The 95,765-nt window shown below is 49.9% G+C and carries 85 protein-coding genes, 1 tRNA gene, 2 rRNA genes and 2 pseudogenes; 47 read left to right on the forward strand and 43 right to left on the reverse strand.

Annotated features, from left to right (window positions below):
* The first annotated feature begins 325 nt into the window (after positions 1–325).
* Positions 326–682 carry a hypothetical protein gene (locus CAG64_RS23810; protein WP_161454920.1) on the forward strand — a complete coding sequence of 119 codons (357 nt, stop codon included), beginning with the start codon at positions 326–328 and terminating at the stop codon, positions 680–682.
* Between the two features lie 93 nt (positions 683–775).
* Positions 776–2,212 carry a PepSY-associated TM helix domain-containing protein gene (locus CAG64_RS10165; protein WP_443084071.1) on the forward strand — a complete coding sequence of 479 codons (1,437 nt, stop codon included), beginning with the start codon at positions 776–778 and terminating at the stop codon, positions 2,210–2,212.
* Between the two features lie 42 nt (positions 2,213–2,254).
* On the opposite strand, the gene gloA2 is transcribed toward CAG64_RS10165, so the two are convergent.
* Together gloA2 and CAG64_RS10175 are read right to left on the reverse strand one after the other, a co-directional pair.
* Positions 2,255–2,638, reverse strand: a complete 384-nt coding sequence (gloA2, locus tag CAG64_RS10170; protein WP_161454922.1) for an SMU1112c/YaeR family gloxylase I-like metalloprotein — start codon at positions 2,636–2,638, stop codon at positions 2,255–2,257.
* A 2-nt stretch (positions 2,639–2,640) separates the two neighbouring features.
* Positions 2,641–3,579 (reverse strand): LysR family transcriptional regulator, encoded by a 939-nt coding sequence (locus CAG64_RS10175; protein ID WP_161454923.1) that lies wholly within the window; start codon positions 3,577–3,579, stop codon positions 2,641–2,643.
* A 306-nt stretch (positions 3,580–3,885) separates the two neighbouring features.
* Between CAG64_RS10175 and CAG64_RS10180 the strand changes: the two genes are divergently transcribed.
* Together CAG64_RS10180 and tdh are read left to right on the forward strand one after the other, a co-directional pair.
* Positions 3,886–5,082: a glycine C-acetyltransferase gene (locus tag CAG64_RS10180; protein WP_021706472.1), complete on the forward strand. Its 1,197-nt coding sequence runs from the start codon at positions 3,886–3,888 to the stop codon at positions 5,080–5,082.
* The gene (gene tdh / locus CAG64_RS10185; protein ID WP_161488868.1) at positions 5,082–6,113 is read left to right on the forward strand and encodes an L-threonine 3-dehydrogenase; all 1,032 of its coding nucleotides are present in this window, start codon (positions 5,082–5,084) and stop codon (positions 6,111–6,113) included. The genes CAG64_RS10180 and tdh overlap by 1 nt, the downstream gene beginning before the upstream one ends.
* A gap of 124 nt (positions 6,114–6,237) precedes the next feature.
* Here the strand turns inward: tdh and CAG64_RS10190 are convergent, their stop codons facing one another.
* The 3 genes from CAG64_RS10190 to CAG64_RS10200 form a co-directional block, all read right to left on the reverse strand.
* Complete coding sequence (locus CAG64_RS10190) at positions 6,238–7,383, reverse strand: response regulator (protein WP_161489310.1); 1,146 nt, start codon at positions 7,381–7,383, stop codon at positions 6,238–6,240.
* A gap of 200 nt (positions 7,384–7,583) precedes the next feature.
* Positions 7,584–12,386 (reverse strand): PAS domain S-box protein, encoded by a 4,803-nt coding sequence (locus tag CAG64_RS10195; protein ID WP_161457550.1) that lies wholly within the window; start codon positions 12,384–12,386, stop codon positions 7,584–7,586.
* On the reverse strand, positions 12,383–13,588 hold the full coding sequence (locus tag CAG64_RS10200; RefSeq protein ID WP_337247447.1) for an EAL domain-containing response regulator: 1,206 nt from the start codon (positions 13,586–13,588) through the stop codon (positions 12,383–12,385). Before CAG64_RS10200 ends, CAG64_RS10195 begins: the two co-directional genes overlap by 4 nt.
* Before the next feature lie 264 nt (positions 13,589–13,852).
* Here CAG64_RS10200 and CAG64_RS10205 point away from each other — a divergent pair, with 264 nt between their 5' ends.
* From CAG64_RS10205 to CAG64_RS10220, 4 genes are all read left to right on the forward strand, one after another.
* On the forward strand, positions 13,853–15,424 hold the full coding sequence (locus CAG64_RS10205) for a sensor domain-containing diguanylate cyclase (RefSeq protein WP_161457549.1): 1,572 nt from the start codon (positions 13,853–13,855) through the stop codon (positions 15,422–15,424).
* 231 nt (positions 15,425–15,655) lie between these two features.
* Positions 15,656–16,063, forward strand: coding sequence for an H-NS family histone-like protein (locus tag CAG64_RS10210; RefSeq protein ID WP_161457548.1), 408 nt, complete (start codon positions 15,656–15,658; stop codon positions 16,061–16,063).
* 472 nt (positions 16,064–16,535) lie between these two features.
* On the forward strand, positions 16,536–17,006 hold the full coding sequence (locus CAG64_RS10215; RefSeq protein WP_021706465.1) for a GyrI-like domain-containing protein: 471 nt from the start codon (positions 16,536–16,538) through the stop codon (positions 17,004–17,006).
* Positions 17,007–17,020: 14 nt separating this feature from the next.
* On the forward strand, positions 17,021–17,527 hold the full coding sequence (locus CAG64_RS10220) for a hypothetical protein (RefSeq protein ID WP_161453327.1): 507 nt from the start codon (positions 17,021–17,023) through the stop codon (positions 17,525–17,527).
* Between the two features lie 81 nt (positions 17,528–17,608).
* On the opposite strand, the gene nadE is transcribed toward CAG64_RS10220, so the two are convergent.
* Positions 17,609–18,439, reverse strand: coding sequence for an ammonia-dependent NAD(+) synthetase (gene nadE, locus CAG64_RS10225; protein WP_161457547.1), 831 nt, complete (start codon positions 18,437–18,439; stop codon positions 17,609–17,611).
* 112 nt (positions 18,440–18,551) lie between these two features.
* On the opposite strand from nadE, the gene CAG64_RS10230 reads away from it, so the two are divergent.
* The 6 genes from CAG64_RS10230 to rplT all read left to right on the forward strand — a co-directional run bounded on the left by CAG64_RS10230 (position 18,552) and on the right by rplT (position 22,971).
* Complete coding sequence (locus CAG64_RS10230) at positions 18,552–19,067, forward strand: nicotinate-nicotinamide nucleotide adenylyltransferase (RefSeq protein WP_161453325.1); 516 nt, start codon at positions 18,552–18,554, stop codon at positions 19,065–19,067.
* A gap of 14 nt (positions 19,068–19,081) precedes the next feature.
* Positions 19,082–19,576, forward strand: coding sequence for a hypothetical protein (locus tag CAG64_RS10235; protein WP_202599321.1), 495 nt, complete (start codon positions 19,082–19,084; stop codon positions 19,574–19,576).
* 216 nt (positions 19,577–19,792) lie between these two features.
* Positions 19,793–21,721, forward strand: coding sequence for a threonine--tRNA ligase (gene thrS, locus CAG64_RS10240; RefSeq protein ID WP_161453323.1), 1,929 nt, complete (start codon positions 19,793–19,795; stop codon positions 21,719–21,721).
* 3 nt (positions 21,722–21,724) lie between these two features.
* The gene (gene infC, locus CAG64_RS10245) at positions 21,725–22,276 is read left to right on the forward strand and encodes a translation initiation factor IF-3 (RefSeq protein WP_081693195.1); all 552 of its coding nucleotides are present in this window, start codon (positions 21,725–21,727) and stop codon (positions 22,274–22,276) included.
* 105 nt (positions 22,277–22,381) lie between these two features.
* Positions 22,382–22,576: a 50S ribosomal protein L35 gene (gene rpmI, locus CAG64_RS10250; RefSeq protein WP_021706458.1), complete on the forward strand. Its 195-nt coding sequence runs from the start codon at positions 22,382–22,384 to the stop codon at positions 22,574–22,576.
* A gap of 41 nt (positions 22,577–22,617) precedes the next feature.
* Positions 22,618–22,971: a 50S ribosomal protein L20 gene (gene rplT, locus CAG64_RS10255; protein WP_004401084.1), complete on the forward strand. Its 354-nt coding sequence runs from the start codon at positions 22,618–22,620 to the stop codon at positions 22,969–22,971.
* Between the two features lie 67 nt (positions 22,972–23,038).
* Here rplT and CAG64_RS10260 read toward each other — a convergent pair whose 3' ends face one another.
* Positions 23,039–24,001, reverse strand: coding sequence for an integron integrase (locus CAG64_RS10260; RefSeq protein ID WP_161448643.1), 963 nt, complete (start codon positions 23,999–24,001; stop codon positions 23,039–23,041).
* Between the two features lie 800 nt (positions 24,002–24,801).
* Between CAG64_RS10260 and CAG64_RS10270 the strand changes: the two genes are divergently transcribed.
* From CAG64_RS10270 to CAG64_RS10325, 9 genes are all read left to right on the forward strand, one after another.
* Entirely contained in the window at positions 24,802–25,158 is a 357-nt protein-coding gene (locus CAG64_RS10270; RefSeq protein ID WP_041061979.1) for a hypothetical protein, read from the forward strand.
* An 823-nt stretch (positions 25,159–25,981) separates the two neighbouring features.
* Entirely contained in the window at positions 25,982–26,665 is a 684-nt protein-coding gene (locus tag CAG64_RS10280) for a hypothetical protein (RefSeq protein ID WP_161457546.1), read from the forward strand.
* 148 nt (positions 26,666–26,813) lie between these two features.
* Positions 26,814–27,266: a hypothetical protein gene (locus CAG64_RS23820; protein ID WP_237668153.1), complete on the forward strand. Its 453-nt coding sequence runs from the start codon at positions 26,814–26,816 to the stop codon at positions 27,264–27,266.
* 160 nt (positions 27,267–27,426) lie between these two features.
* A complete protein-coding gene (locus CAG64_RS10290) occupies positions 27,427–27,786 on the forward strand; it encodes a hypothetical protein (protein WP_161457544.1) in 360 nt (119 codons plus the stop codon).
* Positions 27,787–28,498: 712 nt separating this feature from the next.
* Complete coding sequence (locus CAG64_RS10295; protein WP_101957041.1) at positions 28,499–29,011, forward strand: hypothetical protein; 513 nt, start codon at positions 28,499–28,501, stop codon at positions 29,009–29,011.
* Between the two features lie 178 nt (positions 29,012–29,189).
* Positions 29,190–29,840 (forward strand): phosphatidylinositol kinase, encoded by a 651-nt coding sequence (locus CAG64_RS10305; protein WP_161458007.1) that lies wholly within the window; start codon positions 29,190–29,192, stop codon positions 29,838–29,840.
* A 137-nt stretch (positions 29,841–29,977) separates the two neighbouring features.
* The gene (locus CAG64_RS10315) at positions 29,978–31,000 is read left to right on the forward strand and encodes a hypothetical protein (protein WP_021707479.1); all 1,023 of its coding nucleotides are present in this window, start codon (positions 29,978–29,980) and stop codon (positions 30,998–31,000) included.
* A gap of 155 nt (positions 31,001–31,155) precedes the next feature.
* Positions 31,156–31,950 (forward strand): hypothetical protein, encoded by a 795-nt coding sequence (locus CAG64_RS10320; protein WP_161458006.1) that lies wholly within the window; start codon positions 31,156–31,158, stop codon positions 31,948–31,950.
* A 146-nt stretch (positions 31,951–32,096) separates the two neighbouring features.
* Complete coding sequence (locus tag CAG64_RS10325; RefSeq protein WP_161489311.1) at positions 32,097–32,513, forward strand: tetratricopeptide repeat protein; 417 nt, start codon at positions 32,097–32,099, stop codon at positions 32,511–32,513.
* 50 nt (positions 32,514–32,563) lie between these two features.
* Here CAG64_RS10325 and CAG64_RS10330 read toward each other — a convergent pair.
* From CAG64_RS10330 to CAG64_RS10375, 10 genes and pseudogenes are all read right to left on the reverse strand, one after another.
* Positions 32,564–32,794: pseudogene (locus CAG64_RS10330) on the reverse strand (integrase core domain-containing protein); the annotation flags it as partial.
* Positions 32,795–32,853: 59 nt separating this feature from the next.
* Entirely contained in the window at positions 32,854–33,894 is a 1,041-nt protein-coding gene (locus CAG64_RS10335) for an IS481 family transposase (RefSeq protein WP_161457773.1), read from the reverse strand.
* A gap of 167 nt (positions 33,895–34,061) precedes the next feature.
* A pseudogene (locus tag CAG64_RS23825) lies at positions 34,062–34,169 on the reverse strand (hypothetical protein); the annotation flags it as partial.
* A 212-nt stretch (positions 34,170–34,381) separates the two neighbouring features.
* The gene (locus tag CAG64_RS10345) at positions 34,382–34,792 is read right to left on the reverse strand and encodes a hypothetical protein (RefSeq protein WP_029827263.1); all 411 of its coding nucleotides are present in this window, start codon (positions 34,790–34,792) and stop codon (positions 34,382–34,384) included.
* Entirely contained in the window at positions 34,793–37,315 is a 2,523-nt protein-coding gene (locus tag CAG64_RS10350; RefSeq protein ID WP_161453552.1) for a T6SS effector antibacterial DNase, read from the reverse strand.
* A 209-nt stretch (positions 37,316–37,524) separates the two neighbouring features.
* The gene (locus CAG64_RS10355) at positions 37,525–37,965 is read right to left on the reverse strand and encodes a ribonuclease HI (protein ID WP_005496785.1); all 441 of its coding nucleotides are present in this window, start codon (positions 37,963–37,965) and stop codon (positions 37,525–37,527) included.
* Positions 37,966–38,047: 82 nt separating this feature from the next.
* Positions 38,048–38,248, reverse strand: a complete 201-nt coding sequence (locus tag CAG64_RS10360; RefSeq protein ID WP_055035460.1) for an AlpA family transcriptional regulator — start codon at positions 38,246–38,248, stop codon at positions 38,048–38,050.
* A gap of 68 nt (positions 38,249–38,316) precedes the next feature.
* Complete coding sequence (locus CAG64_RS10365; RefSeq protein ID WP_024700458.1) at positions 38,317–38,916, reverse strand: inovirus Gp2 family protein; 600 nt, start codon at positions 38,914–38,916, stop codon at positions 38,317–38,319.
* A 54-nt stretch (positions 38,917–38,970) separates the two neighbouring features.
* Positions 38,971–39,645 carry an inovirus Gp2 family protein gene (locus tag CAG64_RS10370; protein ID WP_161453553.1) on the reverse strand — a complete coding sequence of 225 codons (675 nt, stop codon included), beginning with the start codon at positions 39,643–39,645 and terminating at the stop codon, positions 38,971–38,973.
* Positions 39,646–39,705: 60 nt separating this feature from the next.
* Positions 39,706–40,350, reverse strand: coding sequence for an inovirus Gp2 family protein (locus CAG64_RS10375; RefSeq protein WP_104966166.1), 645 nt, complete (start codon positions 40,348–40,350; stop codon positions 39,706–39,708).
* Between the two features lie 411 nt (positions 40,351–40,761).
* Between CAG64_RS10375 and CAG64_RS10380 the strand changes: the two genes are divergently transcribed.
* Entirely contained in the window at positions 40,762–41,649 is an 888-nt protein-coding gene (locus tag CAG64_RS10380; RefSeq protein WP_161452609.1) for a hypothetical protein, read from the forward strand.
* 467 nt (positions 41,650–42,116) lie between these two features.
* Here the strand turns inward: CAG64_RS10380 and CAG64_RS10385 are convergent, their stop codons facing one another.
* Complete coding sequence (locus CAG64_RS10385; protein WP_021704628.1) at positions 42,117–43,775, reverse strand: BCCT family transporter; 1,659 nt, start codon at positions 43,773–43,775, stop codon at positions 42,117–42,119.
* A gap of 353 nt (positions 43,776–44,128) precedes the next feature.
* Between CAG64_RS10385 and gmk the strand changes: the two genes are divergently transcribed.
* The 6 genes from gmk to CAG64_RS10415 all read left to right on the forward strand — a co-directional run bounded on the left by gmk (position 44,129) and on the right by CAG64_RS10415 (position 51,848).
* Positions 44,129–44,752 carry a guanylate kinase gene (gene gmk, locus CAG64_RS10390; protein WP_021704629.1) on the forward strand — a complete coding sequence of 208 codons (624 nt, stop codon included), beginning with the start codon at positions 44,129–44,131 and terminating at the stop codon, positions 44,750–44,752.
* A gap of 103 nt (positions 44,753–44,855) precedes the next feature.
* Entirely contained in the window at positions 44,856–45,128 is a 273-nt protein-coding gene (rpoZ, locus tag CAG64_RS10395; protein WP_021704630.1) for a DNA-directed RNA polymerase subunit omega, read from the forward strand.
* A gap of 51 nt (positions 45,129–45,179) precedes the next feature.
* The gene (gene spoT, locus CAG64_RS10400) at positions 45,180–47,300 is read left to right on the forward strand and encodes a bifunctional GTP diphosphokinase/guanosine-3',5'-bis pyrophosphate 3'-pyrophosphohydrolase (protein WP_161488264.1); all 2,121 of its coding nucleotides are present in this window, start codon (positions 45,180–45,182) and stop codon (positions 47,298–47,300) included.
* A gap of 70 nt (positions 47,301–47,370) precedes the next feature.
* Positions 47,371–48,057, forward strand: a complete 687-nt coding sequence (gene trmH, locus CAG64_RS10405) for a tRNA (guanosine(18)-2'-O)-methyltransferase TrmH (RefSeq protein WP_021704632.1) — start codon at positions 47,371–47,373, stop codon at positions 48,055–48,057.
* A gap of 65 nt (positions 48,058–48,122) precedes the next feature.
* Positions 48,123–50,234, forward strand: a complete 2,112-nt coding sequence (gene recG, locus CAG64_RS10410; RefSeq protein WP_337247448.1) for an ATP-dependent DNA helicase RecG — start codon at positions 48,123–48,125, stop codon at positions 50,232–50,234.
* Between the two features lie 225 nt (positions 50,235–50,459).
* Positions 50,460–51,848: a uracil-xanthine permease family protein gene (locus CAG64_RS10415; protein WP_161488266.1), complete on the forward strand. Its 1,389-nt coding sequence runs from the start codon at positions 50,460–50,462 to the stop codon at positions 51,846–51,848.
* Positions 51,849–51,892: 44 nt separating this feature from the next.
* Here CAG64_RS10415 and envZ read toward each other — a convergent pair whose 3' ends face one another.
* On the reverse strand, positions 51,893–53,191 hold the full coding sequence (gene envZ, locus CAG64_RS10420; protein ID WP_021704635.1) for a two-component system sensor histidine kinase EnvZ: 1,299 nt from the start codon (positions 53,189–53,191) through the stop codon (positions 51,893–51,895).
* A gap of 83 nt (positions 53,192–53,274) precedes the next feature.
* Positions 53,275–53,994, reverse strand: coding sequence for an osmolarity response regulator transcription factor OmpR (gene ompR / locus CAG64_RS10425; RefSeq protein WP_021704636.1), 720 nt, complete (start codon positions 53,992–53,994; stop codon positions 53,275–53,277).
* 151 nt (positions 53,995–54,145) lie between these two features.
* On the opposite strand from ompR, the gene greB reads away from it, so the two are divergent.
* A complete protein-coding gene (greB, locus tag CAG64_RS10430) occupies positions 54,146–54,622 on the forward strand; it encodes a transcription elongation factor GreB (RefSeq protein ID WP_161488267.1) in 477 nt (158 codons plus the stop codon).
* Positions 54,623–54,651: 29 nt separating this feature from the next.
* Here the strand turns inward: greB and CAG64_RS10435 are convergent, their stop codons facing one another.
* The gene (locus tag CAG64_RS10435) at positions 54,652–56,526 is read right to left on the reverse strand and encodes a putative ATP-dependent zinc protease (protein WP_161488268.1); all 1,875 of its coding nucleotides are present in this window, start codon (positions 56,524–56,526) and stop codon (positions 54,652–54,654) included.
* A 248-nt stretch (positions 56,527–56,774) separates the two neighbouring features.
* Between CAG64_RS10435 and CAG64_RS10440 the strand changes: the two genes are divergently transcribed.
* Positions 56,775–59,093, forward strand: a complete 2,319-nt coding sequence (locus tag CAG64_RS10440) for a Tex family protein (protein ID WP_161488269.1) — start codon at positions 56,775–56,777, stop codon at positions 59,091–59,093.
* Positions 59,094–59,165: 72 nt separating this feature from the next.
* Here CAG64_RS10440 and CAG64_RS10445 read toward each other — a convergent pair whose 3' ends face one another.
* Both CAG64_RS10445 and bioH read right to left on the reverse strand, forming a co-directional pair.
* Positions 59,166–59,636: an ATP-dependent Lon protease gene (locus tag CAG64_RS10445; protein WP_161488270.1), complete on the reverse strand. Its 471-nt coding sequence runs from the start codon at positions 59,634–59,636 to the stop codon at positions 59,166–59,168.
* A gap of 98 nt (positions 59,637–59,734) precedes the next feature.
* On the reverse strand, positions 59,735–60,502 hold the full coding sequence (bioH, locus tag CAG64_RS10450; protein ID WP_161488271.1) for a pimeloyl-ACP methyl ester esterase BioH: 768 nt from the start codon (positions 60,500–60,502) through the stop codon (positions 59,735–59,737).
* Between the two features lie 87 nt (positions 60,503–60,589).
* Here bioH and CAG64_RS10455 point away from each other — a divergent pair, with 87 nt between their 5' ends.
* The 4 genes from CAG64_RS10455 (at position 60,590) to cysQ (ending at position 63,518) form a co-directional block, all read left to right on the forward strand.
* Complete coding sequence (locus CAG64_RS10455; RefSeq protein ID WP_161488272.1) at positions 60,590–61,282, forward strand: phosphoribosyltransferase family protein; 693 nt, start codon at positions 60,590–60,592, stop codon at positions 61,280–61,282.
* A 98-nt stretch (positions 61,283–61,380) separates the two neighbouring features.
* On the forward strand, positions 61,381–61,968 hold the full coding sequence (gene nfuA, locus CAG64_RS10460; protein ID WP_161454109.1) for a Fe-S biogenesis protein NfuA: 588 nt from the start codon (positions 61,381–61,383) through the stop codon (positions 61,966–61,968).
* A gap of 151 nt (positions 61,969–62,119) precedes the next feature.
* The gene (nudE, locus tag CAG64_RS10465; RefSeq protein WP_161454110.1) at positions 62,120–62,665 is read left to right on the forward strand and encodes an ADP compounds hydrolase NudE; all 546 of its coding nucleotides are present in this window, start codon (positions 62,120–62,122) and stop codon (positions 62,663–62,665) included.
* A gap of 25 nt (positions 62,666–62,690) precedes the next feature.
* A complete protein-coding gene (gene cysQ / locus CAG64_RS10470; protein ID WP_021704656.1) occupies positions 62,691–63,518 on the forward strand; it encodes a 3'(2'),5'-bisphosphate nucleotidase CysQ in 828 nt (275 codons plus the stop codon).
* Positions 63,519–63,579: 61 nt separating this feature from the next.
* On the opposite strand, the gene CAG64_RS10475 is transcribed toward cysQ, so the two are convergent.
* The 12 genes from CAG64_RS10475 to gspC form a co-directional block, all read right to left on the reverse strand.
* Entirely contained in the window at positions 63,580–64,341 is a 762-nt protein-coding gene (locus CAG64_RS10475) for a type II secretion system protein N (protein WP_021704657.1), read from the reverse strand.
* Position 64,342: 1 nt separating this feature from the next.
* Entirely contained in the window at positions 64,343–64,834 is a 492-nt protein-coding gene (locus tag CAG64_RS10480) for a type II secretion system protein M (RefSeq protein ID WP_021704658.1), read from the reverse strand.
* 8 nt (positions 64,835–64,842) lie between these two features.
* Positions 64,843–66,063, reverse strand: a complete 1,221-nt coding sequence (gene gspL / locus CAG64_RS10485; protein WP_021704659.1) for a type II secretion system protein GspL — start codon at positions 66,061–66,063, stop codon at positions 64,843–64,845.
* On the reverse strand, positions 66,032–67,057 hold the full coding sequence (gspK, locus tag CAG64_RS10490; RefSeq protein WP_161488273.1) for a type II secretion system minor pseudopilin GspK: 1,026 nt from the start codon (positions 67,055–67,057) through the stop codon (positions 66,032–66,034). The genes gspL and gspK overlap by 32 nt, the downstream gene beginning before the upstream one ends.
* Positions 67,044–67,721: a type II secretion system minor pseudopilin GspJ gene (gene gspJ / locus CAG64_RS10495; protein ID WP_161488274.1), complete on the reverse strand. Its 678-nt coding sequence runs from the start codon at positions 67,719–67,721 to the stop codon at positions 67,044–67,046. The genes gspK and gspJ overlap by 14 nt, the downstream gene beginning before the upstream one ends.
* Positions 67,708–68,061 (reverse strand): type II secretion system minor pseudopilin GspI, encoded by a 354-nt coding sequence (gene gspI, locus CAG64_RS10500; protein ID WP_021704662.1) that lies wholly within the window; start codon positions 68,059–68,061, stop codon positions 67,708–67,710. The genes gspJ and gspI overlap by 14 nt, the downstream gene beginning before the upstream one ends.
* Positions 68,051–68,632: a type II secretion system minor pseudopilin GspH gene (gspH, locus tag CAG64_RS10505; protein WP_021704663.1), complete on the reverse strand. Its 582-nt coding sequence runs from the start codon at positions 68,630–68,632 to the stop codon at positions 68,051–68,053. The genes gspI and gspH overlap by 11 nt, the downstream gene beginning before the upstream one ends.
* 39 nt (positions 68,633–68,671) lie before the next feature.
* Entirely contained in the window at positions 68,672–69,115 is a 444-nt protein-coding gene (gene gspG, locus CAG64_RS10510; protein WP_040902347.1) for a type II secretion system major pseudopilin GspG, read from the reverse strand.
* A gap of 64 nt (positions 69,116–69,179) precedes the next feature.
* On the reverse strand, positions 69,180–70,403 hold the full coding sequence (gspF, locus tag CAG64_RS10515) for a type II secretion system inner membrane protein GspF (protein WP_021704665.1): 1,224 nt from the start codon (positions 70,401–70,403) through the stop codon (positions 69,180–69,182).
* A complete protein-coding gene (gene gspE / locus CAG64_RS10520; RefSeq protein ID WP_021704666.1) occupies positions 70,403–71,899 on the reverse strand; it encodes a type II secretion system ATPase GspE in 1,497 nt (498 codons plus the stop codon). The genes gspF and gspE overlap by 1 nt, the downstream gene beginning before the upstream one ends.
* Positions 71,896–73,926, reverse strand: coding sequence for a type II secretion system secretin GspD (gspD, locus tag CAG64_RS10525; protein WP_161488275.1), 2,031 nt, complete (start codon positions 73,924–73,926; stop codon positions 71,896–71,898). Before gspD ends, gspE begins: the two co-directional genes overlap by 4 nt.
* A gap of 37 nt (positions 73,927–73,963) precedes the next feature.
* Positions 73,964–74,851, reverse strand: coding sequence for a type II secretion system protein GspC (gene gspC / locus CAG64_RS10530; RefSeq protein ID WP_081693130.1), 888 nt, complete (start codon positions 74,849–74,851; stop codon positions 73,964–73,966).
* Between the two features lie 241 nt (positions 74,852–75,092).
* Between gspC and hslR the strand changes: the two genes are divergently transcribed.
* The 4 genes from hslR (at position 75,093) to CAG64_RS10550 (ending at position 80,392) form a co-directional block, all read left to right on the forward strand.
* Positions 75,093–75,479, forward strand: a complete 387-nt coding sequence (gene hslR / locus CAG64_RS10535) for a ribosome-associated heat shock protein Hsp15 (RefSeq protein ID WP_021704669.1) — start codon at positions 75,093–75,095, stop codon at positions 75,477–75,479.
* A gap of 32 nt (positions 75,480–75,511) precedes the next feature.
* Entirely contained in the window at positions 75,512–76,387 is an 876-nt protein-coding gene (gene hslO, locus CAG64_RS10540) for an Hsp33 family molecular chaperone HslO (RefSeq protein WP_161488276.1), read from the forward strand.
* A 337-nt stretch (positions 76,388–76,724) separates the two neighbouring features.
* A complete protein-coding gene (gene pckA, locus CAG64_RS10545) occupies positions 76,725–78,353 on the forward strand; it encodes a phosphoenolpyruvate carboxykinase (ATP) (RefSeq protein WP_021704671.1) in 1,629 nt (542 codons plus the stop codon).
* A 110-nt stretch (positions 78,354–78,463) separates the two neighbouring features.
* A complete protein-coding gene (locus CAG64_RS10550; RefSeq protein ID WP_161488277.1) occupies positions 78,464–80,392 on the forward strand; it encodes an AsmA family protein in 1,929 nt (642 codons plus the stop codon).
* On the opposite strand, the gene CAG64_RS10555 is transcribed toward CAG64_RS10550, so the two are convergent.
* From CAG64_RS10555 to CAG64_RS10565, 3 genes are all read right to left on the reverse strand, one after another.
* Positions 80,375–81,295 carry a bifunctional GNAT family N-acetyltransferase/hotdog fold thioesterase gene (locus CAG64_RS10555; protein ID WP_161453779.1) on the reverse strand — a complete coding sequence of 307 codons (921 nt, stop codon included), beginning with the start codon at positions 81,293–81,295 and terminating at the stop codon, positions 80,375–80,377. The genes CAG64_RS10550 and CAG64_RS10555 overlap by 18 nt on opposite strands.
* A 117-nt stretch (positions 81,296–81,412) precedes the next feature.
* A complete protein-coding gene (gene dtd / locus CAG64_RS10560; RefSeq protein WP_021704674.1) occupies positions 81,413–81,847 on the reverse strand; it encodes a D-aminoacyl-tRNA deacylase in 435 nt (144 codons plus the stop codon).
* The gene (locus tag CAG64_RS10565) at positions 81,819–82,760 is read right to left on the reverse strand and encodes a virulence factor BrkB family protein (protein WP_040902349.1); all 942 of its coding nucleotides are present in this window, start codon (positions 82,758–82,760) and stop codon (positions 81,819–81,821) included. The genes dtd and CAG64_RS10565 overlap by 29 nt, the downstream gene beginning before the upstream one ends.
* Before the next feature lie 39 nt (positions 82,761–82,799).
* Here CAG64_RS10565 and CAG64_RS10570 point away from each other — a divergent pair, with 39 nt between their 5' ends.
* Positions 82,800–83,441, forward strand: coding sequence for a DUF2959 domain-containing protein (locus CAG64_RS10570; RefSeq protein ID WP_161488278.1), 642 nt, complete (start codon positions 82,800–82,802; stop codon positions 83,439–83,441).
* A gap of 14 nt (positions 83,442–83,455) precedes the next feature.
* On the opposite strand, the gene CAG64_RS10575 is transcribed toward CAG64_RS10570, so the two are convergent.
* Together CAG64_RS10575 and typA are read right to left on the reverse strand one after the other, a co-directional pair.
* Positions 83,456–84,004, reverse strand: coding sequence for an AAA family ATPase (locus tag CAG64_RS10575; protein ID WP_161488280.1), 549 nt, complete (start codon positions 84,002–84,004; stop codon positions 83,456–83,458).
* Positions 84,005–84,087: 83 nt separating this feature from the next.
* Positions 84,088–85,917, reverse strand: a complete 1,830-nt coding sequence (gene typA / locus CAG64_RS10580; RefSeq protein WP_021704678.1) for a translational GTPase TypA — start codon at positions 85,915–85,917, stop codon at positions 84,088–84,090.
* Positions 85,918–86,405: 488 nt separating this feature from the next.
* Here typA and glnA point away from each other — a divergent pair, with 488 nt between their 5' ends.
* The 6 genes from glnA to add all read left to right on the forward strand — a co-directional run bounded on the left by glnA (position 86,406) and on the right by add (position 94,777).
* Entirely contained in the window at positions 86,406–87,815 is a 1,410-nt protein-coding gene (glnA, locus tag CAG64_RS10585) for a glutamate--ammonia ligase (RefSeq protein ID WP_021704679.1), read from the forward strand.
* 115 nt (positions 87,816–87,930) lie between these two features.
* Positions 87,931–88,443, forward strand: coding sequence for a DUF4124 domain-containing protein (locus CAG64_RS10590; protein WP_161488279.1), 513 nt, complete (start codon positions 87,931–87,933; stop codon positions 88,441–88,443).
* Positions 88,444–88,556: 113 nt separating this feature from the next.
* Entirely contained in the window at positions 88,557–89,603 is a 1,047-nt protein-coding gene (gene glnL, locus CAG64_RS10595; protein WP_161453776.1) for a nitrogen regulation protein NR(II), read from the forward strand.
* A 29-nt stretch (positions 89,604–89,632) separates the two neighbouring features.
* Positions 89,633–91,036 carry a nitrogen regulation protein NR(I) gene (gene glnG / locus CAG64_RS10600; protein WP_021704682.1) on the forward strand — a complete coding sequence of 468 codons (1,404 nt, stop codon included), beginning with the start codon at positions 89,633–89,635 and terminating at the stop codon, positions 91,034–91,036.
* 98 nt (positions 91,037–91,134) lie between these two features.
* Complete coding sequence (locus tag CAG64_RS10605; RefSeq protein ID WP_161447597.1) at positions 91,135–93,675, forward strand: bifunctional diguanylate cyclase/phosphodiesterase; 2,541 nt, start codon at positions 91,135–91,137, stop codon at positions 93,673–93,675.
* A gap of 97 nt (positions 93,676–93,772) precedes the next feature.
* Complete coding sequence (gene add / locus CAG64_RS10610) at positions 93,773–94,777, forward strand: adenosine deaminase (RefSeq protein WP_161447598.1); 1,005 nt, start codon at positions 93,773–93,775, stop codon at positions 94,775–94,777.
* Between the two features lie 376 nt (positions 94,778–95,153).
* Here add and CAG64_RS10615 read toward each other — a convergent pair.
* The 3 genes from CAG64_RS10615 to CAG64_RS10625 form a co-directional block, all read right to left on the reverse strand.
* A tRNA-Ser gene (locus tag CAG64_RS10615) sits at positions 95,154–95,244 on the reverse strand.
* A 105-nt stretch (positions 95,245–95,349) separates the two neighbouring features.
* Positions 95,350–95,465: ribosomal RNA gene (rrf, locus tag CAG64_RS10620) — 5S ribosomal RNA — on the reverse strand.
* 171 nt (positions 95,466–95,636) lie between these two features.
* A 23S ribosomal RNA gene (locus CAG64_RS10625) occupies positions 95,637–95,765 on the reverse strand; the annotation flags it as partial.

Raw genomic sequence — 95,765 nt, forward strand, 5'->3', positions numbered from 1 at the left:
TTAAATTAGATTTTATTTATGTGCATGAGAGCCTTTTATTTATTGGCATTGATTGATGAAAGGGTTTATTTATTGATAGATGTATAATGTTTAATTGTTTTAAAATAAATAATTAAAATATTGAGATTTATTCCAAAATATAATGTTTTTTTGTTTGTGTTTTATTTATTAATAGAGTTAAAGCTCTACATTTCCCGGTGATGTATTACTCGATGTGAGCTGGGTTGCGAATTTGTGAGCAGGTGCGAGTGAAATGAATAAGTTTGTGATGTGATTTTTATCAATGATGATATAGTTGCTGACAACGTGTTTTTATGGTGTTGCGATGCGACGGTCTGCTTCTAAACATACTGCGATGTTACTTGCCAGTGCTCTGAGTTGGGCGTTGGTGACTTTGATGCCTGTCATCAATGCACATGGGAGTCAGGCAGGCGTTTGGGCAACGTTGTGTACGATTAATGGCTTTGAACTGGTTCAGATTGAACAGGACAGCCGTGAGACACAGCAGCATGGAAAGCCGTGTCCGTTTAGTCATTTTTCAACCTTTCACCAAATTAAGCTTCCAACTACACCTTTACTTACGCGACTGAGCTATGTCATTTCAGACCGCTACACTTTTTTGGCTCTAAGTGTACGATATGAAAGACAAGTTCCGCGCGCTCCTCCCATTTCCTTTCGATAAGTCAGTACAAAATAAATTGAAAAAGTCTGCCAATATCACCCCGGCGTTCGTCGAGTGGTGATGTTTTTTTGTGTATAAAGGAAATTATTTATGTTGAGTAACTCAACACTGCCTCATCAGTGCGATGCATCACGCGCGAAGTCGCTCTATTTTATGACCTGGCGCTGGCACTTTTATGCGGGTCTGTTTGTGATCCCTTTTTTGCTAATGCTGAGTATTACCGGGCTGGTTATGTTACTGGATGATGAAATCGAACTGGCGCGCTATGAATCGATCATTCAGGTTGAACCTGAGCCACATTCCTTGCCGGTTTCCAAGCAACTGCGAGCGATTAATGCAGCGTTTCCCGGCTACAGCGTGACCCAGTATATCCCGGCAGCATCCGACGATGTTGCGAATCGCTTTTCGATTCAAGCGCCAGACGGACAAACCTTGTTGGCGACGGTCAACCCCTACACTGGTGAAGTGCTGGGGACGATAGACCGCAGCAACAGCATCTATAGCTTTGCAAATGATATCCACGCGACCCTACTACTCGGGCAATGGGGTGATTACCTGATTGAGGTAGCAGCCAGTCTGGGAATGGTGTTGTTGGTCAGTGGGATCTACTTATGGCTACCGCGAGATAACGCCAGTAGAGCGGGCTTCCTTAAGGTTCGAATGAAAAATGGCACACGCATTTTTATGCGGGATTTGCACGCTAATCTGGGTGGCGCCTTGTCTGTTGTCCTGCTGTTTTTCTTGATCTCTGGCTTGTCGTGGACGGGGATTTGGGGGGCGAAACTGGTCCAGGCCTGGAATACATTTCCGACGTATTACACCTGGGGAGACAAGCCGGAATCTGCGCTGACGCACGCCAGTTTGAATCATGGCACCGAAGAAGAGATGCCGTGGAATTTGGAGCAGGCTACTTTGCCGCAATCGCAGGACAGGGTGACTCATGATCATAGTAAGATGGGGCACGAGTCGATGTCCTCGGAAACGTCTTATCACCTCGATCTCGATCACTTGATTGCGCGTGCTAAAAGCATGGGCTTCACTCAATACTCGGTGTATTTTCCAAAATCGGAAACCGGTGTCTTTACGATTGCTGCAAACTCTATGGCCGGGCAGGTAACGGATCCGCGTTTGGATCGCACCAGTCATTTTGATCAGTATTCTGGCCGCTTACTGATGGATGTGACATGGCAGGACTACAGCGTCTTTGCCAAATTGATGGCCGCAGGCGTGTCTTTGCATCAGGGTGATCTGAGTACGCTAAACAAAGTGCTGAATATACTGTTTTGTCTGATGTTCATTTTCTTGGCGGTATCGGGTGGGGTGATGTGGTGGATACGTCGTCCGAGCGGACAGAAAAAGCTTGGTGTGCCGCCACGCTTTCAATCGTCAGGAATATGGAAGACGGGCTTGGTCACGCTGCTTTTGATTGGGGTGGCGTTTCCGATGGCGGGGATCACCATTATTGTCGCGCTGTTACTGGATTGGATGCTATTTAGCCGGGTAGAGCGATTGCGTGTGACATTTCGTTAAACCAAACGAGTCAGTTCAGGCTGACTCTTTTTCATGGCTTTGTCATCTCTGATAAATTTCCAGCGGAAGCTGGTCCGGATCCTGAAAAAATGTGTATCGCTTACCTGTAAACTCATCGGTGCGAACGGGCTCAACTTCGATGCCTTGACCGCACAGGTAAGCCACTACGTTGTCGATATCTTCAACTTCAAAGGCAAGATGGCGTAACCCCTGTACTTCGGGAAAACTGGGACGCTCTGGGGTGTCGGGAAAGCTAAACAGTTCTATTTGCGAACCGTCAGGCAGCGCCAGATCGAGTTTGTACGAGTCTCGGGTTTGACGGTAGTTTTCAGCCACCACCTTCAGGCCTAATACTTCAGTATAGAAATGTTTAGACGCCACGTAGTCTGAACAGATGATCGCAACATGATGAATTCTGGAAAACATGATCACTCCTGAATTGAGGGAGCCGACAGCTTTTCGCGCAGCTCGCGAACCGCGTAGTCTATAAATACCCGCAGCCGGGCGGGCATATACTTGGTCTGGGGATACTGCATCGCAATCGCGCCGTGGTAATTGCTTTTGATTGTCCAGTCAGGCAGCACCGGTACGACCTGACCGGCGGTGATGGCGTCGGCGATGACAAAGTCATGAAAAATACCAATACCGAGTCCGTTTTTGACGCCATTCAGACGCATCTGGGAGTGATTTACCGCGTAGCGGCCGCGCACTGCAACGGTGTGAAACTCGTCGTCTTTGAGAAAATCCCACAGATTATCGCGTCCGGTTTCCGCCAGATAGAGACAATCATGTTGCTCAAGAGCGGTTGGGTGAGACGGCATGCCATGTCGCTGGAGATAATTCGGGCTGGCACACAAGACCAGGTTAGTCTTACCGATTTCTCGCAGCACCAGGTTTTCATCTGGCTTATCCGTGAGTTTAAACGCGACATCAATATTGTCGCGAAATAGGTCGATCTCGCCGTCAGCGACCCTAAGCTTGAGCTCAATCTCCGGATATTGCTGCAAAAACGGGATCACGAAAGGCTGCAATACGGAGTTGAGAAACGCTTCCGGTGCTGCAACGGTCAGTGAACCAGAAGGCACGCTGTGGTCAGCACTCGACAGCTCGACCGCTTGCTGCGCGGCATTGAGCATAATGACCGCTTGGTCGTAAATCTTCTGACCAGCCTGCGTGATGATGAGTTTGCGTGTTGTACGTTCAAACAGTTTAACCGAGAGTGCTTTTTCCAGCCGGGTGATCAATTTACTCAACGCGGAAGGCGTGACATCGAGCTTTTTGGCAGCGCCGGTAAAGCTGCCTTCCTCCACCACCAGAATAAACATGGCTAAGTCGGGTAACAGGGTAACCAGTTTCGGGTTAAACATAGGATCAGTATCTGCCTTCACATTCTAGGGCACTGAGTTTAATTGATAAATCGTCACATGTAATCCAATAAGGTGGGCTCGGTTTAGCGCCCCCGGATGGGAGAGACATCGCCATTTCCTGTTAAAAAGTTCATTTGTGCCTTGAGTTCACTAATGTTTTTCCATGTCGAGGGATAATCGTTTTCTACCCCATGGCTTACACTAGATGGTAATGAGTTATTACGGTCTGTGACCCTTGTCACACAAAGGCTGACCCTACGATTGAGTGGTATCACACTCAACAGAACAACCAGGAAGGAATGGCAAATGTCTTCTGCATTTTACCAACAAATCCAACAACAGATCGAAGAAGTGAAAGCTGAAGGTCTGTACAAATCTGAACGTATTATCACGTCGCAGCAGCAAGCCGCAGTCAAAATCGCCAGCGGTGAGGAAGTACTGAACTTCTGTGCGAACAACTACCTTGGTCTTGCAAACCACCCTGCGCTGATTGAAGCGGGGAAAGCGGGCATGGACGAGCATGGTTTTGGCATGGCGTCAGTTCGTTTTATCTGTGGTACACAAGACATCCACAAAGAGCTTGAGCAGAAGCTGTCGACCTTCTTGGGCAAAGAAGACACCATTCTTTATACGTCTTGTTTTGACGCAAACGCCGGGTTGTTTGAAACCATTCTGGATAAAGAAGACGCGATCATCTCCGATGCGCTGAACCACGCCTCCATCATTGACGGTGTGCGCCTGTGTAAAGCGATGCGTTTCCGCTATTCCAACAACAACATGACTGAACTTGAAGAGCAGTTGATTGCGGCGAAAGACGCCGGTGCCCGCAATATCCTGATTGTGACCGATGGTGTGTTTTCGATGGATGGCGTGGTGGCCAACTTGCCGGCTATCTGTGATCTGGCGGAGAAATACGGTGCACTGACTATGGTCGATGACTCACACGCCGTAGGCTTTATGGGCAAAACGGGCGCGGGTACCCATGAATATCATGATGTGGTGGATCGCATCGACATCATTACGGGCACCTTGGGTAAAGCCATGGGCGGCGCGTCAGGTGGCTATACTTCGGGTAAGAAAGAAGTGATTGAGTGGCTGCGTCAGCGCTCACGCCCGTACTTGTTCTCAAACTCTGTTGCACCGGCGATTGTCAGCGCATCAATTCGCGTACTGGACTTGTTGCAAGAAAGCGGCGATCTGCGCGATCGTTTGTGGGAAAACGCGACGCACTTCCGCACTCGTATGTCGGAAGCAGGTTTTACGCTGGCTGGTGCTGATCATGCCATCATTCCAATCATGCTGGGTGACGCGAAAGTCGCCGCTGAGTTTGCAGAACGCGCTCTGGAGAAAGGCATCTACGTTATTGGTTTCTCTTTCCCTGTCGTGCCAAAAGGTCAGGCGCGCATCCGCACTCAGATGTCTGCCGCGCATTCACGTGAACAGCTGGATAAAGCCATCGATGCGTTTATCGAAGTTGGCCGTGACATGGAGATCATCAAGTAATGAAAATCAAAGCACTGTCAAAACTAAAGCCTGAAGAAGGCATCTGGATTAACGAAGTGGACATGCCTGAGCTTGGCCACAATGATCTGTTGATCCGGATTAAGAAAACGGCGATTTGTGGGACCGACGTCCATATCTACAACTGGGACGAATGGTCGCAGAACACCATTCCGGTACCTATGGTTGTGGGTCACGAATACGTTGGTGAAGTCGTCGGTATCGGCCAGGAAGTGCGTGGTTTTGCTATTGGCGACCGTGTATCTGGCGAAGGTCACATCACTTGTGGACACTGTCGTAACTGTCGTGGTGGTCGTACCCACCTGTGTCGTAACACTGTGGGCGTTGGTGTGAACCGCACTGGTGCGTTCTCTGAGTATCTGGTGATCCCAGCGTTCAACGCATTTAAGATCCCAGATGAGATTTCTGACGATCTGGCGTCTATCTTTGACCCGTTTGGAAATGCAGTTCACACGGCATTGTCTTTTGATCTGGTCGGTGAAGATGTGTTGATTACTGGTGCGGGTCCGATCGGTATCATGGCGGCGGCAGTCGCTAAGCATGTCGGCGCGCGCCACGTGGTGATCACGGATGTCAATGAATACCGCTTAAATCTGGCTCGTCAGATGGGTGTCACCCGTGCTGTGAACGTTGCTGAACAGAAACTGGAAGACGTCATGGAAGAGCTTGGCATGACGGAAGGTTTTGATGTTGGCCTGGAAATGTCGGGGAACCCGTCTGCGTTCAACTCCATGCTGAAAACCATGAATCACGGTGGTCGCATTGCATTGTTGGGTATTCCGCCATCGGACATGGGCATCGACTGGAATCAAGTGATTTTCAAAGGCTTAGTGATTAAGGGCATTTACGGAAGAGAAATGTTCGAGACGTGGTACAAGATGGCCAGCCTGATTCAATCTGGTTTGGATCTGACGCCAATCATCACTCACCACTATAAAGTTGATGATTTCCAAAAAGGCTTCGACATTATGCGTTCAGGCCAATCTGGTAAAGTTATCCTGGATTGGGAATAACACTCCAAATAAAACAAGCGCTCCGATTGGGGCGCTTTTTAATCGTGGCATAAACTGAGTAATCAATAACTATGCTGTTTGGCAGTTCATATCTTACACCGTTCATGCTTTAACATTGTCCAAATTAGCTGATCGCTTTCGCAATTTTCTTTAACAGTAAGTCAGCAGTAGTGGGTTTTACAGCATAATCTGAAGCGCCATGCTGAATGCATGATTGAATTACTTCTTTGTCAGCATGACTGGTTAGCATAATAATCGGAACGTCTTTGATGACGTCTAATTTTTTGATGGCTTGTAATGTCGAGAGTCCATCCATAATCGGCATGTCTATATCTAAAAGTATAACGCTAGGTAACATTACTTTTGCTTTTATTAATGCTTCAACGCCATTGCTGGCTAGCTCAACCTTAAATCCTCTTGGTTCCAAAATCGTCATTATTATTTTCTGCATAACAGGTTGATCCTCCGCCACGACGATAACTTTTTTCTTATTATTTAATTTTGGTCTGATTTCGTCGAGCATACTAGAAAAGGTTTGTAGTATATCTGAACTACTCTCCTTATATATTTGTAAGTTTTCTCGAAAAGATTTTAAAGAGAAATTAAACGATTCATCTCTTTTTATATGCTCAGGAAGAGATTTAATAATATTAGTAAAGGATTTATCCCATTCTGAAGTAGGTACGTGTTTTAATAAATTATCTAGAGGTGAGACAAGACTTTTAAATTCCTGGTTTTTTACATCTATTATATGGTCAACATCGTTTTTACACTGAGATATAGAATCAATACTTTGACTTAGTGAATTGAGTAGGCTGGCATTATCTCCAATTACTTCTAGTAAATGGACATCGGCCATTAAATGCTCGGCTAAACGTTTGATTGTCAATTTTAATCGGTTTGCATCGTATATTGGTTTTACGATTTCGTATATATAAAACTCATTTTCACTACAAAGAGTATAGGCTTTTTGTCGGCTTGATTTGTCGCATAGCAATATATCAAAATGTGGAGTTTTAGAATGGGATTTCAACGCATGGTGTTCACGAATAAGTGAGGCAAGCTGATAGGCATCTATTGCATGTTCAAAAACGTAAACGTAGATAATACTAACATGATCTTCTGTTAGTTTTTTTGCAAATTTGCTGTGTTCTGAATTTTTGTTAATTTTTGAAATATCATTGAACATGCTCTCAAATATAGGAATGATGATATCGACCATCTCAGCGTCGTTATAGAAAATATATACACTTGTTTTATCAAACACCATGCTTCCCTCATGCGTTCTTTATCTTTATTTGTTCGACTACAATTTTTAGGACAACCCAGTCTTTATCGTTATTGCGCGTCTTCATCCATGCGCCAAAGTCTAATTTCTTATGCAAATAATGAAGAGCTTAGCGATTGGCTTGTTCAAATAGTAGCTGTTTGATGAAGTTTTCACTGAGCACGTTTTTCTCCCGTTGAAGGTTAAATTATTTTTTCTGCTTTGAGTTGAGTTTCAACAAGCTGCATCATGGCTTGTATCTCTACTACTTTTTTGCTGGTGTAATTAGAGTCACTGTGCTGGTTTTCTAGATTTCGGAATAACTCTCCTAGCTTTAACACCCCGCTAGACGATGCAGAGCCCTTTGCTCCGTGAGCTAAGCTCCTAATATCCTCGGGGCGATTTTTCTGAACGGCGATTTTTATTTTTTCGAAGTCATTGGTAACGCTATCCCAAAACATTGAAAGTACAGCGCGTTGCATTTCTTTATCTTCACTGCCGATGACGCTGGAGAGATGCTGGTAGTCAATGAGGTTGCTATCATGAGTGATTTCGACAGTAAGATCGTTAAATTGATCCGTTGAAGAGTGCTCGTTGATATTCTTCTTGTCTCGCAATGCCTTTCCACGTAATCGCAGTGACAGCACCTTCTTCAACGTAGAAAGCTCAACGGGTTTGGCTATATAGTCATCCATTCCAGATTCTAAGCAATGCTCGGCTTCGCCCACTAATGCATTGGCGGTAAGCGCGACAATGATGGTACGTTCTAAACCGAGCTCAGCTTCGACTCGGCGGACTTCGGATGTAAGCTCAAAGCCATCCATTTCAGGCATATGGCAGTCGGTCAGCACCAATGAATACTCTCCATCCATCCACCGTTCGAACGCTTCTTTGCCGTTTTCGGTCATTTCATATTTATAACCCAACTTTTTGAGCTGCTGAGCGAGAACTAGTTGATTGGTCGGTTGATCTTCGGCACATAGAATCACCGCACTGCTGGTCTCATCCTGATGCTCTCCATGCTCACGAGGTTCGGTATCTTGGTAGAAACTATCGGACCATTCAAAATCGGGGCTTTTGTTACCAGACAGGACCGCAAGTCCGGTCATCAGTTCACTGGGCTTTAGTGGATGAACTCCCACAACGAATTTGTTTGGACGCACATAGCCATCGGCGGATGCCGGGCTGTCATCCAATTCGAGGTAGCGAACGGCATCGTTACCGGACACATCAATGTGTTGATCAGTAATCACAATCGTTTTCGATGAAAAGCGAAAGCCATTGGTTTGGTCTGAGGCTACATGAATGCTCTGGGGGTTGAAGTGAGAGAGTATGGTCTCAATGGATTGTTGAAGGTATTGGTCGTCAATGCGCAACACAATAGAATATGGTGATAAGTCATACTGACCAAACAAGAGTCCAGAACCGGTTGAATCTATTGGTATTGCCACTGAAAACTGACTGCCTTTATTGGGTTCGCTGACCACATTGATGGTACCGTTCATTAGTTCTATGAAGGACTTGCTAATGCTCAGGCCCAAGCCAGTTCCTCCATATTTGCGCGTTGTCGAGCTGTCAGCTTGTGTAAATGGTTTGAACAGACGAGCGACCTGTTCGGAGTTCATACCCACGCCATTGTCGGCTACGGTCACCATCAAATTCTGTTCACGATAACTTATGATCAGTTTTACGTATCCTATCTCCTGCTCGCTGTTGGTAAACTTAATGGCATTGCCGAGCAGGTTTAAGATAATCTGACGGGTTCTCACAGGATCTAAGCTAAGCTTTTCGGGAAGGTTTGTTTCAAAACACAGGTAAATCCCCACCTGTTTTTGATGGGCGTTCACCCATAGGGCTTCCGCTGTTTTTTCAATTAGGTGCAGAATATGGACGTCAGTTAGATCGAGCTCCATCTGACCCGACTCGATTTTAGAAAAGTCTAATATATCATTGATGATTTCCAGTAATGAGAAGGAAGAGTCACGTATGGTGCTCACCATTTTTCTCTGATCGTTAGTCAGCTCAGTTTCTCTTAGCAAATCAACCATGCCAACCACGCCATTCATGGGTGTGCGTATTTCATGGCTCATTGTTGCCAGAAAGCGTGATTTTGCTTCGTTCGCCTGTCTGGCCGCTAGAGTTTCCTTCTCTAAAGCTGCCTGAGCATCTTTTTCGTCGGTAATGTCCAGGTTAATACCAAACACCATCTCATAGCCTGACTCCTTATCGAGTACAACGTCACCCGCAGCTTTGATCCACTTCGTCTGGTTTGTCGATTGATTGATGATTCTGAACTCTGCGTTAAATACATCTTTACTGCTCAGGCTGTGTTCAAAAGCGTGTGTGGCTTTGTCTGCATCACTTGGATGTAGCGCCTGTTTCCAGTGTTCATAATTGAGCTCTACGCCGTGTTCGATGCCATACAAGGCGTACATATTGTCGTCCCACTTCAAATGGCCGGTATGGGTATTAAGTACCCAATTACATATTCCGCCCGCATCTGAAGCGAGACGCATGCCTCTCAACAGTTCGTCTCTTGCTGCTTTGGCCGAACGTAACTCTTCTTCGATTCTTTTTCTGTTAGATATGTCCTCAATGACAGAAATGAAATATTTTGGACGCGTGTCCTCATCGAACACGACTGAGACGGACAGTGTTGCCCAGAAAGTTTCATTCGCCTTGTTGATGTAGCGCTTGTCGATGGTGAAGGTGCGTTGTTGACCTTCAAGAAGCGCAGACACCATCTCTTGGCTTCTTGTCTGATCATCTGGATGAGTGACATGGCTGAGCTTCATTTCTAGTAGTTCCTGTTCACCGTAACCAAAAATGTCACACATTTTGTCGTTAACCTCGATGAACCTGCCGTCTAAGGCAACCCGGCAAATACCTACAGCAGCCTGGCTGAATGCAGCACGATAAATGATTTCACGCTCACGAAGCTCACTTTGGAGAGCTTGTTCTCTCCGCTTTATCTCTTCCTGAATGGTGATGTCTTTCACCATGCCAACAAAAACCTGTGAATCACCGACTTTGGTTTCACCGACGGAGACTTCAATAGGAAAAACGCGTCCTGACTTGTGAAGCCCCTTAACTTTCCGAGGTGCCCCTATCAGTTTTTTATTTCCCGTAAATAAAAACGTATTAAGGTAATTGTCATGTTCTCCTGCGTACTGGTCGGGCATCAGTATTGAAACATTCTCTCCAATGAGATCATCCCGAACTCTGCCAAAGATCAGTTCGGTAGAGCGGTTTATGTCCAAAATCTTTCCTTGGGCATCAATGACTACTGTGCCATCCAGAGCGGTATCGAAGACAGTGCGAAGGCGAGTTTCCGACTCTCTGGCTTCTTGCGTTCTTCTCTCGATTTCTTGTTCGAGTTTTAGGGTATTTTCTTCTTCACGTCGCTTGATATCGGTAATGTCGGTTTGGATACCGATAAAGTGCGTCATGATGCCTTCTTCATTGAAAACTGGGTCGATTCTCAAATTGTTGTAAAAGAGCGTGCCATTTTTTCTGTAGTTACGAAGCACAACGGAGCAGGATGTTTTGTTTTGTAACGCCAGTCGTATCTTGTCTAATCCCGGTTGGTCACGATCATCATTCTGAAGAAAGCGGCAATTTTTGCCCAAAACCTCCTCACGACTGTATCCGGTGAGAAGTTCAAACGCCTTGTTAGTGAAGACAATCGGAAAGTCAGGCTTACTCACTTCGCTGACAATAATACCGGAAGTGGTGGAATCGATAGCTTTACTTTGAATATCGAGTAAAAATCGTTGTTCGTCAGTTTCTTGGCTTAGTTTTTCTCTCTCTATGACAATATCTTTGAGGTTATCAAGTTCCGACACCATCACAGCGATTTCATCCTGCCCGTAAACCTTGGGTAAGATGACATCTTTTTCACCATTGGCCAGGCTTTTGATTGCATATGAAAGTTCTCGCAAAGGACGGGCAATCTTTTTACTGAGATAGAAGGACACGATGACAATAAGAGCCAGGAGCAGCAATGAAACCAGAAATGTACTGCGGAATAACATATTGGATTCATAAAATGCTTCGTTTACCGCAATACGGATCATGACAGACCAACCTAGGCCCGGGTAATCATACGCGCCATTGGTATGAGCATAACCAGTGACTTGGTTGATCTGTTTACGAAAGTGCGTGGAGATATTTGAGCCGCTTCTGCCCGCGACCGCTAGACGAGCGCCTTCCACTCCATTTTTAGCCAAATTGAGCTCGCCAATTATAGAAAAATCACGGATGTATTTAGGCTTACTCTGTCCTACGGGATCATAATCAACGATGATCCTACCCTGATTGTCAAGGATGGTAAGTTCTGAGCTCAGAAAGCCTCGATTAGAAAGCAGCTCATAAGTTTCAGCGACGATGTTCTCCACAACAGAGAAATCAACCACATTCACCCAAAGTCCGGTATTGTTCCCATTTTTGTCTCGAATGAGTGCAGCAAAAATCATGTCAAAAGAGTTGGGGTTATCATCTATCAGAAAGCGTCGTGGGCCAACGACGTAACTGCTTTCTGGTTTGTCTGGAGAAAGCGTATTCCCATCAACGGCCTCTTGGAACCAAGTGCTATTTTTGACTTTTTCCGCTGTCGTCTGGACATTGGGTAATGTCTTACCAAATTGATTTTTCGTACTTTGTGCGAGTAAATTACCTTGCAGATCAAACACCATGATCCGTCGGTAGACTTTATAATTTCGGACCAGATCGTTTAGGCTGGACGCAAAATCTGGGCTTGAAGAGATAAACCCGAGTCTACCTTCATCGACTTCCCCCAATGCTAAGCGAAACGCTTGTACGTCATGGTAGCGTTCGAATAAATTACGCTCTATTAATCGAATCAGGAGAGTGGCCTCTCTTTCGATATTGGTTAACGTTGTGTCTTGGAGAATATCTTTACCTTTCTGAGAAACAATCGTAACAACGCCCAACATAACTAGGCTTAAGCTTAAAAAAAGCAGGGGAAGTTTGATGGAAAACTTCATTCAGTACGCTCTTTATTAGGGACAGGAGTTCGAATGAGAGAGGCTATTTCGTCTAACGGTCCCGGCTTCGAGTATAAATACCCTTGTCCGGAGTCACACCCTGCCTTGAGTAAGAAGTCTTCAACATCGTTAGTTTCGATGCCTTCCGCAACCACTTCTATTCCCATTGCTTTGGCCATTTTTATACTTTGCTCAACGATCGCCGCTGATTTGGCATTGGTTAGGCAATCAAATACGAAGCTTTTGTCTATTTTAAGCTCATTAAATGGAATAGCGTGAAGCTTGGCAATGGAGGAGTAGCCGGTGCCGAAGTCGTCGATGGAGAGCTTAAATTGCATCATTTTTAACCTGAGCATTTGAATGTCTATGGTGGTAGGGTCCGGCGCTATCGCCGTTTCGGTAAGTTCACAAATAATTTGTTGTGGTGGTATACCATGAGAATTAACTATGTGGCTTAACCATTTAGGAAATTCTTGGTTTTCCAAAACTTTACCGGAAATATTGAAAGCGAGAGTCAGTGATTTTCTGTTGGGAAATTCCTTAGCGAACGATGTTAAAGCTTTCTCAATCACTCGTTGAGTCAGGTTCAATATTAGGGTTGCAGATTTTTCAGCCGCAGGAATGAAGCTGTCTGGATAAATCAACAGGTCGTTTTCGTCGATGATGCGAACCAGTGCTTCCAATCCTTTCACTTTTTTTGTGCGCAGATCTAACTGGGGTTGAAAGTATGCCTCCAAGTGGTCACTGTTGAGGTGGTGAGTCAACTCTTCTTCCGTTAGCTCTCTATACCGCTTTGCTTTGTTGTTCGGGTTCGGAAGCATCCTGATCGTATCAATCACTTTTTGAACGATTTGGAACGTGATTGGTTTTTCAACACAACCAATAATTCTTAAGTCGTAAAGCCGAGCCAAATTAGATGTCGACGCGAGTACCTCTTGTTCCTGACTGCTAATGATGATAACGGCGCCAGTAAACTTACTTTCACCCAGAAATCGTAATACTTCAAAGCCATCTTCAATCGGCATGTCTAGATCACAAAAAATCGCATCAAAGGTATGAAAAGCGATCAAATCTTTCGCTTGCTTGCCATTTTCTGCTTCGTGGATGTTTTGGATCCCCAAGTTACCCAAACATAGCGCCAAGGTATGCCTGATGACCTGCTGATCATCGACAACCAGAATGCTAGAGTGCGTAATCGACACAGAGACCTCCCTTACTTAAGTATTAAATTTTGCTTTCTTCTTAATACGTTAGTTTAGGTAGGGGATATCAATTTTGCCAAAAATCTTCTAAGCGGTTGGCGCTCCAAAAGGTGGTATGTAACGGCTTGACCTATACATCATTTTTGAAGAAAAAATCACGTTTCTTCTGCTTTGTTCAGCGGTTAGCGCTGCGATCAGGTAACCTAAGTATCAGTTGATAAATAAGTGACTTCTCAAGAAGTTGTACTGTAGTTCAGGTGGTTTATGCAGAATGTAGCAGTTAAGCATCGAGACGGAATTTTGCGCAAGAAGCGAGCGAAAGTCTTGTCTTATGTGTGGTTGCTGAGCCTATTTCTGGCTTTTGTGTTTACCTTAGTGTTTGTTAAAACCAACTACAGTATCGAGGACCGTAGAGAAGTCAGTTATTTAGAATCGTTGGGAGACATCAGAAACGCGCTAGACAACGAGTTGGGCGTTGTCGGTACGTATTTACACTATATCTCCAGCAGTGTTCTGACCAAATCGACACTGGAAGAAGGTGATGAAACCGCGAAAGCGTATTTAACTTCATTAATGTTTCAGGTGGGGGCGCTTCATGATCGCTATAGCCAAATCCGGGTGTTGGACAAATATGGCCAGGAAGTCGTTCGGATTGATCAGTTGCCAGACACCACGTTGTTATTAATCCTAGACGATAAATTGCAAGAAAAAGCCAACCGATATTATTTTCGTGATGCCCTTGAATTAGAGTCGGGTGAGGTATACACCTCGAAATTCGATTTGAATATCGAAAACGGTAAAGTGGAGAAACCAATCAAACCTACGATTCGGTTCTCATCTCCAGTTCGCCAAGAGGACGGTACACTACTTGGCGTTACCGTAATTAACTATAACGGTGAAAAGCTTCTAAAACTCATCGATCGTTCCAACCGCTTTAAAGGCAACCCTGTCTATTTGATCAATAAAGAAGGGTATTACCTGAAAGAGGGCGAAGCGGAAAAAGAGTGGGGTTTTATGTTTGACTCTCGTAAAGAGGTGCGTTTTTCTCACGATTACCCTGAAATATGGCGACAACTTACACAGACAAATATTGGTAAATTTGTTTCTGACGACGGCGAGTATTACGCGGTTAAGTTGGAGTTGAAGCCTGGCGGCGTTCACCGCGCAATTAATGCAGAAGAAGTGTATCTGGTTCAGTTTGTCTCTAATGCTTATGTTACAGAGTCGCAGGGTTCGCTCATTTATGGGCTGGTGATTCTTGGGTTGTTTTTGGTGCCATTATTGGCATTTTTGGCCTATAAACTGGCAATATCTCAGGTGGAGCGGGAGTACTTGCTTAACGAGTTAGTATTTGAAGCAAGTCATGATCCGCTTACAGAGTTGTATAATCGACGCGCTATCATTGAGCAATTACAGCGCAATATACAATTGAGTCGCAGGCGTCATTCGGAATTGGCTGTGAGCTTTATTGATGTGAATGATCTTAAAATGACGAACGATCATTTCGGTCATGATGCTGGGGACGAAATGATTGTGGGGCTGGCGACCAGTATTCGCCAAACGGTAAGAGGTTCCGATCTGGCAGCCAGAATTGGTGGTGATGAGTTTTTGATCGTATTTGATGATTGTAATGTTAGCGAAGCGAATTTCGTTATGGAACGTATTCAGAAGAAATACGCCGATTTGGGTAAGGAAGCAAAAAACACAACCTGGCATTTCAGTTATGGCTGTGCGCAATTGCAAGCCAACGATACCCCCGAGTCACTGATCGAGCGTGCCGATAAGATTATGTATAAATACAAACAGGCGTACAAACAAAGTCAGCATTTAGGTTGATAGTTTGCTATAGCATCTGTTTTTAAACAATATGTTAAATACTTTTGGGAGCGAGGTTTTATTCTTAATTTAACAGATGTGTTTTTCCTGTTGCTGACTTGAAATAAGATTTTATAAATTTTACATTGAAGCGTATTTAAATCATTTTCGATCGCAACTATTTAATCCAAATACGATGTTTGCACGTATTAAATCTACTCTTGAACGGACATCATCTATATAGGAGAACACATGAACGAATTGGAGAAAACGCTACTTAATATTCGCAGCCTGAGAGCATTTGCAAAAGAATTGACTCTGACGCAATTAGAAGATGCGTTAGGGAAGTTTACCACGGTAGTGGATGAGCGCAGACAAATTGAGGAACAACTGCGCCAAGAGCAGCAGGAAAAAGAAGCCAAGCTCGCTGAAATCGCTCAGCAAATCTCACAACAAGGGTTGGATGTGAATGATCTGGTGGCGGCGTTGTCTTCTAAAAAGGCCACGGCCGGCAGCAAGCGCAAACCTCGTCCAGCCAAATATCAGTATGTGGATGGTAAGGGCAAAACCAAAACCTGGACAGGCCAGGGCAGAACGCCAGTTGTCATCCAGGAAGCGTTGGATAATGGTCAGGCGTTAGAAGAGTTTTTGATTCAGTAAGTTCGGGGTAACGACCGACCCTGAGAAGAGCAGATTGGAAAAGTAGAAGCAGTGATGCTTCTACTTTTTTGTTTCTGTGCCGCTAGAGTGGCTGCGACAACTAACTGTTAATGAATTCTTTGTCATTAAATTGCCGCAAAAACTAGATGTCATCGAGCCTTTGTGAAAAATTGACTCTGTGATATCAGTTCCGTTCTATTTCATGCTGTTGAATATGGCAATATTGCCCATCCAGATAAGCAGGGTACGTGCCTGTTGCTACTGATGGAGTGCGTTGGCCGCTTCCGAGTTTCCCTGCCGCAATGCTGAGGACGTTTGTCTTCAATAGGTTTTTCGACATGGTTTAACGCAATTAAGTTGATCGGTTATCGGATCATGATCAGCAGAGTAACCGTGCAAAAAATAAATAAATAAATGAGTGGGTGATGAATTGCCTGTCGCCTATCTCTAAAAAATAGTAAGAGGAATTGTTGTGGACGTAAAACAAACAACGTTAGGGACTGTGCTGTGTATTCGTAAACACCTGACTCTGCCTGAAGTTGGGCATGTCAGTCAGGACTGCTGCAGCGCCATATTGGATATTATTGACCGTTCGGCGTTAACGGTGACCGGTCCGTGGCATTTTGTATCGTATGGTCTGCCGGACGACACGGAATCGGAATTCGAGATTGAGTTCTGTCTTCCTGTCGTTGGCGACGGCCCTGAAGCATTAGCGCATCAGGCTGAGTACCACACACTGCCAGCGTTTCGCTGTGCGACTCGTCAGTACAGTGGTGAGTTGTCGGGGTTGTTCGAACATGGTTACCGTCCGCTGCTCGAAGCCATCAAAGCTGAAGGCTATGAGTTGACCGGAGAGAGCCGCGAAGTTTACCACCAATGGTTCGGTCCAGGTTCCGCGGACAATGTGATTGAAATCCAATTCGGCATCCGAGATGCAGACTAACGGGCAGTCCTCCCATGAAGCAATTAATTAAGCAGACATGTAAACACAATAAGCAACACAACCGGGTATTGGGTGTGGTGGATAGCGGGGATTCGAATCACAGTGCAAAAGCCGATGCGGTTGAATACCTTGCTGGTCGGAATCGTTGTGGTCAATGTTCCTTCGAGACAGCCTCTTTTACCGAAGGCAGACGGTTTGGCGCCTTTAAAACCATCCAAGGTCTGGAAGGGCAGGACGACGTGCGTCCATATCGATTGGGCGCCTGGTTCGCTGGCTTCACGATTGCGTTGATTCTGGCTCTGGCTGGTTTTTTGGCTTATACCGTTCCGGAGCAGTTAAAGACCAAACAATTTTGGGAATACCTGGCGCCAGCCAGCATTGCGATTATTGCATTTGCGTCATTGGATGATGTTAACGCCACCCGATTCAGTAAATGCGCGAACTTATTTGCTGCGATAGTGGCTTTGGGCGTATTTATTGCGGGGCTGAGTTCGATTGAATGGACACTTTGGAATGGCTGATTATTTGGCATAACATCGCAGTGCAAACCAATCAAAAAGCCACCCAATGTCGGGTGGCTTGTGTGTCTGTGAGCAGACGGGTTAATCGTAAATCGTCGGGATCGGTTGACGTTTATGCTGAGTGGCTTGGTAGATGCGTACCAGACGCTCAACCACGTAGGTGTCAACCGGTTTGCCTTCCAGAAAGTCATCAATTTGATCGTAGCTCAGGCTCAGCGCCTCTTCGTCCGCTTTTTGTGGTGCGAGCTCTTCAAGATCCGCTGTTGGCGTTTTTTTCACTAATAGCTCTGGTGCGCCCAGCGCGCCGGCCACTTCACGCACCTGACGTTTACTCAGGCCAAACAGAGGAGCTAAATCGCACGCGCCATCGCCGAACTTGGTGTAAAAGCCGGTAATGTTTTCTGCGGAGTGATCGGTACCCAGCACCAGGCCGCCAACGTAACCCGCAATCTCATATTGTGCCACCATGCGGGTACGGGCTTTGACGTTGCCTTTGACGAAGTCCACCTTGGCAAGATCTGAAGGAATCAGTCCTGTTCCTTCCAAAGCCGCATGCGTAGCGGCGTGCGTGCCATCAACACCGCCTTTGATGTTCACCGAAACAGAGTGAGTCGGCTTGATGAAAGAGAGTGCTAATTGCGCCTCGTCTTCATCTTTCTGCTCACCGTATGGAAGGCGAACGGCAATAAACTGATGGTTGCCTGAACCGGTTTCAGCATTGAGCTGTTCAACGGCCAATTGAGCCAGACGTCCACACGTGGTTGAATCCACGCCGCCACTAATACCCAAAACCAGTGATTTGCAGCCAGATTCAAGCAACTTACGTTTGATAAATTCGATTCGACGGGTAATCTCGAACTGGGGATCGATGGATGGCAGAACTCGCATCTCATCTCGGATCATCTGTTCCATTAGGTTTCCTTCCTGCAAGCAAATTATGTTTTAATTTTAATGCTAGTATCATACCGAATTCGAAAAATTAGAAAACTGTGATCATAGTTTTCACAATGTGCAAGGTAATAAAATGACCAAAATCGCCGTGTTTGGGAGCGCTTTTAACCCGCCGAGTCTGGGTCATCAAAGTGTGATTGCGTCTCTCAGCCATTTTGACCGGGTGCTGCTGATACCGAGTATCTCCCACGCGTGGGGCAAAGAGATGCTCGATTATGGTGCGCGATGTGAGTTGGTGGATCTATTCATTGAAGATATGGCTCTGGACAACGTTGCCCGTTCAGATATTGAAGAAGCACTGCATCAACCGGGAGAGAGTGTGACGACCTACGCAGTCTTGTCTCGTTTACAAGAAAGTTTTCCCTTGTCTGAATTAACATTCGTGATGGGGCCGGATAATCTGTTCAACTTTGCTAAGTTTTATAAAGCAGATGAAATTACGCAGCGTTGGTCTGTGATGTCGTGCCCACAAAAAGTGGCGATTCGTAGCACGGATATTCGTGACGCGATCACGCAGGCGAGATCGGTTGAGCATCTTACGACGCCATCGGTGGCCGAAGCACTGCGTGAAAAAAGATATTATCAATGAATTAGTGGTGGGTTATGTCTATAAAGCTGAGCGTTGTATGGATAGCTTTATTCCCCGGATTCACGCTGGCGTGTGATCTGTTTGACCCGCCTTATGCCTCAGATAATGACTCAGTCATGTTTCATTCGCCCGCGGGCGTGTGTTTCTCCTTTCAAGAAGGCGTGGATTACGCGACAGAGAAGCTTGAGCAACTGTCGCTGCTCAGTGAAGATCCACAAGATGATGCGGAGAGTGAATACTGGAACGACTGGATTACTCTCGATGACACCAACCCACTGCTTACCCAAAGCCTGGAATCCAACTACTTTGGTGTCGGAATTTGGCTGCCCTCTGAAGTCGAAGATCGGATGCACGACATGCAGGCAGGGGAGTGGATCATCAATCATGGGTTGCAGTTCAGTGTGGGCTTAGGAGACAAACAGGCAGGTAAGCCACGCATGCGGTTTGACTACCGTTGGCACAACCAGTATGACGGTGATGTTCTGATGCAAGTGGAAGTGCCTTTCTAATTTCTGACCGAAACCATATTCAAATCAAAACTGTGACGTCGATTGTTATTTTCCTCAATTCGTTTAGAATGGCCGGATGCTTGTCATGATGCATCTGTATTTGTATCAAAGCCTGCATTGTTCATGTTTTAAATCAAATGCTTTTCGCTACTTTCCCTTAAAGCATAAAACCAACACGTGTTGCTTGGTGTGCAACACCACTGTAAAGGACATAGTATGCCAATTATTACTCTTCCTGACGGCAGTCAACGTCAATTTGATAATCCAGTTTCTACTCTTGAAGTCGCTCAGTCGATTGGACCGGGTCTCGCTAAAGCGACCATTGCGGGTCGTGTGAACGGCAATCGCGTCGATGCTTGTGATCTGATTGAAGAAGACGCCAGCCTGGAAATTATTACCGCGAAAGATGAAGTCGATGGCTTGGAAATCGTTCGCCACTCATGTGCTCACCTTCTGGGGCATGCACTGAAACAGCTGTATCCTGAAGCGAAAATGGCTATTGGCCCGACGATCGACAGTGGTTTTTACTACGATATCGATTTGGAGCAATCGCTGACGCAAGAAGATCTGGAAAAGATCGAAAAGCGGATGAAAGAGCTGGCGAAAACCAAATATCAGGTTATCAAAAAGAAAGTCAGCTGGCAGGAAGCGCGCGATACTTTTGAATCTCGCGGCGAACCATACAAAATGGAAATCCTGGACGAAAACGTGTCTCGCGACGATCGTCCAGGTCTGTACCACCACGAAGAATACATTGACATGTGTCGTGGTCCGCACGTCCCAAATATGGGCTTTTGTCAGCACTTTACATTGTTGAACGTGGCCGGCGCGTACTGGCGTGGTAACAGTGACAACAAGATGCTGCAGCGGATCTATGGTACGGCTTTCCACGATAAGAAAGCGTTGAAAGCGCATCTGACTCGCCTGGAAGAAGCGGCCAAGCGTGATCACCGCAAGATCGGTAAACAGCTGGATCTATTCCACATGCAGCAAGAAGCACCGGGCATGGTGTTCTGGCATCATAACGGCTGGTCCATTTTCCGTGATCTGGAAGTGTTTGTTCGTGAAAAGTTGACTGAGTACGGTTACCAGGAAGTGAAAGGCCCGCTGATCATGGATCGCGTGCTGTGGGAGCGTTCTGGTCACTGGGACAAATACGCAGAAGCGATGTTCACGACATCTTCTGAGAACCGTGATTACGCGCTGAAGCCAATGAACTGTCCAGGTCACGTGCAGATCTTCAACCAGGGTCTGAAATCGTACCGTGATTTGCCGCTACGTATGGCGGAGTTCGGTTCTTGTCACCGTAACGAGCCGTCTGGTGCACTGCATGGCATCATGCGTGTACGTGGCTTCACGCAGGACGATGCGCATATTTTCTGTACTGAAAGTCAGATCCAGGAAGAAGTGACTAACTGCATCAAGATGGTGTACGACACATACCAGACGTTCGGCTTTGACAACATCGTTGTTAAACTGTCCACTCGTCCGGAAAAACGTGTGGGTTCGGATGAAATCTGGGACCAGTCAGAGGAAGCACTGAAGAAAGCGCTGGAAGCGATGGAAATTCCATTCGAAATTCAGGAAGGCGAAGGTGCGTTCTACGGTCCAAAGATCGAATTTACCCTGTACGACTGTCTGGATCGCGCATGGCAATGTGGTACGGTTCAGCTTGACTTCAACCTGCCGGGCCGCCTGGGTGCGACTTATGTGGGTGAAAACAACGAACGTCTGGTTCCGGTGATGATTCACCGCGCTATCTTGGGATCGCTGGAGCGCTTTATCGGTATTCTTATCGAAGAGTATGCCGGATTCTTCCCAACTTGGCTGGCGCCAGAGCAAGCTGTCGTTATGAACATTACGGACAAACAAGCTGATTACGCTCAGGAAGTTGCTCAAAAACTACAAAAATGTGGAATTAGAGCAAAAGCAGACTTGAGAAATGAGAAGATTGGCTTTAAAATCCGCGAACATACATTGAAGCGTGTCCCGTATATGCTGGTTTGTGGCGACCAAGAGATGGAAGCCGGTGAAATTGCAGTACGGACTCGTAAAGGTAAGGACCTTGGTAAGTTTAAAGTGGATGATCTGATATCGTACATCCAAACCGAGGTTTCTAGCCGTAAGCTCAATCTGGAGGAATAAGCTATTAAAGGCGGAAGACGCGGCCAACAACCGGCCAAACAAAACCAGCACCGTTTGAACGGTGAAATTCGTGGCGTTCGTGAAGTTCGTTTAACTGGCGCTGACGGTGAATCTGTAGGTATTGTTTCAATCCAAGAAGCACTGGCAGCAGCCGAAGAAGCTGGTATGGATCTCGTAGAGATTAGCCCTAACGCCGAGCCACCTGTTTGTCGTGTGATGGACTATGGCAAATTCCTGTTTGAGAAGAGCAAAGCTCAAAAAGAGCAGAAGAAGAAGCAAAAGCAGATCCAGATTAAAGAAGTAAAATTCCGACCTGGAACTGATATTGGAGACTATCAGGTAAAACTACGCAACCTGACGCGTTTCCTTGAAGAAGGCAACAAAGTGAAGGTAACAATTCGCTTCCGTGGCCGTGAGATGGCACACCAAGACATCGGTGTCGACGTTCTAAACCGCTTAAAAGAAGATACTGCAGAACTTGCTGTAGTAGAATCTTTTCCTAGCCGTATTGAAGGTCGTCAGATGATCATGGTGTTAGCCCCTAAAAAGAAGTAATTAGCGGCTCATAAAGTAATTGAAACCCAGCCGTTTCAGACGGTTGGGTTTTGTTCGCCCTAATTACATTGTTTATTAAACTACTACAATGCGGAGTTATTCATCATGCCTAAGATGAAAACCAACAAAGGTGCTGCTAAGCGTTTCAAGAAAACTGCTGGTGGTATTAAGTACAAGCACGCTACTAAACGTCATATTCTGACTAAGCGTACTACTAAGAACAAGCGTCAACTACGTCCAAACTCAATTCTTCCAAAATGTGAAGTTGCTGCAGTTGTTCGTATGATGCCATACGCTTAATTCTTTTTAGTTTAATTATCGTTTAGTTTAGGAGAGACATAATGCCTCGCGTAAAACGTGGTGTACAAGCTCGTGCACGTCATAAGAAAGTTCTGAAACAAGCTAAAGGTTACTACGGTGCTCGCTCTCGCGTATACCGCGTAGCTTTCCAAGCAGTAACCAAAGCTGGTCAATACGCTTACCGTGACCGTCGCAACAAGAAACGTCAATTCCGTCAACTGTGGATTGCACGTATCAACGCTGCTTCTCGTCAAAATGGTCTGTCTTACAGCCGTTTCATCAACGGTCTTAAGAAAGCATCTATCGAGATCGACCGTAAGATCCTTGCGGACATCGCGGTATTCGACAAAGCTGCATTTGCAGTACTTGTTGAAAAAGCAAAAGCTGCTCTTTAATTTGCAGTTTTAGGTTTAAGAAAAGGGAGAGCTCAGGCTCTCCTTTTTTATTGCCTTACTGCTCCATTTAGAGCCTCGAAAGTGGGCTCAATACGCCACTGGCTCCTCTCTCTAATACATGCGTATATATTTGAGTCGTTCTGACGTCACTGTGCCCAAGTTGTTCTTGTACTGTGCGAATATCTGCACCAGCTTCGAGTAAGTGTGTAGCGAAGCTGTGCCTCAATGTATGACATGAAACTATTTTGTTGATATTGGCATCTCTCGCTGCTCGTTTCACACATCGCTGAATGACACTCTCATTCATGTGGTGGCGGTTAAGTAAACCAGTTTCATGGTTGCAGGATGTTTTTAGCGACGGAAACAAAAAATGCCAGTTGAATTCAAGGTGAGCTTCGGGATATTTCTCTCGTAAGGCAAACGGGAGCGCTACGCCATCGTAACCCTGAGTATTGATATCTTTGTTGTAGTATTTTTTGGCCATCTGCATTTGATGCTCTAATTGAGGATACAGTTCCCTTGCGAGTGTCACAACGCGGTTCTTATTACCTTTCCCTTGCCAGATTCTTAGAGCGCCGTAATCAAAGTCTATATCTTGAATTCGTAATCGTAAGCACTCCATTAAACGTAAGCCAGAGCCATACAATAGCTTTATCTGCAGTTCGTATTTTGGATCGATATGAGCAACAAAGCGTTTCATTTCAGCATGAGTCAGGACTACTGGGAGTTTCTTATCTCTTCCGGACTTCTGAAACCTCATTTCTAAAGACAAGGGTTCTTTGAGAATCTCCCTGTATAAGAACTGAATTGCGTTGAGAGCAAGGGCCTGTGTTTTAGCTGCAACGTTGCGCTGCGCCGAAAGGTACGTCAAATATAGCTCAACCTCTTTATCATGTAGGGTTCGAGGATGGGCCATATTGTGATACCGAATAAAGTCGCTGATCCATATGATGTATGCTTCGATAGTGCGCTTTGAGTAGTGCCTAGAACGCATGTAGTCTTTGATGTACAAGAGAAACTGCGATTTCATGAATTTGCCTGTTTATTTGTCCAGTTGTTGTCATTGTAACCGCAGCGAAGAATTAAAGGGATATTGGCGACATAATTGCGATACCGATATCATCGAATAATGTACTAACTAACAGTATTTCATATTGTTATGTGTTACCGTGCAGATGCTTTTGGTTAACGAAAGAAGGCGGTAGCGTGGAGCAAAAAGCCGCATTGGGCGGTATAGGTAGCGTTAGCACTGGGTTGGCATCAGAGGTAAAAAGTTTCTGTGTTTATTGGTTTCTTTCCCTAGCTTTACACATGAACAAATGTGCCTTTCACGTTCACTCCGGTGGCACTAGATGTGAAATTTTCGCTTTGCTTTCACCGTTTACGGTTTCTAACTTTCGGGCTATTTCTCTGGCGCGGTTTCTTTGATGCGGTTAGTTTCCTTCCTAAAATTTGGTTCTTTGTCGTGGTTGTTCAAGTCCGATGATCGAATCTTTTGCAAATTTTATTACTGCGAAAATAGGGCAGTTTCGCATGTTTTTCTTCTTGCCAACTTACGTTTAAAGCTAGTTTTCAGTTTGGCAGCTGCCCGTTTGGCTTTAGTGTTTTTAGTCATAAAATTTGTGCTATATTTCAATGCCTTGGCGTGTGCCAAAGGCTTAAAGGGCAGCGTGCTAACAAACAGTTCAAGTGGGATTCAGCACGCGTGGCATTTTTGATATGCGTTTGGTTTCGGTGTTGAAGTGCAATGCAGAGGCTTGGTCATTGCGTGCTTCACCCCTTAACTGGGCGTTAGTACCAAAATTAAATTAGGTTTCGGAGTATTTGAAAATGTTCTTTTCTAGTTCATCTCAACCCTTAGTTAACGGCGCTCACTTGTGCGAAGAGTTAACTAGATTTCTATCTGAAAACAAAAGTGACTTTGAACAGAAACTTATCCCAGATCTATCTCATATAGATCATATGGCTCACAATGTTAATGGTATAGAAGTCGAAAACATTTCTTTTGTAGGCTGTAATCAATATCAACTCGATTATTCATATGATTGGGAAGTCTATCGTGGTTGCTCTGATATGAATGAAGCTGATATCGAACATGAAAGCGTATTGTTTGTCCTTAATGATGACGGCTTCATCGAAATTGATTTCCCAGAGTATGAAGAGCGTGATACTCGCGAGGAATTTTAGTACTAACAAACTGTTCAAGAGGGATTCGCAACGCGTGGCATTTTTACTATGCGTTGGTTTTAGTGTTTAAGGTGGTATGCGGCGGCTTCGGTATTGCGTTGCTCACCCCTTAACAGGGCGTTATGTTTCACTTTGATTTAGAAGAAATAAAAGGTTTTTCGCGCTCATTTCTTTGGTCTCTTTGGCTGTTCGTTCGAGTTGCCTCAGCAATTCAATATTGCCGTCCCAAGTCCTTGAATTCCTCAACGGATTTTATGCTTCAAAGTTCGTGGGTTGCTTCAATTTGAAGTCACGGCTGCACATTGAAATTTGGTCTGGCTTAAAGTCGCTTTGAGTGTATTTTCCAAGCAGCAAATTGGCAGCGGGGCTTTCGGCAATTTAAGTTTTGTTTGGCGCTGTTTTGAAAGTAATGCTATCACTTGCTGAAAATCATCAAAGTTGCCTCAATGAAGTTCTTGGGAATTACGCGCTTTGTGTTTGTCACTTTTGTCGGTTAATTCCGCAAAGCTGTGTGACGTGAGTTAAACAATTCTTTATGCAATTCAGTTCTTTGCCATGTGAGCGAGTCAGTTGTGGTAAAACATAACAAAGTGTTTAAGAGGGATTCGTCAACGCGTGGCATTTTCACTTCAAATCAGTTTAAGTGATTAAGGCGGTCATATCCGCTTAGGCGGTAGCGTTGTCTCACCCCTTAACACGGCGTTATGTTTCGGAGTGCCCCACGTTTAGTAGACACTTTACTGAGTTAGGTCTAGGGTCTAATGAGAGGTGACTTGTTAGTACTTAAGTGGTAATTTAGTGGTGTAAAAGTAGAGGTAACACTATGAAAATTATCAAAAAAGATTTTGTTGATGAAAATACAGAGTCTTATTGTAAAAAGGGGCAAAAGCTATCTTCTGGTACTGCTTATTATATGCAGGCACAAAACGGTACTATTTACTTTGGGGGGAAGCAATGCGCAGAAACCCACGGAAGCAATGATTTAAAGGACGTACCTGATTTAACAAAATCTTTAGTGTCCTTGCGTACAAATACCACTTCTAGTGGCGGTGGTGGCGGCAAGGCGACAGAGGAGCAAAAGAAATCTCTTGCAATCGCATATCTGCTATTGCGTGAAGAGCTTTTGCACGACTTTACTATCGATGATCAGCCTTTATCATTTTACACGCTAACCGCTTATTATACGTCGTATTGTAATACTGGTGATTTAAGTGATAGTGAAGTAAACCACATATTGAATATTGAAAAATATTCAATCAAGAATATTGATAAAAGACTGTCTTTAAAGAACCTTTCTACTTGTCACGCATACAAATTTATTTTGGATAGAACAGAAGCACACCTTGCAAAGAAAGGGAATGCCGACGGGGTTAGATTTGTCAATTCGTTGAGGGGCTTCTTAAAATCAAACTGTTACTTAACCGAGGGTAGAGTCAATGGGCTAAGCAAATGGATTCAGTTTCTACCTGCTGACTTGCGAAATGCTAAGCTCAGAGACTTTGATTGAGATAAACATAACAAAGCATTTAAGAGTGATTCCCAACGCTTGGCATTTTTCATTCCATCGTTGGGTTTTGTGTTTACGGTGGTAAGGTTAAGTTTCGTGGTAGCGTTGCTCACACCTTAATGCGGCGTTAGAAGTTTTAGGAATAAATATGGGACGCAGGAGAGATCTAGGTAGTATTGCAAGCGGTATTATTGGCTCGTTTAGGAGTAGAAACAATGATGTCGATGGTTATTGGGGTATCGGTAAGCTCTACCTGTTCGTAGACCACCTTCAAAGCAAGTGTGTTTCAATAGACCTTTGCTCCCAACAGATTACTCCATATGACCCGCACTTTGACCTCATGACTGAACGCTATTCAAAGATGTTTAAAGGGTTGCTTGTAAAACGTTCAATTCCGTTTGAATGGGTTAGCTCAGCATACGTTTACGTTGAATTTGAAGTAGATTATGAGGTTCGTCATCATAATTGGCGGAGTGCATTGGGAAATCCGTGCAATCTAGTTTGTGTAATCGTAGATGATAATGGCAAGAGTCATGTCGCTTGTGCGTATACAAACTGTTTCCCACATGACGCGAAAAGGGAAAGTCGGAGCACTAGGTGAGCAAACTTCTAACAAATTGTTCAAGAGTGATTCGGCACGCGTGGCATTTTTACTATGCGTTGGTTTTAGTGGTTAAGGTGTTATGCGGGAGCTTAGGTATTGCGTGCCTCACACCTTAACAAGGCGTTAGCATTAAAATGGAATGTTTGGAGTTCAATTTATGAAGTTTATTGGAAAGCTTTCTACTAACAATCAAAACAGTGAAGAGTTTATATCTGTACTCGAAAGATTCTTGTTGGAAAATGTTGATGAATATAGTGGAGATCTAATTGGTGATCTTGAATATATTCACGCACGAGCCGAGTGCTACGAAGGCATTAAACTTGAAAGTTTAAGTAAGGTGTGTGAAGGCGAGTATCAACTTGACTATAGCTATAATTGGTTTGTTTATAACGGCTGTGCTGATATGGACGAATCGGATTGCGTACAAAATTCGACTTTTGTCTACGTAGACGAAGATGGAAATGTTGAAGTTGATATACCTGACTTTCAAGAAAGGACTACCGTAGAAGAATTTTAATGCTAACAAAGCGTTTAAGAGCGATTCCGTAACGCGTGCCAGTTTCGCTTCGCTCAAGTATGGCACGCATCACGTCACGCCTTAACGCGGCGTTATGTTTACTTGAACTTCAAAGGCTTAAATATCTTAGGCTCAAGTTCTTTGTCCCTCGGGCAGTTCGTCTCTAGTAGACTCAGCAAATCACTATTGTCGGTCTAAGTCCTTGAATTTCTCAGCCAGTAAAACATGCCAATGTTCGCGTGTTGCTTCATTGTCAGGTCGTGGCGGTTGGCTTCTGGTTTAACTGGCTCAAAGTCGCTTCTAGGTTCTTAGCCAATTAGCATTTCGGCTTGGCAGTTGCCTCGGCAATTTGCCATTGTTTTTGTGCTTTGGTTGGAAAGACAGGGCGCTTGTTGGAGCTTTGTCGGGTTGCCTCATTGGGCAGGGAAGTGGAATTACAGGTTTTGGGTTAATCGTCTTTGGTGGCCAAGTTGGCTCTTACCTTGTGGTTTGCTTCAGAAAACTAGTTAGAAATCGCAGTTCTTTCTCAAGTAAATCATGTGTTTGTGGTAAAACATAACAAACAATTTAACAGTGATTCGCAACGCTTGGCGCTCTCACTTCGGGTTGAGTTTAGTGTTTACGGCGCAGTTTTTGGGTTCAGTGCTTGCGCTGCTCACACGTTAATTGGGCGTTAGTTTGCATATTTCAGTGTGGTGAGAGAGAAAATATTATGTATGACACAGACCCTTATTATTGTGTTAGCCAAAAGTTTAGCGACATAATTTTAGAAGAGTTCATTGAGCCAAACAGTCGAGACTTATCTAAACATCGCATTTCACAAATAAGTCTAAAAGGGGATAAACGCCTTTACAATATCTCTCTATTAACAAGCGACGGCTTTACAGCTGATGCTGCTTTTGATTTACAGCAGTCACAAGGTGAGCAAGTTGAGTTTAGCCAAACTCTCAACTTTGAGGTGCGAGAAATAATCATTAGCTGGATTGGCCTTGACGAAGAGATATCGATCTCAACTGCTGAGTGTGGGGAAGATTTTATTACTTCACAATTCAGTACAGAGCAGTTTATCTCGTTGTTAAGGTTTGGATTCAATCTAGCATTATCCAAACTACAAGAGAGTAATTCAGAAGTAATACGGGCCCGCTCAAGTTGGTATGGCGATGAACATCCGTCTTCGCCAGGTGGGTTTGCTTTTTTTATTCCCAGAAAAAAAGAAGAAAATTAAGCGATAAATAAACCCCTTGGGTACAGCTGAGAACAAACTAACAAACTGCTCAAGAGGGATTCGCAACGCGTGGCATTTTTACTATGCGTTGATTTTTGTGATTAAGGTGGTGTGCAGAGGCTTCGGTATTGCGTTGCTCACCCCTTAGCAGGGCGTTAGGTTAATCAATGAGGATGTAGTGAAAACTAATACAGTTACAATTCGTAAATTTCAGAAGCGGTACAATACGTACTTAAAACTACTCCTTGAACTTCGTGGTGATATGGGGTGGTTTTTCGATGACTCTCATAAAGCGAGTCTTCTTACAGTACCTTTTATCCTGACCTTAGCAGCGGCCCTAGAATGTTCATTAAATGACCATTTGACTGAACATTTTGATGATGAGTTTGGTGATAATTCTAAGCAAATGCTCCCAGGGTTAATGTCAATGAACTTTAAAGGGAAGCTTATTAATATTGTACCAATACTGACCAAGTATAAGTTCAAGTTAAACACTGAGCACAAAGTATATGCGCTGCTGGTTGAGTTAATAAAACTGCGTAATAACCTTGTACATAATAAGAGTGACTATGACGCTCATGAATTTACGGTGTCAAAAGATGAACACGGTAATGTTCAAGGCTTCCAGTCTAATGATTTAGAATCTCTTATGGGCGAAGACATCGATTATACGTTTGGCATAAAAGCCGATATTGGTGCAATTCATGATGCAGTTGAAAAGTTTCATGAGCTATTTTTGGAGCATTATGGAGATACAGACTTCAGTGGTAATGACTTAATTATTCCTCTGGAAGAAAGTAATGAAATCAAAATCGTGTTAACAGATTAACCTAACAAATTGTTCAAGAGGGATTCGCAACGCTTGGCATTTTTACTATGCGTTAGTTTTAGTGTTTAAGGCGGCATGCGGCGGCATCGGTATTGCGTTGCTCACCCCTTAACAAGGCGTTATGAGGAATTTAGAGTATGCAGCAATCTCAGATTGAGGAAGAGAAAGTAGTAACAGCAGTCAAGGACTTTGCATGTTCGATAAATTCGGGGAGTAAAGTCGTTGCTGATATGTCCTCGCTGATTGATGCGACCTCCCAGCTGCCACTTACAAGTTTTGATTATTGGGAGCGAACGATTCGATCTGAATTCTCCCTTGCACTAAGAGAACTTGAGCCTCCCAAATGGAAGTTTTGGTCTAAGCCTCAAGAATTGTTAACTTGGCTAGATTTGATTAGTTGGGATGGTTACAAGAGAGAAAAAACTCTACGAACTTTGTCAGGAGCAGCCCCAAATGCTTTCTTCTTTTCTCTTGCGGTGCGTCGACTTAATGATTGGGTTCCACAAGTACGTGAAGCTGCGAGAGATAAATTGCCGGAGTTAGCAAAAGCGACAGCACCGGATTTCGTAGTCGAGGCCTTGCTAATTGCTCTTTCAAATTGGAGTTCTTGGGGCAGGATTGAAGATGCGGACAAGAAAACTCTTTTACAAATCATATCGCAGAAAGACATTGCGAACTCAATGAGGTCTAGGTTGATTTCATCTAGTGCAGGACCTATGCCTTCACTGTTTTCTCAGCTTGGCCGCACGAATGTTCTTGATGAATATTTGTCAGAAATTGCAAATCTAGCTGTGCAACCCGCAGTTCGAGCTAAAGCGTACCGAAGCCTGCTTGAAAGGCGTATAGCTTGGATAGAAGGCCGTAAATGGAAATGGACTGATATCCGTTATTGTGAGGGAAGGTTGACGCCCATCGTGTCTGAACGCAAGTTAGATATCAAAGTTCCAATATTGGAATTATTAAAATGCTCTGCTGAAGACCGGTCATCTGTTGTAAGGAGGGTGTCTGCAGAGATTTTGATTCGAGATCTAGAAGGGGTTGGAGTTTACGCTAAGGTATTAGCAGAAAAATTTGCATTAGATAAATCCTCTGCGGTGTCGGAAAGGGGACGGTTTGCATTGAAGAAGCTGCAGGAATTGGAGCGCGATAACTCCTCATAACAAGGCGTTTAAGGCAGATTCCCAACGCTTGCCGCTCATCATTCAAAGTTGGGTTTAGTGTTTAAGATGTGATGGTTTAGGTTAGGTGGTTTTGCGTTGCTCACTACTTAACGCGGCGTTAGCCATAATAGGAAAGTTAGTCATTAATGAATAGTATGAAAGAATTTTTAGACGTTCTGAACAAAGCCAAAAATGTACGATTAAATTTGGCAATTTTTTGCGTAGTTTCAAGTCTGCTATGGGCAAGCAATTTTGAACATATTGCACTTGAGTCCTTATCAAAGACTTTGCTTCAAAGTTTATTTTTCTTAACTTCAATTCGCCTTGTATATGCTGTTATTTCGTTGATGTTAGATTCATTTGAAAGCTGGCGTATGAAAAAGAAAAATGCAGAAAGTGAGCAGGAAAGAGTATTGCTAGAGGAAAAGGAAAAACAGTACAAAAAAGAAAAAATGCGCCAAAAATTCCATGATCTGGATATTCATCAATTGTACATAATCCAAGAACTCAAAAAGCAAAATCACGTCTCGGTCAGAAAAGGGGCTGCATTATTCACGTTGAAAAACGCGAACATAATTTACACACCTGCGGTTGGAGATAAATCAGAATCAGCATCCCTAACTGGCTTAGCAAAAACGTTGTTGGACGAAGAACTTTGGGCTAGCTTTGATCAGCTGAAATACAATGCTTTAATTAGGTTTTTTAGTGGTATGCAGCCAAAAGATGTAGAACATTTTGTTGAGTTTTTGAAGAAAGATTCAATCTGTACTAAAAGATATAACCCTAGGAATGGTAGCTACTACTATGATAACGAACGTGTCTTCTCCGCATTTTCTAAAACCATAGTGTTCTCGCAACCACAACGCAGCTATACCTACAATCTTGACCCTATAGCAAAAGAAGTTGTTGTTTCTCTGTTTGGTAATGAGGTCAATGAAAATTATGGCTAACAAGCAATTTAAGAGGGATTCACAACGCTCAGCATTTTTGCTTCTACTTCAAATCTAGTGTTTATAGCACAATGCTTTAGGTTTGAGGGGAGGCGTTGTTCACCCCTTAATTGGGCGTTATATTTTCTAAGGGAATTACATCAATTATGAATAAGATTTTTAGTCTGATACTACTAGTAGGGCTAATTGGTTGTAGTCAGAATCAGCTCGTTGAGGATGTAAATGTGGCACACAATTCTTGTTATTCATATAGCTACGGTGAAAATGGATTTGAACAAGACTTCGACAAGGCCTTCGAGTGGTGTAGTATTGCGGCGGGGGAAAATGAACCTAGCTCATTAACACTTCTGGCTGAATTATACCTAGCAGGAAACGGTACAGAAAAAAGCGCCCTAAAAGCCCGCGAATTGTATTTGAAGGCGGCGAAACAAGGGCATGTACACGCGCAACTGATGGTGTTCATCGTTACAAGTTCATACTTGTATGAAACTTCTAGTGACGAAGACAAGGTAGAAAGCCTGATGTACTTAAAAGCTGCTAGTAATAGCGGTTATCTGTACTAACTCAGACCTGATCTGACAGTTACCCACTTTTCGTCTCGGTGCCTGTCAGATTATACCTGGGCTAAATTCTTTTCAGCCCAGATTGATTTCCCATCCTCTAATGTTTCTATTGGCGTTCTGCCGCAGCACATTTTTCCTTGATGAGTACGATGATTGTTGTAGTAGTCCATCCATTCGTCCAGATCTTTCTGTAACTCTTCCATTGAACCATACAGTTTCTTTCTGAATGTCACTTGGTAGAACTCATTTAATATGGTCTTGTGGAAGCGTTCGCAGATACCNTGTACTAACTCAGACCTGATCTGACAGTTACCCACTTTTCGTCTCGGTGCCTGTCAGATTATACCTGGGCTAAATTCTTTTCAGCCCAGATTGATTTCCCATCCTCTAATGTTTCTATTGGCGTTCTGCCGCAGCACATTTTTCCTTGATGAGTACGATGATTGTTGTAGTAGTCCATCCATTCGTCCAGATCTTTCTGTAACTCTTCCATTGAACCATACAGTTTCTTTCTGAATGTCACTTGGTAGAACTCATTTAATATGGTCTTGTGGAAGCGTTCGCAGATACCATTTGTCTGTGGCGACATCGCTTTAGTTTTCGTGTGGTCGATATCATTGATGGCAAGATAGAGTTGGTAATCGTGCTGTTCAACACGGCCACAGTATTCAGTACCACGGTCAGTCAGGATTCGCAGCATTGGCAGCTCATGAGACTCGAAGAACGGTAGAACCTTGTCATTCAACATGTCCGCTGCGGTGATTGGTGTTTTTGTCGTGTAGAGCTTAGCGAATGCGACTTTGCTGTAGGTATCAACGAACGTCTGCTGATAGATGCGTCCAACACCTTTAAGGTTACCAACATAAAACGTGTCTTGAGAGCCGAGATAGCCTGGGTGCGCGGTTTCTATCTCACCACAAGCCTCGTCATCATGTTTCTTGCGCTCAAGGGCTGCAACTTGCTCGTCCGTTAGAATGATACCGTTTTCAGCGACCTGTCTTTCTAAGGCAATAAGACGTTTTTTGAAGTTTTCTAAGTCATTACGAAGCCAGATTGAACGAACGCCACTAGGAGAGATAAATACACCAAGTTTACGCAGTTCATTGCTTGTTCTGACTTGACCATGTGCAGGGAAGTCGATGGCGTACTTGAGAACTGCTTGTTCAGTTTCACTATCGACACGATTCTTCAGATTTGGTGTTCTTCGACTTTGATTAATCAGAGCATCGATACCGCCCGTTTCGACTAACTCTTGATAACGATAGAAAGTGTCTCTTGATACACCCATGACCTTGCAGGCTTTTGACACATTGCCGAGTTCTTCTGCAAGATTGAGTAGGCCAGCTTTGTGTTTGATGATTGGGTTGCTAGTATGAAGCATGAGAGTTACCTCTTATTGTCTTTGATTACGGATTCAGCACCTTTAATCAAAGTGGGTAACTCTCTTCTTTTCAAATTGAAGTGTCAGATCTAGTCGGAACTAATACATCTTAGATATTTAGCCAAAATTAGCTGACACAGAATTCTGAACGCCCTCGCATTATTACATCAATCGATATCACTTCTAGCGGCATCAACGGCTAGTGAGTCCGCTATCTCATTCCCTCTGACACCAAAATGCGCTCTAACCTTTTTGACTTCGACGTACCTTTCAGAGAGAAGAGCATCGACTGTCTACCACAAGCGGCTATTTAAAATCGTGCTTTAATCCGCTCTACGCCAGTTTTTCTTCTTCCAGCTATCACAATGTCTGAAGGCAGTGAAGCCAGCAAAGAAAAGTAACTTCACCAGCAGCGGTAAAAATAACAATGGGGAGCGTGATGCTCCCCATTCTTTTTTGCTTCTATACACCAGTTTGAAGGTATATGTTATCGATAAAAAACACTCTTGACCTTGGTAGAACCAACTTCATATAAGACTTGAATAGTATGACCATTCACAGACTTGTACTTGTCCCAAGCTCCGACAACACCAAGTACTGGTACTTTTTTCTCTAACATCGATTCAACAGGCTTCCCCATCATCTGATGAACTAGTTCCTTGGATGAGATATTCTTTAAGTCATCCATAAAGAAGTTAGGATTCGTGGCAACAATCAATTTTAGAACGCTGCTGTTTGCGTCAAATTGAAACTCCAGCCCATTATCAAAAGTTCGAATGTAAAATTCTTCAGTGTAGCCATCCATCGTCGATGGCACATTACCTGTTATTAACGCTGCAAACTTAGGGTTTTTCACAAGGTCTTGATAAGTGCAGCCAATAAAATCTAAATAGTTCATCTAATACCATCCGTTTGCTTTATTTAAGCGGTGGAGCTCTTCTCTAGCGTCCTCAAGTTGCTCATCAGTGTAGCCATTTTCTTTTAAACATGTCTTAATCGCATCAAAATTCGAATTTACTGCCGCATCTAGATCACCTGAATCAACTTGCTGCTTTTCAAGTTTATTTCTTCCACCATATGTTTCACTACACTTTTGATGAATCTCTCTCGGGATCGCTACTCCAGCACCTGAGTTAATAATTTCTTTCTTTTCATCAGCAGTTAAAGGACGTCCAAGCATTTCTTCCGCAGCTCTTAACAATGCCGCCTGAGATGGAATATGATCTATATCCATTCCATCCTTTTTGCTTCTTGGCGCTAAGTCGCCATAAGTGCCTACTTCCAGTGGTTTTACCTTAGTAATTCCAGCACTACGCTTATTAAATACTAAGTACAAGGGGGACACGCCAGAATCCGCAGGGAAAGTCACAATATACTCAGCAAGCTCTTCCTCGGGATAGAGCGCTGTACCTATCTCTTGTTCATGCTCTTCGATAGGACGAACCCAGATATTGTGAACATCCAGCTGATCATTTTCGGGCAATACAGTATCAGGTGTTAGTACATCCGTTGAACCATCCGGTGTCCATGTAATGGTAATCCCATTCTCTAGCTCAGCAACAAAGTGCTGTCCTTGTTGCACAGCCTCACGCTTCGCAACTCGCTCACCATAGGCGCTACCGTCTCCCGTTTTGATGCCGACCACTTGCTGTTTACCATTTTCGTCCGTGTACATATTGAAACGGACACGCATCGTCGTAGTGTCACCGGTCGCAAAATCTGGATTTCCTTCTAAGGTACCATCCGCAAGCTGAGACGGCCATAAAGCGGCCACTAGAAAGCCACCCATTCGAGCAAAGCCTGCTAACGCTTCTCCTGAAATCGACCACGTACCAATCGTATTGGTCGTATTGCTACTGAGAATGCCAAGGTTCGTTGCCGCGCCATTTGCGGGGATCGCAAGGAGTGCCGTTTTTCCATAGTCGGTGGCTTTAGAAGCCGTGGTGATGGTGGTTAAGTTCGTGACGGGCAATTCTTTCTCGAACAGACTATCGCTGTTTATCGCCTTAAACTGGGTTCCTGAGATAAGCGAATCAGAGTAATCATAATGCGTGTTCGCCAAGCAGCTATAGGTGTAAGGGGAAAGCGGAGGTAAATCGGTCGCTTTTTCTGGAGTGCTCTGGTTTTGTTCGACGGCCTTAACGGTCAGCGTATCCCCGACTTTCAACGACATCGGCTCGGCATTGTACTGTGGATTCAAATCAAGTAGCTGTTTCGCCGACAAACCATATTGCTCTGCAATGGCTCCCCATGATTCTCGTTGGTTGGTCTTAGAGTCCGTTCCAACAGTATGCGTTTCTGGTTTACTCTCTGCTTTCTCTGTTTCCGCGGGTTGAGTAGTTTGTCTTTCCGCGACAGGCAGCTTGGGCGCCGCAAGCAATTCGTTGATATCAAGCTTGATACCATGTTGAGCCAACCAGTCATCATCGAGGTTGTCTAGCTCTTCTCGGGTAATTGGCTGTTCAAGATAAATCAGATGTTGGTTTTCAACGTCTTTACCTTCGAGCTTCCAGTAAACCAGAATGGCGCTTTGATAGATGTTGTAGCCTTGCTCATCATTGAGCTGCTCGTGGGTTGAACGTGTCGCGTAGAATGCCCACTTACCATTGCCAAGCAGCTTGTACTCTTGAACTAAGCGGCCATTGTAAAAATGGTAGTAGTAACCTTCTGTTGGCAGCCCCAAACGCTCACCAAGCTGCACCGAAGGGACAACTGGGATAAAGGCTTCTCGTACTACACCAGAGCCTATAGGCTTCACCTGCACATTGTTGGGGACACTCATTCCCAAAGCATTGGACGCTACTTTGGCGACCAATTTTTTCGGTTCATCAAAGGCGGTATGAGCGATATATTTTGTACCGTGCTCGGTTGCCTCCGTCTGCCAACGGCCAATCAGGGATTCTTGTTTGGTTTTCGCCAGTTCAAACGCATACCCCACGCTTTTTCTAAACGTCTCATCCGAGCAAGCCACTTCAAAGCAATATTCGTATTGCAGTTTTGGTGGTGCATCTGAGGTATCAGGTTTTACGGGCTCAGGAACGTAGGTCTCTTCAATGTTAGGCGCATAACCAGCGGTGCTTTGAGTGGGCGCAGCACTGCCAGCCGCACCGCCTGACATTCTCGTTCTGGACAGGTAGGCACTTTTCGCTTCTGGCGATAACACCTCTTGCCCTTCCGCCGACAAGCTCCATGATTTGCTCATGCCATCTCGGAGCATCACAGGCTTTGAAGGGGAATCCGTCAATAGTGCTAACTCACCACTTTTCAGCTTATCCATAAAACTGGAATAGCTCATCCCCTGAGGGAGTGCTGAGCCTAACGCTCTTTCGTCCAGCCTACCAATGTCACCTTCAACCTGACCAAACTCATATGCCATCAGTTCGGTTAACCGTACCACTCGATAACCCACAGTTAAATCCATCCGCTACTTTCAATGGATGTATTCTACCTAACCAGTGGGAGTTGCAGGATTTATAACCATAAGTTCGGTCTACCAATTGCAGACATTGTGATTTTCACCCACTACATCCAAACCTATTGATAATGACTTCATCATTAACCAACGTATCCCAAACAAAAAATAGGGCATAGCTTGAGAGGTGTTACCCTCCCAAACTATGAATTCTTGTATTAGTCAGCTTCCGCCGCTTCAACCGCCAACAGGTCAGCTCTTTCATTCCCTTCAATGCCCGAATGTGCTTTGACCTTAAACACCTCGACATACTTCCTAGAACTCAACTCGTCCACTTGTTGCCAAAGCTGGCGGTTTTTAACCGGTTTCTTATCCGCTCGACGCCAACCTCGGTCTTTCCAATCGTCCATCCAGATGTTGAAACCTTTCACACAGTAATCGCTGTCCGAATAGATAACATCTCCATCTTCTGCGTATTCCAATGCTTCAATTAAGGCCAGTAGTTCCAGCTCAGCATTGTCGGTTTTTCGATTGATGGTAAAACTCTCTTCATGAACAATCTCATTGTCTTCATCCATGACCACCAGCCCGATACCACCTCGTGTACATCCGTGTTGGTTGTTTGGTGCAGCGCCGTCTACGTAAATTGAATAGCTCATTGTTTATCTCTCTCTAATTGTAAAAAGGGCGCATGACTTTGCTTAGCCAGCGCCCCGTTGATGATGTGATTTGATGTTTGTGTTACTGAAAGGATTCTGCGTTGTCTCGCATGCTCAGACGCGACTCCATCCATTCCTCGATTTCACTTTCTACCCAAGCCACCGCTCGTCCACCGAGTGGCACACTCTTCGGAAAATCGGTTTCATCAGCCATGAACTTGTAGATAGTGGAGCGGCCTAGCCCTGTAATCGCCATTACGTCTTTAAGTCGTAGAAATCTCATGGGAATTGTCTCCTCTTGTATATACCCATGGATAAGCCGCCACGGTAAAAAAGTGCAGTCGGCCTAATCTAATCTAGGCTAGAGCCAAAGCAGTAACGCTCTTCTTTCCACGCTTCAGCAAAGCTACTCAGACGGTGGAAGACACAACGCTTTATATTGGTATCTTTGCTCTTACAGCGTGTTCCTAGTCCATAGTTCCCTCGGTCGTTAAACAAGATCATTGATCGCTCTTTGCCTTTGTAGTGCTTTTCTATCGCTTCCTTCCAAGCTGTTTTTAGATGATCCACAAGCTGATTACTTTTATCCCAACAAATGGCAGGGCCGAAGTACTGACTATCATCAAGAAACAGCATTACTCGGTAGTTATGTGAAGGGGTTTTATCAGCTCGCTTACGCCATATATAAGGCAACGAATCGGCATCGATTTTCTCTTTCAGAATGTCAAAGTAATCATTAAGGATGCTGAGATCGGTGTCTTGATGATCTTTAGGCAGGTATAAATCCAAACGCATCGCAAGAGTACGTTGATACTGAGTGAGAGCCTGATCAAAGACCTTATCCATCGTGGTAAGCGCTGATTCATAAAGTCCCTTATTGCTGTAAAACAATGGATAATCTTTAAATGTTCTAGCACGAGTAATGGTTGGAAGGTGGGTTGTGTTCGACATGGGTAATACCTCTCAGAGTGTGAATGACATAGGCATTACTCGCGCTGTACTTTTTTAAGGTGAGTCGTGACTGCAACCAAAGCTCTTGTTGCGGTGATCGTTCCGGTTGGCAATGGGCTTCGCAAGACGACTGATTCGATAGAAGAATTCGTTTAACTGTAGCGGGAACACTTGAGCGTCAGACAACAGCTCAAAGCCCTCATTCGTAGGGGAATAAGCTAATCCTGAGCATGGTTGGCTGTAATAAGCTTCAACCACCTTATCCCATGTCTTTCTCACTTTTTTGTAAAGAAAACGTCCCCAACCCTCTCGTCCAGTGCCGAAGTTTTGAAAGAGATCCCTATCAAAGAGCAAGATAAGATGATGGTGATCGCTGGTGGATTCACTGGCTCTCGTCCAGATATAGCGAATGACCGTTTGCTGGTATTGATAAGTTCTGTCGGTGTATTTGTCCTTACAGAGCTCATTAGTCTCCGATTCTAAAATACGAAAGAAATGGGCAAACACCGCTAGGTAATCTTCCCCGAAGTCACTCGGTAGGTTTAGGTTGATGTGAACAGCAAAGATTCTTGGGTATTGGTTTAGTGCTTCAGTCAGCACTCGGTCTATCTCCTCTAGGTATTCGAGAACGAGACCATCCTTGTGGTAGTAGAGTGGCTTTCCATTAAAGGTTCGGTCATGAGTGATGGTGTGGACTCTTTGATGAGCCTCGTTGAGTTGATGAATCATGATTGGTTCCTGTGGTTTGTTGTGATTCCCACAGGAACTGTTACTACCGTTATTTTTAAGCTACTTATGACTATGGCCGAAATTATTCATACGCTTTCCAAAATGCTTCGTTCTTCGTTTCGCTAGATAGCTCAGTCGATAAAAGACAGATTGAAACACCTCCTCAAACTCCTCAGAGTTACGTAGCAAGTGATACTGGCCTTGTTTGGAGAAATGGATAGCTGGTTTCTCTTTACCTGAGTACATGGCTTCCACTGAACGCTTCCATGCATTACGAATACGGTTAGCCAAACTTTGCTGATACTCTCCAAAATCCCCCAGAGAGCGAAATATGTTCCGGTCAAAGATAAGTGCAACGTGGTAATGACTGCTCGTTGAGGTATCACATTCTTTAGCCCACACATAACGAATAGTGGTCTCTCGATAGGGTTTGCGATTTAACCGAGCACTACGTCTTCGATATGCCGCTACCTGAGATTTCAAAGAGCGGAAGAAACGAGTCATCACTGCTGAATCATCCCCTCTAAAGTCTGTTGGTAAGTTGAGGTCCACTCGAACGATAAAAAGTCTCGCATATTGCTCTAGAGCTTTCTCAAGGACTGATTCTATCCCTTCAAGGTATTCAACGACTAAACCCTCCTTGTCGATGTATACCTTGTTTCCGTTGAAAGTGGATTCGTGTGTGATGGTTAGATTTTTAGACATGATAGAGACCTATGTTTTGTTAATGACATAGGTACTGATAGTGACGTTATTTTCTAAGTCTCTCTTTGGGTAGGGGACCCCATCCCCTACCAAGATATCGAGTGATGAGGTCGTTGGTTGAGGTGTGGGATTAGATGAGTAGATGGAGAGGTATATATATTATTAATTACCGATCCCCCTCGATTCACTCCCACTCTGTTTTTAGGTGATTACTGAGCCTTCACATCGGCTAAATCCAACCAGCTAACCTTCATTTTTTATCAAAAATCACGGCTCATGCATTTTTACTTCTGGAGTTCACTCACATAAAAAGTGACAATCCAAAAAATAATTTATTTATATAGATCAATCGGACTACACTTTATGAACATAAATAATCAGCTAAAAACAGCTACCAATAAGTAGATCACTATGACCCCAAATCAGATAACAGATACAACCTACCAGCTCCACAATTTCATCAACCCGTTTGATAGGCAAGACAGTTATATTTTGCTTTCAGGAGGGTATTCAAAGACGCTAGTTATTGATAAAAATCGTCACTCTCCCACACGTTATTTGGGAATAAAAAACTGGGAACAACTAAAGTCAATATGGCCGGGGTTCACCCCTTTTGATGACGCTTACCTGATGCCATTCAGTCCGTTAAGCGAATCAAGATTTCGAAATAAACCCATAGCTGATGAATTCGTTGAGTATCAAAACATCTATCGTTATTTCGAAGAAAAGAGCATCAGGCAACAGCCAAAATCTACTCTCATTTGTTTGTGTATGTTGCTAGCAAAAAATTATGATGAGAAACTAGGCGGAATCCCAATGGGGATAAAAATGCTGGCCACTAGACTTGGAACTAACAGCCGTAAGATAACCGTCAGTATCAAATCACTCGAAGAAATGGGATTAATCGTTTTTCACCAAAGACGGGCAGATATCGACAAGGTGACTCTTCCTTGTTTTATTGAACCTACCAGCACATTTGTACTGAAATTTACGTCTCTATTTAGAAAAGGGAAAACAATACCAAAAGAAAAGCCAGAAGCAGGTACACCTAAGATTCAGACTGCCCCTGAACAAGATTATGACAACTTCATAAAAAGCATTGCCGCTCAAGAAAGCATCTATGATGACACAGAGGAAAACTTAACTTCCAAAAAGCCAGATTATTATCTACATGGTAAGGAAGGCTTCTTCTGGTATCAAAATAAAATATACACTCTTAAAGTGAGACTCTTGAACTTAGTAAGAAAGCCAAAGGTGGAGGAGGTGGTTAAAGCTCACGCCTATCGAGCTCTGCTCTAGATGCTTCGGGTGTAGCTACACCTAAAACAAAGGCACAGTTGTTTACGGCAGAATTACATGACACTATGTGTAGAACCTCAGTATACAAATATAACTCACTCTTACAGCTTGGTGCCTCGATTAGTCAAACAGAACACATGCAAATGAACATCATTATCATTAATATTCTGGCGACATAGTAATCGATAGTTGAACTACAGGATACTGTCACAACTTAAAGTGACTGAGTGACGATTATTTCATCAAAAACAGAACTATTGTCAACGTAAGAAACATAGCAACTTAAACCAACTGGGTAGTATATTGGGTAGTAAAATTCTAAATCAGACAATAAAAAACCACTAAGTTTTTGATTTTTAAATAATAAAAATTATTGCTCGACGAACAGATCCAGAACATCGAGTAATCCACGCACTCCGATCAAAAAAAGCCCTGAACTGAGTTCAGGGCTTTTTTAATGCTCGGCGTTACTTGTTGTCTGCCGCCAGTTTGGCCTTCGGCCTTGGTTCGCTCATCAAACCTTTGATCAGCGACACCGTCGCAATCAACAGCACAATGGTAAACGGCAGACCCGTGGTCACCGCCATTGCCTGAGCAGCAGCCAGACCGCCCCCCAGCATCAGAGCGATGGCTACCAGGCCTTCAAACGTACACCAGAACACACGTTGAGGCGTCGGCGCGTCGACTTTACCGCCAGCGGCGATGGTATCGATCACCAGCGAACCCGAGTCCGACGAGGTAATAAAGAACACCACTACCAGCACAATGCCGACAAAAGAGGTGATTTCAGCAAATGGCATCACATCCAGCATCGCAAACAATTTGAGTGGCAGGTCGGCGTTCATCACCGCTTCATAACCGCTGTTGATGTACTGACTGATCGCCGTACCGCCGAACGCCGTCATCCAGAACACACACACGGTTGATGGGATCAGCAGAACACAAATGATGAACTCGCGCACGGTGCGGCCACGGGAAACACGTGCGATGAACATGCCGACAAATGGCGACCAGGAGATCCACCACGACCAGTAAAACGCCGTCCAGCCTTGAGAATAGTTGGCATCTTCACGCTCAAACGGCATCGACAGCGCTGGCAGATTGGTCAGGTACGAACCGATGTTATCGAAGAAACCGGTTACGATCGCCAGCGTCGGCCCCGCAATCACGATAAACAGCAGCAGCAACGCCGCCAGCCCCATGTTGATCTCCGACAGTCGCTTCACACCGCCATCCAGACCCGCCAGTACCGAAATCAGCGCCAGCGCCGTGATCACGATAATCAACACGATCTGCGTGGTGTCGCCCATCGGCACATCAAACAGGAAGTTCAGACCAGTCGCGGCCTGAGACGCGCCATAACCCAGCGACGTTGCCAGACCAAACACAGTCGCGACCACCGCCAGAATGTCAATCACATGACCAGTCCAGCCCCAGACGCGTTCCCCAAACAGCGGATAAAAGACTGAACGCATGGTCAGCGGCAGGCCTTTGTTGAATGAGAAAATCGCCAGACCCAGCGCCAATAAAGCGTAGATCGCCCACGGGTGCAGTGCCCAGTGATAAATGGTCGCCGCCATCCCCAGAGAACGCGCTGCGTCAACATCGCCGGCCGCGCCATTGAGCGGTGCCCAGTCGGTACGCACACCGTTTTCCATCACCGGACCGCTCAGCGCAGTGCTGAAATGCGACATCGGTTCGGACACACCAAAGAACACCAGACCAATCCCCATCCCGGCGGCAAACAGCATCGCCAGCCAGCCTGAATAGGAATAATCCGGCACCGCTTCGGTCCCGCCAATGCGAACCCGGCCCAATGGCGAAATCACCAGTGCCAGACACACCACCACAAAAAAGTTACCGGCCGACAGGAAAAACCAGTCCATGCTCGAGGTCAGCCAGTCACGCAAATGCACAAACAGCGGCTCAACTTGCTCACGAAAGATCAGCGTGGCAAAGACGAAAAACACCACCGCCAAACCTGAAATGGCAAACACCCGGTTATGGATATCAAGACCAAACGGCCCGAGATTCACCACCACATTATCCTGACCGACCGTGTAGTCGGTATCGATCGGGTCTACCTTGCCATCCGGACGCGGCAGACCTCCATTGTCACTACTCACTTTACTTCCCCTTAAAATCGTCAAAGCCCTAAATTAATTACGTTCTGTGACAGGGACTAAGATTAAAAAATTTAAAACACAGAACCTTATCAGTGTATAACAGCCCCATTGTAATCAATAAAATTCTCCTCACCAGGTAAGAAAAATCAGAATTTGCTGCCATTATTCAATTTGCGACACGCTGACGAACGCGGGAATGGTCTTGAGAAGATCCTGAGGATCGTGCTACTCTTCGCCTCCATTTTTCTGACCTAAATTTCACCAGCCATGCGAACGCATGCAGGTCAGTGCTATCTTTAACGTGTCGATGCAACAATATCGGCCTCACCCCGAACCAATGTGGAACCGTACAGATGGGCAAAGGTACTCTATATATCGTTTCAGCACCGAGTGGTGCTGGTAAATCGAGCTTAATTTCCGCGATGCTGGAAACCAATCCGACATACGCGATGAAAGTATCTGTTTCCCACACTACCCGTGGTATGCGCCCAGGTGAGCAAGATGGCGTACATTACCATTTCGTGCAAAAAGAGCACTTCGAAGACCTGATTGCGCAGAACGCGTTTCTGGAATACGCGGAAGTGTTCGGCAATTACTACGGCACATCCCGCATCTGGATCGAAGAGAATCTGGAAAAAGGCATCGACGTGTTCCTCGATATCGACTGGCAGGGGGCGCGTCAGATCCGCCAACAAATGCCACAGGCACGCAGTGTGTTCATTCTGCCACCGTCCAACGGTGAACTGGAACGCCGCCTCAACGCCCGTGGACAGGACAGCGACGCCGTGATCGCCAAGCGCATGGCCGAAGCTAAGTCCGAAATTTCACATTATAACGAGTATGATTACGTGATCGTTAACGACGACTTTGATGGTGCGTTAATGGATTTCAAAGCGATCATCCGTGCAGAAAGATTGAAGCAAGACAAGCAAGCTGCTAAATATAAAGGCATGCTTGACGCGCTACTGGCTGAGTAACATAAGCCACCTACGATACAAACAACCTAATTGCTAGAATATAAACAAGTTAGGTTGTATAATTTCTCGTCATTCTAAATTTAAGTAACTTATTGGAGTCCTCATGGCACGCGTAACTGTACAAGACGCTGTTGAAAAAATTGGCAACCGTTTCGACCTTGTTCTGATTGCGGCTCGCCGCGCTCGTCAAATGCAAACTGGCGGTAAAGATTCACTAGTGCCGGAAGAGAACGATAAGCCAACGGTTATCGCTCTGCGCGAAATCGAAGAAGGTCTGATCACTAAGGATGTTCTTGATGCACGTGAGCGTCAGGAACAGCAAGAACAAGAAGCCGCTGAACTGGCTGCGGTTAGCAGCATCGCACACAGCCGCTAAGCGGTTGTCGCAAGACGCGCTTCGATTTACCTAACCTTCCGGGCCTGAAATTTGTATCTATTCGATAGCCTCAAAGACGTTGCCCAAGAATACCTAACAGAGCCTCAGATTGAGGCTCTGCGTCAATCTTATGTGGTAGCGAGAGATGCCCATGAAGGGCAAACCCGCTCAAGCGGTGAACCATACATCATCCACCCTGTCGCCGTAGCCCGGATCCTGGCGGAAATGCGCCTGGACATCGAAACGCTGCAAGCGGCACTGCTCCACGATGTCATCGAAGACTGTGATGTCACCAAAGAAGAGCTGGAATCCCAGTTCGGCGCGACGGTGGCGGAGCTGGTAGACGGTGTCTCTAAGCTGGATAAGCTTAAATTTCGCGATCGCAAAGAGGCCCAGGCCGAGAACTTTCGTAAGATGGTGCTCGCCATGGTCCAGGATATCCGCGTCATTCTGATCAAGCTGGCCGACCGGACCCACAATATGCGCACCTTGGGTGCCCTGCGTCCGGACAAAAAACGCCGTATCGCGCGCGAAACCCTGGAAATCTATTCTCCTCTGGCCCACCGTTTGGGTATTCACAATATCAAAACCGAGCTGGAAGAGCTGGGCTTTGAAGCCTTGTACCCGAACCGCTACCGCGTTCTGAAAGAAGTGGTCAAAGCGGCACGGGGGAACCGTAAAGAGATGATCCAGCGGATCCATCTTGAAATTGAAGGGCGACTGCAGGAAGTCGGCCTTAAAGCGCGGGTCTTCGGCCGGGAGAAGAATCTGTTCTCCATATACAACAAGATGAAGAGCAAAGAGCAGCGCTTCCACACCATTATGGATATCTACGCGTTCCGTGTGGTGGTGGACGATGCCGATACCTGCTACCGGGTACTTGGTCAGGTACACAGCCTGTACAAACCACGTCCGGGACGCATGAAAGACTACATCGCGGTCCCGAAAGCCAACGGCTATCAGTCATTGCATACCTCGATGGTCGGCCCGCACGGGGTACCGGTCGAAGTTCAGATCCGAACCGAAGACATGGATCAAATGGCGGATAAAGGGGTCGCCGCGCACTGGTCGTACAAAGATAAAGGCGACAAATCCGGCACCACGGCGCAGATCAAAGCGCAGCGCTGGATGCAGAGCCTGCTGGAACTGCAGCAAAGTGCCGGTAACTCGTTTGAGTTCATCGAAAACGTGAAGTCGGATCTGTTCCCGGACGAAATCTACGTCTTCACGCCTAAAGGCCGCATTGTTGAACTGCCGGTCGGCGCGACCGCGGTCGATTTTGCCTATGCGGTGCACACCGATGTCGGCAACACCTGTGTTGGCGCGCGTGTGGATCGCAACCCGTACCCACTCAGCAAAGCGCTGAAAAACGGCCAGACAATCGAAATCATCAGCGCCCCGGGCGCTCGTCCGAACGCCGCCTGGCTCAACTATGTGGTGACTTCCCGTGCCCGCACTAAGATTCGTCAGGTTCTCAAGACCATGCGCCGGGAAGAGTCGATCACCCTGGGTCGCCGCCTGCTCAACCATGCTCTGGGCGAAAAATCGCTCAGCGACATCAGTGACGATAACATTCAACACGTTCTGAGCGACCTTAAAATTGGCTCGACCGACGATCTGTTGGCAGCCATCGGTCTGGGTGAACTGATGAGCATCGTGATTGCCCGTCGTCTGCTGGGTAATGCCGATGAACTGACGGAAGTGATGGGCAAAGACGGCCAACCGAAGAAAAAACTGCCGATCCGCGGTGCGGAAGGCATTCTGCTGACGTTCGCCAACTGTTGTCATCCGATTCCGGACGATCACATCATCGCCCACGTCTCACCGGGCCGAGGCCTGGTGGTCCACCGTGAAACTTGTCCGAACGTACGCGGCTACCAGCGCGAGCCGGATAAGTACATGGCGGTGGAATGGTCACGTGACTACGATCAGGAGTTCATTACTGAGCTGCTGGTGGACATGCAAAACCGTCAAGGCGCTCTGGCCGAGCTGACCAATGTCATCTCGCAGACTGGCTCTAACATCCATGGCCTGTCGACCGAAGAACGCGATGGTCGCCTGTACACCGTGACGGTGGCGCTGACGACCAAAGATCGCGTCCATCTGGCGAGCATCATGCGCAAGATTAAGGCCATGCCGCAGACGCTGAAAGTCCGTCGCCGCAAACACTAACCGCTGTTACTCATGCCCCTGACCCGTCAGGGGCATGGTATTGTCCTAGCGAGCAACCTTTTCTCCAATTATGAATCCTGAACGTTACCAACGCATTCAGCAGGTGCTGAAAGCCCGCCAGACCGATCTGACCCTGTGTCTGGAAGAAGTCCACAAACCCAACAACGTTTCCGCGGTGATCCGCACCGCTGACGCCACCGGACTGCACCGCATTCATGCGGTCTGGCCGAATGACAAGATGCGTACGCTGAGCCACACCTCTGCCGGGGCGCGTAACTGGGTGGAAGTTGACACCCACGATGACATCGAAAGCGCCATCGGCGAGCTGAAACGTCAGGGCATGCAGGTGCTGGTCACCCATTTGTCCGACAGCGCGGTGGATTTTCGTGACATCGACTACACCAAGCCGACCGCCATCATACTCGGCAGTGAGAAAGCCGGGGCCTCAGAGACCGCCAAACGTCTCGCGGATCAGGACATCATCATTCCGATGCTCGGCATGGTGCAATCCCTCAATGTGTCCGTTGCCAGTGCGGTTATCCTCTATGAAGCCCAGCGACAACGCAGTGCCGCCGGGATGTACGACAATGACGCCAGTCAGGTGCCGGCCGATGAGATTCACCGTACCTTGTTTGAACGCGGCCACCCGGTGTTGGCCAAAGTCGCCAAACGCAAAGGCTTAGCCTATCCACCTCTGGATGATGACGGTCAGATCGTGGCCGAACCACAGTGGTGGCAGGAGATGCAGCGCAAATAACCCTCAGCTCTAAGGCTACACTGGGGTGAATTTTCCTGTACAAAAACACAGCCCAATGGTTAACTATCGCCACTGACCGCGAAAACGAGAGAGCCCGTATGTCCCAGTTACTGTCCGCTATTCCGCTAACATCCCTGTCCGGGGTCGGCGCCAAAGTGGCTGAAAAACTGGCGAAAGTCGGGCTCAACACCGTTCAGGACCTGTTATTTCATCTGCCGCTGCGTTACGAAGATCGTACCCGTGTCTACCCGGTAGCCAAGCTGCATGCGGGCTTGTGGGCCGCCGTGCAGGGAAAAGTCATGGCGGTTGATACCCTGTTTGGCCGGCGCAAGATGCTGACGGTCAAACTCAGTGACGGTAACGGCACCATCACGCTGCGTTTTTTCAATTTTACCGCCGCGATGAAAAACAACTTTGCCGAAGGCAAACTGGTGCACGCATACGGTGAAATCAAACGCGGCAATATGGGGCTGGAAATTATCCACCCTGACTACAAGTTTTACGCGCCAGAACGTCAGCCGGACGTCGAGCAAAGCCTGACACCCGTCTACCCCACCACCGATGGTCTGAGACAAGTCACCTTACGCAATCTGACCGATCAGGCATTGGCACTGCTGGACCAAGCGGCGGTGCAGGAACTGCTGCCCACCGGACTTTACGACCACCAACTGACGCTGGCTCAGGCTCTGCATACCATTCACCGGCCACCGCCTGACATCGATCTCGACCAGTTCGATCAGGGGCGTCATCCGGCACAAATCCGGCTGATCATGGAAGAGCTGCTGGCACAGAATCTGTCGATGCTGGCGGTACGCAGCCAAGGCCAGCGTGATGCGGCATTGCCGCTGCCCGACGCCTCACAACTCAAGCAGCGGTTACTGGCACAGTTGCCCTTTACGCCGACCGGAGCCCAGTCACGGGTGGTGAAAGAAATTGAAGCGGATCTCACGCAGCCACACCCGATGATGCGTCTGGTGCAGGGCGATGTTGGCTCAGGCAAAACACTGGTGGCCGCGCTGGCGGCCGTGCGGGCGATTGAGCACGGTTATCAGGTCGCCCTGATGGCGCCCACCGAACTACTGGCAGAGCAACATGCACTCAATTTCGCCAACTGGTTTGAAAGCATGGGGATTCAGGTCGGCTGGTTGGCGGGCAAACTGAAAGGAAAAGCCAAAGAGGCCGAGCTGGCGCGGATTGCCAGCGGCGAAGCGCAGATGGTGGTCGGCACCCATGCTCTGTTTCAGGAACACGTGGCGTTCCATCACCTGGCCCTGGTGATCATTGATGAACAACACCGTTTCGGGGTACATCAGCGCCTGGAATTACGTGAGAAAGGTGCCCGACAAGGCGCGTATCCTCACCAGTTGATCATGACCGCAACCCCTATTCCGCGCACCCTCGCCATGACTGCCTACGCGGATCTGGAAACCTCCGTGATCGATGAATTACCACCGGGCCGGACACCGATCCAGACGGTCGCCATCCCGGCCACCAAGCGTGACGACATCATTGAGCGTGTCCGCCATGCCTGTCTTGACGAAGGCAAACAAGCTTATTGGGTCTGTACCCTGATTGACGAGTCCGAAGTTCTGGAAGCACAGGCCGCCGCTGACACCGCCGAAGAGCTGCAACGCCGACTGCCGGACGTCAAGATCGGTCTGGTCCACGGCCGAATGAAACCGGCCGAAAAACAAGCGGTGATGCAAGCGTTCAAAGACAATCAACTCCACCTGCTGGTCGCCACCACCGTGATTGAAGTTGGGGTGGACGTACCCAATGCCAGCCTGATGATCATTGAGAACCCGGAGCGACTTGGCCTGGCTCAGTTGCACCAGTTACGCGGGCGCGTCGGCCGGGGCTCGGTGGCGAGCCACTGTGTGCTGCTCTACCACGCGCCACTGTCCAAAACGGCGCAAAAGCGTCTGGGGGTGCTGCGCGAAAGCAATGACGGTTTCGTGATCGCCCAGCGCGATCTGGAAATTCGCGGACCGGGCGAACTGCTCGGCACTAAACAGACCGGACTGGCGGATTTCAAAATTGCCGATCTGGTCCGCGATCAGCGCCTGATCCCGGAAGTTCAGCGCATCGCCCGCTACATTCACCAGCAATATCCAGACAACGCCACGGCCATTATCGAGCGCTGGCTCGGTGAGCGCGACGTGTACGCCAAGGCGTGATTTTTCCAACCAATATCGCCACAGCTCCCCTTTTCCCCTCACAAAGCAAACGTTTGCTTTTAATAAAAAACCTTTTATAATTCCGGCCAATTTTTCGCGCGGATCCGACTCCGCATGTGCTCCACGCTGATCCGGCCCTGATTAACAGCAATCACAGATAACGTGCCGGCTCCCACTGATGTCCCCATTCAGCGAATATCAGTGGTGCTCTGACAGGAAACTTCCATGGCTAACCACAACGCTTCGCGACATACCGACCTGGTTTATCAGCTCAACGATAAACCACCGCTACCGCAAACCCTTTTCGCTGCCCTGCAGCACCTGCTGGCCATGTTTGTCGCCATCATTACCCCGTCGCTGATCATCTGCCAGTCGCTTGGTGTGCCGGCCGAGCAAACCAACACCATCATCAGCATGTCATTATTCGCGTCCGGCCTGTCGTCTTTTATCCAGATCCGGACCTTTGGGCCGATCGGTTCCGGGCTGTTGTCCGTGCAGGGCACCAGCTTTAACTTCCTCGGCCCAATCATCGGTGCCGGGCTGGCACTGAAAGCGGGCGGCGCGGATCTGTCGACCATGATGGCGGCGATTTTCGGCACCATTCTGGTGGCCTCATTTGCTGAAATTCTGCTGTCACGCGTGCTGGATTACGCACGCCGGGTGATCACTCCCCTGGTGTCTGGAATTGTGGTGACCCTGATCGGCCTGACGCTGATCCAGGTTGGTCTGGTTTCAATGGGCGGCGGATATGCGGCGCTCGGTGATGGCACGTTCGGCAGCCTAGACAAACTGGCGCTGGCGGGTACGGTACTGGGGCTGATCGTCCTGCTCAACCGCGCCCGCAACCCGTACATTCGGGTCGCATCGATTGTGATTGCCATGCTGGTCGGTTACCTGCTGGCTTATTTCATGGGCATGGTTGATAGCTCACAACTGGGCGACACCGCGCTGATCGCATTGCCGGTTCCCATGCAGTATGGACTGAGCTTTGACTGGTCGCTGTTTATTCCGCTGGTACTGATTTTCCTTATCACGGCGCTGGAGGCGATTGGTGACATTACCGCGACTTCAGAAGTATCTGGCGAGCCGGTCAAAGGCTCGGTCTACATGCGACGCATCAAAGGAGGCGTACTGGCTGACGGGTTAAACTCCGCCCTGGCGGCGCTGCTAAACAGCTTCCCGAACTCCACTTTTAGTCAGAACAATGGGGTGATCATGCTGACTGGTGTGGCCAGCCGTTATGTAGGCTACTTCATCGCCGCCATGCTGGTCTTGCTAGGCCTGTTTCCTGGCGTGGCCAGCTTTGTCCAGCTTATCCCGGAACCTGTGCTGGGCGGCGCAACCATAGTGATGTTCGGCACCATCGCCGCTGCCGGGGTGCGCATTATCTCCCGCGTGGAGCTCGACCGCCGCGCAATTCTGATCATGGCTCTGTCGTTTTCTATGGGGCTAGGCATCGCGCAGAAACCGGAAATCCTCCAGTTCATGCCCGAGTTCATTAAGAGCATCTTCTCCTCCGGCGTCGCCGCCGGTGGCATCACCGCAATCGTGCTCAATCTGCTGCTGCCGGAAAAACTGACCGATGCAGAGCGCGAGCGCGCAACGGAGTCCTAACCATTCCGACTCCCTCAGGCCCGCGGCCGCGCGCTTGAGGGAGTTTAACGGGTTGGAAAGCTGATCTGAGCTTTGAGTCCGCCTTGTGAGCGGTTATTCACCACCACAGCGCCGCGATGCTGGCTGACAATCCGCTTCACGATTGCCAGCCCCAATCCGGTCCCTTCACTGCCCCGCGCGGTGTCGCCCCGGGTAAAAGGTTCGAACAACTTACCGATCTGGCTGTTTTCAATCCCCGGGCCATTATCTTCCACACACACCCACGCCAGTTTGTTGTCGGCCGTCATGCCGGTGCTGACTTTTACCCAGCCGTTACCATAGCGAATGGCGTTCACCACCAGATTACTGATCGCGCGCTTGATCGCGATGGGGCTGCCGATGGCATCTTTCATCTGCGGATTCAGCTCCGTTTCAACCTGAATTTCATACCCCCCTTCCGACGTCGCCACGTCGCGGGCCAAATCATTGAGGCTGACCGCTTCAAAGCTCTGCTGATTGACTGGTTTGAGGTAATCCATAAACTGACTGATGATCTCATTGCACTCTTCGGTGTCACCGATGATGCCTTCCGCCAGATAACTGTCCTGTGGCGACATCATTTCCGTCGCCAGCCGAATGCGGGTCAGCGGCGTGCGTAAGTCGTGACTGATGCCGGCCATCAGCAGCGCGCGGTCTTCTTCGAGCGCCTGAATGCCTTTTGACATCTGGTTAAACGCCCGGGTGACCGAGCGGATCTCCGTGGCACCTTTTTCTGGCAGCGGTGGTGGGATTTCGCCCCGGCCCACGTCCTTAGCGGCACGCTCAAGCGCCACCAAAGGCCGATTCTGCAACCGGATAAACAGCCAGCCACCGGCGACGATCAGCAGCGCCATGATCAGGCTGTTACGAAACAGCGGCGCAAAGTCTTCTTCCTGTAACTCCGAGAGCGGAATGCGGATCAACGCGCCCGGCAGAGCATCGGTTTTCATCCACAGAATGTAGCTTTCCTGTCCGAGCATCATGCGCACATCGGTCGGAACCCCGAGTTCCTGGCTCATCTCTTCACTCATCAGATCAATACTGACCGCATGGCGGTACTCTTCGGCAATCGGACTGTCTTCCGGATGTATCGTCACGCCCAACTGCTCAAGCACCCGGCGACGCTGCGGCGCATCCAGCCCGGCATTGAGCTCCTCAGAATCATCCAGCATCAGGTTAATTTCATGGCCGAGAATCTTGTTGAATTGCTGCAAACTCGGCAACAGTGCGTAATTAAATACCGCGTAGTAGGAATAGACCTGGCTGGCGATCAGCAAAGTGATCAGCAACAAAATGGATTGAGTCAACGAGCTGCGGATACGCATAACATTACCTTGAGAGCCAATTGGAGCAGGAAGACAAACAAAAAGCTCCGGTTGCGCGGGCAACCGGAGCCGGAAGGTCAGGCTTACGCTTCTTTACCGTCGGGGACAAAGACGTAGCCCAGCCCCCACACCGTCTGAATGTAACGAGGTTTGCTCGGGTCGACTTCCAGCATGCGGCGCAAACGCGAGATTTGCACGTCGATCGAGCGTTCCATGGCGGAGTACTCCCGTCCACGCGCCATATTCATCAGCTTGTCGCGTGACATCGGCTCACGCGCGTTGGTCACCAGGGCTTTAAGCACCGCAAACTCACCAGACGTCAGTGGCATAGGCTCATCACCACGGAACATTTCTCGGGTTCCGAGATTAAGGCGAAACTCACCGAATTCCACCACCGATTCCTCAGAACTCGGAGCGCCCGGCGCTTCAATCACCTGACGACGCAACACCGCTTTGATCCGTGCCAGCAACTCACGGGGGTTAAACGGTTTAGGCAGATAATCGTCCGCGCCGACTTCCAGACCGACAATCCGGTCGATTTCATCACCTTTGGCAGTCAGCATCAGGATCGGCAACATGTTGTTGGCGTTGCGCAGCCGGCGGCAGATCGACAAACCGTCTTCGCCCGGCAACATCAGGTCCAGCACCATCAGGTGGAAGTTTTCACGCGTCAACAGACGGTCCATTTGCTCACTGTTTGCCACACTACGTACCTGGAAACCTTGTTCCGACAGGTAACGTTCCAGCAACGCACGCAAACGTGCATCGTCATCGACCACGAGGATCTTAAAGTTTTCTTGCATGTAAAGACTCCACCAAATAAACCCATTGCCCAGACAGGATGGCAGTATGCAATGTACCACCCGTTCGCGAAAAGTCGCTTAAAGAATTGTTAACGTTTATGTCTTTTTTAGCTAATGTATCCGCAGGTTGCAATCTGATAGCATCAACAATATGAAAACCAATCTGATTACCCGAGAAGGCTTTGATCGCCTTAAAAAAGAGCTCGACTTTCTATGGAGAGAAGAGCGCCCTGAAGTCACCAAAAAAGTCACCTGGGCCGCCAGTCTGGGCGACCGCAGTGAGAACGCGGACTACCAGTATAACAAGAAGCGCTTGCGAGAAATTGATCGCCGTGTCCGTTATCTGAGAAAGCGCCTCGAACAGGTCAAAGTGGTCGACTACTCTCCGCAGCAGGAAGGCCAGGTGTTTTTTGGCGCCTGGGTCGAAATTGAGAATGACGCTGGCGAGCGGATGCAGTTTCGCATCGTCGGTCCGGACGAGATCTATGGCGACGCCAAAGGCTACATCTCGATCGACTCACCGATGGCACGGGCGATCCTCAAAAAAGCGGTCGACGACGAATTCACCGTGCGCACCCCGGATGGCGAGAAAGAGTGGTTCGTCAATAGCATCCGCTATCAGGCGTAAAAAAAAGCCCCGCACCGCGGGGCTTGACGTTATTGTTCCGAGGCGGGCTTGTCCGTCACGATGTAATCTTTATCGCTGCTGACCACCGCCCCGTACTTCAGAAAATTGCGCCCCAGAATCATGCTGTAATGGAACCGGCTGCGATCTTGCAAATTGACCCGGATCGCTTTCTCAATTCCCCCCAGGCTGACCCGCATCTTGACCACCGGGCGCACGTTGGCTTTTTCACCGTCCCGGGCACGAATGCGCATCACATCGACCACTTCGCGCGTAAACTGCTTTTTCATCCCCAGATCGTTTTCGTAGGTGAAAGTGACCATTTTCTTACCGTCTTTGTCGAACTGCTTGATGTCCTGTGCGTTGATTGAACTGATGTCCGCCCCGGTATCCAGTTTGACTGGAAAACTGAGCCCTTCCACCTGCGCCACTTCAATGTGACCGGCGCGAAACAGCGGGTGCACATCCAGCAGGTTCTCAGCTCGGGTATTGACCAGCACTCCGCCTTTGGCCATTTTTTGTCCCAACGTGAAATACGGCTTCTGGCCCTTTTTCTCCACGACATCAACGGCAAATGCCAGTGTGCGTGTCTCGCCGCCAAACGTGAACTCACCTTCGACAATCGGCCGGGTCGACTCACCCACCACGATGTTTTTGATCACCTCTTTCACCACTTTCTGATCACCGCCTTTGCCATCGGGCAGATAGAATTCGACCTGCGGCTTCTTGCCTTCCACCAGCTCAAAACTGCTGACCCGCAGCAAGGGAGTGTTGACCGCAAACGACGGTTCCGCGCGCAACGTCACGCCGTCCAGTTCGATCTCTTCCTCAGGTGACACCACCAGCGGATGACTCTTAAGCGCATTGTTGTAGCTCTTTTCGCCGCCACGCAGTAGATTCTCCCGTCCGGAATTGATAACAAAATATCGGCTGGTGGTGTTCAGACCAATACGCAATTGGGTATCGAGGTGACTGCGATCTCGCAGATACACCAGCCAGTGTTCGGTTTGGGTGTCATTGAGCTTAACCGGCAGGTAGACCAGCGGGCGCGCCGTGCCACTCACACGCAGCATTTTCACCAGCGGCAGCGTCATCGCTTTGCGCTGCCCGTTGCTGCCGATCAGCGTAAACGACACCTGGCGGGCTTTTTTATCCACCTGAATGTCTTTGGCATTGGCAATCGAATAATTGTTTTTCAATGAGAAACTGGTTTTGTACGGTAAACCGCCCACGTTAACGGTCTCGTGTTTGCCAATCACCTGAGCTTGTGGCAGGCCCTGCAGGTAATCGTAACCGGCGAACACCCAGGCATTGTTCTCAAGGAAGGTTTTTCCGATCAACACCGGAGCAGAGAAACCGGAACGATCCGCAAGGTTCACGTCAGTGTTAACCGTGTGCCCGGCGATGGTCAGTGGCAGATTGATGGTCGGCCGCAGGATAGGTTTGTCATTGGTACGGCTGCGGATCATCGCAATCCGCTCAATGTCATCGGTTATTTTGATGACTTTGCCAGTGTACGGATGGCGTACTTCAAACGAGACCTGAACCCGGTACGGCTTGAACATGGCGTCTTCCCACTTGCCGTGGCGTTTGTCCATGTCCTCAACCACAGCTTCCATCAGAGCATCGTCTTTCAGATGCTGATACTTGGGGTTCTGGCTGATGACGTGAATGTTCTCGGCATGCATTGAGGTGGTATCGGCGCCGGTGTCAATTTTGCCCGTGAACGGAACGCCCTTGAGTTGCGGAATGTCGTTATAATAGACATTCTCAGTTCGCCCCAACACCAACTCGTTGTCGATTTTGTACACCGGATCGCGGGTGGTGGCTTGCAGATCGCCAGACCAGGACATCGGAGTGAATAACGCGGTGCTGAACAGGGCAAGGGCTAAAGAAACTTTCTTCATGAGGAGAATCCATGACTGTCGGATAAGTGAAACACAGTAACTATGAGTTCCCCCATAGCCGATAAGTTCTGAATTTGATTACAGTTTTGACACAAATATAACCAATGTCCACCTGAGATAAGTAATTTAAGCGCAAAAACCTGCGACCAAATGTAAAATCGTTGGAAAAACGCCGATGCACCCCAATGTGGGAAATACCCACGCCGTGCATCGGCTGCCAATACACCCGAATAAAAGAGAACCCACGGATGAGCCAAGCTATCTGTCACTTGATTGCCCAGGAGCTGAATGTACGCCCTGAGCAGGTCAACGCCGCTGTCACTCTGATTGATGACGGTAACACCGTCCCCTTTATTGCCCGCTACCGCAAAGAAGTCACCGGCGGACTGGACGATACCCAACTGCGGACGCTGGACAGCCGCCTGTCCTATCTGCGTGAGCTGGACGAACGTCGTCAAACCATCCTCAAATCGATTGAGGAACAGGGAAAACTGACAGCGGAGCTGGAACAAGACATCCGTCAGGCCGACAGCAAAACGCGACTGGAAGACCTGTACCTGCCGTACAAACCGAAGCGCCGTACCAAGGGGCAAATCGCCATCGAAGCCGGCCTGGAGCCGCTGGCGGACACGTTGTGGCACACACCGCAGACTGACCCTGACAGTGAAGCGGCCAAGTATCTGGCGGATGACAAAGGCATCACAGACATCAAAGCTGCGCTGGATGGTGCACGTGCGATCATCATGGAGCGCATCGCTGAAGACGCCAACCTGTTGGAGAAGATCCGCGCCCATCTGACCCGACACGCCGAATTGGTGGCCCGGGTTGTCGCAGGCAAAGAGCGCGAAGGCGAAAAATTCAAAGACTACTTCGAACACAACGAACCGATCAGCAAAGTGCCGTCTCACCGCGCGCTGGCGATGTTACGTGGCCGCAACGAAGGCTTTCTGACCCTGGCACTGAATGCCGATCCGGCTCAGGAAGAAGGTGTGCGTCAGTCCTATTGTGAAACCTTGATTGCCGATCACTACGGCATCACGCTGAGCAATGCGGCGGCTGACGCGTGGCGTAAGCAGGTCATCAGTTGGGCATGGCGCATCAAAGTGTCGATGCACATGGAAACAGAGTTGATGGGCGCCATGAAAGAACGCGCGGAAATTGAGGCCATCGACGTGTTCGCCACCAACCTGAAAGATCTGCTGATGGCAGCACCCGCGGGTCCACGCGCGACGCTCGGCCTCGATCCGGGCCTGCGTACCGGCTCGAAAATCGCCGTGGTGGATGCCACCGGGAAAGTGCTGACCACCGAAACCATTTACCCACACCCTCCACAGAATCAGTACGACCGCGCCGTGCAGGTCGTGGACCAGTTGGTACGCAAATTTAATGTGGATCTGATTGCGATCGGCAACGGCACGGCGTCGCGCGAAACCGATGCCTTTGTGGCTGACGTGATCCAACGTGGCAACCTCAAAGTACAGAAAATCATGGTCAGTGAGGCTGGAGCATCGGTGTACTCGGCCTCCGAACTGGCGGCAAAAGAGTTCCCGGCCATGGACGTGTCACTGCGGGGCGCGGTGTCAATCGCCCGCCGCCTGCAGGATCCCCTGGCGGAACTGGTGAAAATCGATCCGAAATCCATCGGTGTCGGTCAGTACCAGCACGACGTCAGTCAGACATTGCTTGCCAAGCGCCTTGATGCGGTGGTGGAAGACTGTGTCAACGCCGTCGGAGTGGACGTCAATACAGCATCAGCGGCACTGCTGACCCGCGTCGCCGGCCTGTCGAACACGTTGGCTGACAACATCGTTGCCTACCGCGACGAAAACGGCCGTTTTGAGTCCCGCACCACGCTGAAAAAAGTCGCACGTCTGGGGCCAAAAGCGTTTGAACAGTGTGCCGGTTTCCTGCGCATCATGGACGGAAAGAACCCGCTTGATGCCTCGTCAGTGCACCCGGAAGCCTACCCGGTGGTCAAAGCCATCGCTGAGAAAAACCACAAGCAGGTACAGAGCCTGATCGGCGACTCCGACTTCCTGCGCGGCTTGCATGCGGTCGATTACACCGACGACCACTTCGGTGTGCCGACCGTGACCGACATTATCCGTGAGCTGGACAAACCGGGGCGTGACCCGCGTCCGGAGTTTAAGACAGCAACGTTTGCCGATGGCGTCAATACCGTCGCCGATCTGGAGCCTGGCATGATTCTCGAAGGCGTGGTCTCCAACGTGGCCAATTTCGGCGCGTTTGTCGACATTGGCGTTCATCAGGACGGACTGGTGCACGTCTCCGCGCTGTCGGATCGATTCGTATCCGACCCACGAGACGTGGTCAAGGCCGGGGACATTGTCAAAGTCAAAGTGATGGAAGTGGACGTGCAGCGCAAACGCATCGGTTTGTCCATGCGCCTCAGTGATGAACCAGGACAGGATAACCGCAGTCAGCGCTCCGGTGCTGCGCGCCCGCGCAGCCAGGAAAACAACCGCGGACAACGCCGCCGGGATGAGCCGCAAAACAACGCCATGGGCGGTGCATTTGCCGCCGCTTTCGCTAAAGCGAAAAAATAATCCCGGCCGAAAAAAATACCCACGCATGCGTGGGTATTTTTTTGTTCGCGATAAACATCGAAACACTGATGTCTACAGCACCGCTATAATCTCAGATGGCGTGTTAGGGGCCACAGCATGGCCATAGTGGTATTTAATAACCACACGCCTGCGTGCCATCTGTCCTTCGGTTATCACCGCATCGATGATGGTTTTGGGCAGGCGAAAACGCATCGCATACCCTTTGCCCTGATGCTGACTGTAAGTTTCCAGCGCCAACAGGCTAAACAGCCATTCTAGCGCGCTGCGCGGCGGGTCACGTTCGTCCGCGTCCACCTCTTGCTCCGGTTCCAGTTCGTAGCCAGGATGCTCCGACGGATCCCAGGAAGTGCTTCTGTGACGTTTCTCGTCCGCGTTGATCTTACGTTCCGCATTTGACTTCGCCGGCGCCATGGTCGGCACCACAGGTTCGCGAACTTTATTGTCACGAGCTGCCTGCTCTGTCTGGACATTCACCGATGGGGCGATAAGTGGCACACTCACGTTCGTCGGTGACACGATCATAGCCGAAACCTCCTCAGTATCGCCCACCCGAAATGCATGCTAAGGCATATCTCCCGGGTTAGACTTGGTATCGGCCGGATTGCTCAAATATTTAACAATTATTTGTGACTGAATTGGACAATTTGCTGACAGAAGCTGTCCAGTTCGGTCATAAACGGCGCATGCGACGACTGAGTAAAGACAAAACAGTCGCTGCCGGGCACCAGATTGTCCAGATCACTGGCGACCTTAACCGGGACCAACCCATCCAGACGGCCATACAACCTCAGCATCGGGGCACTGATGTGCGGCAGATGCTGGCGTAAATCGACCTCCGCCAGCATCGTCAGGCCGGCCAGCAAGGAGTCCGGATTCGGGGCCGGGCGGGACAACACCGCCTCTTTCAACTGGCGAACGTCCTGCCGGGCCGACGGACTGCCCATCGCCTGCAACGCCATGAAACGTTCGATGGTGGTTTGAAAATCCTCCATCAACTGATCGGTAAACGCAGTCAGTACCGAGGGCTGAATACCGCGCCATGGTCGCTCTGCGGCAAATTTTGGCGAACTGGCGACCGTCACCAGCTTGCGCACCCGCTGAGGATGATGCAGCGCCATGTGCGTCGCCACCAGCCCGCCCAGCGACCAGCCGACCCAAATGGCGCGTTCTGGTGCCCGCTCAAGCAGCAAGGTGGTCATCTCATCTAACGTGGCCGCATGCAAATGGGCACTGTGACCGTAACCCGGCAAATCAACCACATGCACCCGAAAGTGATGACTGAGAACCTCCACGGTCTGATGCCACACGGCCCCGTTCATTCCCCAGCCGTGCACCAGCACCAAATCGTCGCCCTGTCCCTGACTCTGCCAAAACAATTCTGCAGCCATGCTCGCACCCTCTCCGACTAAAACCATGCATTGTGTTCGGTGGTCAGTGCATCATGGTCTGCACTGACCGCTTTCTGGCAAACGCTTATGTTATCCCACTGGTGGCAAAACGCCATGCTCTGTTTGGGCGGCGCGCAATGCGACTTGTGCCGTCTGTCCGCCGATAATCGGCTGTGGTGTCGTCACTGTCAGCGGTATTTTGCTCCCCGTCCGCGCTGCCAGCGCTGCGGCCTGCCGACCCCGATACCCGTCGAGCAATGCGGTCAGTGTCTTGCCAGCCCGCCTTTGTGGAACCGACTCTACTGCATCGGCGATTATCAGCCCCCCTTGTCGGAATACGTGCACCGCTTTAAATACCGCCGTCAGTTCTGGCTAAGCCCGCCACTGGCGCAGTTGGTCACGCCTCAGATCGAGACCCCGGCACCGCTCCTGACCTCGGTGCCACTGCACTGGCGCCGCCACGCATGGCGCGGATTTAATCAGAGTGAATTGCTCGCCGTTCAACTGATCCGTCAATGGCCACACAGTCGTTATCAGCCGCTGTTTCAGCGCTGTCGGGCCACCGTACAGCAACAGGGACTGAGCAAAGCCGAACGCAGCCGCAACCTCCGCCGGGCGTTTGTTTTGTCGCGTGCGCCGAGCGTACGTCACGTAGCTCTGGTGGACGATGTGGTAACCACCGGCAGTACCGTGCAGCAATTGTGCAAATTACTGCTTGATGCCGGCGCGGAAACTGTTGATATTTACTGTCTGTGCCGCACTCCTGAGCCCGGTGACTAGTTCAGACAACGCTAATTTATGCGCAAAGGGCTAGATCTCAGAATTCACAGGAGTAGAATGGTGGTTAAATAGCCTACAAATTTACTCAGGTATTCGTCGTGTCAAATACTATTACTATTACAGAATCTGCCCAGTCCCATTTTGCCAACCTGCTGAGCCAGCAACCGGACGGCACTAACATTCGCGTGTTTGTGGTCAACCCGGGAACTCAGAATGCAGAATGTGGTGTGTCTTACTGCCCGCCAGAAGCGGTGGAAGCGACCGATACAGAGCTGGCGTTCAGCGGCTTCTCGGCTTACGTCGACGAGCTCAGCCTGCCATTTCTGGAAGATGCCGAAATCGATTTTGTCACCGACAAAATGGGTTCTCAGCTGACCCTCAAGGCGCCGAACGCCAAGATGCGTAAAGTGTCTGATGACGCGCCGCTGACAGAACGTGTTGAGTACGCCATCCAGACACAGGTGAACCCACAACTGGCCAGCCACGGCGGTCACGTGAATCTGATTGAAATCACCGAAGACGGTGTCGCGATCGTTTCGTTCGGCGGCGGTTGTAACGGCTGCTCTATGGTGGACGTCACACTCAAAGAAGGCATCGAGAAAGAGCTGCTGCAACAGTTCGAAGGCGAACTGACCGCAGTGCGCGATGCGACCGAACATGATCGCGGTGAGCATTCTTACTACTGATCGCACGCGATTGTGAGCAAAAGGTTGGCCGTCATACGCCAACCTTTTCTTTATCTGAGAGAAACTCGTCTTTGGTCACAATCTGCTCTTTTCAAGCACACGGCTTTTCTCATATATTAAGAACACTTTTCCCTGCAAAGGAGCGAGCGTAATGACAGGAAAGAAAACGCCGGACATTCTGGCGAAACAAGCCGTCGCTCAGTCCCGCTTATTTACCATAGAATCCCTTGACCTGCGCTTTAGTAATGGAGTGGAACGCACCTATGAACGCATGAAGCCCAGCGGCCGAAATGCCGTCATGATGGTTCCACTGACCGAACAGGGCGATTTGCTGCTGGTGCGCGAATACGCCGCCGGCACTGAGCGGTACGAACTGGGGTTTCCCAAAGGTCTGATTGATCCGGGCGAAACCCCACAGCAAGCGGCTGACCGTGAGCTCAAAGAGGAGATCGGATTCGGTTGCCGCAGCCTGATGCCCCTCAAAGAGGTGGTCCTGGCGCCGTCGTACTTTTCCAGTCGCATGACGCTGTTTGTTGCACGCGATCTCTATCCTGAGCGTCTGGAAGGGGACGAGCCCGAACCGCTGGAAATTGTGCGCTGGCCTCTGGCGCAGGCCGAAGAGTTGCTTACCCACCTCGATTTTTGTGAAGCACGCAGCATCACTGCGCTACTACTTGCCCTGCGTCATCTAAAATAATAACAGCAGGGTTATAGGAACCGATATGCCGATAACGAAAGACTTGTCCCATCTGCTGCCCAGCGTGATCGAAATCGCCCGTTCTGCGGGTCAGCTGATCTTGGATATTTATCAGAAAAAACAGTATGAAGCGTACACCAAAAGCGATGAAACGCCGGTCACCAGTGCTGACATTGCGGCGCATAAGCTGATCACTGAACGTCTCAGCGAACTGACGCCGGACATTCCGGTGCTGTCTGAAGAAGCGGCCAACATCAGTCTGGCCCAGCGGGCAGACTGGGATCGCTACTGGCTGGTCGACCCGCTCGACGGCACTCAAGAATTCATCGCCCGCAGTGGCGACTTTGCCACCATCATTGCACTGGTCGAAAACCACCGTCCGGTGATGGGTGTGGTGTACGGCCCGGTCTCTGGTGTTACGTACTACGCCTATCACGGCAAAGGCGCCTGGAAGATCCCGGACATGAGCGAAAGCGTGCGCATCACGACCCACAAACACGAAAGCCTGAACCAGTCTATCGCCATTGCCATCAGCCGCCGCCAGGACATCAATCGCATCACCAGCCGCATGAGCAGCCGCTGGAACTACGATCTGGTGCCGCTCGGCTCGGCTGCCCTCAAAGCGTGTCTGGTCGCGGAAGGAGCCGTGGACTGCTATTTGCGCCTTGGCCCGACGGGCGAATGGGACACCGCTGCCACCCAGTGCATCGTCGAAGAAGCCGGAGGGCGCATTCTCAGCACGGTTCTCGAACCATTGTCTTACAACGAACGCGAAACACTGGAAAACCCCAACTTTATTGTGTTGGGCGATGAGCAGTTGCCGTGGGATGACATCCTCAAAGTGAAAGACTGAACGTAAAAAGGGCGACCTGAGTCGCCCTTTTTTATTGTCTTTTTGCTGCTCGCTGGGCAGGTTATAGTCGGCCACCCTGACTGAACTGATAGCGTCCCTGAGCATCCGGCTTCGGCAGGTTGCGTAACTGACTTTGCAGTGAACCCGGAAACTCTGCGCCGGGTTTAAACCACGCCTGACTGGTGTAACTTTGATTGGCTTGCAGCTCGGCAGAAAACTCGCTGCTGACCTGAGCGCTGCTCTGCTGACCGGCCACGCTAAGCGAACTGTTTTCACAGCGGATCGTTGCCACCACCGGCCCCAGATCGAGATCACCAAGCGGCGTCTGAGCCCCCGCCTGTCCCCAGGCCAGCTCACCCTCACCGCGGGCACAATACGGTGCTTGGTATCGCCAGTCATCAATCGTCAAGACCAGTTGACCAGACACGCCAATTGGCAACGGCACTTGTGCATAGCGCAATGCATTCTCAGCCGCCATCGAGGTCACCAGGTCACGTGCGTACGCACCACCAAAGCCATACCCCAGCACGCCTTTACCGTTGATCCCTAAATCACTGCCACGGCCAAAACGCACCGTCGCTTCCAAGCGAGCCATCAGCAGTTTCCAGCCGCTCAGCGACCAGCGGACTTCACCGAGCGATTGACGCTGCCAACTGACGGACTGCGCTTTGCCCTGCCACACCGTGCCAGATATGCCTTCGATTTGCAGTGGCGCGGGCAGCGTCACTTGTCTGAGTACAAATGCGGCCGGCACATGGGCCACAAGACTGATCACGCTGACCAGAACAAACCCACCGGTCAGTAACCAGATTTTTTTCGTCATCCTATCCTCGCTTAAACTGCAAGCGTTTAATCTCTACCACACCAGCCTTGTCGGCGCGTTCAATATCGAGAAACTCAACTTCGACCCCAAAGTCGCTTTTGAGGTGAGACACCCAGTTCAGGAACTGGTCAAACGCCACAGGCTGAATCCACACCTGGAGCATCTCACTACGCGGCTGCACCCGGATCAGCTCAATGTTATAGCGTCCGGCTGTGGAAGAGACAATCTGGTTGAGCGGCTGAGTGGAACTGGTAACCCCGCCACTGGCACGCAGCGTGGTGATCTGGTTGGCTTTTTCCCTCGTCCAGCTCAGCAACTGTTTTTCAGTCGAAATGCGGGCTTCTGCTTCCGCCGCACGCTGATGCAACGGCGACAAGATCCCCCAGTACAGCACAGCCAGCACCAGCAAAGCTCCGCCGATCATGACCAGACGCTGCTCGCGCGGCGTAATGCTTTGCCACCAGGCTTGTGCGGTGGCCAATAATTGTTTCATCTGTCACCTCACTTACGTTTGAGTACGAACGAGCCATTGACCACTTCACCAGATCGGGTCAGTTGCCCCTGCTCAACGCTGAAGTGCTTGGCCAGTTCGACACGCGCTTTTTCAAAACTCTGGAAATCTTTGCTCTGAGCCTGCAGGCGCACTTCGCCGCGGTTGCCATCGTAGCGAATGCTCTGCAACTGCATGTCACTGCTGTTGCGGAAGGTGTCCGTCATCTTGGTCATCACCACCAGAATCGAGTCTTCTGCATTACCGCCCGACAAACGGTTGGCCTCTTGCTCCATCAGGCGTTTGAGGTAACCCACGGTCGGAATCTTGCTCCTGCCCGGTAACGCTGCTCGGAAGATACGTTCGCTTTCAGCGCGGTACTGCTGCGCCTGCGCTTCATACTGCTGGATCTGCAAGACCGCGTACACCGACGACGTCACCAGCAGTAATCCTGCTGCGACAGCCGCCGGACGCCACAGACGCCAGTGTTTGAGCAGTGATGACTTGGGTTTAAATTCCCCACTGAGCAGATTCACTTTGCTGCTGATCGCATGTTCCGTCAGCAGTTGCATGATCAGCGCGGGCTGTTCACAACGCCAATCCGCACCCTCACTCAGATTCAGCTCCGGTAACGCGCTGTAGGATCGCAGTGCTAACGGCGCTTCGCCGTCATCATCACTCACCCATTCCGACGCGGCCAGAATAGGCAACCACTCGGATTCAATACTCAACGCGCGGTAAGGACCTTTGCGTAACAGCCACAGCTCACCCAGCTGCGCGGCGCTGATGCCTTCAGGGTACTCTGGCAATGCCAGCACATCCGGCAACACTTTTTTCACGTCAATCTGATGCTCACGCAGCTCATCAAGCAGGGTACGCAGCCAGTTACGATCCAGGCCACACACGTATGCATGTGAGCCTTGACGGGCCAGCTGGGTAAAGTGCAGTTCATCCGCATCCTGAGCCAGATCGTCTTCGAGTAAATAAGGCAGCATGGTGTCCAGTTGGCGCGATGCACCGGCTGGGATCTCGACGTCTGTCAGCACAACATCGCGCGCCGACACCAACACGATCACTGTGCGCTGCGCGGCGTAGCCGGTCAGGTCAGATAACTGCGTCCAGTCGGCCAGCTCACCGCTGGCGATGACTTCATTTTGATTGGTTGACCACACCAACCAAGGGATTGGTGTGTCTTTTTGACTACTCAGTCGAACGGTCAGAAACTCGCTCACTGATCCCTCCAAAGCGACGGCGTATTACCGTTGCAGTTTCTCTGTTTTCACTATACAGCAGGCTACGTATTCTGACCCGGGACTCCTCGACCAACACTTCGGCGTCAAGCTCAAAGTAGGCACTGTCCACCGCCAGATACTGCCTGGCCTGCTTACGTACATTCTCATCCACGGATGCAATCGCGGGCTCAGCGAGGAAATCCTCAACACTGGCCCAGCCATCGTAAGGGCGTCTCTCCAGAATGGCTTTCGCATCTGAATCACTCAGATACGGGCTGAACATTGCCATCAGCAGCTTACTCTGTTCCGGTTCTAAGGTGTTGATGTTTAAGCGCCAGTCGTCGGCCGGCAACGCACAAACATATGGAGCCAGTTTGGTCATGGCCTCGCCACTCATCTGGTTGACGGCGCGTAATTCGCTCTCATCCGCCAGTAAAGTATTGGCGGCCATGTACGGCGGCGCCAGTCCTTCATAGAAAGCGTCTTCCACACCACTTTGGCTGTTGATGCCATCATTCTTATCGACAAACTCCCACGTCGAGTCCGCCATAACTTCCGCCTGATAGTCATCCACCTCCAGTTCGGTGAGCAGATTTTTCAGTACCGACACCAGATACGGACGCCCTGTATCGGCTGGATTGAACTCCACCGATGCCAGAGCGTTGACATTAAAACACGCCTGCCGATCAAGGATGCGTCCTTTCAGCCGGCCATAATCGAGCGGGTAGGTTTGCTCTTCGAGTGCCCATGGCTGCGACAGGTTGATGGTGTCACTGTCTTGGTAACTCTGTTCAATCCCCGCTTTGGCCAGCGACTCAGCACCGATGGCATACCAGTAAGCCTGTTGATAATTCAGCTGATTGCCCGCGCGCTTAAACTGGGTAAACAGGCGTCCGGACATCGTCGCCGCGATCGACACCATGATCGCCAGCAGCATCAGAATCACAATCAGAGCGACGCCGTGTTGGCGCTGAGCAGGTCTAGCTAGTGCCATCGTTGCCCCCTTCCGGTTTCGTGCCACCACTGCGCTGGATTTTGCCACTCGCAATCAGGTACACCCGTTCAATTTTGCCGTAATCTTTCAGCTCAAGAACCACTTTGATCCCGGCAGGCAGCGAATCGGTCTGCTCCCAGGATTCGCCCCATTTGTTGCCATCATAAAAGCTCAGGGTGAACGATTCGACGTCCGTCAGTATCGGGCGCGACAGTCCTTCCTGACCGGCCGGCGTATCAGGGTAACGCCACCACACCCGCTCAAGCGTCTGCTCTTTGATACGGTAGCCAACTTTGGTCACCTCACCACGCGGAAACTGTTGCTGAGGGTTAATCCAACCCAGACGGGTAAACATCACCCCTTTGCTGTCCGAGTCCAGCAGGTAATCGCGCCAGTCAATTAGGCGCTCACCCGCTTCACTGCCGTCAGTGCGAAACAACCGGGTCGCCATTTGACGAAAATCGGCGTCCATCACCACCAGGGCGCGCTGAATGTCGCTCAGACGGCCACTGCGCTGCAGGGAAATCTCGTTGCTGCGCTGTACCTGGCTGACCACCTGATAAGCCGCCACACTCAGGCTGGCAAAGATGGCAATCGCAACCAGCACTTCAATCAGAGTAAAACCGCGTTGGTGGCGGCCACGCAACGGATTAGTTTTCGACATAGCTGCGTACCGTCACCAAAGGCGCCCCCTGCTTTTCGGTCGCCACACTGATATCAAAAGCTTTCAGCAAGGTATCGGCGGTTTTCACCGGTGCTACCTTATAAAACCACTTACGACCAGCTAATTCTTCTTCGCCGCTGCGCTCACGCAGCGATTTTGGATCCAGCATCACCAGCGCCACCTGATTGTCGACCACCATCGCGGCGAAGGTTTTTTCTTCCAGATAGCTGATGGTGTTGATGTGTTGCGTCACGGCGCGAATCACCGCTATCGCGGCGGTGGCGAAAATGGCCAGTGCGACCAACACTTCCAGCAAGGTCATGCCCCGGTTACTTCTCATCTTGCTCTCCCGGAGCCAACAGGCGGATTTCCCCGTTTTCCTGAATATCCACACTCCAGCCATCGCTGGCCGCGTCGCGATCACCCGGATAGAAGGTGACCCGCACTGGCGTCAGCTCTCCGCTGGACAGAATGAAAATCTGCGGCGGACGCGGCTTGTCTTTCTCTTCGACGTCCGCAAACATGTCCTCATCGAACAGCGATCCCGGTTTGAATAACCGGTCATCATCACGCCAGCTGTCGGCGCCGAGAGTCATTTGCAATGCCACGCCTTCCGGCAGCTGGGTATCGGCTTTGATGCCATCCATTTTGAGCGCTTGCCAGCCTTCGTCGTTGAGGCTCATTAACTGATAGCGCGAGCGCTTTTCATCAATTCTCAGACCAAAATCCTTTCCGGACAGCATCGCTTCTTCATTAAGAAGCTGTACCCGCTGGAAAAGACTCTGTGCGTCGTCCTTGGCCGCTTCATCACGGCTGGGTGGTAATGTGGCGATCACTGCCACGGCACTGACGGCCATCAGCACCAGCACCAGCAACACTTCCAATAAGGTAAAACCACGTGAACGAGACATAGAGATCAATCGGGCGGCACAGGCCGCCCGCTCAGTTATTTACTGATAGTCCTGCAGATTCCAGTTACCGATGTCGGCATTAATACCTTCACCGCCTTCCTGACCATCTGCCCCCAGCGTAAACACATCAATGGTGCCTTTTTCACCCGGGCTGAGGTACTGGTAGTCGTTCCCCCAAGGGTCGGTCGGCAGACGCTTGATGTAACCGCCATCGCGGTAGTTGCGCGGCTCTGGGTTACTCGGCTTGCTCACCAAAGCTTGCAGGCCCTGATCGGTGCTTGGGTACACACTGTTGTCCAGTTTGTACATATCCAGCGCATTTTCCAGCGCCACGATATCGGTGATCGCTTTTTGCTGATCCGCTTTCTCTTTGTTGCCCAGCAAGTTCGGAACAACAAAGCTCGCCAGCAAGCCCAAAATCACAACCACAACCATGACTTCTAACAGGGTAAAACCAGACTGTCTTTTCAGTTTTCTTTTCATAATTACTCCACAACAAAAACGACACCCCGGCCCGGTGTGAGTCATCAGCGGGCCAGGCTGCATCCTATTTACTTAACAGGTTGTTCATTTCCAGAATCGGCATCAGCGTTGCCAGAACGATAAACAGCACCATGCCTGCCATCGCGGCAATCAGCGCAGGAGTAAACAGACCCAGCGCAATGTTCACCGTCGATTCAAAGTTGGCATCCTGGTTGTCCGCCGCGCGGGTCAGCATGCCTTCCAGTTCACCACTTTGCTCACCGCTGGCAATCATATGCAGCATCATCGGCGGGAACAGTTTGGTCTGCTCCAGTGCACGGCGCAAACTGGCCCCTTCGCGGACATTGTCGGTGGCCAACAAGACCTGTTGTTTGACGTACTGATTCGACATGACGTCCACCGCAACCCGCATCCCTTCCAGGATCGGAATCGCACTGGAGGTACAGATAGACAGCGTGCGGGCGAAACGTGAGGTGTTCAGCCCGCGGGCAATTTTGCCGATCAGCGGCATATGAATCACTTTCCGGTCCCAACTGAGGCGGATATCCGGCTTACTCAGCAGCCAACGGCACAGATAGGTCAGAACAATGATCGCCACTAGGATTTCAATTCCCCAGTTCTGTATAAACGCACTGGCATCGAGCAGAAACTGCGTCGACTTGGGCAGATCCTGTCCCATCTGGACAAACTGGCCGACAATTTTCGGCACCACGGCCGCCAGCAGGAAGGCCACGATACCAATGGCAAACACCACTAATACCACAGGGTAGATCATCGCCTGCTGCAGTTTAGAACGCATTTTTTGCCGGTTCTCAGCGTAATCGGCTAAACGCTCGAGGACCGCATCCAGATGGCCGGATTTTTCACCCGCCGCCACCATTGAGCGGAACAGTTCGTCAAAAATATGCGGGTACTCCGCCAGACTGTCCGCCAACGTATAGCCTTCCGTAACTTTAGAGCGAACCGACAGCAGCATGTTGCGAATGCGTGGTTTCTCTGACTGTTCAGAGACGGCTTTGAGGCACTGCTCCAGCGGCATGCCGGATTGGACCAAGGTTGAAAGTTGACGGGTGATCAGCGCCAGATCCGGCGTACTGATGCCGCGTTTGAACGTCATCGCTCCGCCGCCTTTGCTGGCGTTGCTTTTGCTGCGCGTTTCGTTCACTTCCACCGGGATCAGCCCCTGTTCTTTCAGTCGAACACGAACCTGACGAGCGTTGTCGCCTTCAATCACCCCTTTCTTGCTTTTGCCTTTTGCGTCCAGCGCTTTATATTCAAACGCCGCCATCAGCCTTCCCTCGTCACCCGCATCACTTCTTCAACCGAGGTGATGCCCGCACGCGCTTTACTCAGCCCGTCATCGCGGATGCTTGGCGTATGCTGACGGATGGCTTTTTCGACGGTTTGCTCACCGGCTTCGCTGTGGATCAGCTCTTGTACGTGCTCATTGATCACCAACAGCTCGTGAATGCCCGTCCGGCCGCGATAGCCTTTGAAGTTACACGCTTCACAGCCACACGGTTTGTACAGCGTCAACGGCTGAGACTCAGACAGTTCAAACAGCGCTTTGGTCTGGGCGTCGGCTTCATACGCCTCTTTGCAGTCCGGACATAACGTCCGCACCAGACGCTGTGCCAGTACGCCGAGCAGCGACGAAGAGACCAGAAACGGCTCAATGCCCATGTCGCGCAGACGTGTGATGGCACCGATCGCGGTATTGGTGTGCAGGGTCGACATCACTAAGTGACCGGTCAGTGACGCCTGCACAGCAATTTGCGCCGTTTCCAGGTCACGAATCTCACCGACCATCACCACATCCGGATCCTGACGCAAAATCGCACGCAGTCCGCGGGCAAAGGTCATGTCGACTTTAGGGTTAACCTGAGTCTGCCCGATGCCGTCAATATCAAATTCAATCGGGTCTTCTACGGTAAGGATATTGCGTTCGTTACTGTTCAGCTCCTGCAAGCCGGCATACAGAGTGGTCGACTTACCCGAACCGGTCGGACCGGTGACCAGAATGATGCCGTGCGGACGCTGGATCAGATGACGGAAGGTATCGTGGTTACTGGCGGTCATACCCAGACTGTGCAGATCGAGGCGCGTGGCATTTTTGTCCAGCAGACGCATCACCACCCGCTCACCGTGCGAGGACGGCATGGTCGACACCCGCACATCCACCGCCCGGCCACCGATACGCAGTGAAATCCGGCCATCTTGCGGGACACGCTTCTCGGCGATGTCGAGCTTCGCCATGACTTTCACCCGCGACACCAGCAGCGGAGCCAGTTTGCGGCTCGGCGCCAACACGTCACGCAGTACACCATCGACCCGGAAACGGATCGACAGGCTTTTCTCAAACGTTTCGATGTGAATGTCCGACGCGCCCTCTTTGATCGCTTCGCCGAGCATGGCGTTGATCAGCTTGATGATCGGTGCATCGTCTTCCGACTCCAGCAAATCTTCGTCCTGCGGCAGCTCTTCAGCCAGAGAGAAGAAATCTTCACTGTCTGCACCAATGTCTTCCATCAACTGGCGGGCTTCCGATGAATCGCGCTGATACACCTGAGTCAACGTGGATTCAAACGCCTCGCGCTCCAGCTCTTCAAGCTGAAAATCGCACTGCGCCACCCGTTTCACTTCCACCAGTGCCTTCATCGACAGCGGCGCGACATAATACAGCGTGGTTTGCTCGTTCACTTGCGCCAACACCATTTTGAAGCGGTTGGCGAAACTGAACGGCAGGCGCTTATACACTGCCGTGGTGACCAGAACTTCACTCATTGTCCGTCTTCCATCTGATCCAGGAATGCTTGAATTTCAGGTGGGTGCTGAGCGTCTTCACCAAACTTAGGCATCACCGGGATCTGCTTGTCTGGCATCAGTTTCAGGCCTTTGGTGGACTGATACAATTGCTCTGCCCGAATGAAGTTGTATTTGCGCTGGCTGATGCCGTCGGCGGTCATGCCATCGCGGATGATGGTCGGCTTAATAAACACCATCAAATTGCGTTTTTGTACGTCGGTACTGGTTGATTTGAACAGATACCCCAGCAGAGGAATATCCCCCAGCAGCGGGACTTTAGACTCGCTCTCCACCGTACGTTCGTCCATCAGGCCACCCAGCACGATCATCTGACCATCGTTCACCATGACTGAGGTATTGATCTGACGTTTGGCAAATCGCACGTCGACCGCCCCATTGGCGCCCAGTACGTTAGACACTTCCTGTTCAATGTTCAGTTGTACCGAGTTGCCTTCGTTAATCTGTGGGACCACTTTCAGTTTGATACCGACTTCTTTACGGTCCACGGTCTGGAACGGGTTGTCGTTGTTTGACCCCGCGGTGGAACCGGTAATGACCGGTACTTCTTCACCCACGATGAACGAGGCTTCACCGTTGTCCTGCACCATGATACTTGGTGAGGAGAGAATATTGGAATTGGTGTCGGTCGAGACTGCGGTGATCAGTGCCGTCCAGTCACCCATCATGATGCTTACCGCCGCCCCATTGACCCCAGCCAGCGCACTGGCCAGCGTCGAGTAGTCGCCTTTGGTGGTGGTCGTTTCGTAGTATTTGATGGCACCGGTGTCGCTGTCTCGGATCGGTTTTTTCTCGACCGTGTCTTTGGCTTCTTCCAGACCCACCATTACCTGGCCGATCTGTGCACCCGAGTTACCATACTGAATGGCGGCGCCACTTTCCAGTGAGCCCCATTGCACCCCGAGATTGACACCGTCGCCTTCCGACATCTCAACGATCAGCGCTTCAATCAGCACCTGAGCTCGGCGGATATCCAGCTGAGCGATGACATTTTGCAGCGCTTGCATGATATCCGGCGGCGCGGTCAGCACCAGTGCATTGGTGCCCGGATGCGCCGCAATCATGACGTCATTTTTCGACGCCGCTGGCGCTTTCTGGTTACCCTGTTTTTCTGCCTGCAGGTTGTCTGAGACCCCTTTCAGCACATCCACCAATTCTTCCGCTTTGGCGTATTTGAGGTACACGACCTTGTTGTTGCCTTTGGTTGCCATCTCGACGTCCAACTGGCGAATCAGTTTTTTCAGTCGTGAGCGGACTTTCGGGTCACCGGAGATCAGCACGGCGTTGGTACGATCGTCGGCCACCAGTTTAGGTTGTAGAAATTCGGGAGTGTTCTTAGCATCAGTGGTTTTATTCAGAGCTTCCACAACTCGCACCATTTCCGGCGCCGACGCGTTACTCAGTTCCACCACTTCGATGTCTTTGTCACCTGCCTGGTCGACACGCTTGATGATTTCGGCCAGACGGTTCACCACCGCCGCGCGACCTGTGATCAGAATGATGTTGGCTGGATCGTAGTGCACTACGTTACCCGCACCGGCATTGTCGTTCAGCTGGCGTAGCAGTGGCGACAGTTCACGCACGGAAACGTTGCGCACGGCCACCACTCGGGTCACCACGGTATCACCGTGTTCGCTGCCGTTGCTGACCACTGGAATGGCCGACGTTTTGGCGTCTTTGGATTTGATGACTTTCAGGATGCCGTTGTCCATTTCAACTACGGCGTAGCCGTACACTTCGAGGACGTTGAGAAAGAAAGCGTAATACTGATCTTCGTTGAGCGTATCGTAACTGCGGACATCCACTTTCCCCCGCACCGACGGGTCGACGATGATGGTTTTGTTGAGGTTACGCCCGACAATGTTAATGAACTCCTGAACGTCGGTGCCTTTAAAACTGGCACTGTACTCATTTGCCATTGCCGGCGGCACCGCCGCCAGCAGGCTTCCGGCCAGCAGCCATGCGCTCTTTTTCAGCCAATGCTTCACTTTTTACTCCTCGACTCACGCCACTCCGGCATCAGTATTAAAACTCAATATAGATATCGTGTTGTTGACCATCGCGCTCGACAGTAAGGCTCAGTTCGGTCAACTCAGAGATGTTTTGAAATATTTTGCCCATTGAATCTTTATCGGTCAGGTCTTCACCATTGAGCCGGATCGCAATGTCACCATTTTGCAGGCCCACGGAATTGAACAGTTCCGGATCTTGGCCAGGGCTCACCCGATAGCCAATCACCTGATCGTCTTTTTTCACCTGAGACAAGCGAACGTAATCAAATATTTTTTGTGGATTCTCGGTGATTTCGTTGCGGATCATCTCAATTTTGTCTTCGGCACTGGCCGGGTTGTTGCCTTGCACATTTGACACGATGGCCCGTCTCGGTTCACTCACTTCCAGCTTTTTATAATCGATCCCTTCCAGCATCAGAGTTTCATCCCGGCCAGCATTATCAATAATGACACGATCATTAAGCACTGCTTTCAGCTTAGCTCGTGTTCCTTCAATCCGTTCGCTGATTCCGTACGTCGCCTGCTGACCCCGGTTGGCAATCACCGCCAGACCCAGGTTACGTTCGCTGCTGGCCACCACGCCGACCAGGATCAGATTGAGCTGCGTTTTCGGCGCATCCTGCACAACCGGTTTGGGTTTGGTGTCCGTATTGGCCTGATACTGGCCAAACAGATGACTTTGATGGACATTGGAAAGATCCAGTTCCTTGGAATAAGACGGGGTGTTGCCGGAAGCCGATGGTTTCCAGGTCACCACAGAGGAGGAATCGGCAGGCAACATCCAGACGATCTTACCCACCAGCCAGGCCGACCAGATCAGCATGATCACGGCCAGACCAGCACTGGCATAGCGCTGAAGCTCTTTGTTATTCTTCCCTATATTGTGCAGCCAGACATGCATCTTGCTCAATTCAATCTGCTTCACCAAACTCCCTCGCGCAGAGTCAACGACGTTATAATTTTAGCGTATCTTTATGTTTCTACGCATTTATATGAACCTAACACTATAACACAGCGTTAAAAATACAATCTAAGAATAATCCTGATTTCAAGTCAGGAAACTTGAAAAACTTAGATGTCGACACCATTGTTACCAAAATTAATTGACTATGTACCGATTAGCTTAGAGAGGTTTTGTCTGTATGAGTTCCAATTCTGAGGGCATCAGGCTCGATAAATGGTTGTGGGCGGCCCGATTTTATAAAACACGTTCACTGGCACGCAACATGATTGACGGCGGCAAAGTGCACTACAACGGACAACGCAGCAAACCCAGCAAACTGGTCGAAGTCGGCGCCGAAATCACGCTGCGCCAGGGGCATGAAGAGAAAACCATCCTGATCGAGAAAATATCCGGCCAAAGGCGTGGTGCTCCGGAAGCACAAACTTTATACTCCGAGACCGCCGCAAGTATCGCCAAGCGTGAAGACAACGCTCTGCGACGCAAGCTGCATGCGCACAACCCCAGCCCGGAAAAACGTCCGGATAAGAAGCAGCGTCGCGACATCATTAAATTCAAACATCAATAAGAGCTGGACAGTTCTTACGAGGAAATAGCTACATGGCAAACAATGTATTAAACCGCTACCTATTTGAAGACCTTTCTGTGCGTGGCGAGTTGGTGCAACTGGATGAAGCGTATCAACACATTATTTCCAGCAAGGAGTATCCGGCGGCCCTTCAAAAACTGCTGGGTGAGCTGTTGGTGTCGACCACACTGCTGACCGCCACACTGAAGTTCGAGGGGTCTATCACGATGCAGTTGCAAGGAAACGGTCCGGTCTCTCTGGCGGTGATCAATGGCGATCACAATCAGAAGATCCGTGGTGTGGCACGCTGGGAAGGCGACATTGCCGATGATGCCAGCCTGCACGATCTGATGGGCAAAGGTCACCTGGTGATCACCATCGAGCCGAAACAAGGCGAACGCTATCAGGGCGTGGTGGGTCTGGAAGGCGAGACACTGGCCGACGTGATCGAAGGTTACTTCGCCAATTCGGAACAGCTGAAAACCCGTCTGTGGATCCGCACGGGTGAACACAACGGTCAACGCCATGCGGCCGGTATGCTGATCCAAATCATGCCTGACGGCACAGGTTCTGCGGACGATTTTGAGCATCTGGAGCAACTGACCGATACCGTCAAAGACGAGGAGCTGTTCAGCCTCGAAGCCAGCGAACTGCTGTACCGCCTCTACAACCAGGAAAAAGTACGCCTGTTCGATCCACAGCCCGTTGTGTTCCATTGCGGCTGTTCACGTGAGCGCAGCGGCGCTGCAATCATAACGGTCGATCAAGCCGAAGTGTATGACATTCTCGCCGAAGAAGGCGCCATCGCCTTACATTGTGATTATTGTGGCACCACCTATTCGTTCGACAAAGACCAGGTCGACGAGCTTTTTGCTCAGGCGCAGGGCGGCAGCAACACCCTGCATTAATTCGCCTGAATTAACAAGCACATAAACTCCGTGTCAGGCCAGCGTTCAGCTGGCCTTTTTTTGTGATCAAACCCTTATATTTTAATGGGTTAAGATCACAGTACGGCGTACTTAATTTTTTGGGATTAATAATCCTTTTGATCTAGCGCAAACCTTTGCGCGCGCGATAAAATAGTAGGACCAATATGTGACGGGTTACTTAAAACCACACTGGATTCATGGACAATGTTTGAGCTACCTCCCTGTTTTCTCCCAGACCCGTTGCTAGCATGGTGAGCAGATAAAAATTAAAAAATACTGACAAAATCCCTACAAAATATCCCTACAAGGAGCACCTATGACCGTTATGGAACATACTAAGGCTGCACAATTAGATCTTACCCAATACGGAATAACCGACGTAACTGAGGTGGTGCGCAACCCGAGTTACGAATTGTTATTCGAAGAAGAAACTCGCTCAGATCTGGAGGGCTACGAGAAAGGCGTGGTGACGGAACTGGGCGCAGTGGCCGTTGATACCGGCATCTTCACTGGCCGCTCACCAAAAGACAAATTCATTGTTAAAGACGCCACCACCGAAGAAAATATGTGGTGGACGTCTGAACAGGCGAAAAACGACAACAAACCGATCAATCAGGCCGTGTGGAACGATCTGAAAGCACTGGTTGGCAAGCAATTGTCCGGTAAGCGTCTGTTTGTGGTTGATGGCTACTGCGGTGCCAATGCCGATACCCGTTTGTGTGTCCGCTTCATCACCGAAGTGGCCTGGCAGGCTCATTTCGTCAAGAACATGTTTATCCGTCCTTCTGACGAAGAACTGGCGACATTCACCCCGGACTTCGTGGTGATGAACGGTGCGAAATGCACCAACGATAAGTGGCAGGAACAGGGCCTCAACTCGGAAAATTTCACCGTATTTAACCTGACCGAAAAAATGCAGCTGATCGGCGGTACCTGGTACGGCGGCGAGATGAAAAAAGGCATGTTCGCGATGATGAACTACTTCCTGCCATTGCAGGGCATCGCGTCTATGCACTGCAGTGCCAACATGGGTAAAGAGGGTGACGTCGCGGTCTTCTTCGGCCTGTCCGGTACCGGTAAAACCACACTGTCGACCGATCCAAAACGCGCGCTGATCGGCGACGATGAGCACGGCTGGGACGACGACGGCGTGTTCAACTTCGAAGGTGGCTGCTACGCGAAAACCATCAAGCTGTCGAAAGAAGCAGAACCAGACATCTACAACGCGATTCGCCGCGATGCGTTGCTGGAAAACGTCACTGTCCGCGCTGATGGCTCCATCGATTTCGATGATGGTTCAAAAACCGAGAACACCCGTGTTTCTTACCCGATTTACCACATCGACAACATCGTTAAACCGGTCTCCAAAGGCGGTCACGCCAACAAAGTGATCTTCCTGTCCGCGGATGCGTTCGGCGTGTTGCCTCCGGTGTCTAAACTGACTCCGGAGCAAACCAAGTACCACTTCCTGTCTGGCTTTACGGCTAAACTGGCCGGGACTGAGCGTGGCATTACTGAGCCAACGCCAACCTTCTCAGCCTGTTTCGGTGCGGCGTTCCTGACGCTACACCCAACCAAGTACGCAGAAGTGCTGGTGAAACGTATGGAAGCCGCGGGCGCGGAAGCTTACCTGGTTAACACTGGCTGGAACGGCACGGGCAAACGTATCTCGATTAAAGATACCCGTGGCATCATCGATGCGATCCTCGATGGCTCCATTGAACAAGCGGAAACCAAGCACATTCCTATCTTCAATCTGGAAGTCCCAACGGCTCTGCCAGGCGTGGATCCTGCCATCCTCGACCCACGTGATACCTACACCGACCCACTGCAATGGGAAAGCAAAGCAAAAGATTTGGCTTCTCGCTTTATCAACAACTTTGACAAGTACACCGACAACGCCGAAGGCAAAGCGCTGGTGGCGGCTGGTCCTCAACTGGACTAAAACTGATAACTCAGTAACAAGCCCCTCTTTTGAGGGGCTTTTTTTATTGATGCCGTCGGCAATATACGCCAATCTATGCCAACAGGACATATCGATACGGGTGGGATGAGATGAGAAAAGTACTCGCGCTGCTGGTGGCCGTGATTGGGTTAGGCCTGGTCGTCATTCTTGTGCTTTTCGCTCTGCTGCATACCACATACCTTACCCCGCTGACCAATCAGGCCCTCGCTCACTCCCGATTTTCCGGATTGAGTGCCGAGTCGGTCGAATACCAATACCCATTGCATCTGACGCTGAACAACGCCACCTACCGCCAGGGCGAGCAAACCTGGTATCTGCCCCAACTGGCTTTCAGTGTCAGTCCCCGGCTGGTTAAAGCCGGTAAGTTGGCACTCGACACGCTGTTGATCGACGGTCTGAATATCCGGCAACCACAATCGTTGTCCGCGATATTGCAAACACTCGACATCGGCCAGTTAGCGTTGCAACACCTGGATTTGGCCAGCGGTGCCTTGTCGGCCCGTGACGTGGACGTACAAATTGCGCATCCCGAGTGGCACACTGGCTGGCTGCCCTACGGCAACATCCAGCTCAGCGCCGCACAGCTGTATTACCAAGGAGAAGCCCTCAACCAACTGCTGATCGACGCCGATTACCGAGCGCAAAACAGCACGGTCTATGGCGCATCCTTTCGCTGGCGTAACGCCAACGTTTCCGGTCAGGCAGAGCAGTACTCACACGGCTGGTCGCTGGTTAATGTCACCGTATCCGGTCTGGATATCAACGATGCCGACACGCTCGACCATGCCCTGGCGGTTCTGGCTCCGCTCCATCAGCACATCAGCCACATCAACAGTCTTGACCTGCTGAGCAGCAGCTTCACACTGGCGGGGGCGCAGTTCAACAATCTCGATGCCTCACTGGAGAACCTCGATCTGACCCGTTCATGGTGGCAGCAAAGCAAAGGGTACCTGTCCTTTGACGCGGAGAGTATCGACTACCTGGGTCAGCAACTGATAAGCGCGACAGCGAAGCTGCATTTCGACGACGATCGCCTCACAGTCGATGACTTTGATGCTGATTTTAAACAGGGCCGGGTTCAATTGTCCGGCACGATACGCCCGCACAGCGCCACGCTGCAATCGCTGCAGATCAGTGGCATCAAGTGGCTGGAAGACACCCCGGCCTTGGCGGCACTGGCCGAAAAAATCCGTGCTTTACAGCAGCTCAGCATTGCGCAGTTGGATATCAATCGCAGCCAGATTATTCAGCTGGATCAGAAACCTTACTGGCAACTCTCCGGCCTCAACGTCGACGGACAACAGCTGGAACTGATCCGCAACGGCCAGCCCGGACTGTGGAACGGGGAACTGGAGATCAGCGCTAACAGCCTCAGTTACGGGCCGTTGATTGCATCGCAAGGTGTCGTTAATACCCGCAGCCAGAAGGGGGATTGGCAACTCGAACGCTTGTTTATTCCGTTAGAGCAAGGCTACATCGAAGGCAGCGGTCGCTGGCAACTGAACGAAGATGGCGCACCATGGCAACTAACCCTCAGCGGCGATGGCCTGCCTCTGGCTTCCTGGTTGACTTGGTTTGACGTGCCGTTAACAGGTTCAGGGTTGAGCGAGTTCAATCTGGATGCTCAAGGCTTATCCGCCAGCCGTGCGCTGCTGACACACTCGCTCAGCGGTCAGCTCAGCGCGTCGGTGCGCGAGGGTCATCTCGCACTGACCGGACAACCGGTGCGCCCTCCGTATGCGCAAGACTTTACGTTAGAACAGTTAACCGTGAGCGCCGATCGCGGCCGACTGACGCTGCGCAGTGAAGCCCTAAGCGGTCCCAAAATGACCGGTTCCATCCGTGGTGAGATTGACCTGGTCAATCCAAGTCAGGGGCATCTGTGGCTGCGCATGCATTCGCCTTGTCAGCGGCTTGATGCCGATCTCGTCGCCGACGATTATCAGGCTGGCAATCCCTGCCAACCTATGCAGCCAGCGATCAATACCCCGCCAGAGACCTCACTCGGTACCGATTAGGCGCTGATAATTGGGGATCAGCATGTAGGTGCCGACAAACTCGACCGCCGCGATATCGCCGCTGAAGATGGTCACATTGATCACAATGCGGGCTTTGCGGCCCGAGGCCAGACGATCCAAATCACCACTGATACCGTCCAGCGACGTGCTGGCGATCGGACATTCTTCGACCGGGTGACGATATCGGATGCGGCTGTCGGCCAGCACAATGTCGCCGCTCAGATTACGCTCTTTCATCAACAGCCAGGTCATTCCCCAGCCCGTGAGGGTCGCCAGGGTGAACGCCGAACCGGCAAACATGGTGTTGTGAGGATTGAGGTTGGGGTTGAGCTGTGCGCCACACTCAAACGAATAGCCATTATACTGGTTGATTTTGATGCCCATTTTGTCACTGATGGGGATCTGCTCTTCCCAGCGTTTTTGCAGATCCGCGCACCATTCCGGGTTGCGTAGCACATTGGCCATCGGATCGAGCGGCTTCACCATTTGCTGGTGACGCACCGGGCCGAGCTGATCGCTCAGCTCTCCGCGCGTTTCAAAACCATTTTTCTGATAAAACAGAATCGCGTCTTCCCGGGCGTTACACACCAAACGCTTGGCTCCGAGCTGAATCGCCAATGACTCCAGAGCCACCAGCACCAGCGAACCTAACCCTTTGCTGCGACGGTTATTCTTCACCGCCATATAGCGGATCTGGCCTTCGTTTTCCGTGGTAATGTACAGGCGTCCGATCGCCATTGGCCGTCCGCGACTGTCTACGATCATACGATGATGGCTCATTGCATCATACTCATCCCGCTCCGACCCGATCGGCATCCGCCACGGCTCACGCAGCATCTGCCAGCGAAAGTAATAGTACTTATTGAGCTGATTGTCGGTTTTGGGTGTGATGAGTTTAAACATACCTGTTATCCCTGTTTGGTGTGATTCGGTTCCCTGAACCCAACACATAAGAGCAGTCTGTGGTGGGGGTTAGACCCTGTGCACTACAAACGGTTTCCCTGCGACGACGTCGCGATATCAAACTTGAAGCCAGAACGTGACCGGGCCGTCATTCACCAGTGAGACTTTCATATCTGCGGCAAAACGGCCACGCTCCGTCGGTAATTGCTGCGAACAGTGATCGGCAAAATAATCGTACAGACGCTCGGCGTCTGCCGGATGCGCGCCACGAGAAAAACCAGCGCGGGTGCCTTTTTTGGTGTCAGCGGGCAACGTAAACTGCGATACCACCAGCACTTTCCCCTCGACCTGCTGCACGTTGAGGTTCATCTTCCCTTCTGAATCTTCAAAGACCCGGTAAGTCGTCACGCGCTCCACCAACCGCTTGGCTTTGGCTTCGTCGTCATCTTTTTCGACCCCAAGCAGCACCAACAGGCCTTTGTCTATCTCACCGACGACCTCACCGTCGACCCGTACCGCAGCTTCACTCACTCTTTGAATCAGAGCTATCACTCTCGTATCCTTCATCCGCTAATTTCGATTCTGCGATGGAGTGTACCATGTCTTTGTCGTCGCTCCAGTGCTCTCGCTCACCCAGTGCTGCGGTCACTTCCGCGCCGAGTAGCACGATCATCCAGCTCAGATAAACCCAGACAAACAGGATAGGAATCGCGGCCAAGGCGCCGTAGATCAACTGATACGACGGGAACTGTGTGATGTAAAACGCGAACCCTTTTTTGCTCAGCTCAAACAGCAGCGCTGCCACCAAAGCGCCGACCGCGCCGTGACTGAAATGCACTTTTTTGTTCGGCACCAACATGTACAGACCCATAAAGGCAAAGAACGACAGAATTAGTGGCAGCCAGCGCAACAGCAGGTTAAAGGCTCCACTCAGGGTCTCACTCTCCAGCAGTCTGAGTGACGTTACGTATGAGGTAGCCGCAATACTGGCGCCAACCAGGATCGGGCCCAGCGTCAGCACCATCCAGTACATTGAAAATGAAAACACCAGACGACGCTTTTTACGTACCCGCCAGATGTAGTTAAGGCTCTTGTCGATGTTGGAAATCAGCATGATTGCGGCCACAAACAGAAAACCACCACCCACCGCACTCATCTTACCCGTATTCTGCACAAACTCATTCAGTGCCGTACGTACCGCATCACCGGCCGCCGGCACGAAGTGAGTGATCACGTAGTCCTGAATCACATCCCCGGCATTCGCAAACACCGAAAACGATGACAACACCGACAGCAGCACCGTCAGCATCGGCACCAGTGACAACAGCGTAATGTATGCCATATAGCCAGCGCTGACACTGATTCGGTCATGGCCGACCCGTGTCAGCAAGTAGCGCGCAAACGGTAGTGTCTGTGTCACAACTGATTCAACTTTCAACTTGTATCTCCCTGGTAACTGGTTCATGCTTAATATCCAACTGATTGTAATGGAAAGAAAATCATCATGCGTTACTTGATCGCTATCGTTCTCTCAATTGTGACACTCACTGGCTGTCAAACCGCTTATTATTCCGCCATGGAGCAGGTCGGGTATCACAAACGCGACATTATGGTCGACCGGGTGGAAGACGCCAAAACATCACAACAAGAAGCGCAACAAGAGTTTAGCAGTGCGTTGGAATCTCTGTCTGCGTTGACGAACTTCGATGGCGGAGATCTGGAAGCGGTGTACAACCAGATCAACGATAAATATCAGGACAGTGAACAGGCCGCTCAGGATGTACGTAACCGTATCGCCGCGATTGAAGATGTCTCACAAGCCCTGTTTGACGAATGGCAGGATGAGCTGGATCTCTACACCAGCGCCAAACTGCGCCGCTCCAGCGAGCAAAAACTGCGTGACACCAAAAGTTCATACGACAGCATGATTGCCGCCATGAAACGCGCGGAGCAAAAAATGACGCCAGTACTCAATACGCTACGCGACAACACGCTGTATCTCAAACATAACCTCAACGCCAGCGCGATTGGCTCGTTGCAGGGGGAATTCGCTGATCTCGAGCAGGATATCCAGTTCGCCATCAAACAGATGAACGCGGCGATCGCTGAATCCGACAAGTTCCTCAAACAGCTGAACCAGAAATAAGTCTCACCAGCAGGTCAGTTTCCGCTGGCCTGCGCTTGCTCCAGACCCAATACGTCAATCACAAACCTCGCCCGCAACGCCAGCGAAGCAAACGGCACTTCGATCACGTCAAACCCCAGAGTTCGATAAGTCGCGATCAATTGCTCGTGAATCACCAGCGCCTGCTCAAATGGGTACGGACGCACCTCATCCTGAACATAGATCGACGCCTCCGGACGACACATCAGCACCTGAGGATGATACCCCTCACACTCTGTACGGTAGACTTGATCCACGGCCAGCCCGGCTTCCATCAGATAGGCACAAATATCGGGAATACCTCGATCGAGCAGGGCCACCGGACACGTCGCCGCCTGCTGTTTTTGGACGCACATCACGTCAAAGCACAAACGGGCAAAGCCGGGCAGATCGTCCCACGGCAAAATGCCATCGGGAAGACGGCTCTGCTGCTCAATTAACCTGCGTGAGGCTTCTTCAAATGTGGCGAAACCGCGTGCACCAAGTGCGCGTATCAGGCTGGTTTTGCCCGCCCCCGGCCCGCCGGAAATGATCACCGGTTTCATCATGTCACCTCCTCAGATGGCATAAAAAAGCCCCAAGTTGGTGCACAACTTGGGGCTGGACGTTCGGACTCAATGAGCCAGAATTACTTCGCGTCGCGCGCCGCGCGCTTACGATCGTTTTCCGTCAGGTGTTTCTTACGGATACGAATGCTTTCTGGCGTCACTTCCACCAGCTCATCGTCATCGATAAACTCAAGCGCCTGCTCTAGCGTGTACTTGATTGCTGGAGACAGTACTTGCGCTTCATCAGTACCCGATGCACGAACGTTGGTCAGCTGTTTGCCTTTCAGACAGTTCACTGTCAGGTCGTTCGAGCGGTTGTGAATACCGATGATCTGGCCTTCGTACACTTCGTCAGCGTGCTCTGCAAACAGGCGGCCACGATCTTGTAGGTTAAACAAGGCGTAAGTCAGCGCTTTACCGGTTGCGTTAGAAATCAACACACCATTGTTACGTTGACCGATAGTACCGCCTTTGTGCGGGCCATAGTGATCGAATGTGTGGTACAGCAAGCCAGAACCAGAGGTCAGCGTCATGAACTCTGTTTGGAAACCAATCAAACCACGTGATGGCATAACGAAGTCCATGCGCACACGGCCTTTACCGTCTGGTGCCATATCGGTCAGTTCACCTTTACGCAGACCGATATTTTCCATGATGCCACCTTGGTGCTCTTCCAACACGTCGATGGTTACCGTTTCAAACGGTTCCATTAACTGGCCGTTCTCTTCTTTGATGATCACTTCTGGACGTGATACGGCCAGCTCAAAACCTTCACGGCGCATGTTTTCAATCAAAATAGACAGGTGAAGCTCACCACGACCTGATACTTTAAATTGATCTGGGTTGTCAGTCTGCTCTACACGCAGCGCCACGTTGTGAACCAGTTCTTTTTCCAGACGCTCAAGGATGTTACGTGAGGTCACGAATTTACCTTCTTTACCCGCGAATGGCGACGTGTTGACCTGGAAGGTCATGGTCACGGTCGGCTCATCCACAGACAGAGCAGGCAGCGCCTCAACCTTGCCTTGGTCACAGATGGTGTCAGAAATTTTCAGCTCACCTAAACCGGTAATGGCGATGATGTCACCCGCGGTCGCTTGCTCAACATCATGACGCTCAAGACCAAGATAACCCAGAACCGTACCAACTTTACCGTTGCGGGTTTTGCCGTCAGCACCCACTACTGTCACTTGCTGGTTCGGCTTCACTGTACCGCGCGTCACACGACCAACACCGATCACACCCACGTATGAGCTGTAATCCAGCTGAGAAATTTGCATCTGCAGAGGACCATCCAGATCGACTTCTGGCGCCGCCACTTCTTCAACGATGGTTTCGAACAGCGGTTCCATGTTTTCGCCGGTCTCACCCTCTTCCAGTGATGCCCAGCCGTTGAGTGCGGATGCGTAAACCACTTTAAAGTCCAGCTGTTCATCAGATGCACCCAGGTTGTCAAACAGGTCAAAGACCTGATCCATCACCCAGTCAGGACGCGCGCCAGGACGGTCAATCTTGTTGATAACCACGATAGGCTTCAGGCCATGTGCGAACGCTTTCTGTGTAACGAAACGAGTTTGCGGCATCGGGCCGTCAACCGCGTCAACAATCAGACAAACGCAATCAACCATCGACATGATACGTTCTACCTCACCACCGAAATCGGCGTGTCCCGGGGTATCAACGATGTTGATACGGTAGTCGTTCCAGTTGATGGCCGTGTTCTTCGCCAGGATGGTGATACCACGTTCTTTCTCGATGTCGTTCGAGTCCATGACTCGCTCTTCAGCTTCACCGCGAGACTCAAGCGTGCCTGATTGTTGCAGCAGTTTATCAACCAGTGTGGTTTTACCGTGGTCAACGTGTGCGATGATCGCGATATTTCTTAATTTATCAATCTGTGGAGTAGTCATGAATTAGATTCACTCGGTAGTCGAAGTACACCTTGCGACGCAGCCGCCGTAAGTCATACAGGTTTGATTAAAAAAACGGCCAATAATGTACCAGATTTTGCGGAAAAACCTAGAAATATGTGATCTCCACCAGAGCATTTCCGCCCTTTATCAGACTAGTCGTCAACGGGCCTAACGGCCAGCGGAGTAAATCGAGATTGACATTGGTGCGGATCAGAGGCTGAATGATACGGTTACCGGGGCACATACGGACACACATCCGTTCAGCGCACCAAATTAGTGCAACAAGCGATCATTTTGGTGCAGTCGTTTGCACCAAAATAAACACAAAAGCACTAAAACATTGAAAGTAATGGAATATTTTTTTTGGCATAGTTTTAGCTATAGAAAAATCAGCATCGATTAATCAAATTGAAATGACATTAATCAATGCTGGATTTATCCGAATCGAGCTAATACCGCTTTAATAACACTGGAGGTTATCCAAGATGTCAGTAGAAAACGTTCTATCGCTGATCCAAGAAAACGAAGTTAAGTTTGTTGACCTGCGCTTCACTGATACAAAAGGTAAAGAGCAGCACATTTCTATCCCTGCGCACCAAATCGATGCTGACTTCTTCGAAGAAGGTAAGATGTTCGATGGTTCTTCTGTTGCTGGCTGGAAAGGTATCAACGAGTCAGACATGGTGATGATGCCAGACGCATCGTCTGCAGTGCTTGACCCGTTCACTGAAGAAGCGACACTGAACATCCGCTGTGACATTCTGGAACCTGCTACGATGCAAGGTTACGACCGTGACCCTCGCTCGATCGCGAAACGTGCTGAAGACTTCATGCGTTCAACCGGCATTGCAGACACAGTGCTGATCGGCCCAGAACCAGAATTCTTCCTGTTTGACGACGTGAAATTCTCGACCGACATGTCAGGCTCATTCTACAAAATCGACGACGTCGAAGCCTCTTGGAACACAGGTTCAGACTACGAAGAAGGCAACAAAGGTCACCGCCCAGGCGTGAAAGGGGGTTACTTCCCTGTCGCTCCAGTCGATTCTTCTCAGGATATCCGTAGTGCCATGTGTCTGGTGATGGAAGAAATGGGTCTGGTGGTTGAAGCGCACCACCACGAAGTGGCAACGGCAGGTCAGAACGAAATCGCGACCCGTTTCAACACGCTGACCACGAAAGCGGATGAGATCCAAATCTACAAGTACGTTGTGCACAACGTGGCACACGCGTTTGGTAAGACAGCCACATTCATGCCAAAACCTCTGGTTGGCGATAATGGCTCTGGTATGCACGTGCACCAATCACTGGCCAAAGACGGCGTTAACCTGTTTGCGGGCGATAAGTACGGCGGCCTGTCTGAAACCGCACTGTACTACATCGGTGGTATCATCAAGCACGCTCGCGCCATCAACGCTTTTGCGAACCCATCCACCAACTCGTACAAGCGTCTTGTCCCTGGCTTTGAAGCGCCGGTTATGCTGGCTTACTCAGCACGTAACCGCTCAGCGTCTATCCGTATCCCAGTGGTACCAAGCCCGAAAGCACGCCGTATCGAGGTTCGTTTCGGTGACCCAGCAGCCAACCCATACCTGTGTTTTGCAGCCATGCTGATGGCAGGTCTGGACGGTATTAAGAACAAGATCCACCCAGGCGAAGCGATGGACAAAGACCTGTACGATCTGCCAGCAGAAGAAGCGGCTGAAATCCCAACCGTGGCTTACTCGCTGAAAGACGCACTGGAAGAGCTGGACGCAGACCGTGAATTCCTGACCGCCGGTGGCGTGTTCTCTGACGATTTCATCGACTCTTACATCTCGTTGAAAGCTCAGGATGTTGAGAAAGTAAACATGACCACGCACCCACTTGAGTTCGAACTGTACTACTCAGTATAAGACAGTCCGGTTGCATAAAATCAAGGCTCGCCTCGCAGGCGGGCCTTTTTGTTATTTACGATACTCAACCCTGGCGTATCCTGAAAAACTCACCACGGCAACACACAGGTCGACAATGCATTATTGGCTCAGCGGGCTGGCCACTCTGCTCAGCACTTCCCTATTTGCTGGCGACATTTATCACTGGCAGGACGAAAAGGGTGTGATCCATTTCAGCGATGTTCCGGCCCACCCACAAGCCCAGTCGGTCACTCTGCCGTCCAGCAACACAGCGCTACGCCCAGCACCAGCCGCGCTCACGCCGACGAGCGCAGCCTCTACCACCATTACGGAGACCGTCACCATCGTCTTCCCTGCCATGGACGCCACCATTCGCAGCAACGCAGGCAACCTCCGCATCCAGGTCCAGGTCAGTCGGACGCTGGCCGAAGACGAAACCCTGCAGCTCCTGGTCGATGGCCAGCCCTGGGGCGCCCCTCAACGCCGATGGGAGTGGCAACTGCACAATATGGATCGCGGCTCACATGAACTGAGCGTGCGTCTGCAGAGGTCTGGCAAGCTTATTGCAACATCAGGATCGATAACGGTGCATTTACATCGTGCGTCCGTCAAATCGCCACGTTCTTAACCGATATATCCGGTTTTTCGCTTTCTCTTACAGGATGAATGCGCCATACTGAAAAACACAACGCACCAATTTGGTGCATTGCATTATTTTGGAGCAATAACAAGGATGACGTTGTGAGCAGCGAACTGAGTCAGACCATTTTAAACAACCTGGTGACCGCCACCCTGATGCTGGACGAAGCACTGGTGGTGCGCTACGCCAACCCAGCCGCCGAGCAACTGTTTTCGCAAAGTGCCAAGCGCATGCTGGACCAACCACTGTCTCATCTGATCCAGCACGCTTCTCTCGATCTGGCGCTGCTGTCTCAACCATTGCAGAGCGGACAAAGTATCACCGACAGCGACGTGACGTTTGTCGTCGATGGACGGCCGCTGATGCTGGAAGTAACAGTAAGCCCGCTGACCTGGCACAAAGGTCTGATGCTGTTGGTGGAAATGCGCAAAATCGATCAGCAGCGCCGTCTTAGTCAGGAACTCAACCAACACGCCCAACAACAGGCGGCGAAACTGCTGGTGCGTGGTCTGGCCCATGAAATCAAAAACCCGCTCGGCGGTCTGCGTGGCGCGGCGCAGTTGCTGGAACGTATGCTGCCCGATCAGAGTCTGACCGAGTACACCCAGATCATCATCGAACAAGCAGACCGGTTGCGGGCGCTGGTTGACCGGCTGCTCGGACCGCAAAAGCCCGGTAAGAAACGCTCGGAAAACCTGCACGTGATCCTGGAAAAAGTCCGCCAACTGGTTGAGCTGGATGTCGGCAGTCAGGTGGTCATCGAACGAGACTACGATCCCAGCCTGCCGGATTTACTGATGGACACCGACCAGATCGAGCAAGCATTGCTGAACATCGTCAGTAATGCCGGCCAGATTTTGCTGGCACAGCAGCACGGAACCATCACCTTACGCACCAGAACGGTGCATCAGGCCAATATCCACGGTCAGCGCTACAAACTGGCCGCACGCATTGAAGTGATCGATAACGGGCCAGGCATTCCGAGCGAGCTGCAGGACACGCTGTTCTACCCTATGGTCAGCGGGCGCGAAGGCGGCACCGGACTGGGCTTGTCCATCGCTCAGAACCTGATCGATCAGCACCGGGGCAAAATTGATGTCGAGAGCTGGCCGGGACAAACCACATTTACGATTTATTTGCCGATTTAGGCCAACTTGTTGCTGGAAGGAAACGATTTATGAGTAAAGGATACGTCTGGGTTGTCGACGATGACAGCTCCATTCGGTGGGTTATGGAGAAGACCCTCAGCTCAGCCAATATAAAATGCGACACCTTTTCCGACGCCGAGAGCGTTCTGCTTGCGCTGGAGAGGGAGACGCCGGATGTGCTGGTGTCCGATATCCGCATGCCGGGCATGGATGGCATTCAGCTGCTCAATCAGGTACACAGCCGCTCTCCTGACCTGCCGGTCATCATCATGACAGCGCACTCCGATCTGGATGCAGCGGTCAATGCTTATCAGAAAGGCGCGTTCGAGTACCTGCCGAAGCCGTTTGACGTCGATGAAACCCTGACGCTGGTCGAGCGGGCCATCTCCCACAGCCAGGAACAGAAACGCGAGCAGGCAGCCGAAGAGGATGTGATGGGCAATACGCCAGAAATCATCGGTGAAGCGCCCGCCATGCAGGAAGTCTTTCGCGCTATAGGGCGTTTGTCCCGCTCTTCCATCTCTGTCCTGATCAACGGCGAATCGGGCACCGGTAAAGAGTTGGTCGCCCAGGCACTGCACCGACACAGCCCGCGTGCCAGCAAACCATTTATCGCGCTCAACATGGCTGCGATTCCGAAAGATCTGATCGAGTCTGAGTTGTTCGGTCATGAGAAAGGCGCGTTTACCGGCGCCAATAATGTCCGTCAGGGGCGCTTTGAGCAAGCTAATGGTGGCACGCTGTTCCTCGATGAGATCGGCGATATGCCGCTTGACATCCAAACCCGGTTACTGCGCGTGCTGGCCGACGGTCAGTTTTACCGGGTCGGCGGTCACTCGCCGATCAAAGTCGATGTGCGTATCGTGGCCGCCACTCACCAGAATCTGGAAAAACTGGTCCATCAGGGCGATTTCCGTGAAGATCTGTTCCACCGTCTCAATGTCATCCGGATTCAGATCCCGGCGCTACGTGAGCGCAAACAGGATATCGAGAAGCTGACGCAACATTTTCTGGCTCTGGCAGCCAAAGAACTGGGCGTTGACATGAAAACCCTGCACGCTTCCACGGTTGAGATCCTCAATCGTCTCGACTGGCCGGGCAACGTGCGTCAGTTGGAAAACATCTGTCGCTGGCTGACCGTCATGGCCAGCGGCAGCGAAATCCTGCCTGGTGACCTGCCCGGTGAGTTGTTGGAAGAAAAAACGGCCTATTCCCCCAGTGAAGGCAGCAGTTGGCAACAGCAACTGGAAAATTGGGCCAGACAGGCATTGGCTGCCGGCGAAACCGAAATTCTCGCCTACGCTTTGCCCGAGTTTGAGCGCATCTTACTCGAAGCCGCTCTGTCACACACCAATGGACATAAGCAGGATGCCGCCAAAGTCCTCGGCTGGGGGCGCAACACTCTGACCCGAAAGTTAAAAGAGCTGTACTGAATTGGGTGAATTTTGTTAATTATTGGGGAGAAAATACTCGCCCGATATTTATAAAACAGATAGTATTTTACCTATGAGCCTTTCATAGTGCGTGGTCTATGCGTCTAGCCAGTAAAATCACCCTACGTACCGCTGTCGTGGTGCCGTTCGTGATGATCGTCCTGTTCACGATTGGCGTGATTGTGGCCGCGCAGAAACGTAACTATGAAGAGATGGTGCAAGACGTCAGCCTCAAACAACTCGGCTCGCTGACCAACAATGTGACCCTGGAGCTGCGCAATTTTCTTGAGGCGCCTTTTCAAATCAACCAGATCCTCAGCCATGGGATCAGTTATCACCAACTGTATCCCTCATCCGATCTTTCGGCGGTAGAGAATTACCTGCGTAGCAGTTTCACCCGCATCTATCAGCCGTTGCAACAAATCGACGTGATCAGTTTTGGTAGTGAAGGCGCCGAGTACGTCGGGATCCGCAAAGAACCAAACCAAGAGTATGCACTGATGGTCAAAGATGCCCGTACCGCGCAGGTTCTGACCATTTACCAGAGCGATCGCATCAGTGACGATGTCCGCTCGTCCATCGCGGATTACAACCCCAAACTCCGCCCCTGGTACACACCGATCGTGGCCAACCCTGAGCCCGCCTGGTCACCAATTTACGCCAATGTGGATGAAAAGCAGGAAGTCACCCTGTCTGCGCTGGCACCGGTGATGGACGGATCACAGCTGTTGGGGGTAATGGTGACCGATGTCAAAATCAATACGTTCAACGCCTTCCTGCGTCGCCTGCACCGTAACACCACCGCACTGGTTTACCTCACCGACATCCAGCAACGTCTTATCGCCTCGTCAAGTAAAAGCAGTATCGTTTCCTGGGGCACTGAACAGACGCAAGCAGGCGAACGGTTGCTGGCCACCGAAAGCATAAACCCGGTGATCGCCGCCGGTTCCGAATACGCGCGCCAGCATCAACTGACGCAAAACAAAAGCACCCAGCATTTTTCGTTTGCTCAGGACGGTGACCGTTACTTCAGTCTGTTGACGCCATACCATGACCCGCACGGGCTGCAGTGGTACATCGGTGTGATCATTGCGGAAACCGATCTGCTCGGCACTCTGCCACAAAAGCAGGAGAAAAGCTGGCTGCTGGGGATTGGGGTCAGTGTGATCGGTATTTTGTTGGGCCTGGTCGCATTTAACCGCATCATGGCCCCCATCACCACGACAGCCAATACCGCCAGACGGATCGCCCAGGGAGACTGGGACAGCCAGTTGCCAAAACCTGGACAGATTTATGAGACCAGCATGCTGGTCAACGCATTCAACGAAATGACCAATAGTCTGAAAGCGTCATTCGACGCCCTGCGCTACCAGCTGTTATATGACTCACTGACCAAACTCTACAGCCGTCAGGGGCTGATCGACACCGGAAACAACCTGTTCCATCTCAACGGCAGTTTACTGCTGATTGGGGTCAATAAATTCCGTGAGATCAACGACAGTTTAGGCCACAACCATGGTGACCAGTTGCTGTTGAACATCGCCGAACGTCTGCGTAGCTTTACCAGCCCGGACAGCCTGCTTGCCCGCATTGGCGGCGATGAGTTTGCGATTTATCTGCCAGATCCAATGTCCGCAGCTCAGGTCCATGATATGGCCAATCACATCCAGCAACGCTTCGCAGCGCCATTTCGCATGCAGGGCGAGCATATTGTGGTCAGTGTGTCTGTCGGGGTTGTGGCCGAGTGTCGGGAAACGGATATGGCGACCTGGCTGCGTAACGGCAGCATTGCCCTGAGTAACGCCAAACGCGAACTGAGTGGCATCAGCGACTACTCTCCGGAAATGGCCGACTTGTCACTCAAACGCACCCGGATGCTGACCAAGATCCGCAGTGGCATTGAACGGCAGGAATTCGTGCCGTTTTATCAGCCGATCGTCGATCTGAACAGCGGTGAAATCGTCGGTGCCGAGGCGCTGGCGCGTTGGCTGTCGCCCACTACCGGCATGATCCCACCGATTGAGTTTATTGCGCTGGCCGAAGACAGCGGTCTGATCGGTCAAATAGGCGAACAGATCCTGTACCAGGCATGTCGGGACACCATGCTCGGCATTGAGCAAGGCAAGTGGAGTGCGGATTTCAAGCTGCATGTGAACTTGTCCGTCAATCAGCTCTCCCAGCCCAATCTGCTGACCAGTCTGAGTGAGATTTTGCGTAACACCGGCATGAACGCCAGCAACCTAACGCTGGAAATCACCGAATCACGGATTGTTGATAAAGATCCAGTGATCGCGGACAACATGCGGTCCATTAAACAACTGGGGATTAATATCGGCATCGATGATTTTGGCACGGGTTACAGTTCACTGGCGTACCTTCATCAGCTGCCATTCGACTGTCTGAAAATCGACCGGGCCTTCGTTGAGAAAATGCGCCCGGATACTCTGCACGACTCGATTGTCGCCGCCATCATTACGATGACCAAGAGTATGCAGGTCGACCTGATTGCCGAAGGGGTGGAAACCGAGGAACAGGCGCAAATGCTACAGCAACTTCACTGCCCCCATGCGCAGGGCTACCTCTACAGTCGGCCGGTTCCATTCGATGAATGGCCAACAGATTTAGTAAACATGCATTAATAATCACCCCATTTCCGTACATTTCACCACTTTCCATACTGACACCCATCCGATCGATTTTTATACTTAGCAAAAACCTATGAGCAGGATCCCCATCATGATAACCAAGAATTTACCGCTGACGGATTTGCACCGTCACCTGGATGGCAACATTCGTACCCAAACGATTCTCGACTTGGGACAAAAGTTCGGTGTTGCCCTGCCCGCTTCTGACGTGGCTGGCTTGACCCCTCATGTGCAAATTGTGGAGGCCGAACCATCTCTGGTCGCCTTCTTGTCCAAACTCGACTGGGGAGTCGCCGTACTCGGGGACTTGGATGCCTGCCGACGCGTGGCGTATGAAAACGTCGAAGACGCCCTCAACGCACAGATCGACTACGCTGAATTGCGTTTTTCTCCCTACTACATGGCGATGAAACACAACTTGCCCGTTGCCGGTGTGGTCGAAGCCGTGGTGGATGGCGTGCAGGCTGGTGTGCGTGATTTTGGTATTCAGGCCAATCTTATCGGTATTATGAGCCGCACATTCGGTACCGATGCGTGTCAGCAAGAACTTGATGCGATCCTGACTCAGAAAGACCACATCGTTGCCGTCGACCTTGCCGGTGATGAGCTGGGACAGCCGGGAGAGCGCTTTGTGAAACACTTCACACAAGTTAAAGATGCTGGACTGAACGTCACCGTTCACGCCGGGGAAGCGGCCGGGGCCGAGAGTATGTGGCAGGCGATTGAAGAGCTGGGGGCGACACGGATTGGCCACGGTGTCAAAGCGGTTCACGATCCGAAACTGATGGACTACCTGGCAGAAAATCGCATTGGTATTGAGTCATGCCTTACCTCAAACTTCCAGACCAGTACGGTAGAATCTCTGGCCAACCATCCGTTAAAAACCTTCCTCGAGCATGGTGTTCTCGCTTGTCTCAATACCGATGACCCGGCCGTGGAAGGTATCGAACTTCCTTATGAGTACGAAGTGGCTGCCCCTAAAGCTGGCTTGTCTCAAGAGCAGATTCGCCAGGCTCAAATCAATGGTCTTGAAATCGCCTTCTTGTCCGACAACGAAAAGCAAGCATTACGAGAGATTGCGGCTCAGCGTGGATAAATAGCGATTGATAACTTCTGGCGCCGACACCTGTGTGTCGGCTTTTTTGTTCCTGTCAATATACTCACCTTTTCTTGTGGCCCCTCTCAGGCAAGTAACAAGTAAGTTGGAGAATAGCAATGAGACTCAGGATGGATACGCAGGGTGCTGGTAATCAAATTCTCACCCAGCATAGCCTGTTCTAAGCCTGAATAGACAAACGACTATCGGCTGACAGTTCACGGCGATCGCACACGTTGTCACAGATTTTCGTTTAACCGCAGGAGTGCACATCGGGCACACAAACCTAGAGAGTATTAAATAGAGGGCGTGAGATGATCTATCAGACAACTGAAATGAAAAAAGCCTCGCTATTTCTAGCGAGGCTTTTCAATAGTGGCGGAGAGATAGGGATTTGAACCCTAGATACGCTATTAACGTATGCCGGTTTTCAAGACCGGTGCTTTCAACCACTCAGCCATCTCTCCACAAATTGTCACTAAACACCGAGTCTTACACTTATGCTGCTGGATATTTAGCTGTGTTTTCAGAGTATATTCACTAAAAAATGAGTATCTGAAAACGATATTAAAGCCTGGCGATGTCCTACTCTCACATGGGGAAACCCCACACTACCATCGGCGCTAATTCGTTTCACTTCTGAGTTCGGCATGGAATCAGGTGGGTCCAAATCGCTATGGTCGCCAAGCAAAATTTTGTCTGGAACAAAATTTAACGCACTTTAGTGCGGCCCGAAGGGTTAACGACATGGATGTCGTTAATAAATTCCATTCCTAAATTCGGAAAGCTGTTTTTTAATTCTCGTTCTTACACATTCAATGTTCTTTCATTGAGTCCATCAAAACCCCTTGGGTGTTGTATGGTTAAGCCTCACGGGCAATTAGTACAGGTTAGCTCAACGCCTCACAACGCTTACACACCCTGCCTATCAACGTTCTAGTCTCGAACAACCCTTTAGGACGCTTAAAGCGTCAGGGAAGACTCATCT

It is taken from the genome of Vibrio sp. V38_P2S17PM301, assembly GCF_009904845.1.
Lineage (GTDB): Bacteria > Pseudomonadota > Gammaproteobacteria > Enterobacterales > Vibrionaceae > Vibrio > Vibrio proteolyticus.

Excerpts from the sequence above, each read along its gene's own strand:
- CAG64_RS23810 (WP_161454920.1), top strand. The coding sequence starts at position 326 with ATGCGACGGTCTGCTTCTAAACATACTGCGATGTTACTTGCCAGTGCT.
- gloA2 (WP_161454922.1), bottom strand. The coding sequence starts at position 2,638 with ATGTTTTCCAGAATTCATCATGTTGCGATCATCTGTTCAGACTACGTG.
- CAG64_RS10175 (WP_161454923.1), bottom strand. The coding sequence starts at position 3,579 with ATGTTTAACCCGAAACTGGTTACCCTGTTACCCGACTTAGCCATGTTT.
- CAG64_RS10180 (WP_021706472.1), top strand. The coding sequence starts at position 3,886 with ATGTCTTCTGCATTTTACCAACAAATCCAACAACAGATCGAAGAAGTG.
- tdh (WP_161488868.1), top strand. The coding sequence starts at position 5,082 with ATGAAAATCAAAGCACTGTCAAAACTAAAGCCTGAAGAAGGCATCTGG.
- CAG64_RS10190 (WP_161489310.1), bottom strand. The coding sequence starts at position 7,383 with ATGGTGTTTGATAAAACAAGTGTATATATTTTCTATAACGACGCTGAG.
- CAG64_RS10195 (WP_161457550.1), bottom strand. The coding sequence starts at position 12,386 with ATGAAGTTTTCCATCAAACTTCCCCTGCTTTTTTTAAGCTTAAGCCTA.
- CAG64_RS10205 (WP_161457549.1), top strand. The coding sequence starts at position 13,853 with ATGCAGAATGTAGCAGTTAAGCATCGAGACGGAATTTTGCGCAAGAAG.
- CAG64_RS10210 (WP_161457548.1), top strand. The coding sequence starts at position 15,656 with ATGAACGAATTGGAGAAAACGCTACTTAATATTCGCAGCCTGAGAGCA.
- CAG64_RS10220 (WP_161453327.1), top strand. The coding sequence starts at position 17,021 with ATGAAGCAATTAATTAAGCAGACATGTAAACACAATAAGCAACACAAC.
- nadE (WP_161457547.1), bottom strand. The coding sequence starts at position 18,439 with ATGGAACAGATGATCCGAGATGAGATGCGAGTTCTGCCATCCATCGAT.
- CAG64_RS10230 (WP_161453325.1), top strand. The coding sequence starts at position 18,552 with ATGACCAAAATCGCCGTGTTTGGGAGCGCTTTTAACCCGCCGAGTCTG.
- CAG64_RS10235 (WP_202599321.1), top strand. The coding sequence starts at position 19,082 with ATGTCTATAAAGCTGAGCGTTGTATGGATAGCTTTATTCCCCGGATTC.
- thrS (WP_161453323.1), top strand. The coding sequence starts at position 19,793 with ATGCCAATTATTACTCTTCCTGACGGCAGTCAACGTCAATTTGATAAT.
- rpmI (WP_021706458.1), top strand. The coding sequence starts at position 22,382 with ATGCCTAAGATGAAAACCAACAAAGGTGCTGCTAAGCGTTTCAAGAAA.
- rplT (WP_004401084.1), top strand. The coding sequence starts at position 22,618 with ATGCCTCGCGTAAAACGTGGTGTACAAGCTCGTGCACGTCATAAGAAA.
- CAG64_RS10260 (WP_161448643.1), bottom strand. The coding sequence starts at position 24,001 with ATGAAATCGCAGTTTCTCTTGTACATCAAAGACTACATGCGTTCTAGG.
- CAG64_RS10270 (WP_041061979.1), top strand. The coding sequence starts at position 24,802 with ATGTTCTTTTCTAGTTCATCTCAACCCTTAGTTAACGGCGCTCACTTG.
- CAG64_RS10280 (WP_161457546.1), top strand. The coding sequence starts at position 25,982 with ATGAAAATTATCAAAAAAGATTTTGTTGATGAAAATACAGAGTCTTAT.
- CAG64_RS23820 (WP_237668153.1), top strand. The coding sequence starts at position 26,814 with ATGGGACGCAGGAGAGATCTAGGTAGTATTGCAAGCGGTATTATTGGC.
- CAG64_RS10290 (WP_161457544.1), top strand. The coding sequence starts at position 27,427 with ATGAAGTTTATTGGAAAGCTTTCTACTAACAATCAAAACAGTGAAGAG.
- CAG64_RS10295 (WP_101957041.1), top strand. The coding sequence starts at position 28,499 with ATGTATGACACAGACCCTTATTATTGTGTTAGCCAAAAGTTTAGCGAC.
- CAG64_RS10315 (WP_021707479.1), top strand. The coding sequence starts at position 29,978 with ATGCAGCAATCTCAGATTGAGGAAGAGAAAGTAGTAACAGCAGTCAAG.
- CAG64_RS10320 (WP_161458006.1), top strand. The coding sequence starts at position 31,156 with ATGAAAGAATTTTTAGACGTTCTGAACAAAGCCAAAAATGTACGATTA.
- CAG64_RS10325 (WP_161489311.1), top strand. The coding sequence starts at position 32,097 with ATGAATAAGATTTTTAGTCTGATACTACTAGTAGGGCTAATTGGTTGT.
- CAG64_RS10335 (WP_161457773.1), bottom strand. The coding sequence starts at position 33,894 with ATGCTTCATACTAGCAACCCAATCATCAAACACAAAGCTGGCCTACTC.
- CAG64_RS10345 (WP_029827263.1), bottom strand. The coding sequence starts at position 34,792 with ATGAACTATTTAGATTTTATTGGCTGCACTTATCAAGACCTTGTGAAA.
- CAG64_RS10350 (WP_161453552.1), bottom strand. The coding sequence starts at position 37,315 with ATGGATTTAACTGTGGGTTATCGAGTGGTACGGTTAACCGAACTGATG.
- CAG64_RS10355 (WP_005496785.1), bottom strand. The coding sequence starts at position 37,965 with ATGAGCTATTCAATTTACGTAGACGGCGCTGCACCAAACAACCAACAC.
- CAG64_RS10360 (WP_055035460.1), bottom strand. The coding sequence starts at position 38,248 with ATGAGATTTCTACGACTTAAAGACGTAATGGCGATTACAGGGCTAGGC.
- CAG64_RS10365 (WP_024700458.1), bottom strand. The coding sequence starts at position 38,916 with ATGTCGAACACAACCCACCTTCCAACCATTACTCGTGCTAGAACATTT.
- CAG64_RS10370 (WP_161453553.1), bottom strand. The coding sequence starts at position 39,645 with ATGATTCATCAACTCAACGAGGCTCATCAAAGAGTCCACACCATCACT.
- CAG64_RS10375 (WP_104966166.1), bottom strand. The coding sequence starts at position 40,350 with ATGTCTAAAAATCTAACCATCACACACGAATCCACTTTCAACGGAAAC.
- CAG64_RS10380 (WP_161452609.1), top strand. The coding sequence starts at position 40,762 with ATGACCCCAAATCAGATAACAGATACAACCTACCAGCTCCACAATTTC.
- gmk (WP_021704629.1), top strand. The coding sequence starts at position 44,129 with ATGGGCAAAGGTACTCTATATATCGTTTCAGCACCGAGTGGTGCTGGT.
- rpoZ (WP_021704630.1), top strand. The coding sequence starts at position 44,856 with ATGGCACGCGTAACTGTACAAGACGCTGTTGAAAAAATTGGCAACCGT.
- trmH (WP_021704632.1), top strand. The coding sequence starts at position 47,371 with ATGAATCCTGAACGTTACCAACGCATTCAGCAGGTGCTGAAAGCCCGC.
- CAG64_RS10415 (WP_161488266.1), top strand. The coding sequence starts at position 50,460 with ATGGCTAACCACAACGCTTCGCGACATACCGACCTGGTTTATCAGCTC.
- envZ (WP_021704635.1), bottom strand. The coding sequence starts at position 53,191 with ATGCGTATCCGCAGCTCGTTGACTCAATCCATTTTGTTGCTGATCACT.
- ompR (WP_021704636.1), bottom strand. The coding sequence starts at position 53,994 with ATGCAAGAAAACTTTAAGATCCTCGTGGTCGATGACGATGCACGTTTG.
- greB (WP_161488267.1), top strand. The coding sequence starts at position 54,146 with ATGAAAACCAATCTGATTACCCGAGAAGGCTTTGATCGCCTTAAAAAA.
- CAG64_RS10435 (WP_161488268.1), bottom strand. The coding sequence starts at position 56,526 with ATGAAGAAAGTTTCTTTAGCCCTTGCCCTGTTCAGCACCGCGTTATTC.
- CAG64_RS10440 (WP_161488269.1), top strand. The coding sequence starts at position 56,775 with ATGAGCCAAGCTATCTGTCACTTGATTGCCCAGGAGCTGAATGTACGC.
- CAG64_RS10445 (WP_161488270.1), bottom strand. The coding sequence starts at position 59,636 with ATGATCGTGTCACCGACGAACGTGAGTGTGCCACTTATCGCCCCATCG.
- bioH (WP_161488271.1), bottom strand. The coding sequence starts at position 60,502 with ATGGCTGCAGAATTGTTTTGGCAGAGTCAGGGACAGGGCGACGATTTG.
- CAG64_RS10455 (WP_161488272.1), top strand. The coding sequence starts at position 60,590 with ATGTTATCCCACTGGTGGCAAAACGCCATGCTCTGTTTGGGCGGCGCG.
- nudE (WP_161454110.1), top strand. The coding sequence starts at position 62,120 with ATGACAGGAAAGAAAACGCCGGACATTCTGGCGAAACAAGCCGTCGCT.
- cysQ (WP_021704656.1), top strand. The coding sequence starts at position 62,691 with ATGCCGATAACGAAAGACTTGTCCCATCTGCTGCCCAGCGTGATCGAA.
- CAG64_RS10475 (WP_021704657.1), bottom strand. The coding sequence starts at position 64,341 with ATGACGAAAAAAATCTGGTTACTGACCGGTGGGTTTGTTCTGGTCAGC.
- CAG64_RS10480 (WP_021704658.1), bottom strand. The coding sequence starts at position 64,834 with ATGAAACAATTATTGGCCACCGCACAAGCCTGGTGGCAAAGCATTACG.
- gspK (WP_161488273.1), bottom strand. The coding sequence starts at position 67,057 with ATGGCACTAGCTAGACCTGCTCAGCGCCAACACGGCGTCGCTCTGATT.
- gspJ (WP_161488274.1), bottom strand. The coding sequence starts at position 67,721 with ATGTCGAAAACTAATCCGTTGCGTGGCCGCCACCAACGCGGTTTTACT.
- gspI (WP_021704662.1), bottom strand. The coding sequence starts at position 68,061 with ATGAGAAGTAACCGGGGCATGACCTTGCTGGAAGTGTTGGTCGCACTG.
- gspH (WP_021704663.1), bottom strand. The coding sequence starts at position 68,632 with ATGTCTCGTTCACGTGGTTTTACCTTATTGGAAGTGTTGCTGGTGCTG.
- gspG (WP_040902347.1), bottom strand. The coding sequence starts at position 69,115 with ATGAAAAGAAAACTGAAAAGACAGTCTGGTTTTACCCTGTTAGAAGTC.
- gspF (WP_021704665.1), bottom strand. The coding sequence starts at position 70,403 with ATGGCGGCGTTTGAATATAAAGCGCTGGACGCAAAAGGCAAAAGCAAG.
- gspE (WP_021704666.1), bottom strand. The coding sequence starts at position 71,899 with ATGAGTGAAGTTCTGGTCACCACGGCAGTGTATAAGCGCCTGCCGTTC.
- gspC (WP_081693130.1), bottom strand. The coding sequence starts at position 74,851 with ATGCATGTCTGGCTGCACAATATAGGGAAGAATAACAAAGAGCTTCAG.
- hslR (WP_021704669.1), top strand. The coding sequence starts at position 75,093 with ATGAGTTCCAATTCTGAGGGCATCAGGCTCGATAAATGGTTGTGGGCG.
- hslO (WP_161488276.1), top strand. The coding sequence starts at position 75,512 with ATGGCAAACAATGTATTAAACCGCTACCTATTTGAAGACCTTTCTGTG.
- pckA (WP_021704671.1), top strand. The coding sequence starts at position 76,725 with ATGACCGTTATGGAACATACTAAGGCTGCACAATTAGATCTTACCCAA.
- CAG64_RS10550 (WP_161488277.1), top strand. The coding sequence starts at position 78,464 with ATGAGAAAAGTACTCGCGCTGCTGGTGGCCGTGATTGGGTTAGGCCTG.
- CAG64_RS10555 (WP_161453779.1), bottom strand. The coding sequence starts at position 81,295 with ATGTTTAAACTCATCACACCCAAAACCGACAATCAGCTCAATAAGTAC.
- CAG64_RS10565 (WP_040902349.1), bottom strand. The coding sequence starts at position 82,760 with ATGAACCAGTTACCAGGGAGATACAAGTTGAAAGTTGAATCAGTTGTG.
- CAG64_RS10570 (WP_161488278.1), top strand. The coding sequence starts at position 82,800 with ATGCGTTACTTGATCGCTATCGTTCTCTCAATTGTGACACTCACTGGC.
- CAG64_RS10575 (WP_161488280.1), bottom strand. The coding sequence starts at position 84,004 with ATGAAACCGGTGATCATTTCCGGCGGGCCGGGGGCGGGCAAAACCAGC.
- typA (WP_021704678.1), bottom strand. The coding sequence starts at position 85,917 with ATGACTACTCCACAGATTGATAAATTAAGAAATATCGCGATCATCGCA.
- glnA (WP_021704679.1), top strand. The coding sequence starts at position 86,406 with ATGTCAGTAGAAAACGTTCTATCGCTGATCCAAGAAAACGAAGTTAAG.
- CAG64_RS10590 (WP_161488279.1), top strand. The coding sequence starts at position 87,931 with ATGCATTATTGGCTCAGCGGGCTGGCCACTCTGCTCAGCACTTCCCTA.
- glnG (WP_021704682.1), top strand. The coding sequence starts at position 89,633 with ATGAGTAAAGGATACGTCTGGGTTGTCGACGATGACAGCTCCATTCGG.
- CAG64_RS10605 (WP_161447597.1), top strand. The coding sequence starts at position 91,135 with ATGCGTCTAGCCAGTAAAATCACCCTACGTACCGCTGTCGTGGTGCCG.
- add (WP_161447598.1), top strand. The coding sequence starts at position 93,773 with ATGATAACCAAGAATTTACCGCTGACGGATTTGCACCGTCACCTGGAT.